Below are 115,343 nucleotides of genomic sequence, written 5' to 3'. Positions count from 1 at the left end.
GATGGTGACCTTCTCGTCGCCCTTGGCAACGATCTCGCCGACGGTCTCGGCGAACGCGGCCAGCACGGCGTCGGCGTCCTTGCGGGTCACCTCGGCGCGGTCGGCCAGCGCGGCCACCAGCTCACTGCGGTTCATGTTTGTACTCCCGTGTTCTTCTTGCTGTTGAGGCGTGCCTCGCGGCGGAGCCGCATATCGGGCACAGCGAAGCCGATGCTGCCAGGGTCCTCAGGCGGTCCCCGGACCCGGGTCCGACGTCAGACCCTCGCGCCCAGAGACGCATCCTGCCCCCACCTGCGGCGGGAAAGCCAATCCGGCACCCGTGGGAGTCACACGAAAAGCGCCGTTTCTCGGCGGTTGCCTCGAAATGGTGACGCTCCGTCCGCTCCCGGTGCCGGACCGCACGCCCTGACGGACCGGCGGGGGCCGGCGCAGGGGCCCTGAAGGGGGCGGTCGGGCCGCGCGGGCCCTGCGGCCCGCGTCCCGCCACCCTAGAGGGCCGTTGTCGGCGCCGCGTTCCGCGACGCGCCGTGCTGTCAGGCCGTGGTGCCCGTCACAGCCACCCCGGCCGCCTTGGCGGCGCTGCGCACCGCTCCGGCGACCGCGCCCGCGACCTTGTCGTTGAAGACGCTGGGGATGATGTAGTTCGGGTTCAGCTCGTCCTCGGTGACCACGTCGGCCAGAGCGGTGGCCGCGGCCAGCATCATCTCCGTGTTGACCGTGCGCGACTGGGCGTCGAGCAGGCCCCGGAAGACGCCGGGGAACACCAGCACGTTGTTGATCTGGTTGGGGAAGTCGGACCGCCCGGTGGCCACAACTGCCGCCGTCTGGCGGGCGATTGCGGGGTCGACCTCGGGGTCCGGATTCGCGAGCGCGAACACGATGGCGTCGTCCGCCATGGCCGCCACGTCATCGCCGCCGAGCACGTTCGGGGCCGATACACCGATGAACACATCGGCGCCGACGACGGCCTCCTTGAGGGTGCCGGTGACGCCCTCGGGGTTGGTGTTGTCGGCGATCCAGCGCAGCGGCGAGTCGGCCGCGGCGTCCACCAGGTCCTCGCGGCCCGCGTGCACGACGCCGTGGATGTCGGCGACGACGGCGTGCTTGACGCCCGCGGCGAGCAGCAGCTTGAGGATGGCCGTACCGGCGGCGCCGGCGCCGGACATGACCACGCGCACGTCGCCGATGCCCTTGCCCACCACGCGCAGGGCGTTGGTCAGGGCGGCGAGCACGACGATCGCGGTGCCGTGCTGGTCGTCGTGGAAGACGGGGATGTCGAGGGCCTCGCGCAGCCGGGCCTCGATCTCGAAGCAGCGCGGCGCGGAGATGTCCTCCAGGTTGATGCCCGCGAAGCCGGGGGCGATGGCCTTGACGATCTCGACGATCGCGTCGGTGTCCTGGGTGTCCAGGCACAGCGGCCAGGCGTCGATCCCTGCGAACCGCTTGAAGAGGGCCGCCTTGCCCTCCATCACGGGCAGCGCGGCCTTCGGGCCGATGTTGCCGAGGCCGAGCACCGCGGAGCCGTCCGTCACGACCGCAACGGAGTTGCGCTTGATGGTGAGGCGGCGCGCGTCCTCGGGGTTCTCGGCGATCGCCATGCACACGCGGGCGACGCCCGGGGTGTAGACCATGGACAGGTCGTCGCGGTTGCGGATGGGGTGCTTCGACTGCATCTCGATCTTGCCGCCGAGGTGCATCAGGAACGTACGGTCGGAGACCTTGCCGAGGGTGACGCCCTCGATGCCGCGCAGTTCCTCGACGATCTCGTCGGCGTGCGCGGTGGAGGTCGCGGCGATCGTGACGTCGATACGGAGCTTCTCGTGGCCGGACGCCGTGACGTCGAGGCCGGTGACCGAGCCGCCGGAGGACTCCACGGCCGTGGTGAGCTGGGAGACCGCGGTTCCGCTCGCGGGCACCTCCAGCCTGACCGTCATCGAGTAGGAGACGCTGGGCGCCGTTGCCATGGCGGACTTCCTCTGCTTTCACCTTGTAGCTGTTGCCGTCCGATCGTCGCACCTACCCCTGAGTACGTGGTAGCCGCCCCGGATTGCGGACGTTTTGTTCACGGACCAACTGCCGCGCTTTCGGAAACTGACTTCCACCATACGAGAAGTCGCGGGTCGCGGGAAGGGGTGCCGGAGAAACGCCGGAGATCCCTAGAACCCGAGAAACAGAGAGAGGTCCACGTCACTGGTGACGTGGACCTCTCTCGTACGTTGATGACACCGACCCGCCATGCTCGCCTCGCGGCAAGTGGTCGCTCGTAGCGACGAAGGTTGGGCCCGGGGGCTTGGATCGGGCCGGTGCCACATCAACGGTAACAAACGATCCCCGTAAGGCAATTCCCGTCCCGCACAAACTCCGCCGGCCCACGGCGCGCCGCCGTGACGCTCACTCCCGCAGCAGGTCCGGCACGCCCTCCCCGTCCGGCTCGTCGCGCTCCCCCGACAGGACCGTGAGCTGCTGCGTGGCGCGGGTCAGCGCCACGTACAGGACGCGCAGGCCCGCCGGGGACTCGTCGGCGATCTCGGCGGGCGACACGACCAGCGTCGCGTCGTACTCCAGGCCCTTGGCCTCCAGGCTGCCGAGCGCCACCACCCTCCCCCAGTCTCGGCTTCGCTCGCCCGGGGGGACCCCCATCCCGAGCCCGGCGAGCCAGCGGGCGGCCTGCTCGCGGCGGCTCATGGCCACCACGACGCCGACGGTGCCCTCGACCCGGTCGAGCAGGCGCGCCGCCTCCTCGCGCACGGACCCGCCGAGGTCCTTGTCGCGTACGACGGCGAAGCGCGGCTCGATGCCGGTGGAGCGGACCGCCGAGGGGGCCGTCGAGCCGGGCATGGCGAGGGCGAGGACCTTCGCGGCGAGGTCGGCGATCTCGGCCGGGTTGCGGTAGTTGACCGTGAGGGTGAAGCGGCGGCGCGGGCGGGTGCCGAGGGCCTCGTCGCGGGCCGCGGCCGCCTCGTCCGGGTCGGACCAGGAGGACTGCGCCGGATCGCCCACGACCGTCCACGTGGCGTGCCGGCCCCGGCGGCCCACCATGCGCCACTGCATGGGCGTGAGGTCCTGCGCCTCGTCGACGATCACGTGGGCGTACTCGGTGCGTTCCGCCGCGAGGCGTTCGGCGCGCTCGCGCTGGGACTCCTCGCGCTGCGGCATCAGCTCGTCCAGGCCGGTCAGCAGGTCGAGCGGGTCCAGGTCCTTCTTCTTGCGGGGACGGTGCGGGGTGCCGAGGATCGCCTGCAGCTCGTCGAGGAGCGCCACGTCGTGCACGGACAGGGCGTCGCGTCTCAGGGAGCGGGCGACCTTGCGGACCTCGCCGGGGTTCAGGACGCGGCGGGCCCAGCGGTTCAGGGCGCGTTCGTCGCCCATCGCGGTCAGGACCGCGCGCGGGGTGAGCTCGGGCCACCAGGCTTCCAGGAACGCAAGGAAGTCGTCCTCGGAGGTGATGTCGTCGTCGAAGGACGAGCGGAGTTCGGCGGCGAGTTCGGGGTCGTCGTGTCTTCCGGCCGCGCCGGACTGGGCCCAGAGGGCGTCGAGGAGGAGCTTTCTCGCCCGGGGGCGGAGGAGGTTGACGGGGGCCGTTCCGCTCAGTGCCGTCTGGCGGATTCGGTTCAGCTGGTCGGCTTCCAGCTCCAAGCGGCGGCCGAACGCGACCACTCTGAGGCGGGTGGGGGCGCCCCCAGCTGTGGCGGCATCGCCTTCCAACGCGCCCCTCGCCGCCCGGCGCAGGACCTTCAGCATGCGGGACGAACCCTTGACACGAGCCACTGCCGGGGTGTCGTAGACCGTGGCCTCGGTGCCGTCGACCAGGGAGCCGACCGCGCGGATGGCGACCTGGCCCTCTTCGCCGAGGGAGGGCAGGACGCCCTCGGTGTAGGCGACGAGGAGGGGGGTCGGGGAGACGATGAGGATGCCTCCGGCGTAGCGGCGGCGGTCCTGGTAGAGGAGGTACGCGGCGCGGTGCAGGGCGACGGCCGTCTTGCCGGTGCCGGGGCCGCCCTCCACGTACGTCACCGACGCGGCGGGCGCGCGGATCACCAGGTCCTGCTCGGCCTGGATGGACGCCACGATGTCCCGCATGGAGTGGCTGCGGGCCTGCCCGAGCGCGGCCATGAGGGCGCCGTCGCCGATGACGGGCAGTTCCTCGCCGTTCAGGAACGCCGTCAGCTCCGGGCGCATCAGGTCGTCCTCGACGCCGAGGACCTTGCGGCCCTTGGACCGGATGACGCGGCGGCGCACCACCCGGCCCGGGTCGACCGGGGTCGAGCGGTAGAACGGCGCGGCGGCGGGCGCGCGCCAGTCGATGACCAGCGGCGAATAGTCCGCGTCCAGGACGCCGATGCGGCCGATGTGCAGGGTCTCGGCGATGTCGGCGTACGTACCGGACTCCTCGGTGCGCACCGCGCCCTCGGCCGGTTCCACGGCGGTGTACGCGCCGTCCGGGCCCTTCTTGCCGTCCTTGCCGAGCAACAGGTCGATACGGCCGAAGAGGAAGTCCTCGAACTCGTTGTTCAGCCGGTTGAGATGGACGCCCGCGCGGAAGACCTGGGCGTCCCGCTCGGCCAGCGCTCCCGGCGTGCCCACCTGGGACCGCTTGGCCGCGTCGTTCATCAGGAACTCGGCCTCGTGGATCTTCTCTTCGAGGCGGCGGTAGACCTGGTCGAGGTGTTCCTGTTCGACACTGATCTCGCGCTCGCGTACGTCGGCCACCGGGGCCCCTTTCCTGACGTGCTGCTGCCCGTATTGAGCAGCCGTCCACCGTACGCGAAAGGGACCCCTGTTGTGCAGTCGTCGGGCCGTGCGCCGCCGTCACGGCGAGGGTCAGACGTCCACCTCGACCAGCCGCTCGCCGTCGAACGTACGCACCTCGAAGTGGTCGATGTCGTCGCGGTCGAACGCGGCGCCGCCGTGCACGTACAGCGGGTTCCGCGCGGCCTGGTGCGTGCTGTCCTTCATGCCGTAGCCCCACTGGGGCACCGACCAGGTCGTCACGGTCTCCTTCTTGCCGTCCTTGCCGACCGCGATCAGCGAGCACTTCAGGGGGCCCTTGACGTTCTTCAGCTCCAGGACCGTGTGCGTGCCCCAGGCCTTCTTCTCGGTGCCGACCGTCGCGGTGACCTTGGTCTTGGGGTCGGTGGCGGCGATCTTGTCGTCCATGTGGTTGAAGAAGGCGTCCTCGGCGGGCGAGGTGGGGTGCGGGTCGGCGCCCGCCACCTCCTTCGTACCGCCGTCGTCGTCGCTGACCGCGAAGACCGCGAGCGGGCCGCCGATGATCAGCGCGGCCGCCGCCGCGACCAGGTACATGCCGCGCCTGCGCCGCTGGGCGCGCTTGGCCGCGACCTCGTCCACCAGGCGGTCCGCGAGCCGCGGGCTCGGCCGGGCGGCGAGTTGTTCGCCGATCCGCGGAACGCCGCGCAGGGGGCCGGTGGCCGCGGGCGCCGGGGTCGGGGGCGCGCCGCCGACGTCCGCGCCGGGGAAGTCCGCGAGGGCCGCGAGCATCGGCGCCATGCCGGAGAACTCCTCCAACTGGTGCGCGCAGAAGTCGCAGCCCGCGAGGTGCGCCTCGAACTCGGTGGCCTCGGCGTCGTCGAGGATCCCGAGCGCGTAGGCGCCGACGGTCTCGTGCACGTCGCCCGGACCGGAGCCGGAGCCGCCACCGCCGAAGCCGTGTGCGTCGTACGGCGTGCTCATGCCGTCACCCCCCGCTCCTCGAGCGCAAGCTTCATCGAGCGCAACGCGTAGAAGACCCGCGAGCGCACTGTCCCGCTGGGTATGCCCAGTGTCTCGGCCGCCTCATTGACCGTACGCCCTTTGAAGTAGGTCTCGACAAGTACCTCCCGGTGCGCGGGAGTCAGGTCCTCCAGCGCGTCCGACAGCGTCATCAGCCACAGCGCCTTATCGATCTCGTCCTCCGCGGGGATGACCTCCAGCGGCGACGGGTCGACCTCCTGCGGCCGGGCCTGCCGGCTGCGGTGGCCGTCGATGACGATGCGGCGCGCGACCGTCACCAGCCAGGGGCGTACCGAACCGGTAGCTCGGTTGAGCTGACCGGCGTTCTTCCAGGCACGGATGAGCGTTTCCTGTACGACATCTTCGGCGCGCTGCCGGTCCCCCGCCACCAGCCGGAGCACATAGGCGAGAAGTGGTCCCGCGTGCTCCCGGTAGAGCGCGCGCATGAGTTCCTCGTCCGGCCCCGGCACGGAAGTCGGGTCAAGTCGATGTCGTCGGTGCGGGCGTTCATCGGCCACGGCGGAATCCTTGCGCACGTCTGCCTCCGCTGTCCGCTGTTCGTCTCGGCTGCCCATGTCGGCCGTGCTCTCCGCGTGGTCGGCCCTGCCGGCTGGTCACCCTGGACGTACGGACCGGGGCGGGCGTCCGTTCAACGGGGGCCGGGGAATTCCGGGCGGGGGCGCGGGATGTCCCGGTGTGGGGGTGAAAGTCCCCGGTGCGGGCCGGGCGGGTGCCGCGCCGGTCAGGCCCGGGCCAGGGCCGCCCGCCGCCGGTGCCTCGCCACCCGCTCCCGGTTCCCGCACACCTCGCTGGAGCACCAGCGGCGGCGCCGACCGCGCGAGGTGTCCAGGTAGACGATGGCGCAGTTGTCGCCCGCGCACTGGCGAAGCAGCGACCGGGCCACCGGGTCGGTGAGCAGTTCCACGGCGTCCCTGGCGACGGCGGCGAGCAGGGCCGTGCGGCCGGGGGTGCCGTGCAGGGCGCGGGTCAGGGTGCCGTCGGCGTGCCGGACGGCGAGGGGGGCGGGCGGGGCCGCGGCGGCGAGGGCGTTGACGCGGGCCAGCGCGGCGTCGGCGGGGCGTCCTGCCAGCTCGGCGCGGACCAGCTGGGCGATGTGGCCGCGCAGCTCCCTGAAGGCGGCGAGCCAGGTCACGTCGGCCCCGGGCAGCGGCGTGCCCTGCGGGACCAGGCCGGCCCCGGCCAGCCAGGCCCGCAGCCGCCGGACGTCGCCGATGCGCTCCACCGGGTGGGCGGTGGCGACGAGGTCGAGGCAGGGCCGGCCGGCGTCGAAGCGGAGTTCGTGGAACGCGGAGTGGTACGCAGCAGGGGACTCGGAGTTGGCAGACTTGGTAGTCGCACCCAACACCATGCGCCTTTCACCGCCCTTGGGGTGTGCCGGTGAGTGCCGTACTCCTACAGTGCCCGCCCGTGGGCGCCACCGGAACCCCTGCCACCGGGGGTGGTGCGGACGGGCGCCGTGCCGGGGGCGGGGGCGGACGCGCGGGACGGGCGGGAACGCCGTGCGGGTGGCGCGCAGACGCCCGCGTATGCCGCCGCGCTTCTGAACCATGGTCCGTGCCCGCACCGCACGATTGACTCAAGGCATGAGCGAAAACGTGGCGACAGCACGCAACACGACGGCGGCACGCGAGCGCCGCGGCACCGGGCTGGTCCTGGGTGCCGCGACCGTGGCCATGGGCCTGATCGCGGGGACCTTCTACATCTTCGCGTGCGGCGTGATGCCGGGCCTCGCGCGCAGCTCGGACCGCGCGTACATCGAGGTCATGCAGGACATCAACGCGGCGTTCGAGAACGCGGTGTTCTTCGCGAGCTTCATGGGCGCGCTGCTGCTCACGGCGGTGGCGGCCTGGATGCTGCGGCGCGGTCCGGTGCGCTGGTGGGTGCTCGCGGCGCTCCTCGCGTACTTCCTCACGTTCGTCCTGACGGTCACGGTGAACGTGCCCCTGAACAACGAGCTCGCGGACGCGGGCGACCCCGCGAAGATCGCCGATCCGGCGGCGGTGCGGGCGGACTTCGAGGACACGTGGGTGGCGTGGAACGTGGTGCGGGCACTCCTGAGCACCCTGGCCCTCGGGCTCCTCGTGCGGGCGCTCATGGTGTTCCGCAGGGACGGCGCGGGCGCGGCTCAGTCCGCGTACTTGGACCCGGCCGCCGGGTCGAGCGCCAGCCGGTAGCCGCGCTTGACGACGGTCTGGATGAGCTTCGGCGCGCCGAGTGCCGTCCGCAGCCGGGCCATCGCCGTCTCGACGGCGTGCTCGTCGCGGCCCGCGCCCGGCAGCGCGCGCAGCAGTTCGGCGCGCGCCACGACCCAGCCGGGCCGCCGCACCAGGGCCCGCAGGAGCGCCATCCCGGCGGGCGGCACGGCCCGCAGCTCCCCGTCGACGAGCACCGCGTGCCCCCGGATCTCCACCCGGTGCCCGGCGATCGGCAGCGACCTGGCCCGCCCGGGCAGCTCCTGGCACAGCAGTTGGACGAGGGGGCCGAGCCGGAAGCGTTCGGGCTGCACGGTGTCCAGGCCCCGGGTCTGCAGCGGCAGCGCGGTGACCGGGCCGACGCAGGCGGGCAGCACGTCGTGGCGGAGCGCGGCGGTCAGCTCGGCCGCCATCCCCCGTTCCTCGGCCCGCGCGAACAGCGAGGCGGCGGCGGGCGCGGACGTGAAGGTCAGCGCGTCCAGGCCGCGGCTCACGGCGGCGTCGAGGAGCCGGTCGACCGGGGTGAGGTCGGCGGGCGGCAGCCAGCGGTAGACGGGGACGAGGACGACGTCGGCGCCGCCCGCGCGCAGGGCCTCCACGAAACCGGGCAGCGGCTCCCCGTGCAGTTGCAGGGCGATCCGGCGCCCTTCGACGCCCTCCCCGAGCAGCCGGTCGAGCACCTCGGCCATGGACTCCGACGACGGCGACCAGTGCTCGGTGAGCCCCGCGGCCCGCACGGCGCCCTTCACCTTCGGCCCCCGGGCGAGCAGTTCGACCCCCCGCAGCCGGTCGAGCAGCGCCTCCCCGTGCCCCCACCCGTCGGCGGCCTCGACCCAGCCGCGGAACCCGATGGCGGTGGTGGCGACCACCACGTCCGGGGCGAGGTCGATCAGCTCCTTGGTGGCGGCGAGGAGTTCGCTGTCGTCCGCGAGCGGCACGATGCGCAGGGCGGGGGCGTGCAGGACGGTGGCGCCGCGCCGCTGGAGCAGCGCCCCCAGCTCGTCGGCGCGGCGGGCGGCGGTGACGCCGACGGTGAACCCGGAGAGGGGCCCGTGCCGCTGACTGGTGTCCATCGCTCGCCTCCCTGCCTCCACGGTCCGGGTCCCCGAGCCTGCCAACGCCGGGTGACGGTCGCGGATCACACCGATGTCCGCCGTGTTACGTCGCTTCTCGGCGTACGTGACCTGCGACTCGTCGGAGCCCGGTGGACGTCTCACACCTCGGCGTACACGCGCTGCGGCTCGCTGCCCGCCGTGGGCGCGGACGCGGCGGCCGGTGCGGCCGGGCGGCGAAGGTATACGGCCCAGGTGACGGCGAAGCAGGCCGCGTAGCAGCCGAGGAAGGCGACGAAGGCGCCCGTGCCCGTGCCCGCCGTCTGGAAGGACTGCCGGAAGGCGAGGTTGATCCCGAGGCCGCCGAGCGCGCCGACGGCCCCGATGAGCCCCATGGAGGCCCCGGAGAGCCGCCGCCCGTAGCGCGCGGCCTCCTCCCCCGCGAGCCCCGCGCGGACCGCCTTGGCGTGGAAGATCCCCGGGATCATCTTGTACGTGGAGCCGTTGCCGAGCCCGCTGAGCACGAAGAGGACCACGAACGCGCCGGTGAACAGCGCGAGCGACTCCCGCATGGACGCGATCACGACGACACCCGTCGCCGCCGCCATCCCGACGAAGTTCCACAGCGTGATGCGGGCCCCGCCGAACCGGTCGGCGAGCCGTCCGCCGACGGGCCGGATCAGCGAGCCGAGCAGCGGCCCGAGGAAGGTGATCTGGGCGGCTTCGAGCGGCGTACGCCCGAACTGCGTCTGGAGTACGAGCCCGAAGGCGAAGCTGTACCCGATGAACGACCCGAACGTCCCCACGTACAGCAGGGACATGATCCAGGTGTGCGGGTCGCGCAGGGCCTCGCGCGCGGCCCCGGTGTCGTTCCTCACGGCCGCGATGTTGTCCATGAAGAGCGCGGCGCAGACGGCGGAGACGACGACGAGCGGGATGTAGATCCCGAGGAGCACGCGGGGCCCGCCGCTTGCGCCGATGACGGCGAGTGCCATGAGCTGCATGACGGGGACGCCGATGTTGCCGCCCCCGGCGTTGAGGCCGAGCGCCCACCCCTTCTTCCGCAGCGGGAAGAAGGAGTTGATGTTGGTCATGGAGGAGGCGAAGTTGCCGCCGCCGACGCCGGTGAGCAGCGCGCACACCATGAACGTCGCGTACGAGGTGCCCGGCTCCATGACGACGAAGGCCGCGACGGTGGGCGCCAGGAGCATCGAGGCGGCGACGATCGTCCAGTTGCGCCCGCCGAAGCGGGCGACGGCGAAGGTGTACGGGACCCGGACGACGGCCCCCACGAGGGTGGCCATCGACACCAGGAAGAACTTCCCTGCCGGGTCGATCCCGTACTCCGGCCCCATGAACAGGACCATGACCGACCACAGGGTCCAGACGGAGAACCCGATGTGCTCGGACAGGATCGAGAAGACGAGGTTGCGCCGGGCCACGCGGGCCCCTTCCCGCTCCCAGAACTCCCCGTCCTCGGGATCCCACCGCGAGATCCACGACTGCCTGCGTTTCCGTGTCCTGACGCCCTCGGTACCCATCCCACGCCTCCCCGGCAAGCGGCTGATGATCCCGAAGGTAGGGAGGGCTCGTTTCAGCGCTGTGCCGGTGAGTGACCGGCGGGGAACTTCGGGCTCACGGTGGGGTGGGGTGGGGGGTGAGGGCTTGGCCTTGGGTTTGGCGTTGGCGTTGGGTTTGGCGTTGGCGTTGGCGTTGGCGTTGGGTTTGGGCTTGGCGTTGGCCTGGGGTCAGTCCCTGGGTCAGTCCAGGCCCCCGGCCCACTTGAGGGTGTCGGAGCCGCCCTTGTCCCAGTCCATGACGACGGAGTCGCCGGAGCGGGAGAGGTCGGCGCCGATGAACTTCTCGTTGGTCCCGCTGCCGCACTTCAGGGCGAGCCGGAACTCGCCCCCGGCGCGGTCCTGCCCGAGGCCGGTGCACATGCCGTCGCCGCCGGGGTCGAGGTAGGACACGATGTGCTTGCCCGCGGCCTGGCCGGTGGTCTGCTTGTCGGCGATGGTGAGGGTCTTGAGCTTCTCGTTCTGCCACTGCCCCTTGTACCCGGTGGCGGGCGCGGGCCCGTCGTCGTCATCGCCGCCGATGCCGCCGCCGCCCGGGGTGCTGGGTATCCCGGTGGTGGGTTCGGTGGACGGCAGCGAGGGCGCGTCCGTGGTGGCGTCCTCGGAGGGCTCGGCGGGCGCACCCGGCGTCACGTCGCCGGACGCGCTCTTGTCGGCCTGCGGCTTCTTGTCCTTGTCGTCCTTGTCGTCACCGCTGCTGACTAGGAAGAAGACGCCACCGCCGATGACGACGACGGCGGCCACGGCCACCGCGATGATCATGTTCCGCTTCTTCGCGTCGCCACCGCCCGGGGGCGGCGGCGGGTAGGCGCCGAACTGGGGCTGCCCGTAAGGGGGCTGCTGGCCGGACGGGGGCTGCTGCTGCCCGTACGGAGGCATGGCCTGGGTCTGGCCCTGGGGGTTCCCGTACGGGTCCTGGGGCTGGCCGTACGGGTCCTGGCCCTGGGGCTGGCCGTACGGTCCCGGGGGCGGGGCTCCGTGCGGGGGCGGGGGCTGCTGCGGATAGCCGTAGCCGGGCTGCGGCCCCGGGGGCTGCGGCGGGGCGGACGGCGGCTGGCCGGGGAAGGGCGGCTGAGGCTGGTTCGGCTGGGGCTGCGGGGCGCCGAATCCATCCTGGGGCGGCTGGCCGGGAGGCTGCGTCATAGCGCGTGAGCCTAATCGCCGGGGGGTGGGCGCCACATCCGTAATCCGAACGACTGCGTCACATCGCGGGGGGGGTGGACGGGTGCCTGATCGTCGGGTCGGCCCGGTGGTCTCCCCGGCGGAGGGGCTTCCGGGAATGCCGATTCCTTCCCGGCCGTTGGACGGACCGTGACGCCCCCCTCCCTGGGCACGGCCCGCGCCCTGGACACGACCCGCCCGCCGGGCACGGCCCCCGCCCTGGACACGCCCCACCCGCCGGGCACGCCTCCCGCCCTGGACACGACCCAGGAGCTGGCCGCGTTCCTGCGAACCCGGCGCGAACGCCTGGACCCCGGCGACTTCGCCCTGCCCGCACGCCGACGGGCCCGGCGCACCCCCGGCCTGCGCCGCGAGGAGGTCGCCGAACTGGCCGGGGTCAGCACCGACTACGTCGTACGCCTGGAACAGGGCCGCGGACTGCGCCCCTCGGCGCAGGTGGTGCAGGCACTGGCCGACGCCCTGCGCCTGCCCCCCGACGAGCGCGCCTACCTCTTCAACCTGGCCCAGCAGCATCCCCGCGACACCGACAAGCCCACCACCACCGCGCCGCCGCCCCTGGCCCGCCTGGTCACGGACCTGTCCCCCCACCCGGCGATGCTGATGAACCACCGCTACGACATCCTGGCCTGGAACCCCGAAATGTCCGCGCTCCTCCCGGACTTCGCCACCCTCCCCCCACCCCGGCGCAACGCCATGTGGCTGTGCCTCATGCACCCGCCGATGCGCGGCTTCTACGAGGACCGCGAACACACCCTCCGCGAGGGCATCGCCCATCTGCGCGCGGCCTGGGCCACCCACCCGGACGACCGGGCCCTGACCGACCTCATCACCGAATTCACCGCCCACGACGAGGACTTCGCCCGCCTGTGGGCCGAACGGGACGTCAAGGTCAACGGACGCGGCCGGAAAGTCCTGCGCCACCCGGACGTCGGCGTCATCACCGTGGACTTCGACGTACTGATGCCCCTACAGGACCCGGACCAGCGCTTGCTGATCTACCGCGCGACGGACGCGGAGAGCCAGTCGGCGCTGAACCGCCTGTACGCACCACACCCCTGATCGTGCGCACCACGCTCCTGAGGCCGGGTGCCGCACCCCTGAGGCCGGGTGCCGCACCCCTGAGATCCGTCAGGGTAATCCCCCATCTTCCCGATCGGCCGTTGCCGGTCCCCGGGGCCCGACAGCACACTGGATCCATGCCGGGCGACCTCTCCAGACCAGAAGACTCCGTCCCTCGTCGCCCCGTGGCCGAGCAGCGGGTCTCTCATCGGGACCGGGATTTTGCCGTGGAGATCCTGCGGGTCGCGGCGGGCGACGGACGGCTGACGGGCGAGGAGTTGGACGAGCGCGTCGAGGCGGCACTGGCGGCGCGTACGGCTTCCGACCTCGCGGAGCTGACCGCCGACCTGCCGCTCCACGGGATGCCGCCGCGGGCCCGCGAGGTGATCCGGATCGACCAGCGCTTCGGCGACAGCAAGCGCGCGGGCCGCTGGCTGGTGCCGCACCGCATGGAGATCCGGCTGATGTTCACCGACCTCAAACTCGACTTCACCGAGGCCGTGATCACCTACGACACCCTCCACATCGCCCTCGACCTACGCATCGGCGGCAACCTCACCCTCGTGACCACCCCAGGCATCGTGATCGACACCGACGGCATCACCTACACCCGCGGCGACATCAAGATCACCCCGGCGACCGGCCCGGAGCTCCCGGTACGCCTGCGCGTGCTCCTGACCGGCAGATCATCCGGCGGCGACATCGTGGCCCGCCCACCGCGCCGCACACCGGGTCAGTGGCTTCGCCGCAGGCCGTGAGCTCTTGGCTGTCGCCGAAACAGGACCGCCCCGAACGTCATTTCGGGAAGCGCTGCTCATACATGAGAACGGGAACGCTGGGCGCAAATGTGTCTGTTGCGACCATGAGCTCTTCAGGCCGAAGCCGCCACCAGCTGATGGGACGGCTCGCGAGGAGGAGCTCGTACTCGACGTGAGGTGCAACGCGCTCGGCCTGCAGCAGTGTCATCTTACTGTTCGGTCCCGGAAGACCGGGGGCGCCGGGGCGGCGACGGACGCCAATGTAGTTGAGCCCCTGGCCGGTTGTACGCAGTCGCCACACGACTAGTGCCGTGATGTCTTCCCAAGACACAAAGGCAGTGTGCTTCTCGTACTGAGCGATACCGCCACCCAGCAGCACTCCTCTGTTATCGACTCGAAAAGCCGTCAGCCGCTTCCAACCTACGCCAGCGAGCAGTTGAAGCGGAGTGCGCATGAAGTACTCTTCGTATACTGCCGAACTCTTGTCAGTCATGAGGCCTCACTTCGACCCGAGTAGGAAGTGTCGCGTCGGTGGAAATTCGCTGCGGCTTCTCGATATCGATTGAGGCCATACCACCGATGCCTGCCAACCAAAGTCACCTACTTGTGCCGACCTTGCTTCTTCTTATCCTCTTCCTCCTGGATCCTCTGAAGGATTTTCGCACGCTGTCCACGCGCAGCATCCAGGGCATCGTGAAGCTTTTTTCGCTTATGTTTCCACTCTTCACGGAAGTGATCGGCAGCCGGCCCTTTCCATGCCTCATGCCCTGAGGCCGCATCGACGGCATCCAGCGTCCGGTCAATCTCGTCAGCAAATCGCTTGAGGTTGACCAGATCCCTTCTGCACTCTTCGACACGCTCACTCATCTTCGACCCCCTTACCCATGGCTCGATCTCCTACAGCACTGGCGCCGCGATCAGGCGAACAATCTCTGAATTGAGGGTTCGCTCGCCGACTTCCCGCGCCTGAATTCCGGTGGGCGCTTGAGGCTTGTCGACACTAACGGTCCATACGGCATCCTCGGTTGCGTACGCGGTAACCAAGGGCCCAGGTTGATCCGCGAGCACGATCAACTGGCTCACCACCAAGGCGCTGTTGATCGCCTCGGCCAGAGGGCCGTCGACCTGGTCGCCCGTCAGGGCCGTCGGATCGAGACGCTGCTCCTTGCCGTCTCGGTCTGCGACACCGAACGGATCCACCAGTGCCTGCATCAAGTCCGCCGCGTCGCCGGCCGAGTTGGCGAGCGTGAAGATGTGCATGCCTCCACCGGTCACCTGCTCGATGAGCATGAGTTCCGGCGAATGAACATAGACGAACCCATGGACACTGCCCCTCGACGTCTGCTGCTCAACAGCAAGAGCCCTGGCTGCCGTACGCCGCAGAACCAGCGCCAGGTCAACGTCAGGAGTGACTCTCATGTCAAGATCGGCCGTACCCCCATTCTCAAATTTCCCCTCGGAGCGCATAAGTGCGTCAAGCTCAGGGATGTTGGCAATATTTATCACACCCCGGGAAACGAGTGAGCGAATAGCCGTCGCGAGCACCCACTCGCGCTGCTCTGAATTCAAGGTAGCCAGGTGCGGCGTGGGCGCCACAACCTCCTCCAGTGCACTTGGATCCAATACTGCCAACTCCTCATCCGTGAGCTGAATGAGGGACTGGCTTCCTCCCTCAGCCAAGGCCTCGCCGAGGAATTCGCGGAACCTCTCCAACTCGATATCAACTTCATGTTGCGTCATATTACCCTCCTTGGATTCAACCCATTGATCACGCGCCAGCGACTGGCGCAGCTCTCATGGATTCTTGGTGCGGATATCGAGGTTAGAGTCACCAGAACCCGAACTTCTTTGTGCGGCTGGGCAGGAGATTAGTTACAGCACGTTTAGCGTCTCCCGCAACTTCCTTCCCCTTGTCTATAACATTCCCCGTCACCTTGGTCGTCGCACGCCAAGCCCCCTTGGCGTGCCTCTTGATGGATTCTCTGTTGTCGTAGGCCCAGGTTCCGAGAAAGTAGACCCCTGCTACACCGAGAGCCGTCCAGCCGACCACGGGGATAGCCGTAGCCACACCCGCGCTGACACTCAGGTAGGTCGCGGCAGAACCGCCCCACATAACAGTCGCGGCTCCCCCCACCTCTAGGGCGCCCATGCCACGATCAAAGCCCCCCAAGACACCTTTGTGGTCCGGAATGAATAGCTCTCTCCCGCCGTGCGCAACGGCAAGGGGCAGACTTACTTTATCCAAGAAGCTGAGGCCTGGAGCCTGGTTGAGAAGTTTTGTACCCAGCGGGATCTTCAGCTTTGTGGTAATGAACGTGCGTAGCGTCTGCTGCCATTTCCATGGTTCTTGATACAGCCGCTCAATGCTGTTGAGCTTAAGAAGCTCTCGCATGTAGGCAATATTCTTGAGCTTGAGCCGATCGCCCGTGATGCCAAAATATCTGTTCAGTTCAAGGACGGCCTGCGCCCCCTTGATATTCTGCCCTTGCTGCCACCGCTTAAAGAGTTGCAAGGACGCTTCAGCCCCTGAAAGCACCTTGGTAATTCGAAGAGGGGCCGCTAGATTCTTTCCCATCTCCTTGTACTTTTCGGCGTCCTCTTTGAAGTCTTCGATAAGATCGCCGACTTCGCCCTTTTTCTCTCTTGCGTCCTGCCAGGTCTTTAGGACGCCAGTAAGGCCGATAAACATCAGCTCGGCCTTGGGGTCCGAGTCCAGGATGCCAAGGCGTCGCCGGATATCCTTCGCTTGGTCTTGGGACCACGAGGAGTGGGCCGGAAACTTGCCGAGATTCCCTTGATCGCCGTCCCACTTGGCGAGAATTCCGGATACGAGAGGCCCTTGGATAGCGAGAGCTTTGCCCGCAACATCCAGCGATGCAGCTAACTGCCGCGCCTTCTCCTTCTTCATCCCTCGAAAGGTAGTCATGTGCATCCCCGTTGCTGGCGAGTGGCTGATGGCGGGTTTGAGCGATGGTTTGATGGCTACCCCGAGGAGCCGTCAGGGCAGCCTCTCGGGCTGCGTTACATGCCCATCGCCGGGTGGCGGAGGCGCCTGGACGGGTGGGAACTCTGCCTCACTGGCGTCGACCGCCGGCCGCAGAAAGTGCGTGCGCCAAGGGACGTGGCGCGGGCTGCCGCGATGGGGTGAATCACGGGTGGCTCCCAGTGGGGCGAGGGCTGCGTCAGTAGAGAACTGACGCTATCCGCGGGGCTCTTGGTTCGCCAGAGTAAAGTGACCTACGAGACAGAGCGGTTGATCCAAGAAGCCAATGAATCAGCCACAACTACCCTGGATGCACGTCGGGATGATGGCTGTATCCCCCCTTGTGCAGCAGGTTGGAGTTATGGAGCAGTGGCCCTCTGCTTCGCAGTCGTGATTGGTCCGACTATTAGGTCGCCTCCGGCACGCCTTCCTTCTCCGTTGAGCTCTCACGGGACAGGTCGGGTTCATCGCCGTGGAGTGGCAGGCGGCCGCGGGCAGCGGAGATTACCGGCCAGGGGAGGTAAGTCGGTACTACGCTGCTGAAGGCCGAGCTGACCAGGTGCCGACTCGCGTACTCAACGGATCTGTCTGATGCGCAGTAGGACGTGCTGACCAGCGGAGAGAACCGACCCGAGTGCCGACACGATGGGCCGTCAGGCCATCAGGTCACCGAGCGCGGGACCGCAGGCACGAGTACGACGATGACAAGAAGGTCCTGGGCATCAAGCACGACCTCCTGGGCGACACGCTCGGCCTGTTCCTACGAGGCCTACAGGCCGAGCAGAGCTATCCGGGGCTTCTCGGCCACCGCTCGTCTATTAGCTAGCCGCCCCGGCTCGTGTAGCCGGGGCGGCTGTTCGCTCAGGAATTCATGGCATCAGCGGTTGATGGACTGGATCTCCTTGACGACGACGTTCTGGTCGCCACCGAACTCGCCCTCCGGGAGGGTGTCCCCCTCACCGGTGCTGCTCGTCCACGTGACCTCCCACGTGACGGTGGCATTGAGCTTGTACGAGCCGTCGCCGGAAGAGCGCAGGTACTTCACTCCGCACGGCGGGGTCTTCTTGGACTTGCCCTTGGCCCAGGGCTCGCCGATCCGGCCGTCCACAATGGGGCATTCGCCGGAGGCAGGGTAGGTCGTGGCGTCCTTCGTGCCCGGGTTGATCTTCAGCGAGACGGGCTTGGCGGTCGTCTTGGCCCAGATGTTGGTTTCGGGCAGGCTCGCCGTTACCGAGATCTCCTTGAACTTGGCCTTGTCGAGCCAGACCCAAGTGGGCAGATTGACCTTGGTCTCGCCCTTGGGCGCCATCGCGACCTCGGTCTCGGGTATGGGGAGTTCGTCGTACGCGTACTCCGCCAGAATCTGGGGATTCACCGCGAGAGGCTCGGCCGGGGTCTCGTTGTCATCGACCCAGAAAGGCGGCCTGTTGCACTTCATCGCCTCCGGGTCGTCCTTGCGGTTCGGATTGATGACCTTGGTCCAGAACATCCCCTTGCCCTGCTTGTCAAGGTTGTAGTTCTTGTACGGGTCGCCATCCTTGTAATACGAGTCGTAGAAGTCCCCGAACATTTCGCCGATGCCGTCCATGAAGGGGATTCCGTCGCCGAAGGAGCGCAGCTTCTTGACCTGCTGCTCGATCTCCTTGGGCGAGAAGGCAGGCTCATACCAGCACGCCGGAGGCGTCCAATTGCTGCCCTCCGTGGAGAGTTTGCCGGTCTTGGCGTTCTTCGAATCACCGTTGACGCTGGTGCGGATGCTCGTCTCGACGGTGATGGTCTTGCCCTGTCGGTCTCCCTTGGCGCTGCCGCGACTCCCGCCCGGAGTCTTGTCACCCGCGTACGCGAGCGTGGAAGTCGCCGCAGTCGCCAGCGCAAGGCCGGCCATCGTCAAGGTACGCAGAGCCCCGCGGTTCATGGCTGGCACTTCTTCGCCCCCTCCTCGGAAGTCACCATGGTGGCTTGCCACACACCCTTGGAGTTCTTCTCCATGCGGGTGTTGTACGAGACGTAGTCGTCCGAGTCGCCGGGCGTCTTCTTGACCACTCCGGTCTTGCGGTTCTTGCTGTACGACTTCGTCTCGTCGCCGCAGTACGTGACCGCCGCGGCGCCGTCCTTGAGGAACGTCACGGCGTGGTCGTAGTACCGCGTCTCACCCGTCCACGTCACACCCGCGTCGTAGAAGGACTGGATGTAGGTGGCGGCGCTGGTGAGCGCGTCACCCTTGGAGTAGAACTTCAGCGCCGGGTGCTTTCTCGCCTTGACCGTGATCGCCTCGTCGACGGAGTTGATGACCCGTTCGTGGTCCGCGAGGACGGCGTCCTTCTTGGGGTCGCCCGTCTCCGTGCCCTCGAAGACGTTCTTCACGCCCTTGGGCAGCTTGATCTCCGGGCGTTCGATCGCGTCCTCGGAAGCCTTCGGTGAAGGCGACTTCGTCTCGCTGTTCCCGGCGCCCTCGATCTTGTCGTCGCTCTTGGAGTCGCCGTCTCCGCCACCGCAGGCGGAGAGCGACAGTGCCGCGGCAGTCGTCAGCGCGGCCACCGCGAGCAAGGCAGGTCGGCGGTTCACAGTCAGCTCCCGATGGGACGTGGGGTCAGTGGGTTCACTTGAGTGAACCCACGCTATCCACGGGCACTGCGCGAAGCGAGAGTGAGGTTTACCCAGCACGGGGACAGATGTGGGCATATCGAAGCTCTGTGCGGGACGTTGTTGCCTAACAGTCGCACAACGGCGAGCGATGATTACCGGCCTGTGTCGGTTCGGGGGCTTGCCGTTCGGGGGCTTGCCGTTCAGGCCCCGTGTGCCGGGGGCGCCGCCGCGACCGCCCCGGTGCGGCGCAGTTTCTGCCAGCGCAGGCGGCCGCCGGTGAGGGCGGTGATCCAGGACTGGAGGAGGACGACGTACATGAGCTGGCGGTAGAGGAGTTGTTGGAGGGGGAGGGAGATGAGGTGGGTGAGGGGTTCGCGGTCGAGACGGAAGGCGTAGGCCGCGCAGACCGCCTGGAGGGTGAGGACGCCGAGCCAGGCGAGGACGGTCTGGCGGGTGGGGCCGAAGACCAGGCCGTAGAGGAGGAAGACGTCGATCAGGGGCGCCAGCAGGGGTGCGACGATCATGAAGAGGGAGACCAGGGGCAGGCCGACGCGGCCGAAGCGGCCGGACGGGCCCGAATCGACGAGCGCGCGCCGGTGCTTCCAGAGGGCCTGCATCGTGCCGTACGACCAGCGGTAGCGCTGGGACCACAGCTGCCGCACGGTCTCCGGTGCCTCGGTCCACGCCCGCGCCCGCTCCGCGTACACGACCCGCCAGCCGTCGCGGTGCAGCGCCATCGTGATGTCGGTGTCCTCGGCGAGCGTGTCGTCGCTCATGCCGCCGACGCGCTCCAGGGCGGTGCGCCGGAAGGCGCCGACCGCGCCGGGGATGGTCGGCATGCAGCGCAGGACGTCGTACATGCGACGGTCGAGGTTGAAGCCCATCACGTACTCGATGTGCTGCCAGGCCCCGATGAGGGAGTTCCTGTTGCCCACCTTCGCGTTGCCCGCGACGGCGCCCACGCGCGGGTCGGCGAACGGCTGGACCAGTTCGCGCACGGTGGCCGCCTCGAAGACCGTGTCGCCGTCCATCATGACGACGAGGTCGTGCCGGGCGTTGGCCAGGCCCCGGTTGAGGGCGGCGGGCTTGCCCGCGTTGTGCTGTCGTACGACGCGGACGTTCGGCAGGCCGAGGCCCTCGACCGTGCGGGCCGTGCCGTCGGTGGAGCCGTCGTCGATGACGACGACCTCGATGGGGTGGTCGCTCGTCATGAGGGAACGGACGGTGTTCTCTATGCACTTCGCCTCGTTGTAGGCGGGCACGAGGACCGACACGGGCTCCGTCACCGCGGCCCCGCCCCCACGGGCATCCCCCCGACGGGAATCGCCCCGACGGGCGTCACCCCAGCGGAAGTCCCGCCCGCGGACCCGCCGGGCATGCGCCGCGGAGAGCACCAGCATCAGGCCGAAGCGGGCGATGACGAGGACGCCGACCACGGCCAGGCCGATCACCAGGACGTCGGTGATGTGTTCCGCGGCGCCGACCAGGAGGACCCAGGCCTTGCCCCGCCACAGCTCGAAGCCCTCCACGCGCGCGTGCGCACCGGTCGTGCCGGCGCCCAGGGCCTCGGTGAGGTTGGTGAACTCGTAGCCCTGCCGGGCGAGTCGGGGGAGGAGGCGGTCGAGGGCGGTGACGGTCTGGGAGCGGTCGCCGCCCGAGTCGTGCATCAGGACGACGGCGCCCTTGCCGTCGGCGGGCGTGACGCGGCGGACGATCTCGTCGGCGCCGGGGCGCTTCCAGTCCTCGCTGTCGCTGTCGGTGACCACCGTGAGGTAGCCGCGGCTGCCGATGTGCCGGGCGACCGGCCAGGAGTTGTTGTCCATGGCGTCGGCGAACGAGGAGTACGGCGGCCGGAACAGGGACGTACGGATGCCCGCCGCGCCCGCGAGCGCCAGCTGGCTCTGGGACAGCTCCCGGTCGACGCGGTCCTTCGACTGGTACGACAGATCCGGGTGGTTGAAGGTGTGCAGGCCCACCTCGTGGCCCTCGTCGACCATGCGGCGCACCAGGCCGGGGTGGCGCGAGGCCATCGTGCCGGTGACGAAGAAGACGGCGTGCGCGTCGTGTTCGGCGAGTACGTCGAGGACCTTGGGGGTCCACTTCGGATCCGGCCCGTCGTCGAAGGTCAGCACCATGCGGTGGTCGGGCACGCTCAGCGACTGCGTCCGGCCGCCGCGCGTGTCGATGACCGGGCCGCCCCGCAGGATCTCCTTCGGCACCTGGTCCGTGGCCGCGGGCGGCCGCACCCGGTGGTCGGCCTGGATCTCGCTGTGTACGTATCCGCGCAGCATCAGCATCGCGCTCAGGGCTACGAGGAGGAGCGCGGGCAGGAGGTAGCGCATCGGGAGGCGGGGGCGGGAGCGCGGGCGGGGGTGGCTACGGGGGCTTCTGCCCGCGGTGATGCGTCCGCGCCTGCGGTGGCGTGCGGGGCTTCGGCCTTCTCCGGGAGCGGAGGCGGGGCCGGGACCAGGGCCAGCACCGGGACCAGGAGCGGGAACGGGAACGGGAACGGGAACGGGAACGGGAACGGGAACGGGAACGGGAACCGAAGCAGAGCCGGAAGCGGAACCCGAAGCCAGCGCCGAAGCGGAACCTGAAGCGGAAGCCAGCGCCGAAGCCGATTCCGGAGCCGACATCGCAGCGCCCTCAGCCGACCCGCGCCCACCGGAACGGAAGTTCATGATCGTACGCCCTCAACAGCCGCATCCCCCTGGCCCTGCCCGTCGGACACGGCCCGCACCCCGTCCCCCGCCTCGCCGCCCTCGTCCGCCCCGGCGCCACCACCCTCAGCACCGCCGTCACCGCCACCGTCACCAGCGCCGCCGTCCGGCGTCCGAGTGGGCGGGGCCACGGGCGCGCCGGTCTCCCTGCTGGGACCGGGAGCAGGGCCAGGACCGTGGTCCAGGCCCGCACCGGGAGCCGTGGCCTCACCCCCGGCCGCAGGCGAGCCGTTGACACCCTCGCTCGGGCGCACCCCGGCCTCACCGCCGGACCCACCACCTCCCCGCGCGGGACGCGACCCCGAGGACCCCCCGGACCCGCCCGCCCCGTCACCACCCCGCGCCGACGGTACGGAGCGCCCCGCCCCGCCGCCCGCCCCCGGCACCCCGCCCCCACCGACCCGCGCATCGGCGGATGTGGAAGCGGAAGCGGAAGGCGACTTCGGCGCGGCACCGCCGGAGGCGGGCGCCGTCGGCCCGGCAGCCGACTCCGTGGGCAGCTCAGGGGTGTCGACCTGGCTGGCGGGCTGCTCGTCCTTGGGGTCGGGCACCGGCAGCCAGGGCGCGCTGGAGTTGCCCGAGACGAGCGTGGCGGCCATGACGACGGCGTACCCCGCGCAGAGAAGGCCGACGACCGCGCCGACCCGGCGGTACCGTCTTCCCCTGCGGCCCGTCTCGTCGACGAACACCGGTGTATCAGCCACGCTCCGGGTGTCTGAAAACCCCTGCATGACGCGGGTGGCACCGGCCACCGAGCCGCCGTACTCCCCCGCGAGGCACCGGCCGATGCCGTCGATCTGGACGGTGACCTCGTTCGGGTCGTGCGTCGGCGCGGGCACCCCGTCCGACCACTCCACCGGTCCGCCCGACCACTCCGGCGTACCGCCCCGCCGCCCCGGCGGTACGCCGTCAGGCAGCCCCAAAGGCCCACCCATAGGCCCCAAAAGCCCATCCACAGGCCCCAGTTGCCCATCCACGGGCCCCGAAAGGCTCTCCGTCGGCGTCGATGAGCCGCCTTCTCGCCCGTTGTTCTCCCTGCGCACGCGAACCCCCCATGGGTGGTGATGCGGGCGCGAACGACTCACCGGGCACTCGTCGTCCGGATCGGGCCCCCACCCGACCCAGGCGCCCCCCTTTATCACACTGCACCCGGAAGCCGAATGTAGCGCACGCCAGTGACAACCGTGGTTTTACGTCAGTCCTGAATCATCATGATGAGTGCATCGGTGGCCGGAATCCATCCGTCCGCCGGTCGGTTCAGCCAGTCTTCCTCCGCCGCGAGTTCGGCCGCGGCCCGGCGCAGCGCGTCGAGGCCGGGGTGGCGCAGGCCGCGGCGCCACACGAGCGACACCGGCGACAGCGGTACGGGGTCGACGAGCGGCCGCAGCACAGAGCCGGGCAGCTCGGGGAAGCCGACGACGGCGAGCACGGGATGGCGGTGCTTCGCCATGATCCGCGCGAACTCCTCGGGGCCGACGGCGAGCGGGGCGGGCGGCGCGACCTCGATGCCGCGGCCGTCGAAGAGGCGGCGGGCCAGGTCGGTCCACTCCGGGGTGCGTTCGTTGCCCGCGCCCGCGTAGACGCGCTCGCCCGCGAGCCGGTCGAGCGGCACCGCGTCGAGCTCCGTGAGCGGATGGCCGACGGGGAGCAGCACCGCCATCGGCTCGTACCGCACGGGCTGGTGGCCGAGCCCCGCGCGTACGCTCTCGGGCAGTCCGGCGAAGCGGCCGAACGACGCGTCGAGGCGTCCCGCCGCGATCTCGGCGGCGGCGCCGGTCAGACCGCTCTCGAAGCGGGCCATCAGCTCGCACTGCGGCGCCAGTTCCCGGGCCCGGTCCAGGATCCGGCCGAAGACGAGGCCGGGACTGTTGAGGTCGACGAGCAGCGGCCGGAGCGCGGCGGCCGCGCCGCCGCGCGCGAAGGCGGCCGACAGCTCGTCGTGCGCGGCGAGGACCCGCCACGCGTACGGCAGCAGCCGCTCGCCGTCGGCGGTCAGCGTCACCTGCCGCGTCGACCGCGCGAACAGGTCCACCGCCAGCTCCCGTTCGAGCCGCCGCACGTCCCGGCTCAGGGCCTGCTGGGCCACGTACAGGCGGGCGGCGGCCCGGGTGAAGTGCAGTTCCTCGGCCACGGCGAGGAAGGCGCGCAGGAGACGGGGGTCCACGTCACGGGGGACGGCGGGCGGCACGGGCGGCTCCCCGGGCGACGGTTCGGTCATCCCGTGAATTTACAACCCAGGCGCGTGAATCACCCTCCAGAAAGGTGTTGGACCACCCCCGCACGCGGCGACGAGCCTTGAGCCATGCCCGAGGCCCCCGCCAACTCCCGCACCCCACAAGCCCCTTCCCGTCCCCGGCCCCCGCACTCCCCCACCGAGCCCACCACCCTCACCGCCCCGGAGCCCCCTTCGCCCACCACCCCTCCGAGACAAACCCCCCGCGCGCGTACCCGCCGCCCCCGCAACCCCTACGCCCGCCTCTTCGCGATACCCGGCGCCACCGCCTTCACCGTCGGCAACCTCATCGCCCGGCTGCCCATGGGCATGTTCAGCGTGAGTGCCGTGATCATGATCGCGGGGGCCCGTGACTCGTACGCCCTCGCGGGTGCCGTCACCGCCACCGGGCTCGCCGCGACCGCCGTCGTGGCGCCCTGGACGGCCCGCATGGTCGACCGGTACGGGCAGGCGCGGGTCGCCGTGCCCGCCACGGTCCTGGCCGTGCTCGGCTCGCTGTCGCTGCTGCTGTGCGTGCGCTTCGGGGCGCCGGACTGGACGCTGTTCGCCTCGTACGCGGCGACGGCCACGACCCCGAACACCGGAGGCATGTCCCGGGCGCGCTGGTCGCATCTGCTGAAGGGCGAGCCGGAGGCGCTGCACACCGCCAACTCCTTCGAGCAGGCGGCGGACGAGCTGTGCTTCATGCTCGGCCCGGTGCTCGCGGCGTTCCTGTGCGGGGCGCTCTTCCCGCAGGCGGGCACCCTCGTGGGCGCCGTGCTGCTGCTGACCGGCGTCCTGCTCTTCGCCGCGCAGCGCTCCACGGAACCCCCGGTCCGGGAGCGTACGGACGCGACACCGGGGCCGAAGTCGCCGCTGCGCACGCGCGGGACGCCCGCTCTGCTCGTCGTGTTCCTCGCGACCGGGGCCGTCTTCGGCGCCATGGAGGTCGCGACCATCGCGTACGCGGACGAGCGGGGCCACAAGGCGGCCGCGGGCGTCGTCCTGGCCCTGCAGGCCGCGGGCTCCTGCGGGGCGGGGCTGGTCTACGGAGCGCTGCGGCCGAGCGGCTCCCCGGACCGGCGGCACGTCGTGTGCGGGGTGGCGATGGCGGCCCTGATGACGCTGCCGCTGCTCGCCGTGGTGACGACCGGCTCGCTCGTCGTGCTCGCCGGGGCGCTCCTGGTGGCCGGGATGGCGACCGCCCCGACGATGGTGACGGGCATGACGCTGGTGCAGCGGGGCGCCCCCGAGGGGCGGTTGAACGAGGCCATGACCCTCGCCGTGACCGGCCTCCTCGGGGGCATCGCGTGCGGCGCGGCGGCCGCCGGCTGGGCGGCGGAGCACCTGGGCCCCGCCGCCTCCTACGCCGTGCCGGTCGCCGCGGCGCTGTGCGCGCTGCTGCTCAGCACCGCGCGGGCTTGCGCCACGAGCACTCGAGCTCGCCGCTCCGGTCGGACCCGCGCTCCGTACGGGGCCTGACCAGGACGGCCTTGTCCTCGTCGGACCTGGCGAGGGTGACGACGATGGCGTCCTCCAGGGCCTTCACCGAAGAGGGCAGATAGTTGTTCAGGACGATGCTGAAGACCAGCTCACGGCCGCCCGCGTCGGTCACGTACCCGGAGAGGGCGGACGCGCCGGTCAGCGACCCGGTCTTCGCGTGCACGTTGAGGGCCGCCGGTGTCCCGCACATGCGCGTGCGCAACGTACCGCCGTCGAACTTGTCCGGGTCGCACGCCACCGGCAGGGACCGGTACCAGTCGGCGAACCACGGCTCGCCCTTGGCGGAGCGGAGCAGCTTGATGAACTGGTCGGCGGCGACGTTGTCCTTGCGGGAGAGCCCGGAGCCGTCGACCTGGCGCAGCTTGCCCGGGTCGACCCCGGCGGTCTTCAGGTAGCCGGCGATCGCCGCGACGCCGTCGCCCCAGTTGCCGGGCCGCCCGGTCGCCTTGTGCCCCATGGCCTTCGTCAGGGACTCGGCGTGCATGTTGTTGGACAGCTTCATGAACGGGATCAGCAGGTCCCTGAGCTGCATGGAGTCGTGCGAGGCCAGCTCGCGCGCCCCCTGGGGGGTCGCGATCCCGGCGCGGGTCGGTCCGCTCACCTTCACGCCGTGGGCGGCCAGCGCGTCCCGGAAGACCGCGGCGGCGTACCGGGTCGGCTCCCAGACGGTGATCCACTCCTTGGTGGTGGAGCCGCCGACGGGCACGTTGCCGGTGACGGTGATCGTGTTCTTGCCGTGCTGCCGCTCGACGGCGATGGTGTCGGCGCCGCCCGCCGCGACCGTCTTGGCGCGCAGATCGATGTCTACGTAGTCGGTCTTCGGCGTCACGGTGACGCGCGGCTTGTCCCCGGCGGCGGCTCCCGGCGCCACCTCGACGATGACCGTGCCCGTGTCGTAGTCGGTGTCGGGGGCGACGCTCAGCGCGGAGATCTGCGCGGCGTAGTACGAGGACTCGTCGTCGGCGCCCCAGGTGTCGCCCTGGCGGCGGTCGTCGAAGCGGGTGTCGTCGGCGACGAGCCGCCCCGAGACGCGCTTGATGCCCTTGGCCGCGATGTCCGCGGCGAGCTTGTCGTAGTCCTTGGCGAGCGTCGTCGGGTCGCCGGTGCCGCGCAGATACAGGTCGCCCTTGAGGACGGGCCCGTGCCGGTCGCCGGCGGCGAGCACGTCGGTGCGGAACCGGTGCTCGGGTCCGAGCAGTTCCAGGGCGGCCGCGGAGGTGAGCATCTTGGTGTTGGAGGCGGGCATGAGGCGCCCGCTGGGCAGGTGCTGGTAGAGGGTGTCGCCGGACTCGGCGTCGGCGACCACGACGCTGGCCGCGCCGCCCTCCATGCGGGGGTCCCCGAGGATGGTGTCGATGGCTTCGGGCAGCCCGCTCCGGTCGGAGTCGGCCCCGGCCGGGGAGCCGAAGGAGAAGGTCGCCACGGTGAGGCCGAGCACGGCGGGCCAGATCCAGTGGCGCATGCGGTGGTTGACGCGTCTCACGGGTCTACTCATGACCCTGGAGCATCCCGGAAGACGGCACGCGGCGACAGACCACCGCACGCGTGTCGCGCCCGGACACGACGAAGGCCCGCCGACCGCTGGGGTCGCCGGGCCTTCGCCTCACATGGGAATTGTGGAGATGGCGGGAATCGAACCCGCGTCCAACGGTGCAGAATCAGGGCTTCTCCGTGTGCAGTCCACTGCGATTTTCTCAGCCCCGGAGATCTCGTGGACAAGTCTCCGACGGGCTCAGTCACTGTTTGTTTTCCTCCCAGACCCCGTGACCGGGTCTAGAAGTTTAGTTCCCTAGCTGATGCCAGGATCCGGGTCGGGAACAGCCCCGGGCTGACACTTCGCAAAGTCGCTACTTAGGCAGCGAGGGCGAAGGAATCGCGCTTGGTGTTGGCGATTATTGGTTGCGACATATGGTTTACGAGATCATTGCCGCTTCCTCGACACGCTTCCCCTGCTTCGACATCCGCTGTCGAAACCGATCATCCCCATGTTGTTTTTTCAAACCCTCCGAGGAGGGGGCGCCCCGTCACCTGCGGGGCAAGAACCATCGTACGTGACCAACGCCGACCGGTGCCAGCCTATTCCCGGGCACCGGCGCCGGGGGCCTAGCCGATCCCCTGGCGCCGCCTGGCCGCCGAGATCGCCCGGTTCGTCTCACGGGTGTCCTGCTTCTCGCGCAGCGTCTGCCGCTTGTCGTACTCCTTCTTGCCCTTGGCGAGCGCGATCTCGACCTTGACGCGGCTGTCCTTGAAGTACAGGGCGAGGGGCACGATCGTGTGACCCGTCTCCTGGGACTTCGACTCCAGCTTGTCGATCTCGGCCCGGTGCAGCAGCAGCTTGCGCTTCCGCGTGGCGGAGTGGTTGGTCCAGGTGCCCTGGACGTACTCGGGGACGTGGATGTTGTGCAGCCACGCCTCGCCGTGGTCGATGTGCACGAAACCGTCCACCAGTGACGCCCGGCCGAGCCGCAGCGACTTGACCTCGGTGCCCATCAGGACCAGGCCGCACTCGTAGGTGTCCAGGATGTGGTAGTCGTGCCGCGCCTTCTTGTTCTGCGCGACCATCTTCCGGGCGGGTGCCTTCTCATTGGCCTTCGCGGCCTTGCGCTTTACCTTTTCCTTCGCCATAGTGCGGCCATTTTCGCACTACGAGGGGGGTCCGAGGCCAGTCAATACTGTCTCGGCCCGCTCCTGGGCACCGTCCTCGACCTCCAGGTCCGGGGTGATGCCCCGGCCGTCGACCGCCTTCCCCGAAGGAGTGCGGTAGTGCCCGACCGTCAGCTCGGCGACGGAGCCGCCGGGCAGCTTGCTCGGCATCTGCACCGAGCCCTTGCCGAATGTCCTGGAGCCCACGACGACCGCGCGGCCGCGGTCCTGGAGGGCCCCGGTGAGCAGCTCGGCCGCGCTCATCGTGCCGCCGTCGACAAGCGCGACCACGGGTCTTTGGGTGTCGCCGCCCTGCTCGGCGTGGAGCGCGCGCTGCTTGCCCCGGACGTCGTACGTGGCGACGAGGCCGCCGTCCAGGACCGCGGAGGAGGCCGTGGTGGCCTCGGAGACCAGGCCGCCGGAGTTGCCGCGCAGGTCGAGGAGGATCCCGGCGCCCGCGGGGGCCCCGCGCACCGCCTTCCGCACGGCCTCGCCGGAGCCCTTCGTGAACGCCGCGACCTTGATCATCACGGCGCCGCCGCGGAGCCGGGTGACGGTCACGGAGTCCGTCGAGAGGCGGGCGCGGCGCAGGGTCTCGGTCCACGCGCGCGTGCCGCGCTCGAGGCCGAGGGTGACCGGGGTGTTCGCGCGGGTGCCGCGCAACAGGGACACGACGTCGGTGACGGGGCGGCCGGTGACGTTCTTGCCGTCGATGGCGGTGAGCTTGTCGCCCTCGTGGATGCCGGCCCGGTCGGCGGGCCCGCCGCGCTGCACCCGGGACACCTCGATCCTGCCGTCGGCCTCCCGCCGGGCCCACAGGCCGACCCCGGTGTAGGCGCCGTCGAGGGACTGCTCGAACTCGCGGTACTCCCCCTGGGAGTAGACCGACGACCAGCGGTCGCCGCTGCGGCTGACCACGTCCTCGGCGGCCTTCTCGCCGGACTTGCCGTCGGCCATCGCGGCGGCGGCGGCTTCGGCCGCCTCGTCGGCGGGGTCGCGGTCGGCGTCGTGGGGGTCGTGGGGGTCCCGCGCGTCCCGGGTGGCGGAGACCGAGCGGGTCGAGGGAGCTGCCTTGTTCCGGCCTTCCTCGGCGTCCCCGGGCCAGGATCCGGTGGCGGCGCCGGTGGCGAGGACACTCGCGAAGACCAACGTCAGGGCCGCCCCGCGGCGGACGCGGCGGGGCTCGACGTGCCAATCAGGGCCTGACATGTCGGTGAGTCTAGGACAACGAGGGGCGCCGCACGGCCGGTTGACCGCACGGCGCCCGAGGCACTCCTCACACCCGCAGGAGCGTGGGATACCTGCCCTCTCACACCTTCAGGTACTTGCGCAGGGCGAAGAATGCAGCCAGCGCGGGCATCAGCAGGCCGATGGCGAGCACCAACGGCAGCTTCGCGAGCACCGCGTCCCAGCCGATGAAGTTGATCAGGTTGAGCTTCTCGGACAGCTCCAGGCCGTGGTCGATGATGAAGTACCGGCCAAGAAGCAGGAATCCGCACGCGAGCCCGCCGCCGATCAGTCCGGCGACCGCCGCCTCCAGGATGAACGGCATCTGGATGTAGAAGCTGGACGCGCCGACGAGCCGCATGATCCCGGTTTCACGGCGACGGCTGAACGCCGATACGCGCACCGTGTTGACGATCAGCATCAGCGCCACGACGAGCATCAGCGCCATCACCGCGAGCGCCGCCCAGTTCATGCCGTTGAGCAGCTCGAAGAGGTTGTCCAGAACGCCCTTCTGGTCCTCCACGGACTGCACGCCGTCCCTCCCGGAGAAGGCGGTCGCGACCACCTGGTACTTCTCCGGGTCCTTCAGCTTGATGCGGTACGACTCCTGCATCTGGTCCGGCGTCAGCGAGCTGGACAGCGGGGAGTCGCCGAACTGCTCCTTGTAGTGCTTGTACGCCTGGTCCGCCGTCTCGTGCTGGACCGTGTCGACGACCGGCATCTTCTTCAGATCGGTGAGGATCCGGTCCTTCTGCTCGTTCGTGACGGCGCCCTTGGCGCACTTGGGGTCCTGCTCGGCGTCCGCCTTGTTGCACAGGAAGATCGAGACGTTGACCTTGTCGTACCAGTAGCCCTTCATCGTGCTCACCTGGTCGCGCATGAGCAGCGAGCCGCCGAAGAGGGCGAGCGAGAGCGCTACGGAGACGACGACCGCGAAGGTCATCGTGAGATTGCGGCGGAGACCGACGCCGATCTCCGACAGGACGAACTGGGCGCGCATGGCGGCCTTTCAATGGATCAGGGGGAGCGGTGCTGCGGGGCGGGCGCGACGGCCGACGGCGGTGGGGCGTGCCGACGGCCGTGGGGGCGCGCCGAGGACCGGGTCAGTGCTGGTAGCCGTAGACGCCGCGGGACTGGTCGCGGACCAGGCGGCCCTTCTCCAGCTCGATGACGCGCTTGCGCATCTGGTCCACGATCTGCTGGTCGTGGGTGGCCATCACGACGGTGGTGCCGGTCCGGTTGATGCGGTCGAGGAGCTTCATGATGCCGACCGAGGTCTGCGGGTCGAGGTTGCCCGTCGGTTCGTCGGCGATCAGGAGCTTCGGCCGGTTGACGAAGGCCCGCGCGATGGCCACGCGCTGCTGCTCACCGCCGGACAGCTCGCCGGGCATCCGGTCCTCCTTGCCGCCGAGGCCGACGAGGTCGAGGACCTGGGGCACGGACTTGCGGATCTCGCCGCGCGACTTGCCGATGACCTCCTGGGCGAAGGCCACGTTCTCGGCGACGGTCTTGTTCGGCAGGAGCCGGAAGTCCTGGAAGACCGTGCCCAGCTGGCGGCGCATGTGCGGCACCTTCCAGTTGGAGAGCCGGGCCAGGTCCTTGCCCAGGACGTGCACCTGGCCGTGGCTGGTGCGCTCCTCGCGGAGGATCAGCCGCAGGAAGGTCGACTTTCCGGAGCCGGATGACCCCACCAGGAAGACGAACTCGCCCTTCTCGATCTCCAGCGACACATCGCGGAGGGCCGGGCGGTTCTGCTTCGGATAGGCCTTGGACACATTGTCGAATCGGATCACGGATGCACCACGGGTAGCCGGGGGTAGGTGAGCGTGACCATACGCGAACCGGAAGGGGCCGCGCAGTCGGCGTCCTGAGTTGCGCGGTTTGTTGTGGATCCGACCCGGAACAAATGGGGCGCCCGAGAGTGCGGGGGCGCTGCCCCACGGCTGGGGCGCGGCGGGCGTCGACCGGGGCCGGGCAGCGGGCCGCGCCGAATTCCGCGGAAGCTGGCACAGTGGTAGGGGGAACGGTTGAGGTTCCCCGAGCGTTGGGCAGGCTGAGACTGTGCGGGAGGAGAAGCGCATGACCTATGACAGGTTGGTGTGCGCGAACTGCGCGGCGCCTGTGAACGAGGGCCGCTGCCCCGTGTGCCGGGCGAACCGGGAGCGGATGCAGCACGAGGGCCCCTTCGGCGGCCTCAGCCCCGCGGCCCTGATAGGGCTGCTCGTGGTGCTGATCATGGCGATGGCCCTGCTGGCGCACCAGACCGCGTAGTCGTTGGGCACTGGCCCCGGGCGCCGGTGCGCCCCGGGGCGGCACGCGCAGGACGGAGAAGGGCCCGGAGCCGATGCGGCTCCGGGCCCTTCCTCGTGTCAAGCCAACTCCTGAGGGTCGTCCGCTACGGCGCGTACGTCTCCGTACGCGCCGCGTCACGCGCGTCCCTCGGGGCGCCCCGCCGGATCAGGCGGCGGCGCCGCGGTTGCCGACCAGGCGCGGCAGGAAGCGGAAGCCGACGCCACCGGCGATCATGGTGGCGGCACCGATGATCAGGAAGGTGGTCTCGGCGGCGCCCGTCTCGGCCAGCTCGCCGTCGTTCTTGCCGCTGCCGGTGTCGGAGACCCGCTCGACCGGCTTGGAGCCGGTGTCGGTCAGGCTGTCCTTGCCGCCCTGCTCGGCGGGGTTGGAGCCGCCGCCGTCGGGGTCGGTGTCATTGCCGCCGTTGCCGCCATTACCGCCGGTGCCGCCGCCCGTGCCGTTGTTGTCACCCGGGTCGGTGGGCTGGGTGGGCGGGTCCGTGGGCTCCGTGGGCGGGTCCGTCGGCTCGGTGGGCGGGTCCGTGGGCTCCGTGGGCGGGTCCGTCGGCTCCGGCGGCTCCGTGGGCTCCGGCGGGTCCGTCGGCTCGTCCGTCGGCTCCGGCGGGTTGGTGGGCTCTTCCGGGTCCTCGTCGTCGCCCGGCAGGTCGACGTCGACGCCGATGCCGTTCTCGTCGGCGGAGGCGCTCGCGCCCGTCCCGCCGAGCTCGACGCCGACGTCCAGGGCCGAGGCGGCGCCGGCGGCGGTCAGCGAGGCGCCCGCGGCGATCACTGCGCCGGCGGCTATCCGCGCGACGCGGATCCGCGTCTTCTTCGTCATCTGGCTGCTACCCCCAGTAGCTGAATCGTCAGTGAGGCAGCGCCCCGGATCGCGGACGCGGGGTGACTCTCGTTCGGCCCCCCGGATCACACGCGCACCGGAGATACGCATGCCGCTCGCTAGCCTTTCCAGTTTTCGAAGCACCGTCAAGGTCGTTGCGGGCGCGATGCCCGTTATGGGGACAGTTGACCGGCGTACGGACATGTGACTGTGACGTAAAAGGCGCAAGAAGCCCACAGGAGGCCCCGGAAGGCCCATAAACAAAGGCAACTGCCGCCCAGGGGGCGACAGTTGCCTCGCTCAGCTTTGTCGACAAAGCGTCGAAATTACTTCTCCTGCTGCTTGCGCCAGCGAATTCCGGCCTCCAGGAAGCCGTCGATCTCGCCGTTGAACACGGCCTCGGGATTGCCGACTTCGAACTCCGTGCGCAGGTCCTTCACCATTTGGTACGGGTGCAGGACGTACGAACGCATCTGGTTGCCCCAGGAGTTGCCGCCGTCGCCCTTGAGGGCGTTCATCTTGGCCTGCTCCTCCTGGCGGCGGCGCTCGAGGAGCTTCGCCTGGAGGACGTTCATCGCGGTCGCCTTGTTCTGGATCTGCGAGCGCTCGTTCTGACAGGAGACGACGATGCCGGTGGGCAGGTGGGTCAGGCGGACCGCGGAGTCCGTCGTGTTGACGCCCTGGCCGCCGGGGCCCGAGGAGCGGTACACATCGACGCGCAGCTCGCTCTCGTCGATCTCGATGTGGTCCGTCTGCTCGACCACCGGGAGGATCTCGACGCCCGCGAAGGACGTCTGGCGACGGCCCTGGTTGTCGAACGGCGAGATGCGCACCAGGCGGTGCGTGCCCTGCTCCACGGAGAGCGTGCCGTACGCGTACGGAGCCTGCACGGCGAAGGTGGTCGACTTGATGCCGGCCTCTTCCGCGTACGACGTCTCGTACAGCTCGGTCTTGTAGCCGTGGCGCTCCGCCCAGCGCAGGTACATCCGCTGGAGCTTCTCGGCGAAGTCGGAGGCGTCGACGCCGCCGGCCTCCGCGCGGATGGTGACGACCGCCTCACGGGCGTCGTACTCCCCGGACAGGAGGGTGCGGACCTCCATCTCGTCCAGCGCCTTCTTGACCGCCGTGAGCTCCGACTCGGCCTCCGCGCGCGTGTCCGGGTCGTCCTCCTCCTCGGCCATCTCGAAGAGCACGCCCAGATCGTCGATACGCCCGCGCAGCGACTCGGCCTTCCTGACCTCCGCCTGGAGGTGGCTCAGCTTGCTGGTGATCTTCTGCGCCTCGTCCGGGTCGTCCCAGAGGGACGGCGCGGCCGCCTGCTCCTCGAGCACGGCGATGTCTGCCCTCAGCTTGTCGAGGTCCAGGACGGCCTCGATCGACTCCATGGTCGAGGAGAGGGACTTGAGCTCTTCGGATACGTCGACGACTGCCACCACACCAGCGTAACGGCTACGGCAAGCAGTCTTCCCCCGGCGGCGGGCCCGGGACCTACGGAACCGGCGGCGCCGAGTTGCTGTTGTCGGGGGTCGCGGGGTCGCCCTCGTCCCCGGACGTGGCGTACCAGGCGCCCGCGCCGACCGCCGCGGCGAGGACGACCCCCGCCACGCCGAGCGTGATCCGGCGGCGTCTGGCCGAGGCGCGGTGGCGGGCCGAGCCGGGGCGGACGGTGCCCGTGGCGCGGGGGGCGCGGGCCGTGCCGCGGGCGCCGCCGGCCAGCTCGTCGGGGGCGGGGACGCGCATGGAGGTGTGGGTGTCGCGGTTGGCGTCCGCGGGCGCGGCGCCGGGGACGAGGGGCACGGCGCCCCGCCGCGGGGGCTTCTCGTGCGGCTCCGGGGACGTCTCCTCGTACGGCTCGTCGGTGGGCTCCGCCTCGGGCTCGTCGACGTCCAGGGGCGGCATGCCCGCGAGCAGGGGCAGCTGCTCGCGCAGCCGGTCGCCCAGCTCGGAGGCGCGCAGCCGGGAGGCCGGGGCCTTGGCCAGGCACTGCACCATGAGCTGCCAGAGCTCGTCGGGGATGCCGGGCAGCGGGACCACGGTCTCGGTGACGTGGCGCCGCAGGACGGCTCCGGGGTGGCCGCCGCCGAACGGCGTGAAGCCCGCGAGCAGCTCGTACAGGACGGTGGCGAGGGCGTAGATGTCGACGGCCGCGCGCGGGGGCAGGCCCTCGATGATCTCGGGGGCCAGATAGTCCGGGGTGCCGATGATCTTCGTGGCGCGGGTGCGGCGCGGCGAGTCGATGAGCTTGGCGACGCCGAAGTCCGTGAGCAGGGCCGGGTGCGCCCCGCCGGGGCCGAGAGGGCCCTGCATGTCCAGGAGGACGTTCTCGGGCTTCACGTCCCGGTGCACGATGCCCGCGGCGTGCGCCGCGGCGAGCGCGTCGGCGACGTCCGCGACGATCGCGACGGCGGCCTCGGGGGCGAGCCTGCGCTCGCGCTCCAGACGCGTCCGCAGATCGGTGCCCCGTACGAGATCCATCACCAGGGCGAGGTCGTTGCCGTCGACCACCAGGTCGTGGACGCCCACCACGCGCGCGTGGTCGAGGCTGAGCAGCGCCGTGCGCTCCTGGACGAAGCGGCCGACGAGTTCCTGGTCGGACGCCAGGTCCTCGCGCAGCAGCTTGACGGCGACAGGGCCTTCGGGGCCTTCGCCGAGCCACACCGTGCCGGCGCTGCCCCGTCCCAGAATCTGGTGGGCCGTGTACCGGCTGCCGATCTTCCGTCCCAAGACTGCTCCTACGGATGTGTGTTGGCCCAAAACTACGCGGCCAGGGCACCAACCATCACATCCGCACGGGAAATCACCCCGCAGGAGTCGACAAATCAACAGAGTCGGCCGGGTTCGGCTCCCGAACCCGGCCTTCTCTCCGTTCCCGCTCGGTCCCGCTCAGTTCCCGTTGATCTTGCTCGACCAGTCGGACACCGTGTTGTAGACGTCCTTGATCTGGTCCCAGTAGCTCTTCGTCGTGCCGATCCAGTCCTGGAGCGGGCTCAGCTCCCAGACCAGCCAGCTCGCGACGAACAGGATCACGAGCACGACCAGGCAGCCCTTGAGACAGCCGAGGCCGGGGATCCGGGTCCGGTTCGGGTTCGGCTGCCGCTGGCGGCGCGGCTCCGGGGGCGCTGGCTGCGGCGGGGCGGGCTGCTGGGGCGGCGGCTGGTACGGCTGCGGCTGCGGCGCGTACGGCTGGGGCTGGGGCTGCATCTGGCGCGGCTGGGGCTGCGGCTGGTACGGCTGCGGCTGGTGCTGCGGGGCGTACGGCTGCGGCTGCTGGGGCTGCTGCGGGCGGGCCACCTGGCGCTGCGGGCGGCGGCGCAGCGGGTCCTGGCTCGGGTCCAGGTACTGCACCTGCGTCTGGTCGTTGCGGTCGCGGGCCGCGCGCATCTGGTTCTGCCAGGGGTGCGGCTCGTCGGGGTTGCCGCCCTGGTTGTGGCCCACCGGCGGCATGACGGCCGTGGGGTCGGCGTTCGGGCCCTGGGGGCCGCCGGTGTTCGGCATGACGCTGGTCGCGGCGTTCGGGTCGTACGCCCCCGCGTTGGTCGGCAGGACCTGGGTGGGGTCGGCCGCGCCCTGGCTGCCGGGGACCGGCGCGGGCGCGGGGTCGGGCGCGAGCAGCGCGGCGACGCCCTCGGCGGCGGCGATCTGCGCGGCGCTCGCGTGCACCCCGATGCCGTCGGCGACGGCCCGCAGGCCGCGCGCCAGGTTCTCGGCGCTGGGGCGGCGGTCGGGGTCCTTGCTGAGGCAGCGCTCGATGACCGTCCACAGCGGGTCGGGCACGGTCGAGGGGCGGCGCGGCTCGGCGCTCAGGTGCTGGTGCAGCACTTCGAGGGCGGAGCCACCGGCGAACGGCGGACGGCCCGTGACCAGCTCGTACAGCAGGATGCCCGCGCCGTAGATGTCGACGGCACTCGTCTGCGGGCGGCCCTCGGCGGACTCCGGCGCGACGTACGCGGGCGTGCCGACGAACTCCTGGGTGCGGGTCAGGCCCGGGGAGTCGGCGAGGCGGGCGATACCGAAGTCCGTGAGCATCGGGTGCATGCCGCTCGCGTCCTGCTTGACCAGGACGTTCGCGGGCTTCAGATCGCGGTGCACGACGCCGTCGGCGTGGCTCGCGGCGAGCGCGTCGGCGATCTGGGCGGTGAGCAGGGCCGCCGCGGCCGGTGTGAACGGGCCGTTCTCGCGCAGGTACTTGTGCAGGTCGGGGCCCTCGATGAGGTCCATGACCAGCGCGAGCAGATCGCCCTCGACGACCAGGTCGCGGGTGCGCACGATGTTCGGGTGCGTCAGCCTGAGCAGGACGGAGCGCTCTCTCAGGAAGCGCATCACCACGTCCGGGTCGTTGGCCAGCTCCTCCTTGAGGACCTTGATCGCGACGGTCTCGCCGGGCTGGCCGGGAACGGCCGCTTCGGCGCCCGCGGTCTCCCGCTGGCGGGCTCGCCAGACGGTGCCCGTGGCGCCGCGCCCGAGCGGCTCCTCGAGCAGGTACTTGCTGCCTACCGGCCGCACGTCATGCGCTCCCTGCTGATCTGGCTGGTCTGTGGTCCTGCGGTGCGTTCGCGCCGCCCCGCTGCGCGGTGGCGCCGTCCCGCTGTCCTGCGGTGCTGGTGTGCTTCGCGCCGCCCCGTCGTCCGGTACAGCGTTCCGACCCACTGTAGTGCCGCCGAACGGGGCGCCGTCCGACGATCTTGCGCCTCTCGGCGGCCGGAATCGGACCCACGACGGACCTTTGTTCGGAGGGAAGACGCTGGACCAGCGCGGTTGGTTGCCGAGGGGGCGCCGTCGGCGCCGGAAACGGACTTTGGTCCCGGCCGCGGCCGGGCTCGGTCCCGCGCGGCCCGATCCGGTCGGGTGTGGTCCGGCGTGGTCCGGTGTGGTCCCGTTCCGTCCGGACGTGCGGCCGTGCGCACGTGGTCATCACCGCCCACATCGGTCCGAGCAGGCACTTTGCGGGCACGTTTCCGAGCAGAGCCGACCAATCAAGATCAAATGCGGGTGGGGGGCGGGCGTGTTGTCAGTGGCAGGTGCGAGGATGCTGTCCGTACTGGCCGACGTGCCCGTGTGCGGTGGGGGGAATCACAGTGCGAGTCCCCGTGCCGGGCGCCCAGCGCAGGAAGGGACCGCTGACGGCGATGCAGATCCGGCTGACCGTCCTCGGGCCGCGTGGCGGCCAGACCGAGCCGGGGGGACGCCCCGCGGCGGCCTGCGACGTGCTCGTCACCGCCCCCGCCGGGACCGCCCTCGCCGCGGTTGCCTCCGGCCTGGCCGCGGCCGTGGCCGCGGGCGACGGCCCCACCGTGTTGTACGCCCAGTCGGACCGTCTCGACCTCCAGCGCTGCACGCTCGGCGAGCCGCCCCTGGTCGACGGCGCCGTGCTGTCCGTCGGCACCCCCGCCGAGCCCGGACCCGACCTGGCCGAGGCCACCGCCCGGCTGCACGTGGTCGCGGGCCCCGACGCGGGCGGCGTGCACCTGCTGCACGGCGGCCAGATCCGCGTCGGCCGCTCCGCGCAGGCCGACGTCCCCCTCGACGACCCGGACGTCTCCCGCCTGCACTGCGCGGTCACCCTGGACCCGGACGGCCGCGTCACGGTCACCGACCTCGGCTCGACGAACGGCACGACGGTGGACGGCCGCACCATCTCCGACCGCCCGGTCCGCCTCCCCTCCGGCTCCCTCCTGCGCGTCGGCGAGTCCGTGCTGCGGCTCACCACGGGCGACGCCGTGGACGACCCACTGCCGACGGCCTCGGACGGGGAGGGGCATGTGCGGGTGCGGGTTGTTGGCCTGGAGGGGATGCACGGCTCTGGGCAGGGCGCGGGTGCCTCTGGGCAGAGCGTGGGTATCCCTGGGCAGGGTGCGGGAGGCCCTGGGCAGGGGGTGCCGGTGGATCCGGGGCACGGGGCGCCTGGTGGGGCTGGAGACGGAACGGCTGGGGGTGTGCGGCGGCAGGGTCCCGAGGGCGGGGACGGGCGGCAGCAAGGTCCCGGGGTTGAGGACGGACGGGGTCCCTGGGGTGGGGACGGACGGCCTGAGGGCGTGTGGCGTGGGGATGGGCAGCCTGGGGATGGGCTGCAGACGGGTCCCGGTGGTGGGGGTGTGCGGCAGCAGGGGTCCGCTGTCGGGGGTGCGTGGCCGGAGGGTGTGCGGCGCGGGGACGGGCGGCCTGCGGATGGGCGGCCGGGGGGCGGCTCGACGCAGCACGCGTACGGGGAGGCGGACTGGGGGGCCGCCGGGGGCGGTGCTGGCGGACATGGTGGCGGGCCCGGGGGCGTGAGTGGGCGTGTGGGTGCGCCGGAGGACGGCGGGGCTGTTGGGGCTTCTGGGCGGCGTGGGGCTTCGGGGGCGTCTCAGGCCTCAGGGGGGTCGGGGACTCCGGGGATGTCTGGGAACTCGGGGATGCTCGGGGCTCCAGAGGTGTCTGGGCGCTCGGGGATGTCCGGGGCTCCGGGGATGTCTGGGTACCCCCGAGTGCCCGGGACGCCGGAGATGTCTGGGCACCCGGGAGTGCCCGGGACGCCGGGGATGAATGTGGCTCCAGGGAAGCCTGGAGACCCGGGGACTTCTGGGGACCCGGGAGTGCAGGGGGCCGCGGGGGTGTCTGAGATCCCAGGTGGGTCGGGGGCTCCAGGTACGTCCGGGAGGCCTGGAATGCCCAGCACCCCGGGTATGCCCGGGTCCCAGGGGATGCCTGCGGGCCCAGGGGCGCCGGGGACTACGGGGATGACCGGGAACCCCGGAATGCCGGGGGCCTCGGGGGTGTCCGGGAACCCCGGAAGGCCCAGCACCCCGGGTATGCCCGGCACCCAGGGGGCACCTGCGGCCCCAGGGACGCCGGAGACCACGGGGATGACCGGGAACCCGGGAGTGCCGGGGAACCCAGGCGCACCGGGTGCCTCGGGGATGGCCGGGCACCCCGGGATGCCCAGCACCCCGCGCATGCCCGGGACCCAGGGGACACCCGCGACCCCAGGGGCGCCGGGGACCACAGGCACTCCTGGGGCCCCAGGGACGTCGGGGGCTCCGGGGACGTCCGGGAACCCCGGAAGGCCCAACACCTCGCGCATGCCCGGGGCCCAGGAGACACCGGCGACCCGAGGGGCGCCGGGGGCCACAGGGATGCCCGGGGCTCCAGGGATGCCCGGGAACCCCGGAATGCCCAGCACCCCAGGTATGCCCGGGACCCAGGGGACGCCTGCGGCCCCGGGGACGCGGGGGACTCCGGGGACACCTGCCGCCCCAGGGACACCCGGGACCACGGGGACACCTGGGACCCCAGGGATGTCCGGATCGCAAGGGACACCTGCGCCCACCGCGCAGCCCGCGCAGCCCGCGCACCCTGCGGCTCCCCTGCCGCCTGCGGCACCCGGTGCCCCGGGCATGCCCCCGGCCTCCTCCACCACCCCGGCCTCCCCCACCACCCCCAGCACCGCTAACTCCCCCGCCCCCTCCGACGCGTCCGTGGTGCCGCAGCAAGGTGGGGTGCCGGAGATGGAGCGGCACCGGGTCGGTACGCCGCCTCGGGGGACGGCCGTGCCGCGTGGGGTGCGGAAGCGGGGTGGGCTGTCCGCGTGGGCGCGGCGGCTGGCCGGTGGGCGGGGCGAGGAGGCGGAGCGGGAGCACGCCGCGTACGACGAGACGTATGACGGGCCCCGGAACGCCGAAGCGTACGAGGACGGATGGACGGACGGGGCGGAAGCGGCCGGCGCCGACGCGACGGCCGACGCGGGCGCGCGCGTGCCCGAGGCGTGGCCCGACGCGGCGGCGCTGCTCCTGGCGGCGCTCGGGCCGGGGGCACGGCTCTGGGAGCGCGGCCCCGGCCACCCGGAGGCGCTGGCCGTGCGGCTCGGCACGGTCGACCGGGCCGCCCCGGGCGCGGACGGGCTGCTGCCCGCGGTGCCGGTGACGGTGAGCCTGCGGGAGGCGGGGGCGCTGGGGCTCGCGGGGCCGCGCGGACGGCTCGCGGGCCTGGCGAGGTCGGTGCTCGCGCAGTTGGCGGCGCTGCACTCGCCCGCGTCCCTGGAGATCGTCCTGATCAGCACGGACCGTACGCGTACGCCGCGGCAGCGGGCCGACGAGTGGGCCTGGCTGGGCTGGCTGCCGCACGTCAGGCCCGGCCATGGGCAGGACTGCCGACTGCTGCTCGCGTACGACCGGGACCAGGCGGCGGCCCGTACGGGCGAGTTGCTGCGACGCCTGGACGAACCCACTGAACACGCCGAACCGGGCTTCTCCGGGGGCTCGTCGGACGGCTCCGCCGAGGGCGCGCCCGGGCCGCGCACGGTGGTGGTCGTGGACGGGGATCCGGGGTCGGCCGGGCTGCGGGAGGCCACCGTGCGGCTCGCGCGCGAAGGGGCCGGGGCCGGGATCCATGTGGTGTGCCTCGCCGAGACGGCGGCGGCGTCGCCCACGTCAGCGGTGACGGATACGTACGAGGCGGCGTGCGAGGTGTCGCCCGCGTTCCGCGCGTGCGGGGCGGCGGCGCTGCTCAGCGGGGACGTGGCGACGGCGCTGCGGGTGCTGCGCACGGCGGAGGGGCGGCCCGCGGGGCACGGCACGGTCGCCGTGGTGGACGCGGTGTCGGCGGCGTGGGCGCAGCGGTTCGCGCGGGCGCTCGCGCCGCTGCGGCCCGACGGGGCGGGTACGGGGGGCGGACGGGCCCGGGTGGCCGTGCCGCTGCCCCAATCGGCGCGGCTCCTGGACGAGTTGGGGCTCGCCAGGGCCACGCCCCCCTCGCTGATGGCGCGGTGGGCGGCCGCCGCGGACGACGCGCAGGCGCTGGGCGGGCGGGCCTGGGCGGTGCTCGGGGCGGGGGCGCGCGGGCCGGTGGTCGCGGACCTCGTCGCGGACGGCCCGCATCTGCTGATCGAAGGGCCCACGGGCAGCGGACGCACGGAGCTGCTGCGGTCCGTGGCGGCGTCCCTCGCGGCGGCCGAACGGCCCGACCGGCTCGGGATCGTCCTCATCGACGGCCGCGACGGCGGACCGGGCAACGGCTCCGGGACGGGCGGCGGGAGCGGGGCCGGGGAGCGGCCGGGGGACGGCCTGCGGGCCTGTACGGAGCTGCCCCATGTGACCACGCACCTCACCGCCAACGACCCCGTCCGGATGCGGGAGTTCGCGCAGTCGCTGACGGCCGAGCTGAAGCGGCGGGCGGAGTTGCTGGGGCGTGTGGGGTTCGCCGAGTGGCACACGCAGCGGGAGGTGTCCGGGCGGATGGTCGCGCAGCGGTCTTCCGGGGCGGAGGCCGGAGGGTCGCCCGGGGCGGGGCGGGGCCTCGGGGCGTCCGGGGACGGCGGCGGTGCGCGGCGTACGAGCGGGGTGGACGGGGCTGAGGGTTCCGGCGCCGCGGGTGGCGCTGCCGCGCCCGGCGGATCCAACGGGCCCGGCGGACCCAACGGCCCCGGCGGATCGCGCGACCCCCGCGGCACAAGCGCCCCCGACAACGGGGACCTCGACGCCCCGACGAGTGCCACGATGCGGCTGCGGCCCGTCGGGGCGGGGCGGGCCGAGCCCGGGCCGCCCCTCGCGCGGCTCGTCGTGCTCGTGGACGACTTCGACGCGCTGCTCGCGCCCGCGCTCGGGTCGCCCGGGCGGCCCGCCGCCGGGTCCGTGGTGCGGGCCCTCGAGGCGGTGGCCCGGGACGGGGAGCGGCTCGGTGTGCACCTGGTCGCGGCGGCGCGGGGTGAGCGGGTCGGGGCCTCGGAGGTGGGGCGACGGGCCGGGCTCCTGGTCGCGCTCGACGCGGTCGGGGACGGGGCGGACGACCCTGCTCCCGGGCGGGGTGTGCTGCGTGGCCTGGACGGGCGGGGGGCCGCCTTCCAGGCCGGGCGGGTCACCGGGCGGATTCCGCGGACCGCGACGCTGCGGCCCACGGTGGTGCCGGTCGAGTGGGAGCGGATGGGGGATCCGCCGACGCGGAGGCCCGTGCGGGAGCTGGGGAACGGGCCGACGGATCTGGCGCTTCTCGCCAGTGCGTTGGAGCGGGCGGCGCGTTCGGTGTCGGCGGAACGGGTCTCTTCCTTGCTGTGACGTGCCCCCCACGTCACAGGCACCGTCGAACTGGGCTGCGCTCGAGCAGGGGGACCCCCATCGCCCTCTGCGCGGCCCAGCTGCCCACAGGGTGGGACGGAGGACTCGAGCCGCGAGTCGCACAGGCGACGCAACCCCAGCCGCCCAGCCACCCGCGAGGGCAAGGCGCGTCCCACGATCACGGGTGGGCGGGTGGGTGGGAACAGGTGGGGTGAAAGGCGTACGCAAGCCCCGGCGGACCTCGTCCGAAAGGGCGCCCACGCCAGATGACGGCACGTCACAACGCCATTACGATCACCGACTTGACGCCGTTGACCATCTTGCCGCCCCTGACCGCGCGGGCGTAGACAGACCGCAACGGGACCTGTCGGGGAAGAGAACGGGGCAGTGATGCGCAGCACTCTTCGTACACGCACACCGAGTACACGTCGCGCTCGTCGCACGCGTGGGGCGGCCGCCAAGATAGTCGCCTCCGCCGCCGTCGGCGCCCTCGCGCTGGGGCTCAGCGCCTGCGGGGGCGACGACAAGGACAAGGACGACAACAAGGCGGGCGGTGGCGGCAAGGAGAGCGCGGCCACCGTGCAACTGCCCAAGCTGGACGGCGAGAAGGTGTCGGTGGCCGCCGTCTGGGGCGGCGCCGAACGGAAGGTGTTCCTCAAGGTCCTGGACGAGTTCGAGAAGCGTACGGGCGCCGAGGTGTCGTTCGTACCGGCTCAGGACCCCATCATCAGCTTCCTGGAGTCGAAGGTGGCGGGCGGCCAGCCGCCGGACGTGGCGATGCTGCCGCAGGTCGGCGCCATCGAGCAGGCGGTGCAGAACAAGTGGGCCAAGCCGGTCGGGCCCGAGGCGCAGAAGCAGCTCACGAAGAACTACGCGCAGGGCTGGCAGGACCTCGGGGCGGTGGACGGCAAGCAGTACGGCGTCTACTTCAAGGCCGCCAACAAGTCGCTGATCTGGTACAACACCAAGGTTTTCGAGAACGCCGGAGTCCAGGAGCCGAAGACCTGGAAGGAGTTCATGAAGACCGCGCAGACCGTGTACGACTCGGGTGTCACGCCGATGTCGGTGGGCGGCGCGGAGGCGTGGACCCTCACCGACTGGTTCGAGAACGTCTACCTCTCGCAGGCGGGTCCGGAGAAGTACGACCAGCTCGCCCAGCACAAGATCAAGTGGACGGATCCGTCCGTCAAGGACGCCCTGACGACGCTCGGTGACCTCTTCGGGAAGAAGGGGTTCATCGCCGGGGGCGCCGACGGGGCCCTGCAGACGGAGTTCCCCGCGTCCGTGAAGCAGACCTTCACCGGCGGCGACCAGCCGAAGGCGGGCATGGTCTTCGAGGGCGACATGGTGTCCCTGGCGATCGCGGAGACGAAGGCCGAGGTGGGCACGGACGCGAAGGTGTTCCCGTTCCCGGCGGTCGGGGACGAGTCGCCGGCCGTCGTCGGCGGTGACGCGGCCGTGGCGCTGAAGGACAGCAAGGGCGCACAGGCCCTGCTGACGTTCCTGGCCACCCCCGACGCCGCCAAGATCTGGGCGGAGGCGGGCGGTTTCGTGTCGCCGAACAAGAACCTGGACCTGAAGGCGTACCCGAACGACGTGCAGCGCGGCATCGCGAGCGCCCTGATCAAGGCGGGCGACGACATCCGCTTCGACATGTCGGACCAGGCCCCGCAGTCCTTCGGCGGCACGCCCGGCAAGGGCGAGTGGAAGGCGCTGCAGGACTTCCTGAAGAACCCGAAGAACGTCGCGGGCACCCAGCAGACGCTGGAGGACGCGGCGGCCAAGGCGTACAAGAAGAGCTGACGCGGCGATGACGACCCCGGATGCCGGGGGCACCGCGGCGGTGCCCCCGGCCCAGTCGACGCCGCACACGTCCAAGTCCGGCCCGCATCGGGCCGGTCCCCGCAGGAGCGTCACCGGGACCCGCAAGACGATCGCGGCGCTGTTCCTGCTGCCCGCCCTCGTCCTGCTCGGCGCGCTCGTGCTCTATCCGATCGGCTACTCGGTCGGCCGCAGCTTCTTCGACAAGGCCGGTGACTTCGCCGGTTTCGACAACTACGAGACGATGTTCTCCGATGACGGGATCCGTACCGCCATCAAGAACAACGCGATCTGGCTGGTGGCGGCGCCCGCGCTGACCACGGCGCTCGGCCTGATCTTCGCGGTGCTCACCGAACGGGTGCGCTGGGGCACGGCGTTCAAGCTCATCATCTTCATGCCGATGGTGATCTCGATGCTGGCGGCGGGCATCATCTTCCGGCTCGTGTACGAGTCGGACCCCGACCGCGGTGTCGCCAACGCCCTGTGGGTGGGCGTGCACGACACGTTCGCCGAGTCCTCGAACTTCCCGCGGGGCCACCCCGGCGCCCGCTCCCCGCTGGAGTCGGCGGGCGGCGGCGCCTTCGTCACCAAGGAGCCGGTCAAGGCGGGCGAGCCGGTGGCGCTGCCGCTCACCGGTGTGCCGCCGGACCAGATGCCCGACGACGCCAAGTCCGCGAAGGCCGCGTCGGCCGACCCGGGCAAGGTCACCGGCACGGCCTGGCAGGACTTCACCCGCGGCAAGGGCAGGGGGAAGCTGAACGCCCCGGACGCCGCCGAGTTCGGCTACCCCGGCATCAAGATCGAGGCGGTCAAGGGCGGCGAGGTGGTGGCGTCGACGACGGCCGCCGCCGACGGGACGTTCAGCCTGCCGAAGGAGGCCGACGGGGCCCAACTGCGCTATCCGGCCTCGAACTTCCGCGAGCCGTACAACGGCGTGGACTGGCTCGGCCCGTCGCTCATCACGCCCGCGATCATCGGCAGCTACATCTGGATGTGGGCCGGGTTCGCGATGGTCCTGATCGCGGCCGGGCTCGCGAGCGTGCCGCGTGAGCTCCTGGAGGCGGCGCGCGTGGACGGTGCCAACGAGTGGCAGGTGTTCCGGCGGGTCACGGTGCCGCTGCTCGCGCCGGTCCTCGCGGTCGTCGTGGTCACGCTGATGATCAATGTGCTGAAGATCTTCGACCTGGTCTTCGTGATCCCGCCGGGCTCGTCGAAGGACGAGGCGAACGTCCTCGCGGTGCAGCTGTACAACTCGGCGTTCGGCGACCGGGACGCGGGCGTGGCGAGCGCCATCGCGGTGCTGCTGTTCCTCCTGGTGATTCCGGTGATGTTGTTCAACATGCGGCGGATGCGGCGGGAGGCCCGGCGATGAGTACCCAGGGTGAGACGGCCAAGGCATCCCCCGTACAGATCGTGAAGGCCAAGCAATCGCTCGGAGGGCGGATCGCCGCCGTCGTCAGCGGCAGTGTGCTGCGCGTCTTCCTGGTCGTCGTCGGCCTGTTCTGGCTGGTGCCGACGCTCGGCCTGATGATCGGCTCGCTGCGCACGACGCAGGACATGAGCGAGAGCGGCTGGTGGAAGGTCTTCAGCAAGCCCTCGCAGCTGACCTTCGAGAACTACTCCAACCTGCTCAAGGACGAGACGATCACCGACTCGATCCTGACGAGCGTGTCGATCACCGTGCCGGCGACGCTGCTCGTCGTGGTGATCGGCTCGCTCGCGGGGTACGCGTTCGCGTGGATGGAGTTCCCGGGCCGCGACTGGTGGTTCCTGGGCGTGGTGGGACTGCTGGTGGTGCCGGTGCAGGTGGCGCTGCTTCCGGTGGCGAAGCTGTTCGGCGAGATCGGGATCTTCGAGTCGACGACGGGCGTGGTGCTCTTCCACACCGCCTTCGGCCTGCCGTTCGCGATCTTCCTGCTCCGGAACTTCTTCGCGGAGATCCCGCGTGAACTCCTGGAGGCGGCCCGGCTCGACGGGGCCGGGGAGCTGCGGCTCTTCCTGCGGGTGGTGTTGCCGCTGGGCGCGCCCGCGATCGCCTCGCTCGGCATCTTCCAGTTCCTGTGGGTGTGGAACGACATGCTGATCGCGTTGATCTTCGCGGACGCGGGCAGCCCGCCGATCACGGTGGCGCTGCAGCAGCAGGTGCGGTTCTTCGGCGACAACGTGCAGATCCTGGCGCCGGGCGCGTTCATCTCCATGGTCATCCCGCTGGCGGTGTTCTTCGCCTTCCAGCGTCAGTTCGTGTCCGGCGTCATGGCGGGTGCCGTCAAGTGACGGGCGGGTGACGTCGAGGGGACGGGGGACCCAAGGAGTCGGGGGCGTGTCGTGCCGCTTCGGCGGCGTGTCGTGCCGGTTGTGGTGTCCGGCGGATCTTGGCCACTACGGTCGATCGCGGCGCACTGCCCCCGACTCCAGGACCTGACATGCCCGAAGCCTCCGCTTCCGTACCGACGTCCGCCCAGGAATTGGATGACCTGCCGCTCCCGACCGACCTGTCCGCGGTGAAGGGCTGGTTCCACCCCGCCGACCAGGTGCTCTTCGACTGGTTCCTGAACCGCCAGCGGACCCTCGAGGAACCCGGCGACCTGCTGGAGCTCGGTGTCTACCTCGGCAAGAGCGCGATCTTCATGGGCGGTTTCCTGCGCCCCGGCGAGACCTTCACGGTCTGCGACCTCTTCGACTCGCCCGCGCCCGACGACGCCAACTCCCAGGAGATGAACCGCTCGTACGCGACCCTCACCCGGCGCGCCTTCGAGGCCAACTACCGCTCCTTCCACGACGAGCTGCCCGCCGTCGTCCAGGCGCCCTCGTCCGGCATCACCGCGCACGTCCGCGCGGACAGCTGCCGCTTCGTCCACATCGACGCCTCCCATCTGTACGAGCACGTCCACGCCGACATCGCCGCCGCCCGGCGCCTGCTGCGCCGGGACGGGATCGTCGTCCTGGACGACTTCCGCGCCGAGCACTGCCCGGGCGTCGCCGCCGCCACCTGGGGCGCGGTCGCCACGACCGGCCTGAAGCCGCTGTGCATCACGGCGACCAAGTTCTACGGGACGTGGGGCGCCTACGACGAGGTGCACGGGGAGCTGAAGGCGTTCCTGGAGGGCCGGGACGACATGTGGCACGGGGCGGAGGAGGTCGCGGGGCAGCCGATGATCCGCATCAGCGGCGGGAAGGCGCGGACGCCCGCGCATCCGGTGTCGCGGCACGCCTCGGGTGTGCCGGGGCAGGGGGCGGCTGCCGCCGGGGCCGCGCAGGGCAAGGGTGCGGCGCAGGGCAAGGGTGCCGTACAGGGCAAGGGCGCCGCGCAGGCCGCCGCCGTCCAGCAGGCGCCGGGCAAGCCCGGGCGGCGGGGCGGGGACAACCGGCGTCCCAAGGGGCGGGGTCTCGTCTCGTTCCTGAGCCGCCGGTCCTGAGGACGAGGCACGCGTCGGGGTGGGGGTCGGGTTCCGGCCGTCCACCCCGGCGGGTGTCGCTCGCCGCGACCTGTTCGCCACCCCGGTCAGGCACCGGGCGCGTGCCGTACCGATGAATTCTGGGTGAATAGCGGCAAAGTGGGGCAATGCAACACCACCCCACGACCCCGGCGACCTCGGCGGCTCCCACGCCCCCGGCGACCCCGGCAACCCAGGCGGCCCCCACGCCCCCGGCGACCACCCCGGCCCCGCCAGCCCCGGCAAGCACCGCCAGCCCCGCGGCCCGAGCCGCCCGCACGCCCCGCACACCCCGCGCCCCGCGCCCCCTCCGCCCCCACCGCCTCACCACCCTCGCCCGCACCGCCCGCTTCCGTCTGGAGCGCGCCACCGCCGGGCGCGGCACCGGGCCGGACGCCCTCCTCCCCCCGCCCGCGCACCTCTCCCTGCGCGACAGCCGCACCCTCAACCTCGCGCTCGCCGCGCCCGAGCCGGACCTGCGCGCCGCCGAACTCCTCATCACCCGGGGCCACCGCCGCTTCCGCGTCCCGCTCGCCGTCGAACGGGACACCGACGGCGGCCCGCTCCTGACGGCGACGGTGACCCTGCGGGACGCGCTGGACGCCGCCTCCGCGACGGCCCGCCCTCAGGGCACCGCCGCCCCCCTTCTGAGCGAGGGCGTCTGGCGGCTCGCCGTCGCGACGAGCGGCGCCGACGGCCGCGTACGCCGTCGCGGGCTCGCCCTCGCCGACGGCGGCGCCCCGCCGCCCGGCCCCACCGCGCCGCACGCGCCCAACCCCCGCACGGGCACCCTGATCCGGGTCGTGCGCTGCCGAGGCGGGCGGGCCGCGGTGCAGGTCACACGGTCGCGGCCGCGGGCGGAGCTGGTGCGGTTCGTGCCGCGCGGGGACGGGATCACGGTGTACGGGCGCGTGGTCGCCGGGCCCCGGGAGCGGGACCGGGCGCGGTGGGCCGCGCGGGCCGTGCGGCGCCGCGACGGCCTCGTCGCCCCCGTCGAACTCGCCTGGGACGGGGACCGGTTCAGCTTCGCGCTGCCGCTCGGCGCGATGGCGGGGGCCGGGCCCGGCCAGTGGGTGTGGGACTTCCGCGTCGGCGAGCTCGGCCTCGGGCGGCGCCTGACCGACGTACGGGATCTGCCGTCGGCGTTCCCCACGCCGTTCCGTCTGGTCGCGCTGCCCGGCGGCCGCCTGGTGCGCGCGCACCCGCATCTGACCGCGTCCGGCGCCTTCGCCGTGACCTGCCTGGACATCACGAAGGAGACCTCGTGAAGCGCCCGAACCGCCACCCCCGTGTGAGACCCGCTGAGGAGACCCCTTGAAGATCACCTATCTGCTCGGCTGGGGCGACGAGATGGGCGGCACCGAGCTGGCCACGTACACCCAGGCGCTGCACCTCGCCGAGCGGCACGACGTCGAGGTCGTCTCCGTGTTCCGCACCCGCCCCGAGCCGTTCTTCCCCGAGGCGCGGCAGCTGCCCGTGCGCTATCTGGTGGACCGTACGGTGACGCCGGAGCGGCCGGTGCGCGGCTCCCGGCTCGACGAGGCGGCGTGCCGGACGCTGGCCGCGCTGCCGAGCGAACTGATCAGGCCCGCCTGGGAGTCGGCGTTCGACCGCCTGTCGGACGTGGAGCTGACGGCGGCCCTCAGCACCCTCGACACGGACGTCCTGGTGACGACGACGCCCGCGCTGCTCGCCGCCGCCGTCGGCCTCGTACCGCCGCGCGTGGTGACCGTCCACCAGGAGCACCGCCCCACCCAGCGCCGGGGCCCCTCGGGCGAGCCGCTGCTGCTGCACGCGCCGCGCCTGGACGCCCTGGTGACGCTGACCGGGCGGACCCGGGACTGGATCGCGGAGTCCCTGGGCGCGACCGCGCCGGAGCTGGCCGTGATCCCCAACGCGGTGCCCGACGGGTTCCGGCCGCGCGCCGACGGCGAGAGCAAGGTCATCGTGATGGCGGCGCGCCTCACCGGCGAGAAGCGCGTCGACCACGCCGTGCGGGCGTTCGCGCGGGTCGCGGAGGCGCACCCGGAGTGGAGCCTGCGGATCTTCGGCGGCGGCCACCGCGAGCAGAGCCTGCGTCGCCTCGTGGACGCCTTCGGGCTCCAGGACCGGGTGGAACTCCTCGGCCCCTGCCAGGACATGGCGTCCGAGTGGGCGAAGGCGGGCCTGTCCCTGATGACGGCGGGCCACAACGAGGCGTTCCCGCTGGTGCTCCTCGAAGCGCTCGCGGCCGGGGTGCCCGTGGTGACGTACGACGTGCTCACGGGGCCGGCGGAGATCGTCAGGCACCGGGTGGACGGGCTGCTCGTACCGCCCGGCGAGATCGGTGAACTCGCCGCCGCGATGGATGAGTTGATGTCCGACGACCAGCTGCGGCGCGGCTGTGCGCGGGCGGCGAGGGAGGGGGTGTACGAGCGGTTCTCGTCGGCCGGGGTGACGGCGCTGTGGGAGGAGTTGTACACGCGGCTCGTGGCGGGGCGGGACCGGCCCGAGCGGCTCACCGGGCGCGCGGACCGGGTGGCGCTCGGCGTGGCGTCGGGCGGCTGCGGCTTCCGTCCGACGGCGCCGCACACCTTCAACGCGGACGCGTCCGCCGACGAGCGGGCCCGCGAGGACGAGATCATCGCCGCCGCCCCCGAGGGCCGGGTGATCCGCTCGGTGGGCCGCCTCGCGGAGTGCAGGGACGACGTGCTCGCGCCGCGCATGGCCGAGTGGAACCTCGACGTCACCGCGACCGCCCTGGAAGCACGCCAGGTCCCCTACGTCCTGGTGCGCACCGGCGGCACGGCCCACACCCTGGCCGTGGACGAGGACGACCGCGACCGCGCCCTGAAGGCACTCGCGGAGGCGCTGCACGGGGAGCCGGTCTACGCCGAGCTGGTCAATCCGCGGGACGCGGCGCCCGGCGCGGTCCTCGCCGAACGGCTCGACGGCATCGGCGAGTTGGCGGGCGTCAAGGTGTTCCGGCCGGTGACCACGACGACGCTGTCGCTGCGCCACGGGGTGCAGCAGGCGTGCACGGTGGCGTTCTGGCCCCGCGTCCAGGGCCCCGGGGCCACCGCCGCGCCCGGCTCCCCCGGCGCCCCGGCCGACCCCACCGCTCCCCCCGAGCCCGACCCGTCCTGGCGCCGCGCCCCCTTCGGCAGCACCCTCGCCGGGGCCGAGCTGCCCTCCCTCGCCCCCACCGCCCGCCTGCGTGTCGGCGCGCGCGACTACCCGACCCTCGACGTCTTCACCGAACGCCTCATGAACGACGCCGACTTCCCCGTCGACGCCGTCTACACCTGGGTCGACGACTCCGACCCCGACTGGCGCGCCGCCCGCACGGCCGCGCTCGGCGGCACCGCCGACGCCGCCGACGCCTCGGCGGACAGCGGCACGGTCCGCTTCCGCAACCGCGACGAGCTGCGCTACTCCCTGCGCTCCCTGGCGATGTACGCCCCGTGGGTGCGGCACGTGTACCTCGTCACCGCCGGGCAGGTCCCGGACTGGCTCGACCGCGACCACCCGGGCCTCACCGTGGTCGACCACCGCGACCTGTTCGCCGACCCCGCCGCCCTGCCGACCTTCAACTCCCACGCCATCGAGACCCAGTTGCACCGGATCGAAGGCCTGGCGGAGCACTTCCTCTACTTCAACGACGACATGTTCCTGGGCCGCCCGACGACCCCCGGCACCTTCTTCCTCGGCTCCGGCCTGCCCAAGTTCTTCTGGTCGTCGGCGTCCGTGCCCGCGCTGCCGGTGGACGCGGCGGACGAGGGCTATCTGGCGGCGGCGAAGAACAACCGCGAGCTGCTGCGCCGCGACTTCGGCCGCACGGCGACGCACTGCTTCCTGCACGTGCCGTACGCGCTGCGCCGCAGCGTCCTCGAAGAACTCGGCGAGCGGTACGCGGACGAGCTGGCGGCCACCTCCCGCGCCCGCTTCCGCGGCACCACCGACCACTCCCTGGTCTCGTCCCTGCACCAGCACTACGCGTACCTGACGGGCCGCGCCGTGCCGGGCTCCGTGTCGTACGACTTCGTGGACATCGGCAGCCGCGCCGACCACGCCCGGCTCGGGCAGCTCCTGCAGTCGCGGAACAAGACGGCGTTCTGCATCGGGGAGTCGCCCGACAGCGGCATGTCCGACGAGGAGATGGCGCTCGCCGTGCGGTCGTTCCTGACGGCGTACTTCCCGGTGCGCTCGCCGTACGAGCGCGCCGCGGTCTGAGCGCCACCGCTGCCCGGGCCACCGCCCGGGCAGCGGCACGCCCTCAGGACAGGAACACCCGCCGCACCACCCGCTCGGCGGCGCCCCCGTCGTCGTAGGGGCAGAAGCGCTCCCGGAACGCCTTCCGCAGCAGCGTCGTCGCGTCCGTGTCCCAGCCGCCGTCCCGGAACAGCACGGTCAGCTCGTCCTCGGTCGTCGCGAGGGCGCCGGGGGTCTCGCCGGGGCGGCCCGAGAGGAGGTCGAAGTAGGTGCCGCGGGCGAGGCGGTAGGCCTGCCAGTCGGGGGCGTAGCTGACGATGGGGCGGTCCAGGCAGGCGTAGTCGAACATCAGCGACGAGTAGTCCGTGACCAGGGCGTCGGCCGCCAGGCACAGGTCCTCCACGCGCGCGTGGCCGGTGACGTCGAGCAGGCCGGGGTGGGCGGCGAGGCCCGCGTCGGCGCCGTAGAAGTAGTGGGCGCGGACGAGGACGACCCAGGAGGGGCCGAGCGCCGTCGCGAACCGCTCCAGGTCGAGGCGGGGCAGGAAGCCCTTCTGGTAGTCGCGGTGCGTGGGCGCGTAGAGGAGGGCCCGCTGGTCCGGGCGCACGCCGAGGTCGGCGCGGATCCGGGCGATGGCGTCGGGGCCGGTCGTGAAGTACACGTCGTTGCGCGGATAGCCCGCTTCCAGGGCCTGATACGCGGCCGGGTAGACGCGCTCCCACACCTCCGTGGAGTGCGGGTTGGCGGACAGGCTGTAGTCCCACTGGTCGGTGTGGTCGAGGACCTTCTGGAAGCTGATGCCGTGCGTGCCCGCGGGGTAGCGGCGCTGGTCGAGGCCCATCTTCTTCAGGGGGGTGCCGTGGTGGGTCTGGAGGTAGACCTGGCCGGGGCGCTTGGTGAAGCCGCCGGGGAAGGAGGAGTTGTTGACGAGGTACGTGGCGCGGGCCATCGCACGCCAGTAGCGCCGCGAGCCCTCGATGACGTACTCGACGCCGGGCGGCACGCGGTGCTTGTGGCGACTGGACACCACCCACACGCCCCGGATGTGGGGGGCGAGTTCGCGGGCCTTGGCGTGGATCGCGGCCGGGTTGCAGCTGACGCCGCGATTCCAGTAGGCGCCGTAGACGGCGAGGTTCGGGTCGAGGGAGCGGCGCAGGTCGGTGTGGTAGCTGACGCGCATGGCGCGGGCGCGGACGGACTTCTTGCGGCGGGCGAGCGCCGAACGGACGGTCTTCATGCGGCCGCCCGCTCGGGACAGCGCCCGGTAGGACGCGTACGAGCCGAAGACCAGGGCCTGCTGACGCTCCGTCAAGGGCGGGCGCTCGGCGGGGCGGTGGGCGCGCAGCATGCCCGCCGCGGCCCGGAAGTACGCGGAGCGGTCGCCCGGCGCGATCCGGCCCGGGTCGTCGAGGACGGCCAGGAGGTGGTCGACGGCGCGCAGGAAGAGGCGGTCGGTGGCCCCGGCGCCGTCCGTGAACAGCTCCTCGTACCGCCCGATCACCGCGAAGTGCTCCCGCCCCGGCGACTTCGCGAAGCTGCCGCCGCGCCGCTCCCGCCAGCGCACGCACACCCGGTCGAGCGCGCCGACGCGGTCGCCCGCGGCCAGTGTCGCCCGGTGCACGGGCACCACGTCCTCGTAGGCGCCCCGGGAGAAGGCGAGGCCGCGCGCGGTCCAGAAGGAGCGCCGGAAGACGCGGTTCCAGGCGGCGACGGTGACGGCGAGGGGGTCGCCGGTGACGTCCTCGCCCGCCGGTCTGCGCACGGTCTCCCACCAGTCGGTGCGGTCGTGCGCGAAGAGCAGCACGTCCAGGCCCGGAGCGCCCGGCGCGCCCCCGGCCCCGGCGTCGCCCTCGGCCCGCGTGATCGCGCGGTCGAGGGCCGCGAGGGCGCCCGGCAGGAGCACGTCGTCGCCGTCGAGGAACAGCAGCCAGTCGCCGGTGGCGCGGGCCGCCCCGGCGTCGCGGGCGGGTCCGGTGCCCTGGCGTCGGGTGAGCCGGACGAGTTGCGCGCGCGGATCGCGCTGCGCATACTCCGCCGCGATCGCGGCGCAGGCGTCCGGCGACGCGTCGTCGACGACGAGGAGTTCGAGGTCTTCGTAGGACTGGTCGAGGACGGACTCCAGGCATTCCCGCAGGTAGCCCTGGACGCGGTGGGCGGGCACGACGACTGAGAAGCGCGGCATGGACACCGACGGTAGTCACGCGTACACGCTCTGTCGAAGACCTCGCCTCACTCGATGGGGTGATCGCGAACCTCGTTGGGGTGAGCGGCGGCAAAGAAGTTGATCGCGGCGGGAAAAAGGTGTGAATACGCCCGTACTGGGTCGTAATGCCAGCCGACTTCTACGAAAGGCCGCTCGCCGTGCAGCCCCGACTCAGCGTCGTCGTGCCCATCTACAACGTCGAGGAGTTCCTGGAGGAGTGCCTGGAGTCGATCGCCCGCCAGACCCTTGATGGAGGGACCGGAGGGGCCGACGGCGCCGGAGGGACCGGACGGGACGGAGGCGATACCGGGGGCGGCGGAGCCGGTGGCCTCGAAGTCGTCCTCGTCGACGACGGCTCCACCGACGCAAGCCCCCGCATCGCCCGCGCCTTCGCCGCCCGCGACCCGCGCTTCGTGTACGTGCGCCAGCCGAACGCGGGCCTGAGCGCGGCCCGCAACACCGGTGTGCGGCACGCGAGTCCGACCGCCGAGTACCTGACGTTCGTGGACAGCGACGACATCGTGCCGCACGACGCGTACGCCCGCATGATCGCGAGCCTGGACGCCAGCGGCTCCGACTTCGCCAGCGGCAACGTGTGGCGCCTGACCGAGCGCGGCCGCTCCCAGGCCTGGCAGTACCAGTGGCTCACCGCCCCGCGCACCCGCACCCACATCTCCCGCGATCTGGCGCTGCTCGCCGACCGGGTCGCCTGGAACAAGGTCTTCCGGCGCTCCTTCTGGGACCGGCACGGCTTCCTCTTCCCCGAGGGCAGGCTGTACGAGGACACCCCGGTGATGATCCCGGCGCACTTCCTCGCCTCGTCCGTGGACGTGCTCAGCGACCACGTCTACTACTGGCGGGTGCGCGAGGGCTCGATCACGCGGCGGCGCACCGACGTCAAGGGCGTGCGCGACCGCATCGCGGCCTGCGCGCACGTCAGCGCCTTCCTCGGCGAGCACGCGCCGGAGCTGAAGTCCACGTACGACGTGTCCTGTCTGCGCGACGACTTCGTGTACTTCCTGGAGGGGCTGCCGATGGGCGGGCCCGAGTACCGGGCGGCGTTCCTCGCGGACACCGCCGAGTTCCTGCGCACCGCCGACCCGGCGATCCTGCGGCGGCTTCCCGTGGACCTGCGGGTGAAGTGGCATCTCGTACGCGAGCGGCGCACGGGCGAGCTGATCGAGCTGCTCGACCGTGAACGGCGGGGCGGCAAGGGGGCGTTCGCGGTGCGCGGCTCGGTGCGCCGGTACGCGGCCTACCCGGGCGTCGACCGGCTCCCGCGCGACCTGACCCGCCTCGACCAGAGCGAACTGCCCGCCGTGGCCCGGCTCGACGAGGCCGGCTGGGACGAGCGGGGGCGGCTGCGGATCCGCGGCCACGCCTATGTGCGCAACCTGGAGGCGGCGCGGCCGGGGCAGTCGGTGAAGGCGGGGCTGCTCAAGTCGGCGCACAGCAGGGGCCGGTTCAAGCGGGTGCCGACGCGGACCGTGCCCGCGCCCGAGGCCACCGAGCGCTCCGGGCAGCGGCTGCACTGCTACGACCTGTCGGGCTTCGAGATGACCGTCGACCCCGAGCAGCTCAAGGCCGGTGGCCGGTGGCGGCCGGGGAACTGGCTGCTCGGCGTGGTCGTCGCGGGCCACGGCACCGTGCGCAGGGCCGCCGTGCGCGCGGCGGACGGCCCCCGCACCCAGTCGCTGACCAGCGACCTCGGCGACGGGCTCCGCCTGGTCCTCGGCTTCAGCAAGGGACGGCTCGTGCTGCGCGTCCAGGAGTACGCGGCGCGGGTGGACGGCCATCGCGCGGACGGCGGCGACGTGATCCTCACCGGCACCCTCACCACCGCCCCCGCGAGCGCCGCCCGCCCCAAGGCCCTGCGCCTGACCCGCGAGGGCACCGCCTTCAGCTACCCCGTCGCCCTCGTGGACGACCGCTTCGAGGCCCGTGTTCGCCTCACCGACCTGGAGGACGTGCCGCCCGCACCGCACCGCGCGCCCGCCCAGGTCGAGCCGCCGCACGGCGACCGCTGGACGGCCGTCCTCGAACTGGCCGACGGCACCACCACACCCCTCGCGGCCGCCCTCGACCTGCCCCCGGGCCGCTACGCCACGCGCCCCGGCCGGGAGCTGTGCGCCACCGCCGACGACCGCGGCGGCCTCGTCGTCGAGCTCACCCGGCGCCCCGTCGCCGACCGCGTCGACTGGGCCGACGACGGCACCCTCGCCGTCGAGGGCACGGCCGCGGCGGCGAGCTGGCCGTCGGCCGAGCTGGTGCTGCGGCACAGCGGCCGCGACGACGAGGTGACCGTGCCGGTGGAGCTGGCCGACGGTCGGTTCCGGGCCCGCGTCGCGCCCGGGGGCGGGGTGCTGCGGGAGGGGCGGTGGTACGCGTTCCTGCGGGAGGTCGGGCACGGCGGAGCGGGGGTGCCGGTGCGGGTGCTCACGTCGGTGGGGGCCGGGATGCCGGACCACCAGGTGGTCCAGGGGCGGGAGTTCAGCGCCGACCGGCGCTTCGGCGACCGGCTTCTGATCGACGCCGGCTCGGTGCTCGCGCCCACCGAGCGCGGCGCGTACCGGCGCCACCAGTTGCGCACGGAGCACTATCCGAGAGAGCGCGTCAAGAGCCTGCGCGACGCCGTCCTGTACTTCGACGGCGACTCGCCGCGCGCCGTCCACGAGGAGCTGGTGCGGCGCGGCGCCGACGTCGAGCACCTGTGGGTGACGCACGACCAGCAGACGCGGGTCCCCGCGGGCGCGCGCGGCGTGGAGGAGCACAGCGCCGAGTGGTACGGGGCGCTCGCGCGCTGCCGTCGTATCGTCACCGCGGGCCATCTGCCGGACTTCTTCGCGCGTCGGGAGGGCCAGACGGTCGTCCAGACCTGGCACGGCACGCCCCTCAAGCGCATCGGCGCCGACCTCACGGACACCCTGTACGCCGACCACGGCCACCTCGACCGGCTGCCCCGGCTCGCCGCGCAGTGGAACGTCCTGGTCTCCCCCAGCGGCTTCGCCACCCCGCACCTGGGCCGCGCCCTCACCTACGACGGCGAGGTCCTGGAAGCCGGATCGCCGCGCAACGACGTGCTGTTCGCCGACGATCGCCACAAGGTCACCGAACGCGTCCGGCGCGAACTGGGCCTGAGCCCGGACAAGCGGATCGTCCTGTACGCCCCGACCTACCGCGACCACCTCGGCTTCGGCCCCGGCCGCTTCCGCTACGACCCGGCCCTCGACCTGCGCGCCGCCGAGGACGTCCTCGGCGAGGACCACGTGCTGCTCGTGCGCAAGCACCCGCTGACCTCCGGGCGGCTCCCGGGCGCCCGCGCCCCCTTCGTCCGCGACGTCACCGGCCATCCGCGGACCGCCGAACTCCTCCTGGTCGCCGACGTGTTGATCACCGACTACTCGTCCCTGATGTTCGACTTCGCGCACACCGGCCGCCCGATGCTCTTCCACGCCTACGACCTGGAGCACTATCGCGACACCGTGCGCGGCTTCTACCTCGACTTCGAGACCCGCGCGCCCGGCCCGCTGCTCGCCTCCACCGGCGAGGTCGTCGACGCCCTGCGCGACCTCGACTCCGTCTGTGCCCGGCACCGCAAGGCGTACGCGGCGTTCCGCGAGGCCTACTGCGACCTCGACGACGGCAGGGCGGCGGAGCGCGTCGCGGACAGGCTGATGCGATGAGGGCGGCGGGCGCTTCGGACACGACGACGGCCGCTTCGAGCGCTTCGAGCGCTTCGGGTACGACGACGGCGACGGGCCCGGGGGCCGCCCCGGTCACGACGTGGCGGCGGCACCGCGCCCGGCTCGGCGCGACCGCCACCGGGTTCGGCATCCGCTGGCACCCGAGCCCCTACCTCGTCCTCGGCGGGCTGTTCTGGCTGGTGATGTCGCTCGCGTACTGGCGGGTGCCGATCTGCTGCGACTTCGGCCAGCACGCGGCCGTCGTCGAACGCCTCAAGGACGACCTGCTGCACCCCCGGCACCCGATGGCCGACCTGCCGGGCGACGGCAGCGCGTACTACTCGCCGTACGCCGTCGCCCAGGCGCTGTTCGCCAAGGCCACCGGGCTCGCGGGCTGGCAGGTCGTCAAGCTCTCCGGGCCGCTGAACCTCCTTGTCCTGCTCACCGGCATCGCCCGCTTCGTGCGCGTCCTCACCCCCCGGCCCTGGGCGCCCGTCCTCGCCCTGTTCGCGATGGTCCTGCTCTGGGGCACGCGGATGGCGTGGTGGAGCGGCTATCTGGGCCTGATGTCGATGACGGGCAACCTCGGCTATCCGTCGACGTTCGGCATCGCGCTGATGTTCTGGGCCTGGGCGTGGGCGGGTGCGCTGGCGGGGGCGCCGCCCAGGAGCTGGTGGGCGTACGCGGGTCTGGGCTCCCTGTGCGGACTGATCCTCCTGATCCATCCGATCACTTCGGTGGCGGCGGTGATCGGCGTGACGGCGTTCGCGCTGCCGCGCCTGCGGTCGCCGCTGCGGTGGGCGCTCACCGGGCTCACGGCGCTCGCGGTGGCCACCACCTGGCCGTACTTCAACCCGCTCGCGCTGGTCGGGGACGCGAGCGTCGACTGGATCCACCGCCAGCTCTACACCGACATGCCGCAGCGCTTCTGGCTCGCCGCCCTCGGGCTGCCCGCCCTGTTCCTGCGCTGGCGGCGCGACCGCACGGACCCGCTGGTCCTGATGTTCGCCCTGGACTGCGCGGTCGTCGGCTACGGCTGGCTCAGCGGCCACTACACGTACGGCAGGATCCTCGGGCTCACCCTCGTCCCGCTCCAGTTCGCCCTCGCCATCGAGCTGACCGCGCCCCGCACCTGGGGCAACCGGCGGGCCGCCCTCGCCGGGGCCACCGCGCTCGGCGCGCTCGTCGGCTTCGTCCAGATCCAGGCGGGCGCCGTCGTGCCCCGCACCCTCGACCCGATCGGCTTCGACCAGCCGCCGCGCTGGCCGAGCTACGCCTGGGCGGCGGCGCACATGAAGCGCGGCGACGTCGTCCTGACCGACGGCTACCGACCCATGCGCTCGATCCCGGCGTTCGGCGTCAACCTGGTCGCGCCCGCCTGGCCGGACGCGTCGCTCGCGGAGTCCGCGCGCAACGAGCGCCTGGGCGAGGTGCGCGCCTACCTCGACCCGGCCACCTCGGCCGCCGAACGCGCCGCCGTCGTCCGGCGCCACCACGTGCGCTGGGTCCTGGTGGCCCCGGAGCAGCCGCTGCCGCCGGAGGCGGTGGTGGTGTCGTGGAGCGCGCAGACCGGCGAGATCCTCGCGCGCGTGAGCGGTGGCAGACCTGCCGACGCCCGATCCGGCACTCCGTGATGAAGCCCCCTAATCGGATAATTTCCACTAAGCCCTAAAATTCCCCCTGTGGACCCCATCTCGCCTCAAGAGCCCCAGATCACCGTCGTCGTGATCGGCTTCGACGACGCCCCGCACATCGCCGACGCGGTGCGCTCCGCGCTCGCCCAGGGCCCCGTGGTGGGCGAGGTGATCGCGGTCGACGACTGCTCGACGGACGACACCCCCGCCGTCCTCGCGGAACTGGCCGCCGCCGACCGGCGGGTGCGGGTCGTGCGGCGCGCCGTCAACAGCGGCGGCTGCGGCGCCCCGCGCAACGACGGCGTCGACGCGGCGACCCTGCCGTACCTGATGTTCCTCGACAGCGACGACGTGCTGGCGCCGGGCGGCGCGCGGGCACTCCTCGCCGCGGCGCTGCGGCACGGCGCGGACGTCGCGTCGGGCCTGTGCGTGCGGCGCGAGCTGCCGTCGGGGCGCGAAGTGCCCTGGCAGCCCGAGCTGTACCGCAAGGCCGCGCTCGTGACCCGCCCCGAGCTGCGCCCGCGCCTCGTCCACGACACGCTGTGCGTCAACAAGCTCTACCGCACGGACTTCCTGCGGGAGCACGCCGCCCGCTTCCCCGAAGGCCGCTTCATCTACGAGGACTTCGTCTTCGGCGCCCGGGTCCTCGCCGCGGCCCCGCGCATCGCCCTCGTCCCCGACACCGTGTACGTGTGGCACGTGCGGCGCACCGCCGCCAAGCTGTCGATCTCGCTGGACCGCGCGGGCATCGAGAACTGGCGGGCCCGGATCACGGCGCACCGCCAGGCCGTGGACATCCTGCGCGGCGCCGCCGACGGCGACAAGGTGCTCGCGCGGGCCGCCCGCGCCCAGTTCCTCGACCACGGCCTGCGCATGTACACCCGGGAGCTGCCCCAGCGCGGCCCGGAGTACCAGCGCGAGTGGTGGGCGCTCACCCGCGCCTACCTCACCGAGTTCGACGAGGCCGACCTCGCGGCCGCCCCCGCCCCCGGCCGCGTCATCGCCCGGGTCGTCCTCGCCGCCGCCGAGCCGCGGGACCTGGACCGCCTCAAGCAGGTCGCGGCCCGCCCGGCCCGGCTCGCCCCGCCCTACGCGCGCGCCGCCGACGACACGCCCGTCTGGTCGGCGGACCTGCCCCAGGTCACCCTGGAGCACCTCCTCGCCCGGCCGCTGCGCCTGCTGCCGCTCGCGGTGGACGCCGAGCTGCGCCCGCGCCGGGGCGCGAGCGTGCTGCGGCTGCGCCTGCACGAGCTGTACGGCCGGGTCGCGGCGGCGGGCCCGGGGGTGGTCGACGTGGAGCTGACGCGCCGGGGCGGCGGGCGGCCCGGCGTGCGGCGGTCGGCGGCGTTCACGGCCGAGGAGCCGGGCCGGACGTGGGTGGCCGACGTGCGGGTGGACCTCGCGGCGCTCGACGGCGACGTGTGGGACCTGCGCGTGCGGCTGCTGTTCGGCGACGGCACGGCGCGCGAGACCACGGCGCGCGCGGTGGCCGGGCCCGGCCTGCTGCGCCGCACGGTGGTGCCGGGCGGGCGGCACGGCGTGCTCCTCGTCCAGCCGTACGCGACGCAGGCCGGGAACCTGTCGGTGCGGCTCGCGCCGGGGCTCCGCGGGGTGGTGGCGGTGGCGCGGCGACGGCTGGCGCGGTTCGTGCGACGGATGCCGGGCGGGCGGGGGAACGGAACGGACGGGCGCTGACGCGACCCGTATCCGGGCTCTGCGACACTGCACGTCCGGGATGTCCGGGGTACATCCCGGGCCAACACGACACGACGGGACGAGCTGACCATGACCTGGCTGATCACCGGCGGCGCCGGATACATCGGTGGGCACGTCGTGCGTGCCATGACGGAGGCGGGCGAGCGGACGGTGGTCTACGACGACCTGTCGTCGGGCCTCGCCGAGCGCGTGCCCGAGGGCGTGCCGCTCGTCGTCGGCTCGACCCTCGACGCGGAGCGGGTCGCGGGCGCCCTGCGGGACCACGCGGTCACGGGTGTCGTACACCTGGCGGCGAAGAAGCAGGTCGGCGAGTCGGTCGAACAGCCCCTGCGCTACTACCGGGAGAACGTGGAAGGCCTCAGGGTCCTCCTGGACGCGGTCGCGGACGCCCGGGTGCCGTCCTTCGTCCTCTCCTCGTCGGCCGCCGTGTACGGCATGCCGGATATCGGAAAGGACGCCCTGGTCACCGAGGACACGCCCTGCGCGCCGATGAGTCCGTACGGCGAGACGAAGCTCGCGGGCGAGTGGCTGACCCGCGCGGTGGGCCGCGCGACGGGCCTGCGCACGGCCTGCCTGCGGTACTTCAACGTGGCGGGCGCGGCGAGCCCGGAGCTCGCCGACACCGGCGTGTTCAACCTCGTCCCGATGGTCTTCGAGAAGCTCACCGCGGGCGCGGCCCCCCGGATCTTCGGCGCCGACTACGCCACGCCGGACGGCACCTGCGTGCGCGACTACATCCACGTCACGGACCTCGCCGAGGCCCATGTGGCCGCCGCCCGGCGCCTCGCGGGGGCGCCCGAGGCCACCGACCTGACCCTCAACGTCGGCCGTGGCGAGGGGGTTTCGGTGCGCGAGATGGTCGACCTGATCGCGGACGTCACCGGGTACGACATCCCGGCGACGGTCACCGGGCGGCGCGCGGGCGACCCGGCGCGGGTGGTCGCCGCCGCCGACCGCGTCACCGCCGAGCTGGGCTGGTCGGCCAAGCGGGACGTGCGCGAGATGGTGGAGTCGGCGTGGGCCGGGTGGACGCGGCTGCACCCCGAGGCACGCACCGAACGGTAAGTACCGCACCAAATAGTAGGTACTTGAGGATCCGTACGGCGGAATCCAGGCTGGGGTGCGAGGCCGCATCGCCCACCCCACCCCAGCATTGGAGCACCATGCCCGAGCATGCCCGCACGCCCGTGACCGTCGTCGGACTCGGTGCCATGGGAGCGGCGCTCGCCTCGGCGTACGTCGCGGCCGGGCACCCGACGACGGTCTGGAACCGCAGCCCCGAGAAGGCCGCGCCCCTCGTCGAGCGGGGCGCGACGCACGCCCCCGACATCCGCGACGCCATCGCCGCGAGCCCCCTGACGATCGCCTGCCTGACGACGTACGACGCCACCTTCGCCGCCCTCGAACCGGCCACCGCCGCGCTCGCCGGACGCACCCTCGTCACCGTCAACTCCGGTATCCCCTCCGGCGCCCGCGCGATGGCCGAGTGGGCCACCGGGCACGGCGCGCGGTTCCTGGACGGCGCGATCAAGAACGTCCCCGCGGCCGTGGGCGCGGCCGACACCCTGCACTACTACTGCGGCGACCGCGCCCTCTTCGAGGAGTACGAGGCCACGCTGCGGGTCATCGGCGGCGACACCGTGCACCTGGGCACCGAGCCGGACCTCGCGGCGCTGTACGAGTCGGCGGTCGGCGGCACGCTGCTGCCCGCGCTGCTCGGCTTCTTCCAGGGCGCGGCGCTGGTCACGGCGCGGGGCCTGGAGGCGAGCACGCTGGTGCCGTACACCGCGAAGTGGCTGGAGATGATCATCTCCCTGCTGCCGCACTTCGCGGCGGAGATCGACCGCGGCGCCTACGACGACCCCCAGTCGTCCATCGGCATCTTCCACGCGGGCAGCGCCGACGAGCGCGAGGTCGCGGCCGGGGCCGGACTCGACACCCGCTGGCTGGAGCCGATGCACGCGCTCCTGGACCGTGCCGTCGCGCAGGGCCGCGCGGACCAGAGCATCAGCGCCCTGGTGGAGGTGTTGCGCAAGCCCGCGTAGGGCCCGCCGGGGCCTCGGGGACCGGGGGTGTAGCAGGCTGCACCCCCACCTCGGGGGCTCGCCCTCTCGTGCCCGAGGGGCCCCGATTCCTAGCGTTCTCGGTGACGGGCGGCGCGTGCCGCGACGGTCACCGAGAGGGCGTACGGAATGTTCAGGCGGCGCGGTCCGGAGCGGTTGGCGCGGACGGGGCGGGCGGGGGCCGGAGGGAACGGCTTCGCGCCCGGCGGTGACGGCTTCGCGCCCAACGGCGGCCACGCGCCCAGCGATGCCGCCCTCGCCCTCGACGGGGTCTCCCGTACGTATCGCGGTGGCGCCGTCGTCGCGCTGCACCCGACCGATCTGGCCGTGGGGCGCGGCCGGTTCGTCGCCGTCATGGGGCCCTCGGGGTCCGGGAAGTCGACGCTGCTCCAGTGCGCGGCGGGGCTCGACCGGCCGACGTCCGGGCACGTGCGCGTGGAGGGCGTCGAGCTCGGCTCCCTGAAGGAGGCCGCCCTGACGCGGCTGCGCCGGGAGCGGATCGGCTTCGTCTTCCAGGCGCACAATCTCGTGCCGTCGCTGAGCGTCGCGGAGAACGTGGCGCTGCCCCTGATGCTGGGCGGCGCCGACGGCACCGACGAGGCGACGGCCCGGCGCGCGGCCGTGGCCCTCGCCTCAGTCGGCCTCGGCGACCGGGCCGACGACCGCCCCACCGAACTCTCCGGCGGCCAGCAGCAACGCGTCGCGATAGCCCGCGCCCTGGTCACCGACCCGGCTGTGGTCTTCGCCGACGAACCGACCGGCGCCCTCGACCCGGCGACCGCCCACGACGTCCTCGCCCTGCTGCGCCAGGCCGTGGACCAGGACGGCCACACGGTCGTCATGGTGACCCACGACCCGACCGCGGCGGCGTGGTGCGACGAGGCGGTGTTCCTGGCCCAGGGCCGCGTGGTGGCCACCCTGCACCGCCCGGACGCGGAACGGGTGCACGCGGTGATGCGACAGCTGGGACGCGGGACGGTGGCGGCGTGAGCACGCCCAAGTCCTGGGCGGGGTCGGGGTCCGCGCCGGAGTCCTGGCCGACGTCCACGCCGGAGTCCTGGCCTGCGTCCGCGTCCGGACACAGGTCCACGCCGGACGCCAGGTCCACGCCCGACGCCAAGTCCACATCCACACCCGCCGCCACACCCGCGCCCACACCCATGTCCACGTCCAGGCGGAAGCCCAAGTCCACGCCTACGCCCACGCCCACGCCCAAGGTCACCGCCCTCCTCGCCGCCCGCGCCGCCCGCACCCACCGCAAGGCCTGGGCCGCTGTCTTCGCCGCGCTCGTGCTGACCTCCGCGCTGCTCGGGACCTTCGCGTTGGCGGTGGCGTCGGCGGCGGTCGGGCGCGCGCCGGTGGAGCGGTACGCGGCGGCGGACCTCGTGGTCGCCGGGGATCAGAACACCCGGTACACCGCGAAGCCGTGGGGGTCGGAGCCGGAGACGAAGACCACGGGGCTGACCGAGCGGGTGCGGGTGCCCGAGGGTGCGCTCGGTGTGGTCCGCGCGGTCCCCGGCGTCGAGGCGGCCGTCGCCGACCGGCTGTTCCCGGTGGGGCTCAAGGGCGAGTCGGTGACCGGTCGGCCCTGGGACGCGGCCCGGCTGGCGCCGTTCGCGCTGCGGGACGGCCGGGCGCCGCAGCGGCCGGACGAGGTCGTCGTGGGCGCGGGCCGGGCCCGTACCGGCGAGCGGGTGGCGCTCCGCGCCGGCGGGGCGGACGCCGCGTACCGCGTGGTGGGCGTCGCCGACGGGCCGCGCGCCGCCGTGTACTTCACCGCCGGGCGGGCCCGTGACCTGGCCGGGCACGCGGGCACGGTCGACGCGATCGGCGTCGTGGCCGGGCCCGGCGTGAGCGCGGGCGAGCTGTACGGGCGGGTGCGGGACGCGGTGGACAAGGCGGAGCTGCGCGTTGCCGGGGACCGGGCCGACGGGGACTCCGCCGGGCTGCGGGTGCTCACCGGGGACGGCAGGGGCACCGCCGAGCACCTGGCGGCGGCGCCCGCCCGCGCGACGATGATCGAGATCCTCGGCGCGGTCGCCGGGACCATGGTCATGATCGCCGTCCTCGTGGTGGCGTCGACGATCGTGCAGGCACTGCGGCAACGCGGCCACGAGCTGGGCCTGTTGCGGGCCGTGGGCGCGACGCCCCGGCAGCTGCGGGGCGCGGTGGGCCGCGAGGTGGGCCGGGTCGCGGTGGCCGCCGCGGCGGTGGGCGCGGTCCTCGCCGTACCGGCGTTTCTCGGCCTGCGGGCGCTCCTGGACGCGCGCGGCGCGCTGCCCGACGGCCTGCGACTCCCCCTGCCGCCCTGGCTGTTGGCGGCTCCCCTCGTGACCGCCGCCGTGACGGTCCTCGTCGCCCGGCTGTCCGCCCTGTTCGCCGTCTCCCGCGCGGCGAAGGTGCGTCCGGCGGAGGCGCTGCGCGAGTCGCCGCCCGGGAGGCCCCGCCGCATCACCGGCCTGGTCCTGCTCGGGGTCGGCGTCACGGCCGCGGGGACGGCGGTGACGCAGCACGGTCAGGCCGCCGCGGCGGCGACGAGCACGGCCGCCGTGTCGCTGGTCATCGCGTGCGCGGTGCTCGGCCCCTGGATCGCGACGGGCGCGATGCGGGTGCTCGGCGCCCCCATGCGCCGCTTCGGCGGCCCCGGCGGGGGGCTCGCCGCCGCCAACTGCACGGCGTCCGCGGCCCGTCTCGGCGCGGCGATCACCCCGATCGTGCTGGTCACCGCGTTCTCCGTGGTCCAGCTCGCGGCGGGCGCGACGCTCTCGCACGAGGCGCGGGCGCAGGCGCGGGAGGTGGCCCGGGCGGACCTGGTGGTGCGGGCGGACGGCGGCCTGCCGTCCGGCGCCCTCGACCGGATCCGCTCGGCGCCCGGGGTGGCCGCGGCGACCGAGGTGGTCCACAGCACGGTCGTCCTCGCCCGCAAGGAGGCGGGGTCGCCGGTGCTGGAACGGGTACCGGTGCTCGGCGTCACGCCGCAGCGGCTGACCCGCACCCTGGACCCGGACGTCCGCGAGGGCGGCCTGGGCGGTCTGCGCCCCGGCACGGTCGCCCTCTCCTCGGACCGGGCCCGCTCCCTCGACGCGAAGCCGGGCTCGACGGTGACGCTGCGCTTCGGCGACGGTGCCGAGGGGCGGCTGCGGGTGGTCGCGGTGTACGAACGCGGCCTGGGCGCGGGGGACTTCCTGCTCTCCCGGGACGAGGTCCTGCGGCACGCGTCCGGCGCCGGTGCGGCCCGGGTGCTCGTCGCGACGGACGGCGGGGCGGAGGCGGCCCAGAAGGTACGCGCGGCCGTGCCGGGGGCGCGGGTGGACCGGGGCGCGGAGGCCGTGCGGGCCGCCGCGCACGTCGAGCCGGAGGACCAGGCCCTGGGCGAGGTGGTCAACACGACGGCGGTCGGGGCGATCGGGGCCTTCACGGTCGTGGCCGTCCTGAGCACCCTCACCCTGATCGGGGTGGGCCGCCGCCCCGAACTCACCCTCCTGCGCCGGGCGGGAGCGGCCCGCGCCCAACTGCGCCGTATGCTCCACGCGGAGGCGGCGGCGATCGCTCTCACGGGCCTGACCGTGGGCGCCGCGGCGGCCCTCGTCCCGCTCCTCGCGTTCAGCCTCGCCTTCACGGGCGCGCTGCCCCACCTCCCGGCGACCCAGGTGGTCCTGATCGTGACGGTGGTCGCGGCGACGACCCTGGCGGGGACGGTGCCGCCGCTGTGGCGGGTGCTGCGGGGGCGCTATCCGACGGGCTGAGGGGGCGGGGCGTTCCACCCCGGCGTTCCAGGCGGCACACATATCCCCTGGCCAAAGACCGATTTTGCGTTCCAGTGTCCCAAGCTGCCCGGTTTTATTGGCGATTTGCATGGATCACCCCGCACGCTGGTGCCAGTGGAGCTCGACGGCTTCACCGCAACGACATGAGGAGTTCGTACATGCTTAAGCGCTCACGGCTGATCGCCGCGCCGGTCGCGGCTGCGGCCCTGACCCTGACCGTCGCCGGCTTCCAGGCAAGCGCGGCCGAGTCCTCGGCTTCGGGCGGCGCGGACCGGTCCGACAAGGCGGCCGCGGCGGCCCCGTGTCTGGCGGGCGCCACGACGCTGGTCGGCGATCTCGACGGCGACGGCCGCCCGGACAAGATCGTCAACCCCGGGCACACCGGCCTCAAGATGACGGTCCAGTGGGGCACCGCGAGCGGCTCGTTCGGCACCAAGCACACCGTCAGCAAGCTGCTCGGCACGAGGTCCGGAGAGGTCACGACCGCCGCGGTCGCCGACTTCCAGAACGACGGCACCCTCGACATGGTCGTCAACATCGTCAAGCCGTCCGGCATCGACGACCCCAACAAGGCGCGCGTCGCCCAGTTCCGCCCCGGCCCGCTCAAGCGCGCCGACCTGGGCTCCGCCTCCGCCCGCAAGCTCGACATCGGCACCCAGGGCGAGGCCAAGCAGCTCCGGATCGCCAACTACGGAGGCGACGCGTACCCGGACCTCGCGGTCCTCAACAACGCCGGTGACGGCGTGTGGGAGCGGTCCGTGCGCCTCTCGAAGCCGGGCACGGGACCGGGCAAGTACGACTACGACCTGCAGCAGCGGTACGGCAAGACCGGCACCCCGGCCGAGCCGCCGACCATGCCCACCAGCGGGTGGAAGCACTTCTACAAGGCGTGCTCCTGACCACGTCCTGAGCACCGGTCGCGGCGGCACCCCCACCAGCTACAAGCCGCGGGTGCGCCGAACCGTCGGGTGGGCCCGGACCGGGCCCACCCCCTTGCGCGTGCACGGCCCACCGGACGGGCCCTAGGCCTTGTTCAGGTACGCGAGGACCGCGAGCACCCGCCGGTGCCCGCTGTCGCTCGGCGGCAGCCCGAGCTTCAGGAAGACATTGCCGATGTGCTTGCTGACCGCGCGGTCGGAGATGGACATGGTGGCGCCGATGGTCGCGTTGTCGCGGCCCTCGGCCATGAGGTGCAGGGCCTCGCGTTCGCGGGGCGTGAGGGAGTCGAGCGGGTCGGTGGCACGGCGGGTGAGGAGTTCCGTGACGACCTCGGGGTCGAGGGCGGTGCCGCCCGCGGCGACGCGTTCCAGGGCGTCGAGGAACTCGTCGACGCGGCCGACGCGGTCCTTGAGGAGATAGCCGACGCCGCTCGCTCCGGCGCTGAGGAGTTCGGCCGCGTACGTCTCCTCGACGTACTGGGAGAGGACGAGCACCGGCAGCTCCGGCAGTCGCTCGCGGGCCGCGAGGGCGGCGCGCAGGCCCTCGTCGCGGAAGCCTGGCGGCATCCGTACGTCGAGGACGGCGACGTCGGGGCGGTGTTCGAGGAGGGCGGGAAGCACCTCGGGGCCGGTGGCCGCGACGGCCGCCACCTCGTGGCCCACGGACGTCAGGAGCAGCACAAGGCCCTCCCGCAGCAGGGTGTTGTCCTCCGCGATCACCACACGCACGGCAGCTCCACTCCGATCTCGGTCGGCCCCCCGACGGGGCTGACCACCTCCATGGTCCCGTCGAGGGCGGCGACCCGGCGCCGCATGCCGAGCAGGCCGGTGCCGCCGGACTCGTCGGCGCCGCCCTGCCCCTCGTCCCGCACCCGCAGCCGCAGCCCCACGGCCGCGCGGGCGAGTTCGACCGCTGCCCGCCGCGCCCCGCTGTGCTTCGCCGCGTTGGTCAGGGCCTCCGCCACCACGAAGTACGCGGCCGCCTCGACGGCGGCGGGGGCGCGCGGCCCGCCCTCCACGCCGTCGTCGCGCACGGTCACGTCCAGGCCGCTGCCGGCCGCCAACGCCCTGACGGCACCGACGAGTCCGCGGTCCGTCAGGATCGGCGGGTGGATGCCGCGCACGACGTGGCGCAGCTCGGTCAGGGCCTCCTCGGCCTGGTCCTGCGCGTCGGCGAGGAGCTTGCGGACGACCTCGGGGTCCGGAGGCCCGGCGCCGGGGCCGGCGGTGACCTGCTGGTCGTACGCCCGTCTGGCGAGGCCGACGCGCATCGAGAGGGCGACGAGCCGCGCCTGGGTGCCGTCGTGCAGGTCCCGCTCGATCCGGCGCAGCTCGGCGCCGTGCGCGGCGACCGCGCCCGCCCGGGTGACGGTCAGCTCCTCGACCCGCTGGGCCAGCTCGGCGTTGCGCTCGGCGTCGGGCGACGGCTTGAGCAGCGTCCGCGACCAGCGCGCGTCGAGGGCGGCGAGGCGCACGATCAGCGGGAGCACGACGGCCCTGCGGCCGAGCAGCCCGCACCACACGCCGTCGACCAGCATGCCGACCAGCCACAGGGGCAGCGCCACGTACAGGAACAGCAGGCCGTAGAGGATGTGCAGGACGAGCCACCGCAGGTCCCGGTACGTGCCGGGGTCCTTGACCGCCTTGCGCACCCGTTCGGTGAGGGTGCCGGTCAGCGGCGTGTACGCCTCGGGGATCGGCCGCCCCGACCACTCGCCGACCTGCCGCCGCTTGATCCCGGCGAGCCTGCGCAGCAGCAGGACCGTCTCGGGCAGCACCCCCAGGCCGATCACGATGAGCGACGCGACGGCGGTGAAGAGGAGGATGCCGACGAAGATGTACGAGACCATCGACAGGCCCGCGCCCATGAGCAGCAGCATGGAGGCGCGGTCCGCCCGGTCGATCGTCTCTCGCATGGGCCTCAGGCTAGGCGAGGGCTTCGGCGGGCGCGGGCGTGCCCACCCCCTGGGGGATGGTGCAGCGGGCTGCACCATGGCTTCGGGGGGATGCTCCCTCGCCATCGGGGCGCGGGGGCGGCAGAGTTGATCACGTACAAATCCGACGGACCCTCCGGTCCGCACCCCTCGTCCGGGCACCCAGCCGCCCCGCCGCCCCGAAAGGTCCCACCATGAAGGCCGCCCTCTGGCTCGTGCTCGCCCTCGGCACCATCGTCAACGCCTTCGGCGGCATGCTGTTCGACGGCGCGCTGGAGATCGCCGTGAGCGTCACCACGGGCATCGCCGTCATCGGCTCGATCACGGCGCTGGTGCTGACCCGCGAGAAGCAGTCCTGATCGGCGACAGCGCGGGCCCCCGGCCGCTCACAGCGCCTTGAGCGCCGCCGTCGTCGCCGTGGCCAGCGCGCCCAGGTAGCCCTTGGGCAGCTCGCCCCGCACCACCACCGCCCGCCAGTACAGCGGCCCCGACATCAGGTCGAGGGCCAGTTCCTCGTCCCCGTCGGCCAGGCCCGCGCGCAGCTCGCCGCGCGCCACCGCCTGCGCGACGATGCCGCTCGCGACGCCGTGCTGGCCCTCGCGGAGCGCCTTCTGCAGGGCCGCCGCCATCTCGGGGTTGCGGGCCGCCTCGGCCTGGAGGTCGGGGATGACCTGGGAGGCGACGGGGTGGCGCAGGGCCCGGGACGTCACCTCGTACAGGAGGCGCAGGTCGCCCTCCAGGGAGCCGGTGTCGGGGGTCGGCAGGCCCTGGACGGCGAGGGCCGACACCAGGTCGAGGACCAGGTGCAGCTTGGAGCGCCAGCGCCGGTAGACGGCGGTCTTGCCGACGCCCGCGCGGCGCGCGATGCCCTCGATCGACATGCGGGCGTAGCCGACGGCCGCGAGCTCCCCGAAGACGGCGGCCCGGATGGCCTCGGTCACATCCTCACGGAGCACGGCGGCTCCGGCCGGCGCCCTTTTGCCCTGCTGGCGGGCGGTACGGCCCGCGTCCCCGTCGCTCGTCGTCATACGGACAGCATAAGGCGTGACGACGATACGGTTGCGTCCCGACGTAACGACGTCCTACTGTCGGCGTGACGACGATACGGACCCGTCCCGACGTGCGGACGCGCCGCCGTCGCCCTCGGATCCCCGCGCCCCCGAGCGAAAGCAGCGGACGTGAGCCAGCTCCTCGACAAGCCGCCCACCGCGACGGCCGCCCCCTCCGGGCCTCCCGCCCTGTCCCCCGCCGACCTCGCCGCCCGCCACGGCCTGACCGTCAGCGGCGCCCGCCCCACCCTGCCCGCCTACGTACGCCAGCTGTGGCACCGGCGGCACTTCATCACGGCGTTCGCCACCGCCAAGCTCACCGCGCAGTACAGCCAGGCGAAGCTCGGCCAGCTCTGGCAGATCATGACGCCGCTCCTGAACGCGGCCGTGTACTACTTCATCTTCGGCGTGCTGATGAACACCAGGCACGGCGTGCCGGACTACGTCCCGTTCCTGGTCACGGGCGTCTTCGTGTTCACGTTCACGCAGCAGTCGGTGATGGCGGGCACACGGGCGATCTCCGGCAGCCTGGGCCTGGTCCGCGCCCTGCACTTCCCGCGCGCCTCGCTCCCCCTCTCGTACTGCCTGCAACAGCTCCAGCAACTGCTGTTCTCGCTGTGCGCCCTGGTGGCGATCCTGCTGGCGTTCGGCGTGCCGCCCACCGCGTCCTGGCTGCTGGCGATCCCCGCGCTGGCGCTCCAGTTCACGTTCAACGCCGGGCTCGCCCTCGCCATGGCGAGGATCGGCGCCAAGACCCCGGACGTCGCGCAGCTGATGCCGTTCGTGCTGCGGACGTGGATGTACGCGTCCGGGGTGATGTGGAGCATCGACACGGTCCTGAAGGACCGCCACCTGCCGCACGCGGTGACCGTGCTCCTGGAGTCCAACCCGGCCGCCGTCTACATCGACCTGATGCGCTTCGCCCTCATCGACAGCTTCCACGCGGGCCGACTCCCCGCGCACGTGTGGGCCTGGGCGGTGGGCTGGGCGCTGCTCGCCGGGGTCGGCGGGTTCCTGTACTTCTGGAAGGCGGAGGAGACGTACGGCCGTGGCTGACACCCCCACCGTGATCGCCGACGCGGTCGACATCGTCTACCGCGTCCACGGCGCGGCCACCTCCGGCCGCGGCGCCGCCACCGCCGCCCTCGGCCGCATCCTGCGCCGCCGCGAGGGCGGGGAGGCGCGCGGCGTCCGCACGGTCCACGCCGTCCGCGGCGTCTCCTTCACCGCCCACCGCGGCGAGGCCATCGGCCTGATCGGCACCAACGGCTCGGGCAAGTCCACCCTGCTCAAGGCGGTCGCCGGGCTGCTCCCCGTCGAGCGCGGGCGCATCTACACCGACGGCCAGCCGTCCCTGCTCGGCGTCAACGCGGCCCTGATGAACGACCTCACCGGCGAGCGCAACGTCCACCTCGGCGGCCTGGCCATGGGCATGTCCCGCGCACAGATCCGCGAGCGCTACCAGCAGATCGTCGACTTCTCCGGCGTCGACGACAAGGGCGACTTCATCTCCCTGCCGATGCGCACGTACTCCTCCGGCATGGCGGCCCGCCTCCGCTTCTCCATCGGCTCGGCCAAGGACCACGACGTCCTCCTCATCGACGAGGCCCTCGCCACCGGCGACCGCTCCTTCCAGAAGCGCTCGGAGTCCCGCATCCGCGAACTGCGCGCACGCGCGGGCACGGTCTTCCTGGTCAGCCACAACAACAAGTCGATCCGCGACACCTGCGACCGCGTGCTCTGGCTGGAGCGCGGCGAGCTGCGGATGGACGGGCCGACGGCGGAGGTCATGAAGGAGTACGAGCGGTTCACCGCCCGCTGACAGCGCCCCTTTTGTCGCATCAATACGCAGATCCTTACACTATGGGAGCGTTTACACCGGAAGGACGAGAGAGGCGGGCCGCTGGATGCCAGACCTGAGCGTCGTCGTGTACGGCCGCAATGTGCAGGGACATCTCCCCGAGGCCCTGGCGGAGCTGGCGGACGCCGCCCCCGCGGTCGAGGTGGTCCTCGCGGCCGTCGGCGCGTCCGCCCAGGAGGCCGCGGCCCGGCATCCGTACGTCACGGTGGTCCCGCTGCCCGACGGCACCCCGGACGGCGCGGCCCGTGCGGCGGGCGCGGCGCGGGCGAGCGGGCGCCGGCTGCAGTTCGCGCACAGCAAGGACGGGGTGCCCGCGCTCGCGGCCCGAGCGGTCGCCGAACGCGCAGCGGCCCTCGACGACTCCGTGGACGTCCTGCTCACCGACCACGTCGTCTCCACCTGGCGGCACACGCGGACGCCGAGCCGCGACGGCCGGTTCCTGGCCAAGCCGGGCCGCCGGGACGTGCCGCTCGCCGACTGCCCGGACCTGCTGAAGGTCGCGCCGCTGCTCGGGACGAGGATCGTGCGGGCCGACTTCTGGCGGGCCCACGCGGAGCTGTTCGCCACGGACGACGAGCTGTTCGTGGCGTACGCGATGCCGCTGGTCGCCGAGCGCGTGGCAGCGCACGACCAAGTCGCCCTGGAGGACCGGCGTTTGCGGGTGGAGAGCCTGCCGCCGGTCACGCCCGAGGACCGCTTCGCGCTCCTGGAGACGTACGAGCGGCTCCTGGACCTGGCGGCCGAGCGCGACGCGGGAGGCGGCCCGAGCGCTGTGCTGTACGCGGCGATGGTCACCGCGAGCCTGCGGATCGTCGCCCGCGACCGGCTGCCCGAACCGGCGGCGCGGGAGTTCTTCCGCCGGGCCTCGCGCGCGGCGGTCGCCCACCGCCCGCCCGGGTACCGCCGCCCCGGCGGCCTCGAAGGGGTGCGCCGACGCCTCCTGGAGGAGGACGCGTACGCGAAGTACCGCGCGTTCCAGGCGGTCAACCAGCGGCGGCGCAAGGTGCGTTCGGCCGTCGGGGCGGGGCGGGCCGCGGTCGGCAGGAAGGTCCGGGACGCGCGCTACCACCAGGACCTGCGGCGCCCGGTCGACCCGAACCTGGCCGTGTTCTCCGCGTACTGGGACCGGGGTGTCGCCTGCAACCCGGCCGCGATCGCCGCGAAGCTCGCCGAACTCGCCCCGCACATCCACCCGGTGTGGGTGGTCGCCGCCGAGAACGTACCGCTGCTGCCGCCCGGCACCGACCACGTCGTCCCCGGCACGCGCCGCCACTCACGCGTCCTGGCGACCGCGAAGTACCTGGTGAACAACGCCAACTTCCCCAACGCGACCGTGAAGCGGCCCGACGCCGTGCACGTCCAGACCCACCACGGCACGCCCCTCAAGCGCATGGGCCTGGACCAGCTCGACTACCCGGCGGCGGCCAAGGGCCTGAACTTCCACGACCTGCTCGCGCGCGTGGACCGCTGGGACTACAGCGTCTCGTCCAACAGCCACTCCACGCAGATGTGGCAGCGCGCCTACCAGTCGCGGTACGTGGAGCTGGACCACGGCTATCCGCGCAACGACGTGTACTACTCGGCGACGGCCGCCGACGTGCGCGCGGTCCGCGAACGCCTCGGCATCGCGCCCGGGAAGCGGGCCCTCCTCTACGCCCCCACGCACCGCGACTACGAGGCCACCTGGACCCCGCGCCTCGACCTCGCGGCCCTCGCCGACCGGCTCGGCGGGGACACCGTGCTCCTGGTGCGCGGCCACTACTTCTACGGCGGCACGGCCTCCCCGCTCGCCGGGCTGCGCCGCGCCGGGCGCGTCATCGACGTGTCGGCGTACGACCCCGTCGAGGACCTGGCGCTCGCCGCCGACGCGCTGATCACGGACTACTCCTCCATCATGTTCGACTACGCCAATCTGGACCGCCCGATCGTCATCTACGCCGACGACTGGGAGACGTACGCGAAGACGCGCGGCGTGTACTTCGACCTGCTGGCGGAGCCGCCGGGCCAGGTGGCCCGCACCCAGGAGGAGTTGACGCAGGTTCTCGCCTCCGACGCCTGGCGGGACGAGACGGCGGCGAAGGCGCGGGCGGCGTTCCGGCGGCGCTTTTGCGAGTTCGACGACGGGCGGGCGGCGGAGCGGGTCGTACGGCGGGTGTTCCTGGGCGAGAGCGAAGCGTCGCTGCCGCCGGTCACACCCCTGGACGAACGGACCCCGGCCCCGACTCCGGAGGAGGCGGCACGATGAGCACCGAGGCTGCGATGACCACCGAGGCCCTTGAAGTCCCCGACGTGACCATCACCGTCATCGTCTACAACGACGCCGAGCGGCTGCCGCGCGCGGTGGCCTCGCTCCGCCGCCAGACGCACCCGAACATCGAGATCGTCATCAGCGACGACCACTCGACGGACGAGACGCCCCGTGTGGCACGGGAGTTGGCGGCGCGGGACGAACGGATCACGTACCTCCGCCTCCCCCGGAACAGCGGCGGCTGCAGCGCGCCGCGCAACCGAGCCATCGACATCGCGCGGGCACCGTTCCTGATGTTCCTGGACAGCGACGACGAACTCCCGGAGCGGACGGTGGAGTTGCTTCTGGCCGCCCACGCCGAGGCGGAAGTCGACTTCGTGATGGGCGCCGTGGAGCGGGTCCGCGTGGACACCGGCCGTACGTCGACGTGGATGCCGCACCTCGTCGCGGAGCGCCGCACGGTGGCGGGCATCGAGGCCGAACCCGGCCTGTTCTTCGAGCACTTGTCGACGAGCAAGATGTACCGGAAGTCCTTCCTGGACCGGAACAACCTCCGCTTCCCCGAGGGCATCCACTACGAGGACCAGCTGTTCTCGGCGCAGGCGTACTGCCTGGCGAAGGCGTTCACGGTGATCCCCGAGCCGGTGTACCGCTGGTACATAGAGCCCTACGGCGCGGCGGAGGCGGCGTCGATCTCCAACCAGCGGCACAAGCTGTCCAACGTCCGCGACCGCGTGCACGTCCAGGGCCTCATCGACACCTTCCTCACGGACAGCGGGCACGCGGGCGTCCGCGAGGCCAAGGACTACAAGTTCCTCAAGCACGACTTCCGGATGTACGCGGGTGACCTCCCCTTCCGGGACGAGGAGTGGCTGCGGGGCTTCGCGGACATCGTGAACCCCTATCTGGCGGGCCTCGCGCAGGGGGCGTACGAGCGGCTGCCGCGCGCGGAGCGCGTCGTCCTCCAACTCGTACGGGACGGACGGCTCGCGGAGGCACAGGTGGCTGCGCGAGGGCTCGGCCACGGGGTCGCTCCGCGCGAGGTGTGTGTGGACGGGGAGGGGCGGCTGTACTGGGGGGCGCGGGTCCCGGACACGCCGTCCGCGCGCGGGGAGCTGGACCTGACGGAACTCGTCCTGGATGCGCGACCCTTCCCCAGTGCGCAGTTCCGGCACGAGATCACGCGCATCGAGCGGGCCCCCGTCGGCGCGGCGCTCGCCCTCTCCGTCCGCACGTACGACCCCGGGCTCCGCCTCCCCGTGGGCCCGCAGGTGGCGAGCCTGGTCGTGGCCCCCGGCCGCCGCCGCATGACGACCCGCTTCCGCCTGGACCCGGTCCGCCCCGGCGTCTTCGAGGGCGAGGTCGTCCTGGACCTGGCGCAGGCCCGCGTCCCCGTGGACGGCTTCTCCGGCACGCGCCACCCCTTGATCCAGCTCACCGACGGCCGCCTGCGCAACAGCGGCCTGCTCCTCGCCCCGCTGTCCTTCCCCCGCATGACGGCCCGGGTCCCCTACCGCTCGGGCACGGCCCCACACCAGGTGACGGCAGAACCGGAAGGCCGCGGCGCGGGCCGCCTCCAACTCACCTGGACCCCGACAGGCGCGACGGCCCACATCCTGCGCCCCCTGACCCGCAGACTCATCGGCCCCCACAACTCCCGCCTACGCCGAGCGGCCCGCCTCCTGACAAGCGCAACCCGCTGACGCGAAGGCTGCACCCGAGCCCACCCTCGCCGCCCCGCCCTTGCCCACCCGCCCGCCCCCGCCACCCCAAGTGAGCCCACGAGGGCAGCAGCCCTCCACCTCTCCCCCTACAGTGCGCCGGAAGCCGCGTCCAGGTCGACCATCACAGCGTCGAACCCCTACCTGCCTCACGCGTTTCCGCCCCTCCCGCTCACGCGCGAACCCCGCGCGTCCCGTCCGCATGCGCGGACCTCGGCACCACTTCGGTGACGGCCTTGAAGACCAGCCAGACAGTTTTGCCAGGGGTGTGCACGGTGACACCGAAGTCGTCGGCCAAGGCCGCTACCAGGCGCAGCCCCCGGCCACCGCACTCCTCGCCGCTCTCACGGACGACCCGCGGCAACCCACCGCCACTGTCACGCACTTCGACCCGGAGCAGCGAACCGTCCGCAACAAGCGTGAGGCAGAACTCGCGCCCCGGCGGAACGCCGTGCAACACGGCATTCGTCGCGAGCTCCGAGACGCAGAGACGCACGTCGTCATACCGATCAGCGACGCCCGCACCCCACTCCACCAGCGTCTCAAGAGCGAAGGCACGAGCAGCGGGCACGGAGCCACGTGCGCGGGGAAATCGTCGTTGCCGTGACAGGGACACGGTGAACACCGCCTTGATCCTGAGCCGTACGATGGCGAAGACCGTACTACTATTCACGAAAAGCGGCAAGGTTGCCCAAGGGGCAGGCGCCGAGCGGGTCGCTTAACGTGTAAAGCAGCAAGGTCGAAGCCACTGGCCACTCGGAGGACACCGTGAGCGAGAGCACGTGGGTCAGCACCTCGATGCCGTACCTGGCGCCGCGAGCGGCGGGGCAGCCCCACGCGTGGGCGGCCGAGGCCGCCGCCCAGGGCGGCAAGGGAGGTCAGCGCATCGCGCACGCCGGGGAGGTACCGGCCCCGGACGCGGTGGCCGCGCTGCTCGGCGTGGCAACCGGTGAGCCCGTCGTCGTGCGCCGTCGGGTCATCGAACTGGATGACCGGCCATGCGAGTTGACGGACACGTACTATCCCGTGTCCATCGCCCGCGGCACCCGCCTCGCCGAGAAGAGGAAGATCCCCGGCGGTGCCGTCACGCTGCTCGCCGAACTCGGCCACGTCGGCGTACGGGTCCGGGAAGACGTCACCGCGCGGATGCCCAGCGCGGACGAGCGCGAGACGCTGCGTACAGGCACGGACGAACCTGTCCTGCGCCTGTCCAGGGTCACCCTGGACAGCGACGACCAGCCGATCCAGGTCGACCTGATGGTCATGCCCGCCCATCGGCAGCAACTGCGTTACGAGATCAGGATCGGATGACCGTGCCCACCACCGAAGCCCACGCGCTCGACCGCCGCTCACTGCACGAGCGGATCGCCGCCGACCTCCGGGACGAGATCATGAGCGGCGATCTGCCCCCGGGCGGCAAACTGCCGTCCACCGCGCAGTTGAAAACACGCTTCGACGCCTCCAACGCCACCATCCAGAAGGCGCTTCAACTCCTCAAGGACGAACAGCTCGTCATAGGCCGTGCCGGGGCGGCGGTCACGGTACGCGAACACAGGCAGCGCACCATGCGTCCCGCTTCCTACATGGCCCCGGCAGACCCGGGAGAGCCGTATCGCTGGCTCACCGAGGTGGCGCGGCACGGCACGTCGGCGCGCATCACACTGCTGGACGTGGCAGAGGCGCACCCTCCCGCCGATGTCTCGGCCGCCTTGAAGCTCGCCGATGGCGAATCGGCGTTGCTGCGACGGCAGCTCCTCACCATCGACGACGAACCGGCCGAACTGGTCACGTCGTACTACCCGTTGGCCCTGGTCCGGGGAACTGCCATCACGGACAAGCGCCGGATCAAAGGCGGCACCCCGGCCCTGCTCGCCGAGCTCGGCTTCCCGCCGCGCCGGAGTGTGGACCGCGTTTCCGCCAGAGTTCCCACCCAGGACCAGCACCAGGCACTGAGGCTGCCCGGCAACCTGCCGGTACTCCACACCCTGCGCGTCGTCTACAGCGACAACGACCTCCCCATCGAGGTCACCGTCATGGCCAAGGCGGGCCATCTCTACGAGCTGCAATACGAGTTCACACCGGAGTGACCCCGCGGACGCGCCCTCGCCCCCGACGTCCCTGCGCTCAGCACCCTGCTCCGGACCAGTCCGAACCCCGCACCAGATCCGACAGCCACGACGGCGCGCGCCCGCGCGCACGCGGCCAGTTCGGCAACGCCGTAGTAGAAGGCCCCACTACCGGCCGGCCGAAAGGCTTCCGCCAGTTCCCGGGCCCGACGCAGTCGGGGCAGCGCCCTGGCCGGGGCGCCCAGCGCGAGCCGGACCTCGCCCTCGCCGCACAGCGCACGCTGAACCGCTGGACCGCGAGAGCCGCACGGGCGCGGACGGCGAAGTCGGTCATCCGCCCCCACCCCGGGGCCTCAACTCCTCGTACGCCTCCCGCAGTTCCACTGCCTCCCGCAGCCCCCGTCCCTCGACCGCCCTGACGATCTCCAGAGCCCGCCAGTGGTTCGCGGGCAGCAGGCGGCCGGACGCGATCGCGCGCCGCGCGACATCGCACGCCTCGTCGAGCCGGTCGCAGGACAGCAGGGTCAGGGCGAGGTCGATGTGGGCGGAGACGGCGCGGCGGGGCCAGGAGGTCGCGTCGCCGCCGAGCCGGAACCGGGCGATCACCTCGCGGGCGGGCCGCTCCGCGGCGGGGTCTCCCATCCATGCCAGGGTCGTGGCGGTGTACGACGTGGCCTTCGCGGGGTCGTACTGGTAGTGATGCTCCGGCTGGGCCCGCAGCACCATCGTGGTGGCGAGCCGCTGCACGCGCTCGATGGAGTCGTACGCCTCCCGCCGCTGTCCGAGGCGCGCGCGTGCGCGCCCCTCCTGGGCGGTCGCCTGAAGCTCCGCGGATCCGCCGCGCGGGGCGACGTACTGGGCTGCCTGGGACAGTTCAACGGCGCGCGGATAGTCGCCGGTGGTGAGCGCACGCCAGGCCTTCGTCTCGGACGTCCACGCGTGGATCTCGTGGTGCTCGGCGTGCTGGGCCAGCGAGGCCGCGGTGGTGAGCCGCGCCGCTGCCGCTCGGCTCTGCCTGAGGTCGACGTGCAGGGTCGCGGCGAGCAGCGAGAGCCAGCCGCCCAGGACGATGAGGCGCCGGTGTTCGCTCAGCGTCTTGCGGTCGTCCAGCAGCTTGGTCACGTACGACAGGTGTCGGCGCACATCGCACAGCAGCTCGGGCGGCGGCGCCGTCTGGTAGCGGACCGCCAACTCGTCGAAGGCCCCCTCCAGTCGCTCAAGCGTCTCCGCGCCGACGTCGCCGGCCCGCACGCGCCGTGCCAGCTCGACCGCTTCCAGGTCGTCGCCGGTTTCCTCGTCCGCCCCCGCTGCCGCGCTCCCGGTGATGCTCGCGGCCGGCAGCGCCCCATCGGCACCGGTGAGCCGGTCGAGCCCGCGCCGCAGATTCTCGGAGGGCCGTCGCTTGCCCTTCAGGACGCGGGACAGATACGCCACGTCGTAGTTGAGCGCACGCGCTGCCTGGCGCATGGAGATGCCCTGGTCCGTCAGGGCGTCACGGGCACGGGTGGCGAAGTCGGTCACGGGCGCTCCGGACAGCTGTCGACCGTTGACTCCGAGTCTAGTCAACGGCCGGTCCACTGGGCCGGGTTGTGGCCGCGGGCGAAGGATGGTCGACGCAAGCCGCCACCCGGTGCCGCGTCCGGCCCGGGCCCTCAGGCCAGACTGGAGCACCACCCATGCCCGACCCCGCCCCCACGCCCGGAACCCCAAGCACCACACCCCCTCCCCCGGCATGACCCTCCGCGTCTGCACCGTCAACCGCGACGGCACCGTCACCCAGGACACCGGCACCCGCCGCAAAACCCCCCAACGGCGGCCTCCCGCCCCTGAGTTCACGCCCATCCCTGTGCACCTGCCCCCGTTGCCCGGGGTACCCGGCGGCCCCCTGACCCCCTCAGTACGTGTGAGCCCCGGCCTGGGCGGCAGCCCCAGCGCCACCCCGCCCGGGTCGACCCACCCCGGCCCCACCCCCCGCCCCCTCCAGGGCGACCTCCCGCGCGACGGCCATGTCGCTGAACGGAAGCAGTCGCCCCCGCACGGTCTGGTGCGGCTCGCTGCCCTTGCCCGCGATGAGGACCGTGTCCCGGGGCCCCGCCGAGGAGAGGGCGAAGGCGATTGCCTCGCGGCGGTCGGCGAGGCGCTCGAAGGGCGTGCCCGTCGCGGTGAGGCCGGGCGTGATCTCGTCGAGGATGGCTTCGGGGTCCTCGTCGCGGGGGTTGTCGGAGGTCAGGACGCACAGGTCGGAGTGGGTCCCGGCGATCCTGCCCATGTCGGCCCGCTTCGTGGTGTCCCGGTCGCCGCCGCAGCCGAAGACGGTGATCACGCGGCCGCGCGCGTAGCCGCGGATGGTGGTCAGGACCTTGTCCAGGGAGTCGGGGGAATGGGCGTAGTCCACGATCACGGAGGTGCCGTCGGTGGTCTCGAAGCGTTCGAACCGGCCGGGTACGGGCGGCATGTGGGCGAGCGCGGCGACAAGCGCGTCCAGGTCGTGCCCCAGGACGTGGCAGGAGGCCAGCGCCGCAAGGGCGTTGGCGACCGAGTACCGGCCGGGGAAGGGTATGGCCGCCGGATACGCCCGCCCACCGTGCCGCAGCGTGAACCGCGTCCCCGTGGCGCTCACCGCGAGCCCGGTCGCCCGGTAGTCCGCCGGTACGTCGAGCGCGTACGTGGTCACCGCCCCCGGCATCATCGCCACGATCCCGGCGCCCACGGGGTCGTCGGCGTTGACCACCGCGTGCCCGCACAGGCCTTGGAAGAGCCGGAGCTTGGCGTCCCGGTAGTCGGCCATCGTGCCGTGGTCGTCGAGGTGGTCCTGCGTGAGGTTGGTGAACACCCCGACGTCGATGAACGTCCGGTCCACCCGGTGGGTGAGCAGCGCCATCGAGGTGGCTTCGAGGACCACGCTGCCGGTCGCGCGGTCCCGCATGTGCCCGAGCAGGTACTGCAGGTCGGGCGACTCCGGAGTGGTGAGCACCGAGGGCGGCATCGGGATCAGCTCGTCGCCGATGCGGCTGCCCGCCGTCCCGATGACTCCGACCTTCGCCCCCGTGGACATCCGCAGTACGGCTTCGACCATGTACGAGACCGACGTCTTGCCGTTGGTCCCGGTGATCGCGACCATGTCCATCCACCGGCCCGGCTCACCGACGTACCGGGAGGCCACGACCGCGGCCGCCCGGCGGGCGTCCGGCACCCGCACGGTGCACCTGCCCGCGGCTCCCGGGAGTTCTGGAAGGGCGGGAAGGACCGGCAGGCCGGGAAGAGCTGGATCCGGCCCCTCGGCCACCGGCCCCTCGGCCACCGAGCCCTCGACCACCGGCCCCTCGACCACCGAGCCCTCGGCCACCTGCCCCTCGACCACCACAGCGCCAGCGCCCCGCGCGAACGCGGCCGCCACCGAGCCGGGCCCGCCCTCCCGGTGTCCCGGCACGGCGATGAAGACGGACCCGGGCGTGACCCGGTCGACGTCGAAGGTCACCCCCGCCGTGACCTCGGTCGCGCTCGGGTCACCCTCAAGTACCTGATGTTCCTGTCCGGCCAGCAGCTCGCTCAGCTTCACAGTGATCCCTTCGAGGTGGCCCCGGCCCGGTCGTGTGGTCGGAGCCAGGTGGCAGCACCGGCGGAGGCCGGCAAGCTGGTGTGGCGATGGGGCGAGGGAAGGGAATTCGCCCGGCGGGGCGGGGGGAGGGAAGGCGCAAACGGCTCTCGGCGCCTGGAGGCCCTGGCAGGCCGCGGGACGCCCCGCGAATGGCCCGGCGCGCGGCACGGAGGAGCGGCGAACCGGTGCGCCCCAGCGCGCTAACCGTGCCCGTGGAGAGCGATCCGCCGGGGAAGAGGTGTCTCGACGTCAACGGCGACAGCCGCGTGGACGACGATCGGGCGCGGTCCTGAGGCCGCCCTGTGCGGGCACTGCCTCAGCGAACCCATGCGACCCATGAGCCCGAGTGTACGGCCGTTCCGGCGGCCCCCAGTCCAGATCCTCCCGTGGGCCGGTGCCACCTCACCCCACCACCCGGTACAGCCCCAGCCCCCGCGGCCCCGTCCCCACCTTCCGCAGCGCGGGATCGTCCGCCCCCAGTCCCCCGTCCCCGGGATACGCCACGACCCACCGCACCCCGTACCGCCGCAGCACCTCCACCCGCTCGGCCCGGGGCGTACCCGGCGCGAAGTACCGGCGCACGGCGTCCTCGCGCGCGACTTCGTCGGAGAGGAAGAAGTCGGGGTAGCCGGGAGCCACCGTGTACGCCCCGTACGCCGGGATCTGCCGGGCGGGGAACGTCTTCGCCATGACGACGTCCCCGTACCGCACCCAGGGCGTGATCCACCGGTAACCGGGCCACGGCGGCCAGTACTTCGCGGCGACGGCGGAGGGCAGCGCGCCCTTCGGGAGTACGTAGCCCAGCGTCCCGGCCTGCCCCCACGCGCCGACGGCCAGGGCGAGGGCCAGGGCGGCGGCGAGGACAGCGGCGAAGACCCGACGGGCAGTGGGGACCGCCCCCGCGGCCCTCGACGTCACCGCCACCCCGACCGCCCCCGCCACCTCCACCGCCGCCGCGACCTGCGCCGGAATCAGCGCCGCAGGCAGCACCCGCCCCCACGAGTAGTGACCGCTCAGGCCCCCGGCCGCGAACACCACCGCGCCGAGCGCGAAGAACAGCACCAGCGGATCGCGCCGGTCCCGGCGCAGGCGCAGGGCCAGCGCGGCCACACCCAGCAGGGCCAGGCCGAAGCGGCCGAGGAGGTCGCGGTACAGGGGGCGGTGGATCTGCTCCAGGTCCGCGCCCGCGCCGAAGAGTTCGAAGAAGGGGTAGTACGGCCAGACGGCGAGCACCACGAGGCCGAGGGCGAGACCGGCGGCCAGGCGCAGCAGAACCGCGCGCGGGGGCCACGGCCGGGCGCCGAGCAGCATCGCCGCCGCGCCGAGCGAGGCGACGACACCGGTGAACTGGTGGGTGAGGAGGACCACGGCCCACAGGACGCCGAGGCCGAGGAACACCGGCCACCCCGAGCCCGCCCGCAGGGCCTTCCGCAGCCACGCCCACAGGTGGAAGGACAGGCCCAGCGCGAACGTACTCGGATACGACACCGTCAGGGCAAGGGAGTTGAGCCCGATGAATCCGCTCCACCCGAACAGCGCCGGACCCCACAGGAACAGCACGCACAGCACGGCGAGCGGCGGGGCGGCCCGGCGCTCCGTCAGCGTACGGACGAAGTGCCAGATCCCGGAGAGGAGAAGGACGAGGCCGACGACGGCCGCGCCGCGCAGCACCCCGAAGACCCCCGCCCCCGTCGCCTTGGCGAGGCAGCCGAGGAGGACCGTCCACGGGGAGTAGTAGGGGCTGGGTACGTCGGCGTCGACGAGCGGGTCGCCGGGGTGGAGCGGGTCGTGGCGGACGCGTTCGATCGTCGCCGCGTGGATGCCCAGGTCACCGACCCAGGGGAGGCGGACGACGACGGCGAGGAGAAGGGCGGTGACGGCGCCCGCCGCCGCCCGGAGCCCCCACACCCAGCGGGACCGGCTAGGCCCGCCGGGCGTCATGGTGGGCCCTGTGCTGGAACACCCACGTCCGGTACACCAGGAAGCGGAACGCCGACGCCAGCACGATGGACTGCGCCTTCGCGATGTTGGAGCCGAGCGGCCCGTTGAGGCCCGCCCCGTGGTACGCGGCGTAGAACAGCAGGCTCTCCATGACGACGCCGATGCCGCTGAAGACGAAGAAGAGGGCGATCTGCCGCTTGGTGCGCGAGGCGCGGTCCCGGTACGCGTAGAAGCGGAAGCCGAGGTAGTTGGTGCCCATGGCGACACAGCTGGCGAGCACCGTGGCGGTCATCGGGGCCCGGCCGAGGCCGTGCAGGAGCAGGTTGAAGACGACGAGGTTGACGGCCACTCCGCTGCCGCCGACGACGCCGAACCTGACGACCTCCAGGAACAGTCGGCGCAGCCGGGCGAGGGGAACGCGGGGCGCGGCGGGGGCGGGAGCGACGACGGGCCCGGCCGGCGCCTCGTGCAGCGTGCTGGTCATACGGACGGCCCCGAACCCGACCCGGGCCGACGCCCCGGTACGCCGGGGACCCCACGGGCCCCGCGGGAGAGCCGCAGCTTCCACGGCATCACCACGGACTCCAGCTGCACCATCAGATTCATCTTGGACTCGCCGACCGTCCGGTCCTCGAAGTGGATCGGGACCTCCATGACGTCGAAGCCGTGGCCCACCGCCCGGTACTTCATCTCGACCTGGAAGCTGTAGCCCGCGCTGTCGACGGATCCGAGGTCGACCGCGCGCACCGCGTCGGCCCGCCACAGGTTGAAGCCGCCGGTGATGTCGCGGACGCGGGTGCCGAGGATGGTGCCCGCGTAGGCGTTGGCCCAGCGGGACAGGAGCTTGCGGTGGGCGCCCCAGGCGTCGGAGAGCGTGCCGCCCTGGACGTACCGGCTGCCGACGACGACCCCGGCGTCCGTGGCGAGCGCGACGCCGAGCAGCTCCGCGACCTTCTCCACGGGGTGGCTGCCGTCGGCGTCCATCTGCAGGACGTAGTGCGCGCCGTCCTCGACGGCCTTGGCCATCCCGGCCGCGTAGGCCCGGCCGAGGCCGTCCTTCTCGGTGCGGTGCAGCACGTGCATGCGGCGGCGGCCCTCCGTCTCAGCGTGCCGTCGCGCGTGCTCCTCGGCGATGTCGCCGGTGCCGTCGGGGCTGGAGTCGTCGACGACGAGCAGGCTGAGGCCCGGCAGTGGCAGGGCGAGCAGGGCGTCGGCCATGCCGGGCAGGTTCCCGGCCTCGTTGTACGTCGGCATCACGACGGTCAGCGGTGTGGCGGCCCACTCCTCGGGCAGCCGTCCGGCGCCGAGCACCCGGACCGCGCGCTCCGCAGCGTCCAACGGACTTGCTTCTGTCATCGGCTTACCCTGCTCCCTCCGGGATCCATCCGTCAGACAATCTCATCCACCGTAGCCCAAATGCCGGAATTAACGGCTTATGGCATCGATCGTCACCCGTTCCGCAGACTGCGGGTGCCCGCCGACACACCCGAAAGCCCCCCGAAAACGCCGACAGGGGCGCCCCGCACCACACGGTGCGGAGCGCCCCCGGCGACGTACGGCCTACGAGTGCGTGCGCAGCAGCGTCCGCATCGTCCGCATCGCCACCGACAGGTTCGCCAGGTCGAAGGCGTCGGAGCCCTGGATCTCCTCCAGGGTGGTCCGGGCCCGGCCCAGGATCGCCGCGTTCTTGTCCTCCCACGCCTTGAAGCGCTGCTCCGGCGTGGCCGTGCCGTCGCCGACGGCGAGGACGTCGGCCGTCAGCGCGGCGTGCGCCGCGTACAGGTCCTCGCGGATGGAGGCGCGGGCCATCGACTGCCAGCGGTCGGCCCGCGGCAGCTCGATGATCCGGTCCATGAGCTGGGTGATCCGCAGCCGGTCGGCGAGGTCGTAGTAGATCTCGGCGACGGCCAGCGGCTCCTTGCCCATGCGGTCCGCGACGGCCACGATGTCGAGCGCCGGGAAGGCCGAGGAGAACCCGGCGACCCGCTGCGCCAGCTCGTCGGGGACCCCGGCGCCGGACAGCTCCTCGCGGATGTTCTCGTACCACTCCAGGTCGGAGCCGCGCATCAGCTTCGGCAGCTCGGTCCACACCTGGTCGACACCGGCGCGGAAGAACTCGACGGTCTCGGCGAGCTGCAGCGGCTGCGGCCGGTTGTTGAGCAGCCAGCGCGTGCCGCGCTCGACGAGGCGGCGGCAGTGCAGCCGCACCCGCGTCTGCACATCGGCGGCCACCTCGTTGTCGAGCGCCTCGACGGCGTCCCAGACCTCGCCGAGCCCGAAGATCTCGCGCGCGCACAGCTGGGCGCGCACGATCTCCTCGAGCGAGGCGCCGGTCTCCTCGCGCAGCCGGTGCAGGAAGGTCGAGCCGCCGGTGTTGACGGTGTCGTTGACCAGGACGGTCGTGATGATCTCGCGGCGCAGCGCGTGCGCGTCGACCTGCTCGGCGAACTTCTCGCGCAGCGCCTTCGGGAAGTACGCGTGCAGCAGCCGCCGCAGGTAGTCGTCGTCGGGCAGCGTCGTGTGGATCAGCTCGTCCGCGGCGACGATCTTCGTGTACGCGAGGAGCACGGCCAGCTCGGGCTGCGAGAGGCCGCGGCCGGAGCTGAGCAGTTCCCGGATCTGCCGGTCGGTGGGCAGGAACTCAAGGCCCCGGTCGAGCTGGCCCTCACGGCCCAGGCGGCGCATGAACCGCTGGTGGGCGTGGAGCAGCGAGGGCGACTCGAAGACGGAGTTGGCGAGCGCGGTGTTCTGCGCGTAGTTGTTGCGCAGGACGAGCTGGCCGACCTCGTCGGTCATTTCGGCGAGCAGCTTGTTGCGCTGCTTGACGGTCATGTCCCCGGCCTGCACCACGGCGTTCAGCAGGATCTTGATGTTCACCTCGTGGTCGGAGGTGTCCACGCCCGCGCTGTTGTCGATGGCGTCGGTGTTGATACGGCCACCGGCGCGCGCGAACTCGATCCGGCCGAGCTGGGTCAGGCCCAGGTTGCCGCCCTCGCCGACGACCTTCACGCGCAGGTCGGCGCCGTCGACGCGGATGGCGTCGTTGGCCTTGTCGCCGACGTCCGCGTGCGACTCGGCGCCCGCCTTCACGTACGTGCCGATGCCGCCGTTCCACAGCAGGTCCACCGGCGCCTTGAGGATGGCCTGCATCAGCTCGGCCGGGGTCATCTTGGCGCCGCCGGTCTCGATGCCGAGGGCCTGGCGGATGTGCGCGTTGAGCTGGATCGCCTTGGCCGAGCGGGGGAAGATCCCGCCGCCCGCGGAGAGCAGCTCCTTGTTGTAGTCGGCCCAGCTGGAGCGGGGCAGCTCGAACAGGCGGCGGCGCTCGGCGTAGGAGGTGGCCGCGTCCGGGTTCGGGTCGATGAAGATGTGCCGGTGGTCGAAGGCGGCGACCAGGCGGATGTGCTCGGAGAGCAGCATGCCGTTGCCGAACACGTCGCCGGACATGTCGCCGACGCCGACCGCCGTGAAGTCCTCGGTCTGGGTGTCGTGGCCCAGCTCGCGGAAGTGCCGCTTGACGGACTCCCAGGCGCCGCGGGCGGTGATGCCCATGCCCTTGTGGTCGTAGCCCGCGGAGCCGCCGGAGGCGAAGGCGTCCCCGAGCCAGAAGTTGTACGACTCGGCGACCGCGTTGGCGATGTCGGAGAACGTCGCCGTGCCCTTGTCGGCGGCGACCACCAGGTAGGTGTCGTCCTCGTCGTGCCGGACCACGTCGGCGGGCGGCACGACCTCACCGGCGACCAGGTTGTCGGTGATGTCGAGCAGCGCCGAGATGAACGTCTTGTAGCAGGCGACGCCCTCCGCGAGCCACGCGTCGCGGTCCACGGACGGGTCGGGCAGCTGCTTGGCGACGAAGCCGCCCTTCGCGCCGACCGGCACGATGACGGTGTTCTTCACCATCTGCGCCTTGACCAGGCCGAGGATCTCCGTACGGAAGTCCTCCTTGCGGTCGGACCAGCGCAGACCGCCGCGCGCGACCTTGCCGAAGCGCAGGTGCACGCCCTCGACGCGGGGCGAGTACACCCAGATCTCGTACGCCGGGCGCGGCTCGGGCAGGTCGGGGATGGCCTGCGGGTCCAGCTTCATGGAGACGTACGAGTGCGGCTTGCCGCCGCCCGCCTCCTGGAAGAAGTTGGTGCGCAGGGTCGCCTTGATGACGGTGAGGAAGGAGCGCAGGATGCGGTCCTCGTCGAGCGAGGCGACCTGGTCGAGCGCTCCGTCGAGCTCTTCGAGCAGCCCGTCGGTCAGCTCGGTGCCCGCGCGCTGGCGGTCCGGGGACATCCGGGCCTCGAACAGCGAGACGAGCAGCCGGGTGGTGTGGACGTTGTTGAGGAGGGTGTCCTCCATGTAGTCCTGGCTGAACGTGGAGCCCGCCTGGCGCAGGTACTTGGCGTACGCCCGCAGGACCATCGCCTGGCGCCAGTTCAGACCGGCGCGCAGGACGAGCGAGTTGAAGCCGTCGACCTCGGCCTCGCCGGTCCAGGCGGCGGCGAAGGCCTCCTGGAAGCGGGCCCGGCCGTCGTCGCCCAGGTAGTCGCCGTTGCCGTTCTGCGCCTTCGGCATGCGCAGGCCGAAGTCGTAGATCCAGGCGCTGGTGCGGTCCGAGCAGCGCAGCTCGTAGGGCCGCTCGTCAGTGACCTCGACGCCCAGGCGCTGAAGGACGGGCAGGACGGCCGAAAGGGAGATCTGGGCGCCGGAGCGGTAGATCTTGAAGCGGCGCTCGTCGGGCGCGGCGCCCACCGGCTCGTACAGGCTGAGCGCGAAGTCCTGGTGGCTCTGCTGGGAGAGCCGCTCCAGGTGGACGAGGTCGGCGACGGCGGCGCGCGGGGTGTGGTCGGCCTTGTAGCCCTCGGGGAAGGCGCCCGCGTACCGGCGCAGGAGCTCCGCCGCGCGCTCCTCGCCGAGCTCGGCGGTCAGCGCCTCGCCGAAGCCGTCGGCCCAGGAGCGGGCGGCCTCGACCAGACGGGCCTCGATGCGCTCGACGTCGGCGTCGGAGAGGTCGGGGACCTCGCCGCCCTTGGGGACGCGGACGACGAAGTGGATGCGGGAGAGGATCGACTCGGTGTTCCAGGCCGTGAAGTCGACGCTGGCGCCGTTCAGCTCTTCCTTGAGGATGTCGATGATCCGCAGCCGGACGCCGGTGGTGTAGCGGTCGCGCGGCAGGTAGACGAGCGCGGAGTAGTAGCGGCCGTACTCGTCCTTGCGCAGGTACAGGCGCAGGCGGCGGCGCTCCTGGAGGTACAGCACGGACGTGACGATGGACCGCAGCTCGTCGGCCGGAGTCTGGAACAGCTCGTCGCGCGGGTACGTCTCCAGGATCTGCAGCAGGTCCCGGCCGTCGTGGCTGTTGGGCGTGAAGCCCGCGCCCTTGAGGACCTCCTCGACCTTGCGGCGGATGACCGGGACGCGGCGCACGGACTCGGTGTACGCGGCCGAGGAGAACAGGCCGAGGAAGCGGCGCTCGCCGACGACCTCGCCGTTCTCGTCGAACTTCTTCACGCCGACGTAGTCGAGGTAGCTCGGCCGGTGCACGGTGGAGCGGCTGTTGGCCTTGGTGAGGACGAGCAGCTTGTGCTCGCGGGCCTTGGCGCGGGCGTCGGCGGGGAGCCGGTTGAAGGACGGGCTGACCGGGTGGTGGTCGTCGCCCTCGCTGTGGTGCGGGTCGGCGCGCAGGATGCCGAGGCCGGTGCCGGGGACGGCGGCGAGGGAGTCCTCGTCCGTCAGGTCGTACTCGCGGTAGCCGAGGAACGTGAAGTGGTCGGCGGCCAGCCAGCGAAGGAGTTCGCGGGCCTCCTCGACCTCCTGGTCACGGACGTCGTCGGCGGTCGGCTCGGTCGGCAGCTCGTCGGCGATGCGCAGCGCGGCGTCGCGCATCTTGTCCCAGTCCTCGACCGTCTCGCGGACGTCGGACAGGATGCGCAGCAGGTCGGCGGTGATCTGCTTGAGGTCGGCGCGGTCGGTCTCGCGGTCGATCTCGACGTGGATCCAGGACTCGGTGACGGCGTCGTGCGGGCGCTCGGCGCCGGCGTTCTGGCCCTCGGGGAGTACGTCGAGGAGCTTGCCGGTGAGGTCGCGGCGGACCACGACCTGCGGGTGGATGACGACGTGGATGCCGCGTCCCTGCCGGGACAGCTCGTTGGTGACGGAGTCCACCAGGAACGGCATGTCGTCGGTCACGACCTCGACGACGGAGTGGCTGCAGGTCCAGCCGTTCTCCTCGACGGTCGGGGTGTGCACCCGGACGTTGGCGGTGCCCTGGGGGCGGTTCTCGGCCAGCCGGTAGTGGGAGTAGGCGGCGCCGAAGACGTCGACCGGGTCGCGGTCGCCCAGGTCCTCGGGGGCCGTGTGCAGGTAGTACCGCTGGAGGAACGCGAGCACCTTCGAGGGGTCCGCCGGGGTGGCCTGGTCGGCCGCGGCCGCCTTGCCGCCCTTGCGGGCCCCGGCCGTCCCCGACCCGCCGGTGTCGTGGCTCCCGCCCGTGGACCCGGTCGGTGCTCCCGTTGGCAGGCGCCCCCCGACCGGGCTGTTCTCAGCTACCCGGGCGGCCCGCGCGAGCAGCTCGGCCTTGGCTTCGTCCAGCTTGGTCTGCATTGTCCTCTGACTCCTGTCGCGCGCCGTTGCGTGACGTAGAAGGAAGTGATGTGACATAACGCCGCGACGCGGGGTCTCCGGTCGAGGTCGACGGTATGCCGCGATGAGCCCTGAGCGAGCGGAAATCCGCCAATTCTGGCGGAGTCATCGACCGGCCCAGGTGTCCGTGATGTCGCCGATGTCCGCGCCGTACGCTCCGAGAAGAGTCGTCAGCGAGGCGCCCGGCACGGTTCGTGTACACCGTGGTCTCCGGGCGCGGGGCGGAGGCGACGTCGCCTCCGCGGGATATCGCGCTGATCACGGGACAAGGCTATCGCCCCGCACCCGGAAGTCGTCATGAGCCGTATGTGTACAAAACCAGGGGGTCAACTTTGACAGTCTGCACAGTCGCCTCACGCCGATCGTGTGCCGATCCGGCCATGGGCCCGCGGTGGGCACGCGATCCGGGCGCCCTCTTGGCAAACACGGCCGGGCGATGCACGTTGAGCGTGACGGACCGAACAGCGTGACAGACCGAACAGCGTGACGGACCGAACAGCGCGCGACCCGACCCTGGCGACACCCGCGACCCTGGGAGCGAACAGCGATGGCAGCCAAGATCCTCATAGTCACCGGTGACGCGGCGGAGTCACTGGAGGTCCTCTACCCCTTCCAGCGGCTGCGCGAGGAGGGGTACGACGTCCATATCGCGGCCCCCACCCGCAAGAAGCTCCAGTTCGTGGTGCACGACTTCGAGCCGGGCTTCGACACGTACACCGAGAAGCCGGGCTACACTTGGCCCGCCGACCTGGCCTTCGCCGAGGTCGACCCCGGTCAGTATGTCGCCCTGGTCATCCCGGGCGGGCGTGCCCCCGAGTATCTGCGCGCCGACCCCGAGCTGCGCAAGATCCTCAAGTCCTTCTTCGACGCGGACAAGCCCGTCGCCCAGATCTGCCACGGCCCCCTGCTCACGGCGGCCGTGGGCGCCCTCGCGGGCCGCCGCGTCACGGCCTACCCGGCCCTTGAGCTGGACATGCAGGCGGCGGGCGCCACCTTCCAGGACGCGGAAGCGGTGGTCGACGGCACCCTGGTGTCCGCACGCGCCTGGCCGGACCACTCGCGCTGGATGCGTGAATTCCTGACGGTGCTGCGGGCGAAGGCGCCGGTGACGTAGCGGTCCCTGTCGACGGCGGTTGCCCTGTCCACGCGGTGCCCCTGTCGACGGCGGTGCCCCGGCCGCCCCGGCCCGGGGCACCGAAGTCACACGATCAGGCGACCAGCTGCTCCGCCGTCTCCACGGCCTCCCCGAGGCTGTCGACGACGGGCACCCCCGCGGCCTCCAGGCTCCCCCGGCTGTGCGACCCACCGGTGTAGAGCACCGCCTGGGCCCCCACATGGGCCGCGGCCACGGCGTCGTCCAGCGCGTCCCCGATCACCACGATCCGCCGGGCCTCGACCTCCCCCAGCTCCCCGAGGTGCCGGACCATCCGCTCGGCCTTCCCGGCATGGGACGAATCCGTACGCCCGTCGATCCGCACGAACCGCTCGGCGATCCCGTGCCGCCGCACCAACGGCACCAGGTGCTCGTGCGGGGCGAGCGACAGCAACGACTGCGTGCGCCCCTCGGCCTGCCGCGAGGCGAGCAGCTCGGCCGCCCCCTCGGCCAGCCCGCAGGCGTCCACCCGCGCCCCGTAGTGCTTGTGGAACACCGCGTCCATGACCAGCCACTCGTCCTCGGTGGGCAGCCGCCCCATCAGCCGCTTGTAGAACAGCGGCACCGGCACGCAGTACAGCTCCCGATACCGCTCCAGCGTGATCGGCTCGAGCCCGATCTCCAGGAACGACGCGTTCGTCGCGCCGATCACCGCGTCGATGTCGTGCAGGAGGGTCCCGTTCCAGTCCCAGACGATGTGCGCCCCGCGCTGTAGCTTCCCCATGTCGAAAACCGTACCCGGCCCCACCGACAGCCAGACCGGACCGGGCCCCACCTGGGGCGCGACCGCCCCCGGGGACTACGCCTCGGGCCGCACCAGATTCGGGATCTCCTGCGTGGCGAACCAGAGCAGCTCGTGATCCTCGGCCCCGTCCACGACGAACTGCGCGTCGTCGTCCCCCTGGTCCGCCGCCCCCAGCGCGTCCGCCGCCGCGATGACGTCGGCCTCGGCGTCCCCGCCGTCCACGTGCACCGCGGCCGCCTTGGCCAACGGCAGCGCGGCCGTGATCCGCACCTCGCCGAGCGCGCCCCGGTCGAGCCCGCGGTCGGGGTCGACGACCGCCGCGCTGTCCGGCACGTCCGCCGCGAGGACGACGCGGCGCCGCGCGGTCCCCGGCTCCCCGGCGAGCAGTCGCAGCGAGTGCAGCGCCGCCCGGTTCAGGGCTGCGTACTCCAGCTCCTCCAGGTCGTCCGAGACGTACCACTCGCGCAGCGCGGGCGTCACGGCGTACGCGGTCAGCGGCCCGGGACCCAGCTCACCGGCCTCGTGCGCCTGCGCGAGACGGGGCAGTGTCAGGGGAACGTACACGCGCATGGCTGGCCGCTTTCGTAGTCGCGAAGGCTCCCGGGAAGGGCCTCCAGGACTCCCGGGACGGGCCCCCAGGATACGTGCGGGCGTCCCCCTTCGAGCTGCCGCCCGAGCCCTCGGCCGCGTCCACCCCGGTCCAGGTCATCACCCGCCCGGCCCCGGCGAACACGGGCCCGGGGCCACCCCTGCTCACCCAGATGAGTGAACCACTCCGTGGGTCGCGGTCCCCCTCGCCGACCGTTGCGGCGCCCGCCCCGGCCGCCGTACAAGATCCCCAGCACAAGTTACCCCCCGGTACCACGGCTGCCTCACGGCCTACGGATCCCTCTGGCCCCCCTGCCCCACGAACCCACCAGCCCTCCGCCCCGCGAACCCACGGATCCCACCGGCCCTCTGGCCCACGCCCCACGCCCCACGCCCCACGCCCCGAACGGAGCCACACCATGCACGAGCCCTCACCCCCTTCCCACGCCTCCCGCCCCGCCCGCGGCCCCCGCACCGCCCCCCCAGCCGCACACACCCCCCGCCCCCATGCCCAAGGTCATGACCAGGCCCCGTCGCCGCCCCGGGGGTCCCCGCCCCGGTGGCCCCCGTCCACCGGCCACCCGGCCCCCGGGCAACCGCCCGCCCGGCGACCGGCCGCCCGGCCGCCACGACACCCGCGTCCCCGAGCCGCGCCGCCCGCACCCGCCGCTCACGCCGGTCCAGCCGCCCCCGCACCCCACCGAGCTGTTCACGGAGCGCCTGATGCTGGTCCTCAGCGGCCAGCGGCCCCTGCACTGGGTGGCCCGTCATATCGCCCACACCGCGTACGACGACCTGGCCCGCCTCGCCGAGACCCGCCCCTTGGGCACGGTCGGCGGCCACCGCCCTGCCGTGCACCGCGTCGGGCACTACGAGGTGCGCCCCGGGGTCTTCGAGGTCTTCGCGCGCGTGGGCGCGGGCACGGCCTTACGCGCCCTCGCGTTCCGCCTGCACCGGGGCGACGACCAACGCTGGCGCTGCACGGCGGTGGAGGTGGCGGGACCGCCCCTCCGCCGGGGCTGACCGCCAACAAAGGATCACCGACAGAGTGATCGCCGCCAGGCCGACCGCCGCCCACGCGAAAGGCCGGACACCACCCGGTGCCCGGCCCTCGCACAAACCCTGCCTACGCCCTGCGCGGCAGCGCTACTTCTGGCAGCGCTACTTCTTGCGGCGCCGTCCGCCCTTCTGGGCCTTGCGCCGCTCCGCGCGGGTCATGCCGTCGCCGGACGCCGGCGTCGTGCTGCCGGACGGCTGGTCGGAGGTCGCGAAGTCGCCCTCGTCGACACCGCCCTCGGCGTTCGGCGCCTGGAAGTGCAGGCGGTCGGGGCGCTGCGGGGCGTCGAGGCCCTTGGCGCGGATCTCCGGGCGGGCGCCGGCCGGGACCGCGTCCTGGGCGCCGTCCTTGGAGAGCGAGGGCGCGCTGTCCGACACCGGGACCTCCTCGACCTGCTGCTCGACCTGGACCTCCAGGTTGAACAGATAGCCGACGGACTCCTCCTTGATGCCGTCCATCATGGCGTTGAACATGTCGAAGCCCTCGCGCTGGTACTCGACCAGGGGGTCCTTCTGCGCCATGGCGCGCAGGCCGATGCCCTCCTGGAGGTAGTCCATCTCGTAGAGGTGCTCGCGCCACTTGCGGTCCAGGACGGACAGGACGACGCGGCGCTCAAGCTCACGCATGATGTCGGAGCCGAGCTGCGCCTCACGGGCCTCGTACTGCGCGTGGACGTCGTCCTTGATGGCCTCGGAGATGAACTCGGCGGTCAGACCGGCACGGTCGCCGACCTCGTCCTCCAGCTCTTCGATGGTGACCTTCACCGGGTAGAGCTGCTTGAAGGCGCCCCACAGCCGGTCGAGGTCCCACTCCTCGGCGAAGCCCTCGGCGGCCTCGGCGGAGACGTAGGCGTCGATGGTGTCGTCCATGAAGTGCACGATCTGCTCGTGCAGGTCCTCGCCCTTCAGGACGCGGCGGCGCTCTCCGTAGATGACCTCGCGCTGGCGGTTGAGGACCTCGTCGTACTTGAGGACGTTCTTGCGGGTCTCGAAGTTCTGCTGCTCGACCTGGGACTGCGCGGAGGCGATGGCGCGGGTGACCATCTTGTTCTCGATCGGCACGTCGTCGGGGACGTTGGCCATCGACATCACGCGCTCGACCATCTGGGCCTTGAACAGGCGCATCAGGTCGTCGCCGAGGGACAGGTAGAAGCGGGACTCGCCGGGGTCGCCCTGACGGCCGGAACGGCCGCGCAGCTGGTTGTCGATGCGGCGGGACTCGTGCCGCTCGGTGCCGAGGACGTAGAGCCCGCCGAGCTCCTTGACCTCTTCGAACTCGGCCTGCACGGAGCGCTCGGCCTTCTCCAGGGCGGCGGGCAGCGCGGCGGCCCACTCCTCGACGTGCTCGACCGGGTCGAGGCCGCGCTGGCGCAGCTCCGCCTCGGCGAGGTCGTCGGGGTTGCCGCCGAGCTTGATGTCGGTGCCTCGTCCGGCCATGTTCGTGGCGACGGTGACGGCGCCCTTGCGGCCGGCCTGGGCGACGATCGTCGCCTCCCGGTCGTGCTGCTTGGCGTTGAGGACCTCATGCTGGACGCCGCGCTTGGAGAGCTGCTGCGAGAGGTACTCCGACTTCTCGACGGAGGTGGTGCCGACCAGGATCGGCTGGCCCTTCTCGTGCTTCTCGGCGATGTCGTCGACGACGGCGGCGAACTTGGCGACCTCGGTGCGGTAGATCAGGTCCGACTGGTCGGCGCGGACCATGGGCCGGTTCGTCGGGATCGGGACGACGCCCAGCTTGTAGATCTGGTGGAACTCGGCGGCCTCGGTCATGGCCGTACCGGTCATGCCGGAGAGGCCGGGGACTTCCTTGCCCTCGTGGTCGGCGCGCTTGTAGAGGCGGAAGAAGTTCTGCAGGGTGATCGTCGCGAGGGTCTGGTTCTCGTCCTTGATGTCCACCCCTTCCTTCGCCTCGATCGCCTGGTGCATGCCCTCGTTGTAGCGGCGGCCGGCGAGGATACGGCCGGTGTGCTCGTCGACGATCATGACTTCGCCGTCGATGACGACGTAGTCCTTGTCCTTCTTGAAGAGTTCCTTGGCCTTGATGGCGTTGTTCAGGTAACCCACGAGCGGGGTGTTCACCGACTCGTAGAGGTTGTCGATGCCCAGCCAGTCCTCGACCTTGGCGACGCCGGACTCGTGGATGCCGACGGTGCGCTTCTTCTCGTCGACCTCGTAGTCCCCGGTCTCCTCGATGCCCTTCAGGGGCTCGCCGGGCTTGCCCTTGGTGAGGCGGGTCACCAGCTTGGCGAAGTCGCCGTACCACTTGGTGGCCTGGTCGGCGGGGCCGGAGATGATCAGCGGCGTACGCGCCTCGTCGACGAGGATCGAGTCGACCTCGTCCACGATCGCGAAGTTGTGGCCGCGCTGGACCAGCTCCTCCTGCGACCACGCCATGTTGTCGCGGAGGTAGTCGAAGCCGAACTCGTTGTTCGTGCCGTACGTGATGTCGCAGTTGTACATCTCGCGGCGCTCGGCGGGCGGCATGTTCGCGAGGATGCAGCCGACGCTCAGGCCGAGGAACTTGTGGACGCGGCCCATCATTTCGGAGTCGCGCTCGGCCAGATAGTCATTGACCGTGATCAGGTGCACGCCCTTGCCCGAGAGTGCGTTCAGATACGCGGGCAGGGTGCCGACCAGCGTCTTGCCCTCACCGGTCTTCATCTCCGCGACATAGCCGAGGTGCAGGGCCGCGCCGCCCATCATCTGCACGTCGTAGTGACGCTGGCCGAGGACGCGCTTGGCGGCCTCGCGGACCGTGGCGAAGGCTTCCGGCAGGAGGTCGTCGAGGGTTTCGCCGTCGGCGTACCGCTCCTTGTACTCCGCGGTCAACGCGCGCAGCTCGGCGTCGGAGAGGGCGGTGAAGTCCTCTTCGATGGAGTTGACCTGGTCCGCGATGCGGTGCAGCTTGCGCAGGATCTTGCCTTCGCCTGCACGCATGATCTTCGAGAGGACGGACACGGGGGTTGGTCTCCTTGCCGGTCGGGCCTGGCACGGTCGGTTTTACTCGTCGGGCAACGGCCATCGTATGCGAGGACCCGGCCGTGCCGGGAGGTCTGCCATTACGTCAACGCCCGGGCACCCACGAAGGTGCCGCCCCCACCCCCCAAATCCTCCCTCACCTCCCCGCCTACTCCCCCACCCCCTCCCCCTCCCTCCCCGCAGACCGCTAATCCCCTCCCTCCCCGCAGACCGCTAATCCCCTCCCTGCGCAAACCCCTGATCCCCCTCCCTGCGCAAACCGCTGATCCCCTCCTGGCAAACCGCTGGCGTCGTCGGCTCCGCCACAAGCAGAATCAGCCGATGGAGCCCGTCACCCTGACCACCGAGCGCCTGCTGCTGCGCACCTTCACGCCGGACGACATCGACGAGGTGTACGCGGCCTGCCAGGATCCCGAGATCCAGCGCTGGACCACGATCCCGTCGCCCTACGCGCGCGTGGACGCCGAGGGCTTCGTCGGCCGCATGGTCCCGGACGGCTGGCGGTACGACATGGAGTACACCTGGGCGGTGCGCCCACGGGACGGCGGCCCGCTGCTCGCCGCGACGAGCCTGCACCACCCGCGCTCGGGCGCCTGGGAGATCGGCTTCTGGACCGCCGCCGAGCACCGGGGCCAGGGCTACATGACGGAGATCGTGCAGGCCGTGGCCCACTGGGCCTTCGAGCGCCTGGGCTGCACACGCCTGGAATGGCGCGCGGAGGTCGGCAACCGCGGCTCCCGCGCGGTGGCGGAGAAGGCGGGCTTCACGATCGAGGGCACCCTCCGCGCGGCCCTCCTCAACAAGTCCACCCTCCGCGACTGCTGGGTAGCCGCCCTGCTCCCCACAGACATCGGCCTCCCCTCACTCCAGCCGTACCTCCCCAGCCCGACAACCAGCACCTGAGGCCACCCCAAGACACCCACCGGCCCGTCCCAGCCCCGCCCTATCTCAGCCCGTCCGGCGCTTGAGGACGAGCGCGCAGCGCGATCGGCACAGGACTGTCCCACCCGCACCATCCGGCCCGCCCCGGCAAGTAATCAGCCCGTCCGGCGCTTGAGGACGAGGCCGAAGGCCGATCGACGGCGGCCCGTCCCACCCGCACGGGACATCGACAGGCTGGGGTCCAGGGGGCGCAGCGCCCCGGTTTCGGTGAAGGGGCGGGACTGGGGCGCCCCGCGAAGGCCCCCGCCCCCACTGTCAGACCCTCCCCCTATCGTTCCGACCATGACGACGAGCATGCCCCGCCCCGAGCTCACCCTCACCCCCGACGAGGCCCGCCGCATCACCCTGAGGGCCCAGGGCTTCCTCGGCGCCCCCGACCGCAGGTCGGGCGTCCAAGGCGTGCTCCGTCACCTGGGCGCCGTCCAGCTGGACACGATCTCGGTCCTGGCCCGCTCCCACGAGCTGATCCCCTACGCCCGCCTGGGCGCGGTAGGCCGCAAGAAGGTCGAGTCGGCGTACTGGACACCCACCCCCACCGAAAACCCCCCGGCCCACCCCCACGCGTTCGAGTACTGGTCACACGCAGCCTGCATCCTCCCCATCGAGGAGTGGCCCCACTTCGCCTTCCGCCGCCGCGCCTACCGCTCCCGCCCCCACTGGCACCACGACCTCCCGGACGGCGCGTACGACCAGGTCATCAAGCAGCTCCGCGCCGAAGGCCCGCTGACGGCGACGGAGTTGGGCGGCGCGAAGAACAAGGGCGAGTGGTGGGACTGGTCCGACTCCAAGATCGCCGTGGAGCGCGCGCTGATGTACGGCGAGGTGGTGTGCACGGAGCGCCGCTCCTGGAAGCGGGTGTACGACCTCGCGGAGCGCGCGATCCCGGACGAGCTGCTGCACGACGACCTGGACGACAGGGAGTGCGTGCGCCGCCTGGTCGCCCTGGCGGGCCGTTCCCTGGGGGTCGGCACGCGCGCGGACATCGCCGACTACCACCGCCTGAAGGGCGAGGAGTTCGACGCGGTGGTCGCGGACTCGGGCCTGGTCCCGGTGACGGTGGGGGGCTGGGACAAGCCGGCCTGGGCGGACCCGCAGGCGCTGGCCACACCCCCGCGCGGCCGCCACCGCACGACGCTGCTCTCGCCGTTCGACTCCCTGATCTGGGAGCGTGCGCGCACGGAGCGGATCTTCGGCTTCACCCACCGCCTGGAGGCGTACGTCCCCAAGCCGAAGCGGGTGTACGGCTACTTCGCGATGCCGGTCCTGGCGGGCGGCCACCTGGTCGGCCGGGTGGACCCCGCGCGCGAGGGGAGCACGCTGGTGGCCAAGCAGGTGTCCCTGGACGGCCCGAAGGCGGTGCCCGCGGTGGCACAGGCGCTCGTCGAGGCGGCGCAGTGGGTGGACTGCGACTCCGTACGCATCGAGCGCGTCGACCGCCCGGAGCTGACCGCGGACCTGGTCCGCGCGGTGAGCTGACCTCGGGCCCACCCGGCCCCCGCCCGAACCGGGCCGGGCGCAGGCGCAGGTCCAAGACCAGCCCCAGCCCCAGCCCCAGCCCCAGGCTCAGCGGATCTCGAGGATCTTCTCCCGCATCGCGTAGACCACGGCCTCCATCCTGGAGTGCAGCTGCAGCTTCTCCAGGATGTTGCGCACGTGGTTCTTCACGGTGTTCTCGGAGATGAACAGCTCTTTGGCGATGTCGCGGTTGTTCATCCCCGTGGCGACGAGCTTGAGGACTTCCAGCTCCCGGTCGGTCAGCCGGGGCGCGGGCACGAGCCGCCGCTCGTCGGTGCGCTGGATCATGGACTTGAACTCGGTGAGCAGCTTCGAGGCCATCGAAGGGCTGATCTGCGACTGCCCGTCGGCCACCGCGCGGATGGCCGTGGCGACCTCGTCGGTGGAGATCTCCTTGAGGAGATAGCCGGTCGCGCCCGCCTTGATGGCGTCGTAGAGATCCGCTTCCTCGTCGCTGATCGTCAGCATGATGATCTTGGCGCTGGGCGCCACCTCCTTGATGGAGGTGCACGCCTCGATGCCGCCGCGCTTCGGCATCCGTACGTCCATGAGCACGATGTCGGGCAGCAGGTCAGCGGCCTTGTCCACCGCCTCGGCACCGTCGCCGGCCTCTCCGACCACCTGGATGTCCTCCTCGGCGGCGAGGACGATCTCCAGGCCGCGACGGAAGAGCGCGTGGTCGTCCACGACCAGGACCCTGATGGGCTCCTTGCGCGGGGCGCCCGCGTCCGTGCCGATGCCGATGCCGTCACCGGCATCTTCGCTCCGCATCGGTCCGAAGCTGTCCGCCATCGTTCCTCCCCCTGAAGGCCAGGGCCCGTCTCTTGCCTTGGCTGCACCAACCCTAGGCAGAGTCAAGCGGGTTGGGCCGTCGGGCCCATGATTCCATGCTCGGCCCCCCGGTCGTGCGCGCAGTGGTCGCACGGGGGTGCCCCTGGGGGCGCACACGCGCTCCAGGGGCACCGTTCCATGCGCTCCGCGAAGGGGGTGTCAGCCGCCGACGACACCGCTCCCGCCGGACGACTGCGGGTGCGTGACCATGGGGTCGGTGTTGAGGCGGATGACGCCGTAGTCGTAGGCGTGCCGTCGGTAGACGACGCTGGGTTCCTTGGTCTCGGAGTCGACGTACAGGTAGAAGTCGTGTCCGACCAGTTCCATCTCGTACAGCGCCTGGTCGAGGGACATGGGTGCCGCGACGTGCGTCTTCTCGCGGACCACGAGGGGGCCTTCGCCCTGGATCTCCAGGGAGCCGATCCTGGTGGTGGGCACGCCCTCGGGCTCTTCGTCGCGGACCAGGCTGCCGTCTCCGTTGAGATGCGCCGCGTCCGGGACCCGGGCGGCCACTTCGGCGGCGGTGAGCCTGCCGTTGCCGCGCCTGTTGTGGCGCTTTTCGTGCTGCTTGCGCAGTCGTGCCTCGAGCTTGGCGGTGGCCAGGTCGAGCGCCGCGTACTGATCCGATGCCGAGGCCTCCGCACGGATCACGGGTCCACGTCCACGGACGGTGATCTCCACGCGGTCGGAACGGTCGGCCTGACGCGGGTTGGTTTCCTTGGACACCTCGACGTCGAGGCTGATCACCTTGCCGTCGAGCTTCTGGATCTTGTCCAGCTTCAGCTTCTCGGCCACGTGCTTGCGGAACCGCTCGGGCACCTCGGTCTTGCGGCCCTTGACGACGATGTCCACGCAGAACTCCGTTCCCGGATCGCTCCGCTGCTTCGGCGGAGCTTCTCCCTTTTGCACCAGGCCCCGGAAACTCCCGGAGCCTCGGACTCGGTGACTTCCACCTCCTCCTCCCCCGTGGACAAGATCTCCACCCACCGGTCCCGGGTGATTGCGGGGAACCCCAAAGACCGGCATTCCGATATGCGAGGGGCGCAGTCCGCCGTTCCTCACAACCGAACATATCTCGCCCGGACGGATGTCGTCACCCTCTACTGACACGTACCTCCATTCGGGTGGATAGGCCCTCTCACTACCTGCAACGATGAAAGTTCTCGGTCAGTTCCGGTTTATTTCGAAAGAAGTCGCGGAAGTGGCGACAACCGCGGCCCGGATGATGTTTAAACGAGGCATTCCGCTGGCCGGGCCCCCTTTCCCGGCCCCTTCCACGACGCAGTCCCGGCCGTCCCAGCTTGGCCGGTTCCCGACCTGGCGCTCTGCCGCCACCTGTGCCCTCCGTCCGGTCCTGCCACTCTCTCCGGTCCCGCCGACCCCCCGCGCCCTCGTGTCCTCTTCTCCCTCTGCCCTGTCGCCTACCCCGTGTACGCCACATACGCCTCCCAACGCCCGCGCCGCCTCGGCCAGCGAGGCACCCGTCGTCATGAGGTCGTCCACGACGACGATCTGCCCCGCGCCCCGCAGCAGCGGCCCCGCACCGGCCGCCACCTCCAGCGCGCCCGACAGGTTCGCCTGCCGCTGACGGGAGTTGAGCCCCGCCTGGTCCGCGACCGCGCGCCGCTGCCGCAGCACGGACAGCACGCTCACCGGCATCCCGGCGCGCCGCAGCTCCCCCGCCGCCGCCAGCGCGATCCGCCGCACCGGGTCGTGCCCCCGCGCCCGCACGGACCGCCGAGCGGACGGCACCGGCACCAACAGCACGGGCCCGCCAGGGTCTTGGCCCGGATCGGCCATGGACTCCGTCCCGCCCATCCCGGCGGCCCGCACCGCCCCCGCGAGGGCCTCGCCGAGCGCCCCGGCCAGCGGCAGCGCGCCCCGCTCCTTGTGTGCGAGCAGCACCGCCCGCACCGCATCGCCGTACGCCGCGGCCGCGTGCACCACCGGCAGCCCCCGCGGCTCCGGGTCCGGCCACACCCTGCGCGGCGCCGCCCCGCACAGAGCAGCCCGGCATCCGGCGCACAGCGCCACGCGCGGCCTCCCGCAGCCCGCGCAGTCAGCCGGCAGCACCAGATCCGTGAGGTCCTGCCACCACCCCCGCATGTCCCCACTGTGCCAACCCGCACGCCGCCCGGCCACCCCTGTGGACAACCGCCTGTGGATAACTCAGGGCACCCCGATTGAGCTGCGCCGAAGCCCTGTTGGAAGACCGGCTCACCCGGGATAGATCGGCGCCGTCCCCTCCTTGACCACCGTCTGCCACTGCGCTCCCGACGGCAGCCGGACGATCCCGTCGTCCGAGTGCGCCACCAGCGGCTGCCGCTCGTCCTCCGACGCGGCGATCTCCTTCGCGCCGGTCAGACCGGGCAGCGTCGCCCCGGTGCGCGCGGATCCGTCGCACTGGACGTACCGCATCTGCTGCACACCGCCGGACTCGCGGCCGATCACCACGAGGCGGCTGACGCCCGCCCAGGACATGGCGGTGACCTCCTCCATCTGCGGTGCCGCCTCCAGCAGTTCGACCACCGAGATGTCGGGCTGTCCGCCCTTGCCGTCCGGCCACTCGACGCGGCCGATCTGCAGCTTGGTCTCGCCGTTCTTCGTCACCAGGAGCGCGACCCGCACCCCGTCGGCCGCGACCCGCACCGCCTCGATGCGCCCGTTCAGGTCGGGGACGCGGACCTGGACCGGCTCGCCGGTGCCCTCCGAGAGCCAGAGCAGCCGCGGCCGCTTCGGGTCCCGGTCGGCCACCCACAGGTTGCCCCGTCCGTCCCAACTGGGCGTCGAGAGGCCGTCCTTGTCCGACTTGGCGCGGGAGCGCAGCTCAGGACCGCCGAGCGTGGACTTGGCCACCACCGACGTGGTGTACAGCCGCCGCCCGTCGGGGGACACGCCGGCCGCGTGCTCCTCGTCGCGCGACACCGCCGCCGAGCGCAGCGGCTGCGACTCGTCGCCGAACGGCCCGGTCACCGGCTCGGGCGCGGCGTTGCTGCCCGCGTTGCCGGGCATCCGTACCAGCCGCTTCTTCTCGTCGATGAAGTACTGGTACGCCGGGAGGTCCGCCGTGCGGTGCGGCGCGACGGTCTCGGCGCGGTCCTTGCTGAGGACGCACAGCTGCGAGCCGTTCTTGCGCTGCAGTTCCACCTGCTCCACTCCGGAGGCCGTCAGGTCCTGGAGCGTGAAGAGCAGTTGGGCGGCCACCTGCGTGCACTGGTCGTGCCCGAGCGTGTCGGCGCGCGCGTTCAGCGGCACGACCAGCTTGTTCTTGTCGTCGGGCGTCAGCGACTTGGTGCCGGACGCGAGCCGCGCGCCCATCGGGACCGCCGAACGGACCACCGGCGTGAGCCAGTTGGTGGGGCCGTCGAGCAGCGCCTTCACCGTCTCGGTCAGCGGGTCGATGCGCTGGCGTACGTAGATGGGGTCGGCGACGAGCCCCTGTTGTCCGGCGGGCCTGTCACGGGTCTTCACGTTCCCCGGGGGCAGCGCGAAGTAGTACTTGTTGACGGCCTGGTAGTTCCGCTCGAAGTCGGACTCGCCGAGCACGACGCCCGAGGGCGGGACGTCGATGCGCCACACCATGCCGTTCGGGCCGCTCTGCTGGGTCAGGTGTACGGACTGCTTGTACGGCCTCGTGTCGGGCTTGTACGCGCGCTGTGCGTTGACGGTGGCGAGCCTGCGGCCGGTCAGCGAGTACGTACGCTCGCCTTCGTTGTTGTTGCCCACGTTGTCCGCGACCGTGTTCGGGCCGTCGGCGAGCACCGTGGTGGAGCGCTCCGGGTGCCAGTTCTGGGACGCCTTCTTCGTCAGGTACTTCCGCGCGATGGCGAAATCCGGGTCGTCGCTGGTCAGCGCCTCCAGGAAGCCCTGGACGATGTCGACCGCGCCCGCGTCCTCGGGCGGTGGCATGGCGTACACGCGCACCTGGGACTGCGAGTCGGGCCGCTGGGAGGCTTCGACCTTCTTCATGTTGCCCTCGTCGGGCATGGCGGCGCATCCGGCTATGAGCACGCCGCACGCGGCGAGCACCACACCGGCGCGCAGCGGACGCGCGCGCCCCCGCAGTTGACCCTCAGCGCCCACGCGAGGCCTCCTCTTCCCTGCCCGCGACGGCGTCCGCTCCGGTTCGGACGTCACTGTCCGCCGAAGCGTCCGTGCTGATGGGGGTGTCACTGTCCACAGCGGCGTCCGCGCCGGTCGAGGCGTCACTGTCCCCCGGGGCGTCGGCGCCCCCGTCCGCGTCGGCCTCCACGGCCACCGCGGCGCCCGTGAGCGAATCGGCCTCTCCTGGCGAATCGTTCTCTACGTAGGAGCCGTTTTCCGCGTCCGCGCCGGTCTCCCCGCCGCCTTCGGGAGCCCGCTCCGCCCCCGCCTCCTCCCAGGCCTGCCGCGGTACGACCCGCGCCCCATTGCCCGGCAGTGCCGTCGGGTCCACGTCCAGGGCGGCCGCGCGGGCAAGGCGCGGCGCGATCGGCGCCTTCGCGGGCACGGGCGGCGGCACCCGGTCCGGGGGCGCCTGGTGGGGCACGGTGGCCCGCTTCGTACCGCCCGCGAGGGGCAGGCCCGCGCCGTTGAGGCCGCGGTGGCGGCGGGAGTCGTCGGGCTCCAGGGGTATCGGTGAGCCCCGCAGCGGCTCGTCGGCGGTGCGCGGCAGCGTGAGCCGGAACTGCGATCCGCCGCCCGGCTCGCCCCACGCCTGCAGCCACCCGCCGTGCAGTCGGGCGTCCTCCAGGGCAATGGAGAGCCCGAGGCCCGTACCACCGGTGGTACGCGCGCGTGCCGGGTCGGCCCGCCAGAAGCGGCTGAACACGCGCGTGGCCTCGCCGGGCTTGAGCCCCACTCCGTAGTCCCGCACCGCCACGGCGACCGCGCCACCGGCGGCAGCGAGGCGGACCACCACGTCCTTGCCGTCGCCGTGCTCCACGGCATTGACGACGAGGTTCCGCAGGACCCGCTCCACGCGTCGTGCGTCCGCCTCGGCGACGACCGGCTGCTGGTCGCCGACGACCCGTATGTGGGTGCCCTTGCGCTCCGCCAGCGGCTCCGCGCCGCCGACCACGCGGCGTACGACCTCGCGCAGGTCTATCGGCTCGGCCTCCAGGGCCGCCGCGCCCGCGTCGAACCGGCTGATCTCGAGGAGGTCGGCGAGCAGCGACTCGAAGCGGTCGAGCTGGTCGGCGAGCAGCTCCGCGGAGCGGGCCGTCACCGGATCGAAGTCGACGCGCGCCTCGTGGATGACGTCGGCGGCCATCCGCACGGTCGTCAGCGGCGTACGCAGCTCGTGCGACACGTCGGAGACGAACCGCCGCTGCATCCGCGACAGCTCCTCCAGCTGCTGGATCTTGAGCTGGAGGTTCGACGCCATCTTGTTGAAGGCCTCACCGAGGCGCGCGATGTCGTCCTCCCCGGTGACCTTCATGCGTTCCTGAAGGCGCCCCGCGGACAGCCGCTCGGCGATCCCGGCCGCCATCCGCACGGGCGTGACGACCTGGCGCACCACCAGCCAGGCGATGGCCCCGAGGAGCACCACCACGAAGAGACCGGCCGTGGCGAGCGTGCCGCGCACCAGGTTCATCGACTCCTCCTCCTGCGTCAGCGGGAAGAGGTAGTAGAGCTGGTACGAGTCGCCGTTGAGGTCGCTCAGCTGCTTGCCGATGACCAGGCCGGGCTGGGACTCGCGGTGGTCGATGAAGTCGATGCGCGTATTGCTCTGGTACGCGAGGGAGCCGCCGTCGACCCGGTCGCGCAGGTCCACGGGCACGCTCTGGATCGGGTCCACACCACCGGAGGCCCTGGGCCCGCGCACGCTGCCGCTGTCGCTCGCACTGGAGCTGAGCGTGACTACGTAGAAGGCGTTCTGGCCGCCGCTGGCGAGTTGCTCGGCCAGCTCGGACAGCCACACGGCGGCGTTCTGCGCGGTGGGGCCGTCCGCGGCGTCGCCGCCCTGGCCGGTGGGCTGGTGGGCAGTGTTGGCCTGCTCCTGAGCGGCCCGGAAGCCGCCGTCGGCCTGGCTCTGCGCCGCGTTCACCTTGGCCTTGAGCAGGCCGTTGCTGACCGAGCTCATGACGACGAAGCCGAGCAGCAGCACCACGCCGAGCGACATCAGGAGCGTCGTGACGACGACTTTCAGCTGGATGTTGCGCCGCCACAGCCGCATCATCGGCAGCAGCGGGCGGCGCACCCAGCGCGTGAAGAGCCGCAGCAGCGGGCTGCTGCCCTGCACGCCGCCCTGCAGCATCAGACCGCTGTCGACCAGCGCCCCGAACCGCGGGGCGCGCCGCGGCGGGCTGGGCGGCCGCACAGTCCGCTCCGGCCGTGCTCCCGGTTCCCCGGGCGCCGGAGAGGAACTGTCCCGGGACACGTCAGCTCGGTCCGGCCTTGTAACCGACGCCACGGACGGTCACGACGATCTCCGGGCGCTCCGGGTCGCGCTCGACCTTGGAGCGCAGCCGCTGCACATGCACATTCACCAAGCGGGTGTCGGCCGCGTGCCGGTAGCCCCAGACCTGCTCCAGGAGCACCTCGCGCGTGAACACCTGCCACGGCTTGCGGGCCAGCGCGACCAGCAGATCGAACTCCAGCGGCGTCAGCGCGATCGACTGCCCGTCCCGCTTCACGGAGTGCCCCGCCACATCGATGACCAGGTCACCGATGGCCAGCTGCTCCGGCGCCGGCTCCTCGGAGCGGCGCAGCCGCGCACGGATGCGGGCCACCAGCTCCTTGGGCTTGAACGGCTTGACGATGTAGTCGTCGGCCCCCGACTCCAGACCGACCACCACATCCACGGTGTCGCTCTTGGCCGTGAGCATGACGATGGGCACCCCGGACTCCGCCCTGATCAGACGGCACACCTCGATGCCGTCCCGTCCGGGCAGCATCAGGTCGAGAAGCACCAGATCGGGCTTGGCCTCCCGGAAAGCGGCCAGCGCCTTGTCGCCATCAGCTACGAACGACGGCTCAAAACCTTCACCACGCAGCACAATCCCGAGCATCTCGGCCAGTGCGGTGTCGTCGTCGACGACAAGGACTCGTCCCTTCATGCCTGACATCATCCCATTAGCTAATCGTTACCTGGCGTGACCTGGCACACAGCTCGGCGAGGCCCTCCGCTGTCACGGGTGAGACGACACCTTCCTCCGTGACGACGGCTGTCACCAACTCGGGCGGGGTGACGTCGAATGCCGGGTTGTACGCCTGTGTCCCCAGTGGCGCCACCGCGATCCCCCCTCCCGCCTCGGATCCGGCCATCGGCGCGAAGGGCACTGTGACCTCCGTCACCTCATGGCTGGCTCGCTGTTCCACCTCGATGGCGGCCCCGTCCGGGGTCTCCGGGTCCACGGTCGTCACCGGCGCCACCACGATGAACGGCACGTGGTGATAGCGGGCAAGCACCGCGAGCGGATAGCTCCCCACCTTGTTGGCCACCGAACCGTCGGCCGCGATCCGGTCGGCGCCGATCAGCACGGCGTCCACCTCACCGGCCGCGAACAGCGAACCCGCCGCGTTGTCGGTCAGGAGGGTGTACGGCATGCCGTTGCGCGCCGCCTCGTACGCCGTCAGCCGGGCGCCCTGGAGCAGCGGCCTGGTCTCGTCGACCCACAGCCTGCGCAGCCGTCCCTCACGGTGCGCGGCGAGCGCCACCGCGAAGGCCGTGCCCTCGCCGCCGGAGACCAGCGCCCCGGTGTTGCAGTGCGTGAGGACGCGGTGGCCGCCGCCGGGCATCAGCTCGTCGAGCAGCGCCAGGCCGTGCACCGCCATCCGCCCGCTGGCCTCGGCGTCCTCCGCGTGCACCGCCCGCGCGGCGGCGAGGACCGCCCCCGCCGCGCGCCGCCCGTCCGCGCCACCGGCCAGGGCCTCGCGGTACGCCGTCTGGGCCCTGCGCGCGCCGTACGCCAGGTTGACCGCGGTGGGCCGCGCACCCGCGAGGGCGTCCGCGGCCTCGTCCACGTCGAAGCCGCGGGCGGCGGCCAGCGCGACGCCGTACGCACCCGTGATGCCGAGCAGCGGCGCCCCGCGCACGGCCAGCGTCCGGATGGCCTGCACGAGGGCGGGCGGGTCCGTGCACACCAGCTCGCTCTCCTCACCCGGCAGCCGGGTCTGGTCGAGGAGGACGACGACGGGTCCCTCCGGAGGCTCGTCCCAGCGGATCGCGGGAATCGCTGGGATCCCTGGGGTCTCGGGGGTCTTGTGGATCTCAGGGCTTTCGGACGGCCGCACGGCCTCGCCGGATTGCGCGTACTGATCAGCCATCCGCCCAGTCTGCCCGCTACCGGCCGGACAATAGAAGGTGTGCAGCCCATCCGGCCACGGCACTCGGCATCCGCACCACCGCGCCCGACCCCGGGGCAACCGCCCCGTGGCACGATGGCTGCCAACCCGCCGCCGCGACGGCGGACGGGCACTGTGAAGGAGCGACGATGAACGACACTCCGGGCTGGGCCTCGCCCGGATCTGCCCCCTCCGACGGCCACGACCCCGGCAAGAAGGGGTCCGACGAGCCCGCAGACCAGCCGAGCGGCCCGGGCTCGAAGTGGTCCAAGGAGCAGCCGCCGCCCGCCCAGTGGTCCGCGCCCAGCCCGCAGGCACCCGACCAGAGCCCACCACCGCCCGCGCCTCCCGGCCAGGGCTGGGGCGGGGGTCCCGGTGGCCCGGGCGGTACGGGTGGCTCCGGAGGGCCCGGCTGGGGCGGTGCTCCCGGTGGTCCCGGCGGCCCCTACCGCGGCTGGGGCGCCTGGCAGGGTCCGCCGGCCGCGGCGAAGCCCGGCGTCATCCCGCTGCGTCCGCTGGCCGTCGGCGAGATCCTGGACGGCGCGGTCTCCACGATGCGTACGTACTGGCGCACGGTCCTCGGCATCTCGCTGACCGTCGCCGTCGTCACGGAGCTCTGCCTCGTCCTCCTCCAGGGCCTGGTCCTCAACGACAGCCAGAGCCTCGAGGCCCTGGACGACTCGAGCGCGACCTCCGGAGAGGTGGCGCGGGCGCTCCGTGACACGCTCCTCGACTTCGGTGTCGTCATCGTCGTCATGCTGCTCGGCACGATCGTCGCGACGGCGCTGCTGACGATGGTCACGAGCCGCGCCGTCCTGGGCAAGTCGGTCACCACGGCCGAGGCCTGGCACGACGCGCGCCCGCAGCTGTGGAAGCTGCTCGGCCTGACACTGCTCCTGCCGCTCATCGCCATGGGCGTGGTCGCCGCCGGAACCGTGCCGGGACTCCTGGTCACGCTCGCCGGAGGGGGCGACGGCGGTATCGCCCTCATCTTCCTCGGCGGACTCGCGGCCGGTGTCGTCGCCGTCTGGCTGATGGTCCGCTTCTCGCTCGCCTCCCCGGCGTTGATGCTGGAGAAGCAGGGAGTGAAGCAGGCCCTCCGCCGGTCCGCCAAGCTGGTGCGCCTCTCCTGGTGGCGGGTCTTCGGCATCAATCTGCTGGCCACGGTCATCACGAACGTCGTCGTGTCGATCATCGGCATCCCGTTCACCCTCATCGCGGGCGCGGTCAGCGGCGACGGCGTGTCCGGTTTCCTGGACAGCAGCACGAGCGACGTCGGCTGGACCTTCCTGATCGTCAGCGGCATCGGGCAGGTGATCGGCTCCATGCTGACGTTCCCGATCACCGCCGGGGTCTCCGTGCTCCTCTACATCGACCAGCGGATCCGCCGCGAGGCCCTCGACCTCGAACTCGCCCGCGCCGCCGGTGTGCCGGGCCACGACCCCAACGACACCCCCGGCACCCCGGGGAGCTGATGCGGTGACGTCGGCGGGGGCGGTACTTGACGTGCTCAACGCGGCCGCACGGCTGCCGCACGCCTTCTTCGGCGCGGCCTCCGCACTGCCGCGCACCGGGTTCCGGGCGGCCGTCGTACCGCCCGGAACCGGCGTGTCGGCGGCCGTGACACCACTCGGCACCGCCGCCGGTCCGGGCGTCACGCTGCCGAGCGGCGACGACGGCCCCCCGCTGACGATCCCGGGCCGCCCCGCGCGGGAGGCGGCCGAGCGCGAGCTGTCCAAGCCGATGTACCACGAGAACGACCCGGGCCTCTTCCAGCGCGCCCTGAACCGCTTCTGGGGCTGGGTCGACGACCTGTTCAGCGCGGCGTCCGGCGCGGCGCCGGGCGGCGTGATCGGCCTCGTGGTCATCGTGCTCGCGGTGGTGGCGGTCGCCGCGGCCCTCTGGTGGCGCCTCGGCACCCCCCGCCGCGCCCCCGCCACCTCCGCCGCGCTCTTCGACGACCGCCCCCGCAGCGCCGCGGAGCACCGCGCGGACGCCGAGGCGCACGCGGCCCAGGGCCACTGGAGCCAGGCCCTCCAGGAGCGGATGCGGGCGATCGTGCGCTCCCTGGAGGAACGCGCCCTCCTCGACCCGCGCCCCGGCCGCACCGCCGACGAGGCCGCCGCCGAGGCCGCCCGCCCCCTGCCCGACCACGAGGACCGCCTGCACGCGGCGGCCCGGGACTTCGACGACGTGACGTACGGAGGCCGCACGGCCACCGAAGCGGCGTACCACCGGCTCGCCGACCTGGACCGCGACCTGGAGCGCACCAAGCCACTCCTCGCCGCCACGTCCCACGCCCCGTCCGACGGCACCTCCTGGGGAGCGATCCGATGACGGACTCCCTCGACGCACCAACCACCGACGGCCCGGCCACAGCTGGACCGCCCACCGACGGACCACCCCCGACCGACGGCCCGTCCACCCCCCTGCCGACCTCGATGGCCGCCACACCCCGTCAGCTCTGGACCCGCACCCGCGGCATCGTCCTCGCCGCCGTCGTCCTCCTGGCGACCGCCGTCGCCATCGCGGCCGTCCGCTCCGGCACCGAGCACGGCAGCCTCGACCCGCGCTCCGCCGACCCCTACGGCAGCCGCGCCGTCGCCGAACTCCTCGCCGACCGGGGCGTGTCCACGCGCGTCGTCACCACCACCGCCGAGGCACGGGCCGCCGCGGGCCCCGACACCACCCTCCTGGTGGCCAACCCCGACCTGCTCACCGACCGTCAGCAGTCCCGGCTGCACGAGGCCACCGAAGGCTCCGGCGGCCGCACCGTCCTGGTCGCCCCCGGCAGCCCTTCGGTGTCGAAGCTCGCCCCCGGGGTCACCGCGGACCCCACCCCCAGCGATGATTCGACGCTGTCCCCGGACTGCGACCTGCCCACGGCCCGCCGCGCCGGCTCTGCGGACGTGGGCGGCATCCGCTACGACTCGCTCACCCCCGGCGCCGAGTCCTGCTACGTCTCCGACGGCCTGCCCAGCCTCCTCGTCCTCCCCGCGGCGACCGCGAAGGACGGTTCTCCGGAGACCGGCGACAACCCGGAGGACACCCCACAGGAGGCACCGGAAGGCACCACGCGGCACGCCCCGGAGAAGTCCCCGGCGCGCGGCGACACGGTCGTCCTCGGAGCCCCCGACATCCTCCACAACGACCGCCTCGACAAGCACGGCAATGCCTCGCTCGCCCTGCAACTGCTCGGTTCGCGTCCCCACTTGGTCTGGTACCTCCCCTCGCTCTCCGACGACGCCGTCGACGAAACAGCCGACGACAGCTTCTTCGACCTGATCCCCTCCGGCTGGCTCTGGGGCACACTTCAGCTCACCTTCGCCGCCGTCCTCGCAGCCTTGTGGCGCGGCCGCCGCCTCGGCCCCCTCGTCCCCGAGAAACTCCCCGTCGCGATCCGCGCCTCGGAGACCGCCGAGGGCCGCGCCCGCCTCTACCGCAAGGCCGACGCCCGCGACCGCGCCGCCGCGGCCCTCCGCTCGGCCACCCGCACCCGACTCGCCCCCCTCGTCGGCGTCCCCACCGCCCGGGCCCACACGCCCGAAGCGCTCCTGCCCGCCCTGACCAGCCGTCTCCGCACGCCCGGCCAGGACCTGCTCCCCCTCCTCTTCGGCCCGCCCCCCGGCGACGACGCAGGGCTCATCGCCCTCGCCGACCAACTCGACGCCCTCGAAAGTGAGGTACGTACTTCATGATGGACCCGACCACTGACAACGCCGCGAGCTCCGACGGCGCCCGCTCCTCCCTGGAGTCCCTGCGCGCGGAGATCTCCAAGGCCGTGGTCGGCCAGGACCCCGCCGTCACCGGCCTCGTCGTGGCCCTGCTCTGCCGCGGCCACGTCCTGCTCGAAGGCGTCCCGGGCGTCGCGAAGACCCTCCTCGTACGCGCCCTCGCCGCGTCCCTCGAACTCGACACCAAGCGCGTCCAGTTCACCCCCGACCTGATGCCCAGCGACGTCACGGGCTCCCTCGTCTACGACGCCCGCACCACCGAGTTCTCCTTCCAGCCGGGCCCGGTCTTCACCAATCTCCTCCTCGCCGACGAGATCAACCGCACCCCGCCCAAGACCCAGTCGTCCCTCCTCGAAGCGATGGAGGAGCGCCAGGTCACAGTCGACGGCACCCCGCGCCCGCTCCCCGAGCCGTTCCTCGTCGCCGCCACCCAGAACCCGGTCGAGTACGAGGGCACGTACCCCCTTCCCGAGGCCCAGCTGGACCGTTTCCTCTTGAAGTTGACGGTCCCTCTGCCGACCCGTCAGGACGAGATCGCCGTCCTGACGCGCCACGCGGAAGGCTTCAATCCGCGCGACCTGCGCGCCGCCGGCGTACGCCCCGTCGCGGGCCCCGACGACCTGGAAGCGGCCCGCGCCGCCGTCGCGAAGACAGCCGTCTCTCCCGAAATCACCGCCTACGTAGTCGACATCTGCCGCGCCACCCGCGAATCGCCGTCCCTCACGCTGGGCGTCTCCCCGCGCGGCGCCACGGCCCTGCTGTCCACGGCCCGCGCATGGGCCTGGCTGACCGGCCGCGACTACGTCATCCCCGACGACGTGAAGGCCCTCGCCCTCCCCGCGCTGCGCCACCGCGTCCAGCTGCGCCCCGAGGCCGAGATGGAGGGTGTGACGGCCGACTCCGTCATCAACGCGATCCTCGCCCACGTCCCGGTGCCCCGCTGATGCCCCTGACCGGCCGCACCGCCCTCCTGGCGGCGCTGGGCTCCCTCCCCGTGGGCATCGTGGAGCCCAGCTGGACCGGCATCCTCGCGGTCAACGCCCCCTTGGCCCTGGCCTGCGCCTGCGACTTCGCCCTCGCTGCCCCCGTACGCCGCCTCGGCCTTACCCGCTCCGGCGACTCTTCCGTACGCCTCGGCGAGCCCGCGGAAGTCCAGCTGACCGTCACCAACCCCACGAAGCGTCGCTTGCGCGCCGAAGTGCGTGACGCCTGGCCGCCCAGCAGCTGGCAGCCGGGCACCGAGGTCACCGCGTCCCGCAATCCCCTGGACGTCCCGCCCGGCGAGCGCCGCCGCATCACGACCCGGCTGCGCCCGACCCGCCGGGGTGACCATCACGCCGACCGCGTCACGATCCGCTCGAAGGGCCCATTGGGCCTCTTCTCCCGCCAGGGCAGCCATCGGGTGCCGTGGACGCTCCGTGTCCTGCCGCCTTTCGCCAGCCGCAAGCACCTGCCGTCCAAACTGGCCCGCCTGCGTGAACTGGACGGCCGCACCAGCGTGCTGATCCGCGGTCAGGGCACGGAGTTCGACAGCCTCCGCGAGTACGTCCCCGGCGACGACACCCGCTCCATCGACTGGCGCGCCACGGCACGGCAGTCCTCGGTGGCCGTCCGCACCTGGCGCCCCGAGCGGGACCGCCACATCTTGCTGGTCCTCGACACCGGCCGCACCTCCGCGGGCCGTGTCGGCGACGCCCCACGCCTCGACGCGTCGATGGACGCCGCTCTCCTCCTGGCCGCCCTGGCCTCCCGCGCGGGCGACCGCGCGGACCTCCTCGCCTACGACCGCCGGGTACGCGCCCTGGTCCAGGGCAAGGCCGCAGGCGATGTGCTGCCGTCCCTCGTCAGCGCCCTGGCCACGCTTGAGCCCGAGCTTGTCGAGACGGACGCCCGCGGCCTCACAGCGACAGCGCTGCGCGCCGCCCCCCGAAGCTCTTTGATCGTGCTTCTCACGAGTCTCGAAGCGGCCCCCATCGAGGAGGGTCTGCTGCCGGTACTCTCCCGACTCACGCAGCGCCACACGGTCCTGGTCGCCTCGGTCGCCGACCCGCACATCACAGAAATGGCGAAGGCCCGGGGAACGACAGATGCGGTGTACGACGCCGCAGCCGGCGCACAGGCCCAGGCGGAACGCCGACGCACAGCGGAACAACTCATCCGCCATGGCGTCACGGTCGTGGACGCGACCCCCGACAATCTGGCCCCTGCTCTGGCCGACGCCTACTTGTCATTGAAGGCGGCGGGCCGCCTGTAGGACGAAGAAAGAGGACGAAGAAAGAGGTCCTGGAACGCAAAAAAGCCGTATCCCCCGAGTCGAAACTCGGGGGATACGGCTTTATCAAATTTAGTTCGGCGGCGTCCTACTCTCCCACAGGGTCCCCCCTGCAGTACCATCGGCGCTGTAAGGCTTAGCTTCCGGGTTCGGAATGTAACCG

At 72.3% G+C, this 115,343-nt stretch carries 83 protein-coding genes, 1 rRNA gene, 1 other RNA gene and 1 pseudogene (1 of these 86 running past the window's edge); 37 read left to right on the top strand and 49 right to left on the bottom strand.

Annotation, left to right across the window (positions count from 1 at the left end):
• The 6 genes from ACZ6AA_RS16400 to ACZ6AA_RS16375 all read right to left on the bottom strand — a co-directional run.
• Positions 1 to 135, bottom strand: partial view of an HU family DNA-binding protein gene (locus ACZ6AA_RS16400; protein ID WP_016645140.1) — the start only. It extends 147 nt beyond the left edge of the window; the window shows 135 of its 282 coding nt (coding positions 1–135); it begins with the start codon at positions 133 to 135; its stop codon lies beyond the left edge, outside the window.
• A 398-nt stretch (positions 136 to 533) separates the two neighbouring features.
• The gene (locus ACZ6AA_RS16395) at positions 534 to 1,964 is read right to left on the bottom strand and encodes an NAD-dependent malic enzyme (RefSeq protein WP_468450015.1); all 1,431 of its coding nucleotides are present in this window, start codon (positions 1,962 to 1,964) and stop codon (positions 534 to 536) included.
• Between the two features lie 427 nt (positions 1,965 to 2,391).
• Positions 2,392 to 4,710, bottom strand: a complete 2,319-nt coding sequence (locus ACZ6AA_RS16390; protein WP_468450016.1) for a HelD family protein — start codon at positions 4,708 to 4,710, stop codon at positions 2,392 to 2,394.
• Positions 4,711 to 4,821: 111 nt separating this feature from the next.
• Positions 4,822 to 5,691 (bottom strand): anti-sigma factor family protein, encoded by an 870-nt coding sequence (locus ACZ6AA_RS16385; protein WP_468450017.1) that lies wholly within the window; start codon positions 5,689 to 5,691, stop codon positions 4,822 to 4,824.
• Positions 5,688 to 6,305, bottom strand: a complete 618-nt coding sequence (locus tag ACZ6AA_RS16380; RefSeq protein WP_468482852.1) for a sigma-70 family RNA polymerase sigma factor — start codon at positions 6,303 to 6,305, stop codon at positions 5,688 to 5,690. Before ACZ6AA_RS16380 ends, ACZ6AA_RS16385 begins: the two co-directional genes overlap by 4 nt.
• A 167-nt stretch (positions 6,306 to 6,472) precedes the next feature.
• Positions 6,473 to 7,099: a CGNR zinc finger domain-containing protein gene (locus ACZ6AA_RS16375; RefSeq protein ID WP_468450019.1), complete on the bottom strand. Its 627-nt coding sequence runs from the start codon at positions 7,097 to 7,099 to the stop codon at positions 6,473 to 6,475.
• A 235-nt stretch (positions 7,100 to 7,334) separates the two neighbouring features.
• On the opposite strand from ACZ6AA_RS16375, the gene ACZ6AA_RS16370 reads away from it, so the two are divergent.
• The gene (locus ACZ6AA_RS16370) at positions 7,335 to 7,925 is read left to right on the top strand and encodes an anthrone oxygenase family protein (RefSeq protein ID WP_468450020.1); all 591 of its coding nucleotides are present in this window, start codon (positions 7,335 to 7,337) and stop codon (positions 7,923 to 7,925) included.
• On the opposite strand, the gene ACZ6AA_RS16365 is transcribed toward ACZ6AA_RS16370, so the two are convergent.
• The 3 genes from ACZ6AA_RS16365 to ACZ6AA_RS16355 form a co-directional block, all read right to left on the bottom strand.
• Complete coding sequence (locus ACZ6AA_RS16365; protein ID WP_468450021.1) at positions 7,877 to 9,016, bottom strand: uroporphyrinogen-III synthase; 1,140 nt, start codon at positions 9,014 to 9,016, stop codon at positions 7,877 to 7,879. The genes ACZ6AA_RS16370 and ACZ6AA_RS16365 overlap by 49 nt on opposite strands.
• 140 nt (positions 9,017 to 9,156) lie before the next feature.
• Positions 9,157 to 10,536 (bottom strand): nitrate/nitrite transporter, encoded by a 1,380-nt coding sequence (locus ACZ6AA_RS16360; protein WP_468482851.1) that lies wholly within the window; start codon positions 10,534 to 10,536, stop codon positions 9,157 to 9,159.
• A 219-nt stretch (positions 10,537 to 10,755) separates the two neighbouring features.
• Entirely contained in the window at positions 10,756 to 11,715 is a 960-nt protein-coding gene (locus ACZ6AA_RS16355) for a hypothetical protein (RefSeq protein WP_468482850.1), read from the bottom strand.
• A gap of 168 nt (positions 11,716 to 11,883) precedes the next feature.
• Here ACZ6AA_RS16355 and ACZ6AA_RS16350 point away from each other — a divergent pair, with 168 nt between their 5' ends.
• Positions 11,884 to 12,813, top strand: a complete 930-nt coding sequence (locus ACZ6AA_RS16350) for a helix-turn-helix transcriptional regulator (protein WP_471458560.1) — start codon at positions 11,884 to 11,886, stop codon at positions 12,811 to 12,813.
• A gap of 137 nt (positions 12,814 to 12,950) precedes the next feature.
• Positions 12,951 to 13,571 (top strand): DUF1707 SHOCT-like domain-containing protein, encoded by a 621-nt coding sequence (locus ACZ6AA_RS16345; protein WP_471458558.1) that lies wholly within the window; start codon positions 12,951 to 12,953, stop codon positions 13,569 to 13,571.
• A gap of 37 nt (positions 13,572 to 13,608) precedes the next feature.
• Here ACZ6AA_RS16345 and ACZ6AA_RS16340 read toward each other — a convergent pair whose 3' ends face one another.
• From ACZ6AA_RS16340 to ACZ6AA_RS16305, 8 genes are all read right to left on the bottom strand, one after another.
• Positions 13,609 to 14,064 carry a hypothetical protein gene (locus ACZ6AA_RS16340; RefSeq protein ID WP_471458556.1) on the bottom strand — a complete coding sequence of 152 codons (456 nt, stop codon included), beginning with the start codon at positions 14,062 to 14,064 and terminating at the stop codon, positions 13,609 to 13,611.
• Between the two features lie 107 nt (positions 14,065 to 14,171).
• Positions 14,172 to 14,438: a hypothetical protein gene (locus tag ACZ6AA_RS16335; RefSeq protein WP_468997623.1), complete on the bottom strand. Its 267-nt coding sequence runs from the start codon at positions 14,436 to 14,438 to the stop codon at positions 14,172 to 14,174.
• 30 nt (positions 14,439 to 14,468) lie between these two features.
• Positions 14,469 to 15,311: a hypothetical protein gene (locus ACZ6AA_RS16330; RefSeq protein ID WP_471458554.1), complete on the bottom strand. Its 843-nt coding sequence runs from the start codon at positions 15,309 to 15,311 to the stop codon at positions 14,469 to 14,471.
• An 88-nt stretch (positions 15,312 to 15,399) separates the two neighbouring features.
• Complete coding sequence (locus tag ACZ6AA_RS16325; RefSeq protein WP_471458552.1) at positions 15,400 to 16,479, bottom strand: hypothetical protein; 1,080 nt, start codon at positions 16,477 to 16,479, stop codon at positions 15,400 to 15,402.
• A 952-nt stretch (positions 16,480 to 17,431) separates the two neighbouring features.
• The gene (locus ACZ6AA_RS16320) at positions 17,432 to 18,469 is read right to left on the bottom strand and encodes a hypothetical protein (RefSeq protein ID WP_471458961.1); all 1,038 of its coding nucleotides are present in this window, start codon (positions 18,467 to 18,469) and stop codon (positions 17,432 to 17,434) included.
• Positions 18,466 to 19,119 (bottom strand): hypothetical protein, encoded by a 654-nt coding sequence (locus ACZ6AA_RS16315; protein WP_468450029.1) that lies wholly within the window; start codon positions 19,117 to 19,119, stop codon positions 18,466 to 18,468. Before ACZ6AA_RS16315 ends, ACZ6AA_RS16320 begins: the two co-directional genes overlap by 4 nt.
• A 221-nt stretch (positions 19,120 to 19,340) precedes the next feature.
• Entirely contained in the window at positions 19,341 to 21,482 is a 2,142-nt protein-coding gene (locus ACZ6AA_RS16310) for a bifunctional polysaccharide deacetylase/glycosyltransferase family 2 protein (protein ID WP_471458550.1), read from the bottom strand.
• A gap of 1,573 nt (positions 21,483 to 23,055) precedes the next feature.
• On the bottom strand, positions 23,056 to 24,078 hold the full coding sequence (locus ACZ6AA_RS16305; RefSeq protein WP_471458548.1) for a LysR family transcriptional regulator: 1,023 nt from the start codon (positions 24,076 to 24,078) through the stop codon (positions 23,056 to 23,058).
• An 84-nt stretch (positions 24,079 to 24,162) separates the two neighbouring features.
• Between ACZ6AA_RS16305 and ACZ6AA_RS16300 the strand changes: the two genes are divergently transcribed.
• A complete protein-coding gene (locus ACZ6AA_RS16300; RefSeq protein WP_471458546.1) occupies positions 24,163 to 25,554 on the top strand; it encodes an MFS transporter in 1,392 nt (463 codons plus the stop codon).
• On the opposite strand, the gene dacB is transcribed toward ACZ6AA_RS16300, so the two are convergent.
• The 6 genes from dacB to ftsE form a co-directional block, all read right to left on the bottom strand.
• Positions 25,478 to 27,070: a D-alanyl-D-alanine carboxypeptidase/D-alanyl-D-alanine endopeptidase gene (dacB, locus tag ACZ6AA_RS16295; protein ID WP_468450034.1), complete on the bottom strand. Its 1,593-nt coding sequence runs from the start codon at positions 27,068 to 27,070 to the stop codon at positions 25,478 to 25,480. The two genes, ACZ6AA_RS16300 and dacB, sit on opposite strands and share 77 nt — an antisense overlap.
• 119 nt (positions 27,071 to 27,189) lie before the next feature.
• Positions 27,190 to 27,560: a transfer-messenger RNA gene (gene ssrA, locus ACZ6AA_RS16290) on the bottom strand.
• Positions 27,561 to 27,678: 118 nt separating this feature from the next.
• A complete protein-coding gene (gene smpB, locus ACZ6AA_RS16285) occupies positions 27,679 to 28,200 on the bottom strand; it encodes an SsrA-binding protein SmpB (protein WP_468450035.1) in 522 nt (173 codons plus the stop codon).
• Positions 28,201 to 28,218: 18 nt separating this feature from the next.
• Positions 28,219 to 29,427: a S41 family peptidase gene (locus ACZ6AA_RS16280; protein ID WP_468450036.1), complete on the bottom strand. Its 1,209-nt coding sequence runs from the start codon at positions 29,425 to 29,427 to the stop codon at positions 28,219 to 28,221.
• Between the two features lie 100 nt (positions 29,428 to 29,527).
• A complete protein-coding gene (ftsX, locus tag ACZ6AA_RS16275; RefSeq protein WP_030358417.1) occupies positions 29,528 to 30,445 on the bottom strand; it encodes a permease-like cell division protein FtsX in 918 nt (305 codons plus the stop codon).
• A gap of 103 nt (positions 30,446 to 30,548) precedes the next feature.
• Complete coding sequence (gene ftsE, locus ACZ6AA_RS16270; protein WP_016644946.1) at positions 30,549 to 31,238, bottom strand: cell division ATP-binding protein FtsE; 690 nt, start codon at positions 31,236 to 31,238, stop codon at positions 30,549 to 30,551.
• 286 nt (positions 31,239 to 31,524) lie between these two features.
• Here ftsE and ACZ6AA_RS16265 point away from each other — a divergent pair, with 286 nt between their 5' ends.
• Entirely contained in the window at positions 31,525 to 31,716 is a 192-nt protein-coding gene (locus tag ACZ6AA_RS16265; RefSeq protein WP_468450037.1) for a hypothetical protein, read from the top strand.
• Between the two features lie 186 nt (positions 31,717 to 31,902).
• Here ACZ6AA_RS16265 and ACZ6AA_RS16260 read toward each other — a convergent pair whose 3' ends face one another.
• From ACZ6AA_RS16260 to ACZ6AA_RS16245, 4 genes are all read right to left on the bottom strand, one after another.
• A complete protein-coding gene (locus ACZ6AA_RS16260; RefSeq protein WP_471458543.1) occupies positions 31,903 to 32,574 on the bottom strand; it encodes a hypothetical protein in 672 nt (223 codons plus the stop codon).
• 326 nt (positions 32,575 to 32,900) lie between these two features.
• Positions 32,901 to 34,007 (bottom strand): peptide chain release factor 2, encoded by a 1,107-nt coding sequence (prfB, locus tag ACZ6AA_RS16255; RefSeq protein ID WP_468450039.1) that lies wholly within the window; start codon positions 34,005 to 34,007, stop codon positions 32,901 to 32,903.
• Positions 34,008 to 34,062: 55 nt separating this feature from the next.
• Positions 34,063 to 35,298, bottom strand: coding sequence for a serine/threonine-protein kinase (locus ACZ6AA_RS16250; RefSeq protein WP_471458541.1), 1,236 nt, complete (start codon positions 35,296 to 35,298; stop codon positions 34,063 to 34,065).
• A gap of 159 nt (positions 35,299 to 35,457) precedes the next feature.
• Entirely contained in the window at positions 35,458 to 37,077 is a 1,620-nt protein-coding gene (locus tag ACZ6AA_RS16245) for a serine/threonine-protein kinase (protein WP_468450041.1), read from the bottom strand.
• Positions 37,078 to 37,700: 623 nt separating this feature from the next.
• Between ACZ6AA_RS16245 and ACZ6AA_RS16240 the strand changes: the two are divergent.
• The 8 genes and pseudogenes from ACZ6AA_RS16240 to ACZ6AA_RS16205 form a co-directional block, all read left to right on the top strand.
• A pseudogene (locus tag ACZ6AA_RS16240) lies at positions 37,701 to 38,267 on the top strand (FHA domain-containing protein); the annotation flags it as partial.
• Between the two features lie 1,437 nt (positions 38,268 to 39,704).
• Positions 39,705 to 42,599 carry an FtsK/SpoIIIE domain-containing protein gene (locus ACZ6AA_RS16235; RefSeq protein WP_471458959.1) on the top strand — a complete coding sequence of 965 codons (2,895 nt, stop codon included), beginning with the start codon at positions 39,705 to 39,707 and terminating at the stop codon, positions 42,597 to 42,599.
• Positions 42,600 to 42,989: 390 nt separating this feature from the next.
• Positions 42,990 to 44,402 (top strand): ABC transporter substrate-binding protein, encoded by a 1,413-nt coding sequence (locus ACZ6AA_RS16230; RefSeq protein ID WP_471458539.1) that lies wholly within the window; start codon positions 42,990 to 42,992, stop codon positions 44,400 to 44,402.
• A 7-nt stretch (positions 44,403 to 44,409) separates the two neighbouring features.
• Positions 44,410 to 45,792: a carbohydrate ABC transporter permease gene (locus ACZ6AA_RS16225; protein WP_468450043.1), complete on the top strand. Its 1,383-nt coding sequence runs from the start codon at positions 44,410 to 44,412 to the stop codon at positions 45,790 to 45,792.
• Positions 45,789 to 46,694, top strand: coding sequence for a carbohydrate ABC transporter permease (locus ACZ6AA_RS16220; protein WP_471458537.1), 906 nt, complete (start codon positions 45,789 to 45,791; stop codon positions 46,692 to 46,694). Before ACZ6AA_RS16225 ends, ACZ6AA_RS16220 begins: the two co-directional genes overlap by 4 nt.
• A 149-nt stretch (positions 46,695 to 46,843) precedes the next feature.
• Positions 46,844 to 47,836: a class I SAM-dependent methyltransferase gene (locus ACZ6AA_RS16215; protein WP_468482840.1), complete on the top strand. Its 993-nt coding sequence runs from the start codon at positions 46,844 to 46,846 to the stop codon at positions 47,834 to 47,836.
• Positions 47,837 to 47,982: 146 nt separating this feature from the next.
• Positions 47,983 to 49,122: a hypothetical protein gene (locus ACZ6AA_RS16210; RefSeq protein ID WP_468482839.1), complete on the top strand. Its 1,140-nt coding sequence runs from the start codon at positions 47,983 to 47,985 to the stop codon at positions 49,120 to 49,122.
• Positions 49,123 to 49,168: 46 nt separating this feature from the next.
• On the top strand, positions 49,169 to 52,066 hold the full coding sequence (locus ACZ6AA_RS16205) for a stealth conserved region 3 domain-containing protein (protein ID WP_471458535.1): 2,898 nt from the start codon (positions 49,169 to 49,171) through the stop codon (positions 52,064 to 52,066).
• Between the two features lie 43 nt (positions 52,067 to 52,109).
• Here the strand turns inward: ACZ6AA_RS16205 and ACZ6AA_RS16200 are convergent, their stop codons facing one another.
• Complete coding sequence (locus tag ACZ6AA_RS16200; RefSeq protein ID WP_471458533.1) at positions 52,110 to 54,227, bottom strand: bifunctional glycosyltransferase/CDP-glycerol:glycerophosphate glycerophosphotransferase; 2,118 nt, start codon at positions 54,225 to 54,227, stop codon at positions 52,110 to 52,112.
• Between the two features lie 146 nt (positions 54,228 to 54,373).
• On the opposite strand from ACZ6AA_RS16200, the gene ACZ6AA_RS16195 reads away from it, so the two are divergent.
• The 8 genes from ACZ6AA_RS16195 to ACZ6AA_RS16160 all read left to right on the top strand — a co-directional run bounded on the left by ACZ6AA_RS16195 (position 54,374) and on the right by ACZ6AA_RS16160 (position 68,010).
• Positions 54,374 to 57,931, top strand: coding sequence for a bifunctional glycosyltransferase/CDP-glycerol:glycerophosphate glycerophosphotransferase (locus ACZ6AA_RS16195; RefSeq protein WP_471458531.1), 3,558 nt, complete (start codon positions 54,374 to 54,376; stop codon positions 57,929 to 57,931).
• Entirely contained in the window at positions 57,928 to 59,565 is a 1,638-nt protein-coding gene (locus tag ACZ6AA_RS16190; RefSeq protein WP_471458529.1) for a hypothetical protein, read from the top strand. The genes ACZ6AA_RS16195 and ACZ6AA_RS16190 overlap by 4 nt, the downstream gene beginning before the upstream one ends.
• Before the next feature lie 57 nt (positions 59,566 to 59,622).
• A complete protein-coding gene (locus tag ACZ6AA_RS16185) occupies positions 59,623 to 61,260 on the top strand; it encodes a glycosyltransferase family 2 protein (protein WP_468450252.1) in 1,638 nt (545 codons plus the stop codon).
• Positions 61,261 to 61,350: 90 nt separating this feature from the next.
• A complete protein-coding gene (gene galE / locus ACZ6AA_RS16180) occupies positions 61,351 to 62,346 on the top strand; it encodes a UDP-glucose 4-epimerase GalE (RefSeq protein WP_471458527.1) in 996 nt (331 codons plus the stop codon).
• 98 nt (positions 62,347 to 62,444) lie between these two features.
• Positions 62,445 to 63,326 carry an NAD(P)-dependent oxidoreductase gene (locus ACZ6AA_RS16175; protein ID WP_468450052.1) on the top strand — a complete coding sequence of 294 codons (882 nt, stop codon included), beginning with the start codon at positions 62,445 to 62,447 and terminating at the stop codon, positions 63,324 to 63,326.
• A gap of 147 nt (positions 63,327 to 63,473) precedes the next feature.
• Complete coding sequence (locus tag ACZ6AA_RS16170) at positions 63,474 to 64,334, top strand: ABC transporter ATP-binding protein (protein ID WP_471458525.1); 861 nt, start codon at positions 63,474 to 63,476, stop codon at positions 64,332 to 64,334.
• A complete protein-coding gene (locus tag ACZ6AA_RS16165; protein WP_471458523.1) occupies positions 64,331 to 67,090 on the top strand; it encodes an ABC transporter permease in 2,760 nt (919 codons plus the stop codon). Before ACZ6AA_RS16170 ends, ACZ6AA_RS16165 begins: the two co-directional genes overlap by 4 nt.
• A gap of 179 nt (positions 67,091 to 67,269) precedes the next feature.
• On the top strand, positions 67,270 to 68,010 hold the full coding sequence (locus ACZ6AA_RS16160; protein ID WP_471458521.1) for an FG-GAP repeat domain-containing protein: 741 nt from the start codon (positions 67,270 to 67,272) through the stop codon (positions 68,008 to 68,010).
• Between the two features lie 123 nt (positions 68,011 to 68,133).
• Here ACZ6AA_RS16160 and ACZ6AA_RS16155 read toward each other — a convergent pair whose 3' ends face one another.
• Both ACZ6AA_RS16155 and ACZ6AA_RS16150 read right to left on the bottom strand, forming a co-directional pair.
• Positions 68,134 to 68,778, bottom strand: coding sequence for a response regulator (locus ACZ6AA_RS16155; protein ID WP_468482834.1), 645 nt, complete (start codon positions 68,776 to 68,778; stop codon positions 68,134 to 68,136).
• Complete coding sequence (locus ACZ6AA_RS16150; RefSeq protein WP_468482833.1) at positions 68,766 to 69,965, bottom strand: sensor histidine kinase; 1,200 nt, start codon at positions 69,963 to 69,965, stop codon at positions 68,766 to 68,768. The genes ACZ6AA_RS16155 and ACZ6AA_RS16150 overlap by 13 nt, the downstream gene beginning before the upstream one ends.
• A gap of 212 nt (positions 69,966 to 70,177) precedes the next feature.
• Between ACZ6AA_RS16150 and ACZ6AA_RS16145 the strand changes: the two genes are divergently transcribed.
• Positions 70,178 to 70,342 carry a hypothetical protein gene (locus tag ACZ6AA_RS16145; protein WP_468450058.1) on the top strand — a complete coding sequence of 55 codons (165 nt, stop codon included), beginning with the start codon at positions 70,178 to 70,180 and terminating at the stop codon, positions 70,340 to 70,342.
• 27 nt (positions 70,343 to 70,369) lie between these two features.
• On the opposite strand, the gene ACZ6AA_RS16140 is transcribed toward ACZ6AA_RS16145, so the two are convergent.
• The gene (locus tag ACZ6AA_RS16140) at positions 70,370 to 71,011 is read right to left on the bottom strand and encodes a TetR/AcrR family transcriptional regulator (RefSeq protein WP_468450059.1); all 642 of its coding nucleotides are present in this window, start codon (positions 71,009 to 71,011) and stop codon (positions 70,370 to 70,372) included.
• Between the two features lie 150 nt (positions 71,012 to 71,161).
• Between ACZ6AA_RS16140 and ACZ6AA_RS16135 the strand changes: the two genes are divergently transcribed.
• The 4 genes from ACZ6AA_RS16135 to ACZ6AA_RS16120 all read left to right on the top strand — a co-directional run bounded on the left by ACZ6AA_RS16135 (position 71,162) and on the right by ACZ6AA_RS16120 (position 76,844).
• On the top strand, positions 71,162 to 72,088 hold the full coding sequence (locus ACZ6AA_RS16135; RefSeq protein WP_468450060.1) for an ABC transporter permease: 927 nt from the start codon (positions 71,162 to 71,164) through the stop codon (positions 72,086 to 72,088).
• Positions 72,081 to 72,854, top strand: a complete 774-nt coding sequence (locus ACZ6AA_RS16130; RefSeq protein ID WP_471458518.1) for an ABC transporter ATP-binding protein — start codon at positions 72,081 to 72,083, stop codon at positions 72,852 to 72,854. Before ACZ6AA_RS16135 ends, ACZ6AA_RS16130 begins: the two co-directional genes overlap by 8 nt.
• An 85-nt stretch (positions 72,855 to 72,939) precedes the next feature.
• A complete protein-coding gene (locus ACZ6AA_RS16125) occupies positions 72,940 to 75,138 on the top strand; it encodes a CDP-glycerol glycerophosphotransferase family protein (RefSeq protein WP_471458516.1) in 2,199 nt (732 codons plus the stop codon).
• Positions 75,135 to 76,844, top strand: coding sequence for a glycosyltransferase family 2 protein (locus ACZ6AA_RS16120; RefSeq protein WP_471458514.1), 1,710 nt, complete (start codon positions 75,135 to 75,137; stop codon positions 76,842 to 76,844). The genes ACZ6AA_RS16125 and ACZ6AA_RS16120 overlap by 4 nt, the downstream gene beginning before the upstream one ends.
• A 190-nt stretch (positions 76,845 to 77,034) precedes the next feature.
• Here the strand turns inward: ACZ6AA_RS16120 and ACZ6AA_RS16115 are convergent, their stop codons facing one another.
• Positions 77,035 to 77,478: an ATP-binding protein gene (locus tag ACZ6AA_RS16115; RefSeq protein ID WP_468450254.1), complete on the bottom strand. Its 444-nt coding sequence runs from the start codon at positions 77,476 to 77,478 to the stop codon at positions 77,035 to 77,037.
• 152 nt (positions 77,479 to 77,630) lie between these two features.
• Here ACZ6AA_RS16115 and ACZ6AA_RS16110 point away from each other — a divergent pair, with 152 nt between their 5' ends.
• Positions 77,631 to 78,173 carry a GntR family transcriptional regulator gene (locus ACZ6AA_RS16110; protein ID WP_468450064.1) on the top strand — a complete coding sequence of 181 codons (543 nt, stop codon included), beginning with the start codon at positions 77,631 to 77,633 and terminating at the stop codon, positions 78,171 to 78,173.
• The gene (locus ACZ6AA_RS16105) at positions 78,170 to 78,949 is read left to right on the top strand and encodes a GntR family transcriptional regulator (protein ID WP_468450065.1); all 780 of its coding nucleotides are present in this window, start codon (positions 78,170 to 78,172) and stop codon (positions 78,947 to 78,949) included. Before ACZ6AA_RS16110 ends, ACZ6AA_RS16105 begins: the two co-directional genes overlap by 4 nt.
• A gap of 309 nt (positions 78,950 to 79,258) precedes the next feature.
• Here the strand turns inward: ACZ6AA_RS16105 and ACZ6AA_RS16100 are convergent, their stop codons facing one another.
• The 6 genes from ACZ6AA_RS16100 to ACZ6AA_RS16075 all read right to left on the bottom strand — a co-directional run bounded on the left by ACZ6AA_RS16100 (position 79,259) and on the right by ACZ6AA_RS16075 (position 91,058).
• On the bottom strand, positions 79,259 to 80,449 hold the full coding sequence (locus tag ACZ6AA_RS16100) for a helix-turn-helix domain-containing protein (protein WP_471458512.1): 1,191 nt from the start codon (positions 80,447 to 80,449) through the stop codon (positions 79,259 to 79,261).
• Positions 80,450 to 80,822: 373 nt separating this feature from the next.
• A complete protein-coding gene (locus tag ACZ6AA_RS16095; protein ID WP_471458510.1) occupies positions 80,823 to 82,487 on the bottom strand; it encodes a UDP-N-acetylmuramoyl-L-alanyl-D-glutamate--2,6-diaminopimelate ligase in 1,665 nt (554 codons plus the stop codon).
• A 441-nt stretch (positions 82,488 to 82,928) separates the two neighbouring features.
• Positions 82,929 to 84,467 carry a hypothetical protein gene (locus tag ACZ6AA_RS16090; protein WP_471458508.1) on the bottom strand — a complete coding sequence of 513 codons (1,539 nt, stop codon included), beginning with the start codon at positions 84,465 to 84,467 and terminating at the stop codon, positions 82,929 to 82,931.
• Positions 84,448 to 84,951, bottom strand: a complete 504-nt coding sequence (locus ACZ6AA_RS16085) for a GtrA family protein (protein WP_468450068.1) — start codon at positions 84,949 to 84,951, stop codon at positions 84,448 to 84,450. The genes ACZ6AA_RS16090 and ACZ6AA_RS16085 overlap by 20 nt, the downstream gene beginning before the upstream one ends.
• The gene (locus ACZ6AA_RS16080; RefSeq protein WP_468450069.1) at positions 84,948 to 85,823 is read right to left on the bottom strand and encodes a polyprenol monophosphomannose synthase; all 876 of its coding nucleotides are present in this window, start codon (positions 85,821 to 85,823) and stop codon (positions 84,948 to 84,950) included. The genes ACZ6AA_RS16085 and ACZ6AA_RS16080 overlap by 4 nt, the downstream gene beginning before the upstream one ends.
• Positions 85,824 to 86,027: 204 nt before the next feature.
• Complete coding sequence (locus tag ACZ6AA_RS16075) at positions 86,028 to 91,058, bottom strand: NAD-glutamate dehydrogenase (protein WP_468482828.1); 5,031 nt, start codon at positions 91,056 to 91,058, stop codon at positions 86,028 to 86,030.
• A gap of 586 nt (positions 91,059 to 91,644) precedes the next feature.
• Here ACZ6AA_RS16075 and ACZ6AA_RS16070 point away from each other — a divergent pair.
• On the top strand, positions 91,645 to 92,211 hold the full coding sequence (locus ACZ6AA_RS16070) for a DJ-1/PfpI family protein (RefSeq protein WP_468450071.1): 567 nt from the start codon (positions 91,645 to 91,647) through the stop codon (positions 92,209 to 92,211).
• Positions 92,212 to 92,305: 94 nt separating this feature from the next.
• On the opposite strand, the gene ACZ6AA_RS16065 is transcribed toward ACZ6AA_RS16070, so the two are convergent.
• Positions 92,306 to 92,974, bottom strand: a complete 669-nt coding sequence (locus ACZ6AA_RS16065; protein WP_468450072.1) for an HAD family hydrolase — start codon at positions 92,972 to 92,974, stop codon at positions 92,306 to 92,308.
• Positions 92,975 to 93,049: 75 nt separating this feature from the next.
• Positions 93,050 to 93,565, bottom strand: coding sequence for a DUF6912 family protein (locus ACZ6AA_RS16060; protein WP_087884363.1), 516 nt, complete (start codon positions 93,563 to 93,565; stop codon positions 93,050 to 93,052).
• 537 nt (positions 93,566 to 94,102) lie between these two features.
• Here ACZ6AA_RS16060 and ACZ6AA_RS16055 point away from each other — a divergent pair.
• Positions 94,103 to 94,606: an Rv3235 family protein gene (locus ACZ6AA_RS16055; RefSeq protein WP_471458505.1), complete on the top strand. Its 504-nt coding sequence runs from the start codon at positions 94,103 to 94,105 to the stop codon at positions 94,604 to 94,606.
• A 138-nt stretch (positions 94,607 to 94,744) separates the two neighbouring features.
• Here ACZ6AA_RS16055 and secA read toward each other — a convergent pair whose 3' ends face one another.
• Positions 94,745 to 97,597, bottom strand: coding sequence for a preprotein translocase subunit SecA (gene secA / locus ACZ6AA_RS16050; RefSeq protein WP_468450074.1), 2,853 nt, complete (start codon positions 97,595 to 97,597; stop codon positions 94,745 to 94,747).
• A 342-nt stretch (positions 97,598 to 97,939) separates the two neighbouring features.
• Between secA and ACZ6AA_RS16045 the strand changes: the two genes are divergently transcribed.
• Positions 97,940 to 98,521: a GNAT family N-acetyltransferase gene (locus ACZ6AA_RS16045; RefSeq protein WP_468482827.1), complete on the top strand. Its 582-nt coding sequence runs from the start codon at positions 97,940 to 97,942 to the stop codon at positions 98,519 to 98,521.
• A 321-nt stretch (positions 98,522 to 98,842) separates the two neighbouring features.
• A complete protein-coding gene (locus ACZ6AA_RS16040) occupies positions 98,843 to 100,036 on the top strand; it encodes a winged helix-turn-helix domain-containing protein (RefSeq protein ID WP_471458503.1) in 1,194 nt (397 codons plus the stop codon).
• 87 nt (positions 100,037 to 100,123) lie between these two features.
• On the opposite strand, the gene ACZ6AA_RS16035 is transcribed toward ACZ6AA_RS16040, so the two are convergent.
• The 7 genes from ACZ6AA_RS16035 to mtnA form a co-directional block, all read right to left on the bottom strand.
• The gene (locus tag ACZ6AA_RS16035) at positions 100,124 to 100,867 is read right to left on the bottom strand and encodes a response regulator (protein WP_016645733.1); all 744 of its coding nucleotides are present in this window, start codon (positions 100,865 to 100,867) and stop codon (positions 100,124 to 100,126) included.
• A gap of 198 nt (positions 100,868 to 101,065) precedes the next feature.
• Positions 101,066 to 101,758, bottom strand: coding sequence for a ribosome hibernation-promoting factor, HPF/YfiA family (gene hpf, locus ACZ6AA_RS16030; RefSeq protein WP_468450077.1), 693 nt, complete (start codon positions 101,756 to 101,758; stop codon positions 101,066 to 101,068).
• Positions 101,759 to 102,073: 315 nt separating this feature from the next.
• Complete coding sequence (locus ACZ6AA_RS16025; protein WP_471458501.1) at positions 102,074 to 103,012, bottom strand: ComF family protein; 939 nt, start codon at positions 103,010 to 103,012, stop codon at positions 102,074 to 102,076.
• Between the two features lie 111 nt (positions 103,013 to 103,123).
• Positions 103,124 to 104,989, bottom strand: coding sequence for an LpqB family beta-propeller domain-containing protein (locus tag ACZ6AA_RS16020; RefSeq protein WP_468450079.1), 1,866 nt, complete (start codon positions 104,987 to 104,989; stop codon positions 103,124 to 103,126).
• Positions 104,979 to 107,267: an MtrAB system histidine kinase MtrB gene (gene mtrB, locus ACZ6AA_RS16015; RefSeq protein ID WP_471458499.1), complete on the bottom strand. Its 2,289-nt coding sequence runs from the start codon at positions 107,265 to 107,267 to the stop codon at positions 104,979 to 104,981. Before mtrB ends, ACZ6AA_RS16020 begins: the two co-directional genes overlap by 11 nt.
• Before the next feature lies 1 nt (position 107,268).
• Positions 107,269 to 107,958 carry a two-component system response regulator MtrA gene (gene mtrA / locus ACZ6AA_RS16010; protein WP_189176211.1) on the bottom strand — a complete coding sequence of 230 codons (690 nt, stop codon included), beginning with the start codon at positions 107,956 to 107,958 and terminating at the stop codon, positions 107,269 to 107,271.
• A 4-nt stretch (positions 107,959 to 107,962) separates the two neighbouring features.
• On the bottom strand, positions 107,963 to 109,156 hold the full coding sequence (gene mtnA / locus ACZ6AA_RS16005; protein WP_471458497.1) for an S-methyl-5-thioribose-1-phosphate isomerase: 1,194 nt from the start codon (positions 109,154 to 109,156) through the stop codon (positions 107,963 to 107,965).
• A 167-nt stretch (positions 109,157 to 109,323) separates the two neighbouring features.
• On the opposite strand from mtnA, the gene ACZ6AA_RS16000 reads away from it, so the two are divergent.
• The 5 genes from ACZ6AA_RS16000 (at position 109,324) to ACZ6AA_RS15980 (ending at position 115,162) form a co-directional block, all read left to right on the top strand.
• Positions 109,324 to 110,649, top strand: coding sequence for a DUF7847 domain-containing protein (locus tag ACZ6AA_RS16000; RefSeq protein WP_468450084.1), 1,326 nt, complete (start codon positions 109,324 to 109,326; stop codon positions 110,647 to 110,649).
• 145 nt (positions 110,650 to 110,794) lie between these two features.
• Positions 110,795 to 111,511, top strand: coding sequence for a DUF4129 domain-containing protein (locus ACZ6AA_RS15995; protein WP_468450256.1), 717 nt, complete (start codon positions 110,795 to 110,797; stop codon positions 111,509 to 111,511).
• On the top strand, positions 111,508 to 112,872 hold the full coding sequence (locus ACZ6AA_RS15990) for a DUF4350 domain-containing protein (RefSeq protein ID WP_468450086.1): 1,365 nt from the start codon (positions 111,508 to 111,510) through the stop codon (positions 112,870 to 112,872). The genes ACZ6AA_RS15995 and ACZ6AA_RS15990 overlap by 4 nt, the downstream gene beginning before the upstream one ends.
• Positions 112,872 to 113,852, top strand: a complete 981-nt coding sequence (locus ACZ6AA_RS15985) for an AAA family ATPase (protein WP_468450258.1) — start codon at positions 112,872 to 112,874, stop codon at positions 113,850 to 113,852. Before ACZ6AA_RS15990 ends, ACZ6AA_RS15985 begins: the two co-directional genes overlap by 1 nt.
• Complete coding sequence (locus ACZ6AA_RS15980) at positions 113,852 to 115,162, top strand: DUF58 domain-containing protein (protein ID WP_471458495.1); 1,311 nt, start codon at positions 113,852 to 113,854, stop codon at positions 115,160 to 115,162. The genes ACZ6AA_RS15985 and ACZ6AA_RS15980 overlap by 1 nt, the downstream gene beginning before the upstream one ends.
• A 93-nt stretch (positions 115,163 to 115,255) precedes the next feature.
• Here the strand turns inward: ACZ6AA_RS15980 and rrf are convergent.
• A 5S ribosomal RNA gene (gene rrf, locus ACZ6AA_RS15975) occupies positions 115,256 to 115,343 on the bottom strand; the annotation flags it as partial.

It is taken from the genome of Streptomyces sp. NPDC040610, from assembly GCF_055594065.1.
This window is presented reverse-complemented; position numbering and strand designations above follow the sequence as displayed.

What these genes read in the sequence shown, in the direction of transcription:
- ACZ6AA_RS16395 (WP_468450015.1), bottom strand. Translation starts at nt 1,964, where the DNA reads ATGGCAACGGCGCCCAGCGTCTCCTACTCGATGACGGTCAGGCTGGAG.
- ACZ6AA_RS16385 (WP_468450017.1), bottom strand. Translation starts at nt 5,691, where the DNA reads ATGAGCACGCCGTACGACGCACACGGCTTCGGCGGTGGCGGCTCCGGC.
- ACZ6AA_RS16380 (WP_468482852.1), bottom strand. Translation starts at nt 6,305, where the DNA reads ATGGGCAGCCGAGACGAACAGCGGACAGCGGAGGCAGACGTGCGCAAG.
- ACZ6AA_RS16375 (WP_468450019.1), bottom strand. Translation starts at nt 7,099, where the DNA reads ATGGTGTTGGGTGCGACTACCAAGTCTGCCAACTCCGAGTCCCCTGCT.
- ACZ6AA_RS16370 (WP_468450020.1), top strand. Translation starts at nt 7,335, where the DNA reads ATGAGCGAAAACGTGGCGACAGCACGCAACACGACGGCGGCACGCGAG.
- ACZ6AA_RS16365 (WP_468450021.1), bottom strand. Translation starts at nt 9,016, where the DNA reads ATGGACACCAGTCAGCGGCACGGGCCCCTCTCCGGGTTCACCGTCGGC.
- ACZ6AA_RS16360 (WP_468482851.1), bottom strand. Translation starts at nt 10,536, where the DNA reads ATGGGTACCGAGGGCGTCAGGACACGGAAACGCAGGCAGTCGTGGATC.
- ACZ6AA_RS16355 (WP_468482850.1), bottom strand. Translation starts at nt 11,715, where the DNA reads ATGACGCAGCCTCCCGGCCAGCCGCCCCAGGATGGATTCGGCGCCCCG.
- ACZ6AA_RS16345 (WP_471458558.1), top strand. Translation starts at nt 12,951, where the DNA reads ATGCCGGGCGACCTCTCCAGACCAGAAGACTCCGTCCCTCGTCGCCCC.
- ACZ6AA_RS16340 (WP_471458556.1), bottom strand. Translation starts at nt 14,064, where the DNA reads ATGACTGACAAGAGTTCGGCAGTATACGAAGAGTACTTCATGCGCACT.
- ACZ6AA_RS16335 (WP_468997623.1), bottom strand. Translation starts at nt 14,438, where the DNA reads ATGAGTGAGCGTGTCGAAGAGTGCAGAAGGGATCTGGTCAACCTCAAG.
- ACZ6AA_RS16330 (WP_471458554.1), bottom strand. Translation starts at nt 15,311, where the DNA reads ATGACGCAACATGAAGTTGATATCGAGTTGGAGAGGTTCCGCGAATTC.
- ACZ6AA_RS16325 (WP_471458552.1), bottom strand. Translation starts at nt 16,479, where the DNA reads ATGAAGAAGGAGAAGGCGCGGCAGTTAGCTGCATCGCTGGATGTTGCG.
- ACZ6AA_RS16320 (WP_471458961.1), bottom strand. Translation starts at nt 18,469, where the DNA reads ATGAACCGCGGGGCTCTGCGTACCTTGACGATGGCCGGCCTTGCGCTG.
- ACZ6AA_RS16310 (WP_471458550.1), bottom strand. Translation starts at nt 21,482, where the DNA reads ATGCGCTACCTCCTGCCCGCGCTCCTCCTCGTAGCCCTGAGCGCGATG.
- ACZ6AA_RS16305 (WP_471458548.1), bottom strand. Translation starts at nt 24,078, where the DNA reads ATGACCGAACCGTCGCCCGGGGAGCCGCCCGTGCCGCCCGCCGTCCCC.
- ACZ6AA_RS16300 (WP_471458546.1), top strand. Translation starts at nt 24,163, where the DNA reads ATGCCCGAGGCCCCCGCCAACTCCCGCACCCCACAAGCCCCTTCCCGT.
- dacB (WP_468450034.1), bottom strand. Translation starts at nt 27,070, where the DNA reads ATGAGTAGACCCGTGAGACGCGTCAACCACCGCATGCGCCACTGGATC.
- smpB (WP_468450035.1), bottom strand. Translation starts at nt 28,200, where the DNA reads ATGGCGAAGGAAAAGGTAAAGCGCAAGGCCGCGAAGGCCAATGAGAAG.
- ACZ6AA_RS16280 (WP_468450036.1), bottom strand. Translation starts at nt 29,427, where the DNA reads ATGTCAGGCCCTGATTGGCACGTCGAGCCCCGCCGCGTCCGCCGCGGG.
- ftsX (WP_030358417.1), bottom strand. Translation starts at nt 30,445, where the DNA reads ATGCGCGCCCAGTTCGTCCTGTCGGAGATCGGCGTCGGTCTCCGCCGC.
- ACZ6AA_RS16265 (WP_468450037.1), top strand. Translation starts at nt 31,525, where the DNA reads ATGACCTATGACAGGTTGGTGTGCGCGAACTGCGCGGCGCCTGTGAAC.
- ACZ6AA_RS16260 (WP_471458543.1), bottom strand. Translation starts at nt 32,574, where the DNA reads ATGACGAAGAAGACGCGGATCCGCGTCGCGCGGATAGCCGCCGGCGCA.
- ACZ6AA_RS16235 (WP_471458959.1), top strand. Translation starts at nt 39,705, where the DNA reads ATGCCCGGGAACCCCGGAATGCCCAGCACCCCAGGTATGCCCGGGACC.
- ACZ6AA_RS16230 (WP_471458539.1), top strand. Translation starts at nt 42,990, where the DNA reads ATGCGCAGCACTCTTCGTACACGCACACCGAGTACACGTCGCGCTCGT.
- ACZ6AA_RS16225 (WP_468450043.1), top strand. Translation starts at nt 44,410, where the DNA reads ATGACGACCCCGGATGCCGGGGGCACCGCGGCGGTGCCCCCGGCCCAG.
- ACZ6AA_RS16220 (WP_471458537.1), top strand. Translation starts at nt 45,789, where the DNA reads ATGAGTACCCAGGGTGAGACGGCCAAGGCATCCCCCGTACAGATCGTG.
- ACZ6AA_RS16215 (WP_468482840.1), top strand. Translation starts at nt 46,844, where the DNA reads ATGCCCGAAGCCTCCGCTTCCGTACCGACGTCCGCCCAGGAATTGGAT.
- ACZ6AA_RS16210 (WP_468482839.1), top strand. Translation starts at nt 47,983, where the DNA reads ATGCAACACCACCCCACGACCCCGGCGACCTCGGCGGCTCCCACGCCC.
- ACZ6AA_RS16200 (WP_471458533.1), bottom strand. Translation starts at nt 54,227, where the DNA reads ATGCCGCGCTTCTCAGTCGTCGTGCCCGCCCACCGCGTCCAGGGCTAC.
- ACZ6AA_RS16195 (WP_471458531.1), top strand. Translation starts at nt 54,374, where the DNA reads ATGCCAGCCGACTTCTACGAAAGGCCGCTCGCCGTGCAGCCCCGACTC.
- ACZ6AA_RS16190 (WP_471458529.1), top strand. Translation starts at nt 57,928, where the DNA reads ATGAGGGCGGCGGGCGCTTCGGACACGACGACGGCCGCTTCGAGCGCT.
- galE (WP_471458527.1), top strand. Translation starts at nt 61,351, where the DNA reads ATGACCTGGCTGATCACCGGCGGCGCCGGATACATCGGTGGGCACGTC.
- ACZ6AA_RS16175 (WP_468450052.1), top strand. Translation starts at nt 62,445, where the DNA reads ATGCCCGAGCATGCCCGCACGCCCGTGACCGTCGTCGGACTCGGTGCC.
- ACZ6AA_RS16170 (WP_471458525.1), top strand. Translation starts at nt 63,474, where the DNA reads ATGTTCAGGCGGCGCGGTCCGGAGCGGTTGGCGCGGACGGGGCGGGCG.
- ACZ6AA_RS16160 (WP_471458521.1), top strand. Translation starts at nt 67,270, where the DNA reads ATGCTTAAGCGCTCACGGCTGATCGCCGCGCCGGTCGCGGCTGCGGCC.
- ACZ6AA_RS16150 (WP_468482833.1), bottom strand. Translation starts at nt 69,965, where the DNA reads ATGCGAGAGACGATCGACCGGGCGGACCGCGCCTCCATGCTGCTGCTC.
- ACZ6AA_RS16145 (WP_468450058.1), top strand. Translation starts at nt 70,178, where the DNA reads ATGAAGGCCGCCCTCTGGCTCGTGCTCGCCCTCGGCACCATCGTCAAC.
- ACZ6AA_RS16140 (WP_468450059.1), bottom strand. Translation starts at nt 71,011, where the DNA reads ATGACGACGAGCGACGGGGACGCGGGCCGTACCGCCCGCCAGCAGGGC.
- ACZ6AA_RS16125 (WP_471458516.1), top strand. Translation starts at nt 72,940, where the DNA reads ATGCCAGACCTGAGCGTCGTCGTGTACGGCCGCAATGTGCAGGGACAT.
- ACZ6AA_RS16120 (WP_471458514.1), top strand. Translation starts at nt 75,135, where the DNA reads ATGAGCACCGAGGCTGCGATGACCACCGAGGCCCTTGAAGTCCCCGAC.
- ACZ6AA_RS16105 (WP_468450065.1), top strand. Translation starts at nt 78,170, where the DNA reads ATGACCGTGCCCACCACCGAAGCCCACGCGCTCGACCGCCGCTCACTG.
- ACZ6AA_RS16090 (WP_471458508.1), bottom strand. Translation starts at nt 84,467, where the DNA reads ATGACGCCCGGCGGGCCTAGCCGGTCCCGCTGGGTGTGGGGGCTCCGG.
- ACZ6AA_RS16085 (WP_468450068.1), bottom strand. Translation starts at nt 84,951, where the DNA reads ATGACCAGCACGCTGCACGAGGCGCCGGCCGGGCCCGTCGTCGCTCCC.
- ACZ6AA_RS16080 (WP_468450069.1), bottom strand. Translation starts at nt 85,823, where the DNA reads ATGACAGAAGCAAGTCCGTTGGACGCTGCGGAGCGCGCGGTCCGGGTG.
- ACZ6AA_RS16075 (WP_468482828.1), bottom strand. Translation starts at nt 91,058, where the DNA reads ATGCAGACCAAGCTGGACGAAGCCAAGGCCGAGCTGCTCGCGCGGGCC.
- ACZ6AA_RS16070 (WP_468450071.1), top strand. Translation starts at nt 91,645, where the DNA reads ATGGCAGCCAAGATCCTCATAGTCACCGGTGACGCGGCGGAGTCACTG.
- ACZ6AA_RS16065 (WP_468450072.1), bottom strand. Translation starts at nt 92,974, where the DNA reads ATGGGGAAGCTACAGCGCGGGGCGCACATCGTCTGGGACTGGAACGGG.
- ACZ6AA_RS16060 (WP_087884363.1), bottom strand. Translation starts at nt 93,565, where the DNA reads ATGCGCGTGTACGTTCCCCTGACACTGCCCCGTCTCGCGCAGGCGCAC.
- ACZ6AA_RS16055 (WP_471458505.1), top strand. Translation starts at nt 94,103, where the DNA reads ATGACCAGGCCCCGTCGCCGCCCCGGGGGTCCCCGCCCCGGTGGCCCC.
- ACZ6AA_RS16045 (WP_468482827.1), top strand. Translation starts at nt 97,940, where the DNA reads ATGGAGCCCGTCACCCTGACCACCGAGCGCCTGCTGCTGCGCACCTTC.
- ACZ6AA_RS16040 (WP_471458503.1), top strand. Translation starts at nt 98,843, where the DNA reads ATGACGACGAGCATGCCCCGCCCCGAGCTCACCCTCACCCCCGACGAG.
- ACZ6AA_RS16035 (WP_016645733.1), bottom strand. Translation starts at nt 100,867, where the DNA reads ATGGCGGACAGCTTCGGACCGATGCGGAGCGAAGATGCCGGTGACGGC.
- ACZ6AA_RS16025 (WP_471458501.1), bottom strand. Translation starts at nt 103,012, where the DNA reads ATGCGGGGGTGGTGGCAGGACCTCACGGATCTGGTGCTGCCGGCTGAC.
- mtrA (WP_189176211.1), bottom strand. Translation starts at nt 107,958, where the DNA reads ATGATGTCAGGCATGAAGGGACGAGTCCTTGTCGTCGACGACGACACC.
- mtnA (WP_471458497.1), bottom strand. Translation starts at nt 109,156, where the DNA reads ATGGCTGATCAGTACGCGCAATCCGGCGAGGCCGTGCGGCCGTCCGAA.
- ACZ6AA_RS16000 (WP_468450084.1), top strand. Translation starts at nt 109,324, where the DNA reads ATGAACGACACTCCGGGCTGGGCCTCGCCCGGATCTGCCCCCTCCGAC.
- ACZ6AA_RS15990 (WP_468450086.1), top strand. Translation starts at nt 111,508, where the DNA reads ATGACGGACTCCCTCGACGCACCAACCACCGACGGCCCGGCCACAGCT.
- ACZ6AA_RS15985 (WP_468450258.1), top strand. Translation starts at nt 112,872, where the DNA reads ATGGACCCGACCACTGACAACGCCGCGAGCTCCGACGGCGCCCGCTCC.
- ACZ6AA_RS15980 (WP_471458495.1), top strand. Translation starts at nt 113,852, where the DNA reads ATGCCCCTGACCGGCCGCACCGCCCTCCTGGCGGCGCTGGGCTCCCTC.